Origin of the sequence: Pseudoalteromonas sp. OFAV1, from assembly GCF_021532595.1 — a bacterium.
Classification (GTDB): Bacteria; Pseudomonadota; Gammaproteobacteria; order Enterobacterales; family Alteromonadaceae; genus Pseudoalteromonas; species Pseudoalteromonas lipolytica_C.
The window spans coordinates 1-106,526 of sequence record NZ_JAKGBG010000014.1 but is presented as its reverse complement, the minus strand read 5'-3'; the positions used below and the strand labels follow the sequence as shown (position 1 = coordinate 106,526).

92 protein-coding genes, 2 tRNA genes and 1 pseudogene are annotated in these 106,526 nt (G+C 40.3%); 30 read left to right on the top strand and 65 right to left on the bottom strand.

The features are described 5' to 3' along the window. The first annotated feature begins 475 nt into the window (after positions 1-475). A complete protein-coding gene (locus L1267_RS10325) occupies positions 476-1,285 on the top strand; it encodes a hypothetical protein (protein WP_235382759.1) in 810 nt (269 codons plus the stop codon). 193 nt (positions 1,286-1,478) lie between these two features. On the opposite strand, the gene pyrF is transcribed toward L1267_RS10325, so the two are convergent. From pyrF to gyrA, 9 genes are all read right to left on the bottom strand, one after another. Next, on the bottom strand, positions 1,479-2,183 hold the full coding sequence (gene pyrF, locus L1267_RS10320; protein WP_062564454.1) for an orotidine-5'-phosphate decarboxylase: 705 nt from the start codon (positions 2,181-2,183) through the stop codon (positions 1,479-1,481). Between the two features lie 32 nt (positions 2,184-2,215). Continuing rightward, complete coding sequence (gene lapB, locus L1267_RS10315; RefSeq protein ID WP_135924712.1) at positions 2,216-3,352, bottom strand: lipopolysaccharide assembly protein LapB; 1,137 nt, start codon at positions 3,350-3,352, stop codon at positions 2,216-2,218. A 2-nt stretch (positions 3,353-3,354) separates the two neighbouring features. After that, entirely contained in the window at positions 3,355-3,636 is a 282-nt protein-coding gene (locus L1267_RS10310) for a lipopolysaccharide assembly protein LapA domain-containing protein (RefSeq protein ID WP_054551349.1), read from the bottom strand. A 20-nt stretch (positions 3,637-3,656) separates the two neighbouring features. Further along, positions 3,657-3,944 (bottom strand): integration host factor subunit beta, encoded by a 288-nt coding sequence (ihfB, locus tag L1267_RS10305; RefSeq protein ID WP_036968575.1) that lies wholly within the window; start codon positions 3,942-3,944, stop codon positions 3,657-3,659. A 65-nt stretch (positions 3,945-4,009) separates the two neighbouring features. Next, the gene (gene rpsA / locus L1267_RS10300; protein ID WP_063528811.1) at positions 4,010-5,677 is read right to left on the bottom strand and encodes a 30S ribosomal protein S1; all 1,668 of its coding nucleotides are present in this window, start codon (positions 5,675-5,677) and stop codon (positions 4,010-4,012) included. A 92-nt stretch (positions 5,678-5,769) separates the two neighbouring features. Then, positions 5,770-6,483, bottom strand: a complete 714-nt coding sequence (gene cmk, locus L1267_RS10295; RefSeq protein ID WP_235382758.1) for a (d)CMP kinase — start codon at positions 6,481-6,483, stop codon at positions 5,770-5,772. 104 nt (positions 6,484-6,587) lie between these two features. Further along, positions 6,588-7,868, bottom strand: coding sequence for a 3-phosphoshikimate 1-carboxyvinyltransferase (aroA, locus tag L1267_RS10290; protein WP_235382757.1), 1,281 nt, complete (start codon positions 7,866-7,868; stop codon positions 6,588-6,590). Further along, complete coding sequence (gene serC, locus L1267_RS10285; protein WP_138557556.1) at positions 7,869-8,957, bottom strand: 3-phosphoserine/phosphohydroxythreonine transaminase; 1,089 nt, start codon at positions 8,955-8,957, stop codon at positions 7,869-7,871. It abuts the gene before it with no gap. A 69-nt stretch (positions 8,958-9,026) separates the two neighbouring features. Continuing rightward, positions 9,027-11,723 (bottom strand): DNA topoisomerase (ATP-hydrolyzing) subunit A, encoded by a 2,697-nt coding sequence (gene gyrA / locus L1267_RS10280; RefSeq protein WP_135924722.1) that lies wholly within the window; start codon positions 11,721-11,723, stop codon positions 9,027-9,029. A gap of 176 nt (positions 11,724-11,899) precedes the next feature. On the opposite strand from gyrA, the gene ubiG reads away from it, so the two are divergent. The 5 genes from ubiG (at position 11,900) to yfaE (ending at position 18,019) form a co-directional block, all read left to right on the top strand. Further along, complete coding sequence (gene ubiG / locus L1267_RS10275) at positions 11,900-12,610, top strand: bifunctional 2-polyprenyl-6-hydroxyphenol methylase/3-demethylubiquinol 3-O-methyltransferase UbiG (RefSeq protein WP_199526442.1); 711 nt, start codon at positions 11,900-11,902, stop codon at positions 12,608-12,610. Beyond that, complete coding sequence (locus tag L1267_RS10270; protein ID WP_135924726.1) at positions 12,610-13,284, top strand: HAD family hydrolase; 675 nt, start codon at positions 12,610-12,612, stop codon at positions 13,282-13,284. The genes ubiG and L1267_RS10270 overlap by 1 nt, the downstream gene beginning before the upstream one ends. Positions 13,285-14,260: 976 nt before the next feature. After that, positions 14,261-16,546 carry a class 1a ribonucleoside-diphosphate reductase subunit alpha gene (gene nrdA / locus L1267_RS10265; RefSeq protein WP_135924729.1) on the top strand — a complete coding sequence of 762 codons (2,286 nt, stop codon included), beginning with the start codon at positions 14,261-14,263 and terminating at the stop codon, positions 16,544-16,546. Positions 16,547-16,616: 70 nt separating this feature from the next. Next, positions 16,617-17,747 carry a class Ia ribonucleoside-diphosphate reductase subunit beta gene (gene nrdB / locus L1267_RS10260; protein ID WP_130051426.1) on the top strand — a complete coding sequence of 377 codons (1,131 nt, stop codon included), beginning with the start codon at positions 16,617-16,619 and terminating at the stop codon, positions 17,745-17,747. Next, the gene (gene yfaE / locus L1267_RS10255) at positions 17,747-18,019 is read left to right on the top strand and encodes a class I ribonucleotide reductase maintenance protein YfaE (protein ID WP_235382756.1); all 273 of its coding nucleotides are present in this window, start codon (positions 17,747-17,749) and stop codon (positions 18,017-18,019) included. Before nrdB ends, yfaE begins: the two co-directional genes overlap by 1 nt. Here yfaE and L1267_RS10250 read toward each other — a convergent pair. Beyond that, on the bottom strand, positions 18,016-18,543 hold the full coding sequence (locus tag L1267_RS10250) for a YaeQ family protein (protein WP_135924734.1): 528 nt from the start codon (positions 18,541-18,543) through the stop codon (positions 18,016-18,018). The genes yfaE and L1267_RS10250 overlap by 4 nt on opposite strands. Positions 18,544-18,697: 154 nt before the next feature. On the opposite strand from L1267_RS10250, the gene L1267_RS10245 reads away from it, so the two are divergent. Next, positions 18,698-21,109: a TonB-dependent receptor gene (locus L1267_RS10245; RefSeq protein WP_235382755.1), complete on the top strand. Its 2,412-nt coding sequence runs from the start codon at positions 18,698-18,700 to the stop codon at positions 21,107-21,109. Positions 21,110-21,199: 90 nt separating this feature from the next. Here the strand turns inward: L1267_RS10245 and glnS are convergent, their stop codons facing one another. Next, a complete protein-coding gene (gene glnS, locus L1267_RS10240) occupies positions 21,200-22,867 on the bottom strand; it encodes a glutamine--tRNA ligase (RefSeq protein ID WP_135924739.1) in 1,668 nt (555 codons plus the stop codon). A 228-nt stretch (positions 22,868-23,095) separates the two neighbouring features. Here glnS and L1267_RS10235 point away from each other — a divergent pair, with 228 nt between their 5' ends. Continuing rightward, positions 23,096-24,166 carry a DUF3083 family protein gene (locus L1267_RS10235; protein WP_135924742.1) on the top strand — a complete coding sequence of 357 codons (1,071 nt, stop codon included), beginning with the start codon at positions 23,096-23,098 and terminating at the stop codon, positions 24,164-24,166. 74 nt (positions 24,167-24,240) lie between these two features. On the opposite strand, the gene argA is transcribed toward L1267_RS10235, so the two are convergent. The 9 genes from argA to sdhC all read right to left on the bottom strand — a co-directional run bounded on the left by argA (position 24,241) and on the right by sdhC (position 35,627). Next, positions 24,241-25,581 carry an amino-acid N-acetyltransferase gene (argA, locus tag L1267_RS10230; protein ID WP_135924744.1) on the bottom strand — a complete coding sequence of 447 codons (1,341 nt, stop codon included), beginning with the start codon at positions 25,579-25,581 and terminating at the stop codon, positions 24,241-24,243. Positions 25,582-25,776: 195 nt separating this feature from the next. Then, positions 25,777-26,649: a succinate--CoA ligase subunit alpha gene (sucD, locus tag L1267_RS10225; RefSeq protein WP_235382754.1), complete on the bottom strand. Its 873-nt coding sequence runs from the start codon at positions 26,647-26,649 to the stop codon at positions 25,777-25,779. Next, positions 26,649-27,815 (bottom strand): ADP-forming succinate--CoA ligase subunit beta, encoded by a 1,167-nt coding sequence (sucC, locus tag L1267_RS10220; protein ID WP_135924747.1) that lies wholly within the window; start codon positions 27,813-27,815, stop codon positions 26,649-26,651. Before sucC ends, sucD begins: the two co-directional genes overlap by 1 nt. A gap of 177 nt (positions 27,816-27,992) precedes the next feature. Then, positions 27,993-29,504, bottom strand: coding sequence for a 2-oxoglutarate dehydrogenase complex dihydrolipoyllysine-residue succinyltransferase (gene odhB, locus L1267_RS10215; RefSeq protein ID WP_135924749.1), 1,512 nt, complete (start codon positions 29,502-29,504; stop codon positions 27,993-27,995). A 3-nt stretch (positions 29,505-29,507) separates the two neighbouring features. After that, positions 29,508-32,327, bottom strand: coding sequence for a 2-oxoglutarate dehydrogenase E1 component (locus L1267_RS10210; protein WP_199526438.1), 2,820 nt, complete (start codon positions 32,325-32,327; stop codon positions 29,508-29,510). A gap of 84 nt (positions 32,328-32,411) precedes the next feature. Then, positions 32,412-33,128: a succinate dehydrogenase iron-sulfur subunit gene (locus L1267_RS10205; RefSeq protein ID WP_199526437.1), complete on the bottom strand. Its 717-nt coding sequence runs from the start codon at positions 33,126-33,128 to the stop codon at positions 32,412-32,414. A gap of 10 nt (positions 33,129-33,138) precedes the next feature. Next, on the bottom strand, positions 33,139-34,911 hold the full coding sequence (gene sdhA, locus L1267_RS10200; protein WP_135924757.1) for a succinate dehydrogenase flavoprotein subunit: 1,773 nt from the start codon (positions 34,909-34,911) through the stop codon (positions 33,139-33,141). Further along, on the bottom strand, positions 34,912-35,259 hold the full coding sequence (sdhD, locus tag L1267_RS10195) for a succinate dehydrogenase, hydrophobic membrane anchor protein (RefSeq protein ID WP_235382753.1): 348 nt from the start codon (positions 35,257-35,259) through the stop codon (positions 34,912-34,914). Further along, the gene (gene sdhC / locus L1267_RS10190; RefSeq protein ID WP_075593614.1) at positions 35,250-35,627 is read right to left on the bottom strand and encodes a succinate dehydrogenase, cytochrome b556 subunit; all 378 of its coding nucleotides are present in this window, start codon (positions 35,625-35,627) and stop codon (positions 35,250-35,252) included. Before sdhC ends, sdhD begins: the two co-directional genes overlap by 10 nt. Positions 35,628-36,035: 408 nt before the next feature. Between sdhC and L1267_RS10185 the strand changes: the two genes are divergently transcribed. From L1267_RS10185 to L1267_RS10175, 3 genes are all read left to right on the top strand, one after another. Continuing rightward, positions 36,036-37,322, top strand: coding sequence for a citrate synthase (locus L1267_RS10185; protein WP_135924762.1), 1,287 nt, complete (start codon positions 36,036-36,038; stop codon positions 37,320-37,322). 111 nt (positions 37,323-37,433) lie between these two features. Then, on the top strand, positions 37,434-38,648 hold the full coding sequence (locus tag L1267_RS10180) for an aminotransferase class V-fold PLP-dependent enzyme (protein WP_235382752.1): 1,215 nt from the start codon (positions 37,434-37,436) through the stop codon (positions 38,646-38,648). Positions 38,649-38,661: 13 nt separating this feature from the next. Next, positions 38,662-39,075 carry a SufE family protein gene (locus L1267_RS10175; RefSeq protein WP_135924768.1) on the top strand — a complete coding sequence of 138 codons (414 nt, stop codon included), beginning with the start codon at positions 38,662-38,664 and terminating at the stop codon, positions 39,073-39,075. Between the two features lie 3 nt (positions 39,076-39,078). Here the strand turns inward: L1267_RS10175 and tcdA are convergent, their stop codons facing one another. Genes tcdA through L1267_RS10140 form a run of 7 tightly spaced genes read right to left on the bottom strand, consistent with a single transcriptional unit; the run spans position 39,079 to position 46,144 of the window. Then, positions 39,079-39,873 carry a tRNA cyclic N6-threonylcarbamoyladenosine(37) synthase TcdA gene (tcdA, locus tag L1267_RS10170; RefSeq protein ID WP_054561573.1) on the bottom strand — a complete coding sequence of 265 codons (795 nt, stop codon included), beginning with the start codon at positions 39,871-39,873 and terminating at the stop codon, positions 39,079-39,081. Further along, positions 39,874-40,548 carry a TIGR01621 family pseudouridine synthase gene (locus tag L1267_RS10165; RefSeq protein WP_138557567.1) on the bottom strand — a complete coding sequence of 225 codons (675 nt, stop codon included), beginning with the start codon at positions 40,546-40,548 and terminating at the stop codon, positions 39,874-39,876. Between the two features lie 3 nt (positions 40,549-40,551). Further along, entirely contained in the window at positions 40,552-41,307 is a 756-nt protein-coding gene (kdsB, locus tag L1267_RS10160) for a 3-deoxy-manno-octulosonate cytidylyltransferase (RefSeq protein ID WP_235382751.1), read from the bottom strand. Continuing rightward, complete coding sequence (locus L1267_RS10155; RefSeq protein ID WP_036968654.1) at positions 41,295-41,492, bottom strand: Trm112 family protein; 198 nt, start codon at positions 41,490-41,492, stop codon at positions 41,295-41,297. Before L1267_RS10155 ends, kdsB begins: the two co-directional genes overlap by 13 nt. After that, positions 41,482-42,459, bottom strand: a complete 978-nt coding sequence (gene lpxK / locus L1267_RS10150; protein ID WP_235382750.1) for a tetraacyldisaccharide 4'-kinase — start codon at positions 42,457-42,459, stop codon at positions 41,482-41,484. The genes L1267_RS10155 and lpxK overlap by 11 nt, the downstream gene beginning before the upstream one ends. Then, positions 42,459-44,201: a lipid A export permease/ATP-binding protein MsbA gene (gene msbA / locus L1267_RS10145; RefSeq protein ID WP_235382749.1), complete on the bottom strand. Its 1,743-nt coding sequence runs from the start codon at positions 44,199-44,201 to the stop codon at positions 42,459-42,461. Before msbA ends, lpxK begins: the two co-directional genes overlap by 1 nt. A gap of 59 nt (positions 44,202-44,260) precedes the next feature. Beyond that, positions 44,261-46,144 (bottom strand): DNA internalization-related competence protein ComEC/Rec2, encoded by a 1,884-nt coding sequence (locus tag L1267_RS10140; RefSeq protein WP_235382748.1) that lies wholly within the window; start codon positions 46,142-46,144, stop codon positions 44,261-44,263. A 360-nt stretch (positions 46,145-46,504) separates the two neighbouring features. Between L1267_RS10140 and L1267_RS10135 the strand changes: the two genes are divergently transcribed. Continuing rightward, entirely contained in the window at positions 46,505-47,014 is a 510-nt protein-coding gene (locus tag L1267_RS10135) for a DUF2062 domain-containing protein (protein ID WP_135924782.1), read from the top strand. 86 nt (positions 47,015-47,100) lie between these two features. On the opposite strand, the gene L1267_RS10130 is transcribed toward L1267_RS10135, so the two are convergent. The 21 genes from L1267_RS10130 to L1267_RS10030 form a co-directional block, all read right to left on the bottom strand. Continuing rightward, positions 47,101-48,843, bottom strand: a complete 1,743-nt coding sequence (locus L1267_RS10130) for a DUF3466 family protein (protein WP_235382747.1) — start codon at positions 48,841-48,843, stop codon at positions 47,101-47,103. An 11-nt stretch (positions 48,844-48,854) separates the two neighbouring features. Continuing rightward, on the bottom strand, positions 48,855-50,765 hold the full coding sequence (gene uup, locus L1267_RS10125; RefSeq protein WP_199526431.1) for an ATP-binding cassette ATPase Uup: 1,911 nt from the start codon (positions 50,763-50,765) through the stop codon (positions 48,855-48,857). Positions 50,766-50,779: 14 nt separating this feature from the next. Beyond that, the gene (locus tag L1267_RS10120) at positions 50,780-51,013 is read right to left on the bottom strand and encodes a glutaredoxin family protein (RefSeq protein WP_138557572.1); all 234 of its coding nucleotides are present in this window, start codon (positions 51,011-51,013) and stop codon (positions 50,780-50,782) included. Continuing rightward, on the bottom strand, positions 51,006-53,123 hold the full coding sequence (gene rlmKL / locus L1267_RS10115) for a bifunctional 23S rRNA (guanine(2069)-N(7))-methyltransferase RlmK/23S rRNA (guanine(2445)-N(2))-methyltransferase RlmL (RefSeq protein ID WP_235382746.1): 2,118 nt from the start codon (positions 53,121-53,123) through the stop codon (positions 51,006-51,008). Before rlmKL ends, L1267_RS10120 begins: the two co-directional genes overlap by 8 nt. A gap of 178 nt (positions 53,124-53,301) precedes the next feature. Continuing rightward, positions 53,302-53,832: a cell division protein ZapC domain-containing protein gene (locus L1267_RS10110; RefSeq protein WP_235382745.1), complete on the bottom strand. Its 531-nt coding sequence runs from the start codon at positions 53,830-53,832 to the stop codon at positions 53,302-53,304. A gap of 119 nt (positions 53,833-53,951) precedes the next feature. Further along, positions 53,952-54,962 carry a quinone-dependent dihydroorotate dehydrogenase gene (gene pyrD, locus L1267_RS10105; protein WP_235382744.1) on the bottom strand — a complete coding sequence of 337 codons (1,011 nt, stop codon included), beginning with the start codon at positions 54,960-54,962 and terminating at the stop codon, positions 53,952-53,954. Between the two features lie 114 nt (positions 54,963-55,076). After that, the gene (locus tag L1267_RS10100) at positions 55,077-59,915 is read right to left on the bottom strand and encodes an NAD-glutamate dehydrogenase (RefSeq protein WP_135924798.1); all 4,839 of its coding nucleotides are present in this window, start codon (positions 59,913-59,915) and stop codon (positions 55,077-55,079) included. A 212-nt stretch (positions 59,916-60,127) separates the two neighbouring features. Further along, positions 60,128-62,452 carry an efflux RND transporter permease subunit gene (locus L1267_RS10095; RefSeq protein ID WP_135924801.1) on the bottom strand — a complete coding sequence of 775 codons (2,325 nt, stop codon included), beginning with the start codon at positions 62,450-62,452 and terminating at the stop codon, positions 60,128-60,130. Further along, positions 62,452-63,456: a WD40/YVTN/BNR-like repeat-containing protein gene (locus L1267_RS10090; RefSeq protein ID WP_235382743.1), complete on the bottom strand. Its 1,005-nt coding sequence runs from the start codon at positions 63,454-63,456 to the stop codon at positions 62,452-62,454. The genes L1267_RS10095 and L1267_RS10090 overlap by 1 nt, the downstream gene beginning before the upstream one ends. 124 nt (positions 63,457-63,580) lie before the next feature. Continuing rightward, positions 63,581-64,945, bottom strand: a complete 1,365-nt coding sequence (locus tag L1267_RS10085; RefSeq protein ID WP_135926279.1) for a DUF1329 domain-containing protein — start codon at positions 64,943-64,945, stop codon at positions 63,581-63,583. A 12-nt stretch (positions 64,946-64,957) separates the two neighbouring features. Then, positions 64,958-67,042, bottom strand: coding sequence for a DUF1302 domain-containing protein (locus L1267_RS10080; protein ID WP_135924806.1), 2,085 nt, complete (start codon positions 67,040-67,042; stop codon positions 64,958-64,960). Between the two features lie 309 nt (positions 67,043-67,351). Beyond that, complete coding sequence (locus L1267_RS10075) at positions 67,352-67,573, bottom strand: DUF2835 family protein (protein WP_135924807.1); 222 nt, start codon at positions 67,571-67,573, stop codon at positions 67,352-67,354. After that, positions 67,573-70,167: an aminopeptidase N gene (gene pepN / locus L1267_RS10070; RefSeq protein WP_235382742.1), complete on the bottom strand. Its 2,595-nt coding sequence runs from the start codon at positions 70,165-70,167 to the stop codon at positions 67,573-67,575. The genes L1267_RS10075 and pepN overlap by 1 nt, the downstream gene beginning before the upstream one ends. 45 nt (positions 70,168-70,212) lie before the next feature. Beyond that, positions 70,213-71,694 (bottom strand): Na+/H+ antiporter NhaC, encoded by a 1,482-nt coding sequence (gene nhaC / locus L1267_RS10065; RefSeq protein ID WP_135924812.1) that lies wholly within the window; start codon positions 71,692-71,694, stop codon positions 70,213-70,215. Positions 71,695-71,869: 175 nt separating this feature from the next. Next, positions 71,870-73,894 carry a carboxy terminal-processing peptidase gene (gene prc, locus L1267_RS10060; RefSeq protein ID WP_135924815.1) on the bottom strand — a complete coding sequence of 675 codons (2,025 nt, stop codon included), beginning with the start codon at positions 73,892-73,894 and terminating at the stop codon, positions 71,870-71,872. A 27-nt stretch (positions 73,895-73,921) separates the two neighbouring features. Next, the gene (gene proQ, locus L1267_RS10055; RefSeq protein ID WP_138557580.1) at positions 73,922-74,572 is read right to left on the bottom strand and encodes an RNA chaperone ProQ; all 651 of its coding nucleotides are present in this window, start codon (positions 74,570-74,572) and stop codon (positions 73,922-73,924) included. A 14-nt stretch (positions 74,573-74,586) separates the two neighbouring features. Beyond that, positions 74,587-74,865 carry a hypothetical protein gene (locus tag L1267_RS10050; RefSeq protein ID WP_135924820.1) on the bottom strand — a complete coding sequence of 93 codons (279 nt, stop codon included), beginning with the start codon at positions 74,863-74,865 and terminating at the stop codon, positions 74,587-74,589. Next, on the bottom strand, positions 74,862-75,323 hold the full coding sequence (locus tag L1267_RS10045; RefSeq protein ID WP_135924823.1) for a GAF domain-containing protein: 462 nt from the start codon (positions 75,321-75,323) through the stop codon (positions 74,862-74,864). The genes L1267_RS10050 and L1267_RS10045 overlap by 4 nt, the downstream gene beginning before the upstream one ends. Before the next feature lie 125 nt (positions 75,324-75,448). Continuing rightward, positions 75,449-75,844, bottom strand: coding sequence for a hypothetical protein (locus L1267_RS10040; RefSeq protein ID WP_235382741.1), 396 nt, complete (start codon positions 75,842-75,844; stop codon positions 75,449-75,451). Positions 75,845-75,996: 152 nt separating this feature from the next. Further along, positions 75,997-76,087, bottom strand: a tRNA-Ser gene (locus tag L1267_RS10035). A 42-nt stretch (positions 76,088-76,129) separates the two neighbouring features. Continuing rightward, positions 76,130-76,220, bottom strand: a tRNA-Ser gene (locus L1267_RS10030). 259 nt (positions 76,221-76,479) lie between these two features. On the opposite strand from L1267_RS10030, the gene L1267_RS10025 reads away from it, so the two are divergent. From L1267_RS10025 to L1267_RS09970, 12 genes are all read left to right on the top strand, one after another. Beyond that, positions 76,480-77,145: a Bax inhibitor-1/YccA family protein gene (locus L1267_RS10025; protein ID WP_135924827.1), complete on the top strand. Its 666-nt coding sequence runs from the start codon at positions 76,480-76,482 to the stop codon at positions 77,143-77,145. A 55-nt stretch (positions 77,146-77,200) separates the two neighbouring features. Then, complete coding sequence (gene tusD, locus L1267_RS10020) at positions 77,201-77,554, top strand: sulfurtransferase complex subunit TusD (RefSeq protein ID WP_135924830.1); 354 nt, start codon at positions 77,201-77,203, stop codon at positions 77,552-77,554. Further along, positions 77,551-77,907, top strand: a complete 357-nt coding sequence (gene tusC, locus L1267_RS10015; RefSeq protein WP_135924832.1) for a sulfurtransferase complex subunit TusC — start codon at positions 77,551-77,553, stop codon at positions 77,905-77,907. The genes tusD and tusC overlap by 4 nt, the downstream gene beginning before the upstream one ends. Beyond that, positions 77,904-78,170: a sulfurtransferase complex subunit TusB gene (gene tusB, locus L1267_RS10010; protein ID WP_135924835.1), complete on the top strand. Its 267-nt coding sequence runs from the start codon at positions 77,904-77,906 to the stop codon at positions 78,168-78,170. The genes tusC and tusB overlap by 4 nt, the downstream gene beginning before the upstream one ends. Positions 78,171-78,173: 3 nt before the next feature. Further along, the gene (locus L1267_RS10005; protein ID WP_135924837.1) at positions 78,174-78,503 is read left to right on the top strand and encodes a TusE/DsrC/DsvC family sulfur relay protein; all 330 of its coding nucleotides are present in this window, start codon (positions 78,174-78,176) and stop codon (positions 78,501-78,503) included. After that, positions 78,503-79,150 carry an rRNA large subunit pseudouridine synthase E gene (locus L1267_RS10000; protein WP_235382740.1) on the top strand — a complete coding sequence of 216 codons (648 nt, stop codon included), beginning with the start codon at positions 78,503-78,505 and terminating at the stop codon, positions 79,148-79,150. Before L1267_RS10005 ends, L1267_RS10000 begins: the two co-directional genes overlap by 1 nt. Beyond that, entirely contained in the window at positions 79,143-79,577 is a 435-nt protein-coding gene (locus L1267_RS09995) for an NUDIX hydrolase (RefSeq protein ID WP_199526424.1), read from the top strand. The genes L1267_RS10000 and L1267_RS09995 overlap by 8 nt, the downstream gene beginning before the upstream one ends. Before the next feature lie 176 nt (positions 79,578-79,753). Continuing rightward, positions 79,754-80,854 carry a tRNA 2-thiouridine(34) synthase MnmA gene (gene mnmA / locus L1267_RS09990; RefSeq protein WP_119852693.1) on the top strand — a complete coding sequence of 367 codons (1,101 nt, stop codon included), beginning with the start codon at positions 79,754-79,756 and terminating at the stop codon, positions 80,852-80,854. Beyond that, complete coding sequence (hflD, locus tag L1267_RS09985; RefSeq protein ID WP_138557585.1) at positions 80,854-81,456, top strand: high frequency lysogenization protein HflD; 603 nt, start codon at positions 80,854-80,856, stop codon at positions 81,454-81,456. Before mnmA ends, hflD begins: the two co-directional genes overlap by 1 nt. A 33-nt stretch (positions 81,457-81,489) precedes the next feature. Next, complete coding sequence (gene purB / locus L1267_RS09980; RefSeq protein ID WP_235382739.1) at positions 81,490-82,860, top strand: adenylosuccinate lyase; 1,371 nt, start codon at positions 81,490-81,492, stop codon at positions 82,858-82,860. Positions 82,861-82,933: 73 nt separating this feature from the next. Then, on the top strand, positions 82,934-84,079 hold the full coding sequence (locus L1267_RS09975; protein ID WP_235382738.1) for a cupin domain-containing protein: 1,146 nt from the start codon (positions 82,934-82,936) through the stop codon (positions 84,077-84,079). A gap of 12 nt (positions 84,080-84,091) precedes the next feature. After that, on the top strand, positions 84,092-84,553 hold the full coding sequence (locus L1267_RS09970; RefSeq protein ID WP_135924853.1) for a GNAT family N-acetyltransferase: 462 nt from the start codon (positions 84,092-84,094) through the stop codon (positions 84,551-84,553). Between the two features lie 46 nt (positions 84,554-84,599). Here the strand turns inward: L1267_RS09970 and L1267_RS09965 are convergent, their stop codons facing one another. The 6 genes from L1267_RS09965 to L1267_RS09940 form a co-directional block, all read right to left on the bottom strand. Further along, positions 84,600-85,046, bottom strand: coding sequence for a DUF4826 family protein (locus L1267_RS09965; protein WP_135924855.1), 447 nt, complete (start codon positions 85,044-85,046; stop codon positions 84,600-84,602). Between the two features lie 113 nt (positions 85,047-85,159). Continuing rightward, a complete protein-coding gene (locus tag L1267_RS09960) occupies positions 85,160-85,690 on the bottom strand; it encodes a DUF924 family protein (RefSeq protein ID WP_442960557.1) in 531 nt (176 codons plus the stop codon). A 9-nt stretch (positions 85,691-85,699) separates the two neighbouring features. After that, positions 85,700-86,944 carry a lipoprotein-releasing ABC transporter permease subunit gene (locus L1267_RS09955; RefSeq protein WP_135924860.1) on the bottom strand — a complete coding sequence of 415 codons (1,245 nt, stop codon included), beginning with the start codon at positions 86,942-86,944 and terminating at the stop codon, positions 85,700-85,702. After that, on the bottom strand, positions 86,934-87,632 hold the full coding sequence (gene lolD / locus L1267_RS09950) for a lipoprotein-releasing ABC transporter ATP-binding protein LolD (RefSeq protein WP_135924863.1): 699 nt from the start codon (positions 87,630-87,632) through the stop codon (positions 86,934-86,936). Before lolD ends, L1267_RS09955 begins: the two co-directional genes overlap by 11 nt. Then, the gene (locus L1267_RS09945; protein WP_235382736.1) at positions 87,625-88,842 is read right to left on the bottom strand and encodes a lipoprotein-releasing ABC transporter permease subunit; all 1,218 of its coding nucleotides are present in this window, start codon (positions 88,840-88,842) and stop codon (positions 87,625-87,627) included. Before L1267_RS09945 ends, lolD begins: the two co-directional genes overlap by 8 nt. An 89-nt stretch (positions 88,843-88,931) precedes the next feature. Next, complete coding sequence (locus tag L1267_RS09940) at positions 88,932-89,813, bottom strand: LysR family transcriptional regulator (RefSeq protein WP_138557590.1); 882 nt, start codon at positions 89,811-89,813, stop codon at positions 88,932-88,934. Positions 89,814-89,923: 110 nt separating this feature from the next. On the opposite strand from L1267_RS09940, the gene L1267_RS09935 reads away from it, so the two are divergent. Continuing rightward, a complete protein-coding gene (locus L1267_RS09935) occupies positions 89,924-91,045 on the top strand; it encodes an S-(hydroxymethyl)glutathione dehydrogenase/class III alcohol dehydrogenase (RefSeq protein WP_235382735.1) in 1,122 nt (373 codons plus the stop codon). A 55-nt stretch (positions 91,046-91,100) separates the two neighbouring features. Further along, a complete protein-coding gene (fghA, locus tag L1267_RS09930) occupies positions 91,101-91,937 on the top strand; it encodes an S-formylglutathione hydrolase (protein WP_235382734.1) in 837 nt (278 codons plus the stop codon). Positions 91,938-91,947: 10 nt separating this feature from the next. Here fghA and L1267_RS09925 read toward each other — a convergent pair whose 3' ends face one another. Together L1267_RS09925 and L1267_RS09920 are read right to left on the bottom strand one after the other, a co-directional pair. Further along, positions 91,948-92,256: a hypothetical protein gene (locus L1267_RS09925; RefSeq protein WP_138557593.1), complete on the bottom strand. Its 309-nt coding sequence runs from the start codon at positions 92,254-92,256 to the stop codon at positions 91,948-91,950. Between the two features lie 228 nt (positions 92,257-92,484). Next, positions 92,485-93,975 carry a BCCT family transporter gene (locus L1267_RS09920; RefSeq protein WP_235382733.1) on the bottom strand — a complete coding sequence of 497 codons (1,491 nt, stop codon included), beginning with the start codon at positions 93,973-93,975 and terminating at the stop codon, positions 92,485-92,487. A 227-nt stretch (positions 93,976-94,202) separates the two neighbouring features. On the opposite strand from L1267_RS09920, the gene L1267_RS09915 reads away from it, so the two are divergent. After that, on the top strand, positions 94,203-94,619 hold the full coding sequence (locus L1267_RS09915) for an MgtC/SapB family protein (protein WP_135924881.1): 417 nt from the start codon (positions 94,203-94,205) through the stop codon (positions 94,617-94,619). A 4-nt stretch (positions 94,620-94,623) separates the two neighbouring features. Here the strand turns inward: L1267_RS09915 and L1267_RS09910 are convergent, their stop codons facing one another. Both L1267_RS09910 and L1267_RS09905 read right to left on the bottom strand, forming a co-directional pair. Continuing rightward, a complete protein-coding gene (locus L1267_RS09910; protein ID WP_235382732.1) occupies positions 94,624-95,700 on the bottom strand; it encodes an energy transducer TonB in 1,077 nt (358 codons plus the stop codon). 102 nt (positions 95,701-95,802) lie between these two features. Then, complete coding sequence (locus tag L1267_RS09905) at positions 95,803-97,701, bottom strand: beta-ketoacyl synthase (RefSeq protein ID WP_235382731.1); 1,899 nt, start codon at positions 97,699-97,701, stop codon at positions 95,803-95,805. Positions 97,702-97,792: 91 nt separating this feature from the next. Between L1267_RS09905 and L1267_RS09900 the strand changes: the two genes are divergently transcribed. The 3 genes from L1267_RS09900 to L1267_RS09890 all read left to right on the top strand — a co-directional run bounded on the left by L1267_RS09900 (position 97,793) and on the right by L1267_RS09890 (position 101,078). Further along, positions 97,793-98,839, top strand: a complete 1,047-nt coding sequence (locus tag L1267_RS09900; protein WP_135924889.1) for a GlxA family transcriptional regulator — start codon at positions 97,793-97,795, stop codon at positions 98,837-98,839. A gap of 119 nt (positions 98,840-98,958) precedes the next feature. Continuing rightward, positions 98,959-100,158, top strand: a complete 1,200-nt coding sequence (locus tag L1267_RS09895) for a GAF domain-containing sensor histidine kinase (protein WP_235382729.1) — start codon at positions 98,959-98,961, stop codon at positions 100,156-100,158. A gap of 20 nt (positions 100,159-100,178) precedes the next feature. Beyond that, complete coding sequence (locus L1267_RS09890) at positions 100,179-101,078, top strand: S41 family peptidase (RefSeq protein WP_199526412.1); 900 nt, start codon at positions 100,179-100,181, stop codon at positions 101,076-101,078. Here the strand turns inward: L1267_RS09890 and L1267_RS09885 are convergent. From L1267_RS09885 to L1267_RS09855, 7 genes and pseudogenes are all read right to left on the bottom strand, one after another. After that, positions 101,055-101,498 (bottom strand): GNAT family N-acetyltransferase, encoded by a 444-nt coding sequence (locus tag L1267_RS09885; protein ID WP_235382728.1) that lies wholly within the window; start codon positions 101,496-101,498, stop codon positions 101,055-101,057. The two genes, L1267_RS09890 and L1267_RS09885, sit on opposite strands and share 24 nt — an antisense overlap. A gap of 26 nt (positions 101,499-101,524) precedes the next feature. Beyond that, on the bottom strand, positions 101,525-102,019 hold the full coding sequence (locus L1267_RS09880) for an MgtC/SapB family protein (RefSeq protein WP_235382727.1): 495 nt from the start codon (positions 102,017-102,019) through the stop codon (positions 101,525-101,527). Positions 102,020-102,049: 30 nt separating this feature from the next. Beyond that, positions 102,050-103,153, bottom strand: coding sequence for a GNAT family N-acetyltransferase/peptidase C39 family protein (locus L1267_RS09875; protein ID WP_235382726.1), 1,104 nt, complete (start codon positions 103,151-103,153; stop codon positions 102,050-102,052). Then, positions 103,153-104,547 (bottom strand): RimK family protein, encoded by a 1,395-nt coding sequence (locus tag L1267_RS09870; RefSeq protein ID WP_235382725.1) that lies wholly within the window; start codon positions 104,545-104,547, stop codon positions 103,153-103,155. The genes L1267_RS09875 and L1267_RS09870 overlap by 1 nt, the downstream gene beginning before the upstream one ends. Positions 104,548-104,788: 241 nt before the next feature. Continuing rightward, positions 104,789-105,265, bottom strand: coding sequence for a GreA/GreB family elongation factor (locus tag L1267_RS09865; RefSeq protein WP_235382724.1), 477 nt, complete (start codon positions 105,263-105,265; stop codon positions 104,789-104,791). Positions 105,266-105,341: 76 nt separating this feature from the next. Next, complete coding sequence (gene secF, locus L1267_RS09860; RefSeq protein WP_235382723.1) at positions 105,342-106,262, bottom strand: protein translocase subunit SecF; 921 nt, start codon at positions 106,260-106,262, stop codon at positions 105,342-105,344. Further along, positions 106,259-106,526 (bottom strand): annotated as a pseudogene (locus L1267_RS09855) (protein translocase subunit SecD); the annotation flags it as partial. The gene secF and the pseudogene L1267_RS09855, both read right to left, overlap by 4 nt.

Sequence of the window (106,526 nt, the reverse complement as noted above, 5' to 3'; positions counted from 1 at the left end):
CCAACCTTCGTTACATTGTCAGAGCCGCTACTTTATTCAGGCTCCTAGGATCATCTGGTGATACAGATGGTTCACTCATTAAGCGGTGAACAGCGCTTCATACGACTTCACGTCGCACGCCCCAAAATGAGTTAACGTAATTACTCTATAGAGCACCTTTGAGCTATCAGATACAGTGATTCAGCTAATGATATTGGCTCTACTCCATAATCTGATATTCCACTAACTTTTATGACATCACCAATACAAATGACTATATGAATACACAGTTCAGTTGTTATGCTCCCATATTCAAGAAAATGAGCGACGAGCGCAATTTCTTTTTTCTGAATCTCTTGAGCTTCAATAAAAAATTATAGTTGGTAATACATTACGTTATTTGTTAAGAATAGATTTATTAATACATGGGCGTGACATCGGCAGAAAGATTCGCGAAGCGCGCACTATAAAATTGTTATGCATCAAAGGATCGAGCATGTTCATTGTAAATATTGAATATCCAGGAACTTGGCTAGAATTTCCTGACAAAAATAAAGCATTTGAAATAAAAAATCTTATTTCATCGATGGAAACAGCCGTAATAGATATGGCAATTACACTGACTATGTTTATAGAATGCCAGCAAAAAAATCAGGAAGAATATAGCTCAGATACGATGAGAGACTCGTGGGAACTTGATAGACAGTTAAGAATGCGCATAGAACAAGAGTATCGTGCTGCACTACCTAATGAAAATGACTTTTATAATAACCATGACTATCATAGAACTGAAACTGAAAAGCTTTATAGAAAGGAAAAGCTAAATTCTGGTGAAATACCAAGAAGCTATAAACACCGTATTTCATTCATACATGCACACAGCTTTTTATCTTCAGCAGATACATTTTCAAAATATTTATCTGTTCTCGCAGATGAAACAGAGCTTGCTCATGTAAAAAACTTAAAAAAACAGTTAGAGGATACTTTTCCGTCGTTATCTAAAATACGTAATAGTGCTCAACATTCTGAAGATCGAAGTAGAGGATATGGTAAACCTGCAGATGTAAGGAAAAAGGTCAAAATGGATTTAAAACCTATAGATAACGGTTTTATTAAAGCTGAAGGTGGTGGAGTTCTAGCACTTAGCAACTTAAACGGAAATCGCCTTGGTTACACAATAGACGATGGTACTTACCAAGAATTTGAAATTAGTCAAAATACACTTGGCGTTGTGGCTGATTTATTTCAACATTTAATCAACGGTTTTCAATGGACAGGCCCCGTTGAAATTAGCCCACACATATAAAATGCATAACAAGTTGCGCATCGGAAAAACTACTCGCTCTCGCTCGCATTTTTCCACTGAGCAAGGCGTTACTGAATAGTAGATGACCAAGAGTATCTTTCGGAATTTGCCAACAAACAAAAAGAGCACTGTATTTAGCGCGATATAAATCACACATACAATGCTCTTTAAAGACTATTTTAAAATAACTAGGTTATTTTAGTGAGTCATTAATTTCTTTTAATGTTGCAACTGGGTCTGCCGATTGGGTGATTGGGCGGCCTACAACTAAATAGTCGCTACCATCTTCTACGGCTTGTTTAGGTGTCATGATGCGCTTTTGATCACCTGCATCGCTGCCTGCTGGGCGAATACCTGGGGTAACCAGTTTAAAGTCTGCGCCTAATTCAGCTTTTAGCTTTTTCGCTTCTTGCGCTGAGCACACTACCCCATCAAGGCCTGACTCTTTAGCAAGTTTTGCTAGGTAAATTACTTGCTCTTCTGGCGTTTTATCTACACCTAAACGAGTAAGCTCTGCGGCATCCATACTGGTTAGTACAGTTACTGCAATCAGTAATGGAGCATCATCACCAAACTGCTCTAAAGCTTGTTTTGCTTTGGTCATCATTTCAACACCACCAGAGGCATGCACGTTAACCATCCACACACCCATTTTTGCAGCTGCGGTTACAGCTTTAGCCACTGTGTTTGGAATATCGTGAAATTTTAGGTCTAAGAATACATCAAAACCTAAGTCGATTAGTTCCTTAACAAAGCTAGGACCAAAATACGTGAACATTTCTTTGCCTACTTTAAGGCGACACGTATCAGGCGATAATTGCTTTACAAACGCAAGAGCTGTTTGTTGATCATCGTAATCAAGGGCAATTAATACTTTTTTTGAATCTTCGACAGACATAACTTTCCTAAAAACTAATGGACTAATATGAATTAAAAACCGTCTATGCCACGGCTTGGAACAATTGTTTCCCAGTGCTTGCACGATGGACATACCCAATAAATGGTATGACTGGTAAAGCCACAGTGCTGGCACTGAAAATCAGGTTTGGTTGCGATATAAGACGTTACTAGCTTATCAATTTGATCAAGTACATCTTTAATATCGTTATTTTGCTTGGCAAGTAGCTGTAATAAAAAGCTAAAGCCACGAATAGTCGGATGACGCTTTAAACTATCCGTTAAAAATTTAATTGCTTGCTCGATATGGCCTTGCTCAAGTAAAGCTTGGCAATGTTTTATTTTTATTAATACACCACCTTTATCGAGCAACTCGTTGAGTAACTCATGAAATTGGTGGGTTAGGTTTAATTTTTGATAACTAACTGCAAGCTCTTCAATAAATACCGGCGCAAAAAATGTAAATTGGCTAATAAGCTCGCGCCAATAATAAATTGCTTTTACATAATCTTCATTGGTAAAGGCACTGTGGCCAAGCTCATACAATGGACGAATGGCTTTATGATTTAAGCTAATAGCTTTACGCATAATTTGCGTATCGTTATCTTGTAAGGCTGCTTCACAGTAAAAATTAGCAATGGCTTTCACATGCTGAGGTTTAGTAAATAAATCACTGTGTGCCTCGAACATGTTAATGCCCTTTTCCCATTCACGTGTTTGTGAATAAAGGTTAATAATTGGCTCTAGTGCCTCTTTATGCCCCGCCTTTACAAGCCACACTAAATGCTCTTCTGCGCCGTCTAGCAAACCTGCCATAATATAATCTTCAGCAAGTTCTAGACGACTCGTTGCAGCTTGTTGCTCATCAAGGCTTGGATGTTTTAATAGCAGCTCATGAATTTTAATTGCGCGGTCAAGCTCGCCGCGACGGCGAAACATGGTGGCCAATGTTGAATAATGCTCAACTGAGTCAGCTGCAACTTCGAGTAGATTAATAAGGTGTTCTAAGCCTTGGTCTTCTTCTCTGTCTAAGAGAAATTTAAGGCCTTTAGAATATTCAGAGGTAATTTGGCGGTTAAGCTGATGAGCTTGGTTTTTAGCGCTGTTTTTGCCCATTATCCAACCGTAACCGGCTGCAACGGGTAAAAGTAAAAACAGAAGCTCAATCATGATTAGGTGTCTTTATTAGCAACAAGCTTTTTATTGTTTTTTTCAGGCGCTAATTTCTTCTTTAAGCGATAATTCTGCCACTTTAACTGAGAAAACAGTGTAAAGCTTATAAAACAACCAATTGCGACACCTAAAATAAAGCAGATACTTATTACAACAGCTAGGGGTAAGGTATTACTGGCGATTAAATAATTGATTTGCACCAATTGTGGATTCTGTGAACCAAGTACAAACGCAATAAATAAACACAGCGCAATTAATACAATTTTTAATACCCTAAACAAGTAACTACTCCTGTATAAAACTAGGCAATACTCGCATTTACGCGGTCACGTAATTCTTTACCTGGTTTAAAATGTGGTACGTGCTTACCGTCTAACTCAACTGTTTCGCCAGTCTTTGGATTACGACCTGTGCGAGGAGAACGATAATGCAATGAGAAACTTCCAAAGCCACGGATCTCGATGCGATCTGAGCTAGATAATGAGCCGGCCATTTGTTCAAGAATTTCTTTAACGGCATTTTCAACATCTTTCACAGGGATGTGTGCGTGTTGCTCAGCAAGTTGTTCTATCAATTCTGACTTAGTCATAGCGTTTCCTTAAAGAGTGGTAAAGGAAGGGCAAAGCTGCCCTTCCAATTTAAAAAGACTAGATATTAGTCTTTTTGAGCATTTTTGAATGCTGCAGCCATAGCGTTTTCGAACGCTGGCTCTTCTTTCTTAAGCTTCTCTAGTACTTCTTTCTCTTCTGCTTCGAAAAGAGCTTTAACAGATAAGCTTAAAGTGCGGTTCTTACGATCAACACCAACGTATTTCGCTTCGATTTCGTCGCCTACAGAAACTACAGTAGTAGCGTCTTCAACGCGCTCTTGAGCGATATCAGCTACACGGATGTAACCTTCAACGCCTTCGATTAGCTCAACAGTTGCGCCTTTCGCATCAACTTCAGTCACTTTACCTTTAACAATAGCACCTTTTTTGTTTGCGTCCAGGTAGTTATTGAATGGGTCAGCTTCGATTTGTTTAACGCCTAGAGAGATACGCTCACGCTCTGGGTCAACTTGTAATACGATAGCAGTGATTTCGTCGCCTTTCTTGAATTCACGTACAGCTTCTTCGCCTGGTGTGTTCCAAGAAATGTCTGAAAGGTGAACAAGACCGTCAATACCGCCTTCAAGACCGATGAAGATACCGAAGTCAGTGATTGATTTGATCTTACCAGTAACTTGGTCGCCTTTGTTTTGTAGACGAGCAAATTCTTGCCATGGGTTAGCAATACATTGCTTAAGACCAAGAGAAATACGACGACGCTCTTCGTCGATTTCAAGAACCATAACTTCAACAGTGTCACCTAGTGAAACAACTTTTGAAGGGTGGATGTTCTTGTTAGTCCAATCCATTTCAGAAACGTGTACTAGACCTTCTACGCCTTCTTCGATTTCAACGAAACAACCGTAGTCAGTAAGGTTAGTTACACGACCAGAAAGCTTAGAACCTTCTGGGTAACGACCAGCGATAGCTGCCCATGGATCTTCGCCAAGCTGTTTAAGGCCTAGAGATACACGAGTCTTTTCTTTGTCGAATTTAAGAACTTTAACTGCGATTTCGTCGCCAACATTAACGATTTCTGAAGGGTGCTTAACACGCTTCCACGCCATGTCTGTGATGTGTAGTAGACCGTCAACACCACCAAGGTCAACGAACGCACCGTAGTCAGTAAGGTTCTTAACGATACCTTTAACTTCTTGACCTTCAACAAGGTTAGCAAGAAGCTCTTCACGCTCTTGTGAGTTTTCTGATTCGATAACTGCACGGCGAGAAACAACAACGTTGTTACGTTTTTGGTCAAGCTTGATTACTTTGAACTCAAGCTCTTTACCTTCAAGGTGAGTTGTGTCACGTACTGGACGAACATCAACAAGTGAACCAGGTAGGAAGGCACGGATTGAATCAACTTCAACAGTGAAACCGCCTTTAACTTTACCGTTGATAACACCAGTAACAGTCTCTTGCTCTTCACATGCTTTTTCTAAGCGGATCCACGCTTCGTGACGCTTCGCTTTCTCACGAGAAAGGATAGTTTCACCGAAACCGTCTTCGATTGCGTCTAAAGCAACATCTACTTCGTCGCCAACAGCAACTTCTAGTTCACCAGCAGCATTTTTGAATTGCTCAGCAGGGATTGCACTTTCAGATTTAAGACCAGCATCAACAAGTACGATGTTGTTCTCGATTGAGATAACTGTACCTTTAACGATAGAGCCTTGCTCTGCTTCAAAACCCTTTAGGCTTTCTTCAAATAACTGCGCAAAATTTTCTGACATTATACGTCTCTAAATAATTAAATAACCAATTAGCAACCATGCTGCATGGGGTTGTTAAAATCGCGCTAGCATCCTGCCGGCACCTTATAAATTTACTTTTTAGCTTTTGGAAGCTTTCCTGCAAGTACTGCTTTGTCGAGTAAAGTTACTACTTTATCAAACACTTGCATCGCATCAAAATCGCTAGTATCGATTTCAATGGCGTCTTCTGCAGGCACTAATGGCGCAACCTCACGTGTCATATCACGGTGATCTCGCGCTTTTATGTCCTCAAGTAGACCACTTAGTGTAACATCAAGACCGCGTTCATTCAACTCAGCAAAGCGACGACGTGCGCGCTCTTCAGCTGTAGCAGTTAAATATATTTTCAACGGTGCATCAGGAAACACAACAGTGCCCATATCACGACCATCAGCAATTAAGCCATTTTCTGTACGAAATGCACGCTGACGGCGTAATAATGCTTCTCTCACTCGTGGTAAAGCTGCTATTTTCGATGCAGCTGCACCCACTTCTTCATTACGAATCGTGGTTGTGACGTCTTCGCCTTCCAACACAATTTTCGATGTGTGAGTGTGGCTATCAACCAAAAACTGCACATCTAAGTTTGCTGCAAGTGGTACTAATGCATCTTCATTATCTAATTCAATCTGATGGTGAAGCGCAGCAAGTGACAGCACACGGTAAATCGCACCGCTGTCTAATACATCCCAACCTAATTTCTCGGCTAACAAGCGACATACAGTTCCCTTACCTGAACCGCTTGGACCATCGATGGTGATTACGGGCATTGATAACGCCTGCATTTATAACCTCCTGCAATGCACACCAAAATAAAACCGGAATATTATACGCCAGTTATTAAAATAGATCCGCACTTAGAGTGTAACTTTTTATATTTTCTTCTGTTTTATTGACTTGAGACAGACTCTAGAACTTTGAAAAATGTAGGAAACGTTTTATACGTACACTTAGGATCGTTAATGGTTATCGGCTTGCCACCCACTGCAACCATCGCAAAACACATTGCTATACGGTGATCGTTATAGGTATCAATCGCAACATCATTAAATGTGTCAGGTGGAGTAATTTCGATAAAATCTTCACCTTCTACAACCTCTGCACCTACTTTTCTCAGTTCGGTTGCCATTGCATATAAACGGTCAGTTTCTTTAACACGCCAGTTATAGATGTTACGAATCGCCGTTTTACCCTTTGCAAAAAGTGCTACAGTTGCCAGTGTCATGGCCGCATCAGGTATTGCGTTAGCATCAATATCTACAGCATTCAGCTCGCCTTTGCGAACCACCAGCTTTTCATCGTACCAATCGATTTTTGCGCCCACTTGTTCCATAACTTTGGCAAAGCCAATATCACCTTGAACAGACGCCGCACCTACCCCATTTATTTCAATTTCGCCGCCCGCTATTGCAGCTGCAGCAACGAAATAAGAAGCACTTGATGCATCACCTTCAACCATAATACGCTCAAGTGCTTGATACTGCTGACAGCCTTTTACATAAAACGTTTCGTAGTTGTCATGGCTTACAGTAACACCGAAACGCTTCATCACATCTAGGGTAATATCAATGTAAGGTTTAGATACCAGCGTGCCTTTAATGGTAATTTCTGTGTCGCCATTAAATAAAGGTGCTGCCATTAATAGCGCTGTTAAAAACTGGCTTGAAATACTGCCATCAATGGCTACTTTACCACCATTGATTTTACCGCCTTTGATAGCCAGTGGTGGATAGTCGTTATTTTTTAAGTAAGTTACATCACCACCCAGTGCTTGCAATGCATCAACCAAATGGCCGATTGGGCGTTCTTCCATGCGTGGCTCACCAACAAGCTCATACTCACCTTCAACAGCAGCAAGTACAGCTGTTAGCGGGCGATATGCAGTTCCAGCGTTACCTAAAAATAACGGTTCAGATGGTGTATTAAATTTACCCGCTACACCTTCAACGGTCGCCACTGTTTTGTCTTCATTAAGCGTAACATTAACACCTAATAATTTTAGTGCGCCAAGCATATGACGGATATCGTCGCTATCAAGCAGGTTTTCAACCACTGTTGTACCTTTAGCAAGCGCTGCTAAAAGTAAAATACGATTTGATAAGCTTTTTGAGCCGGGTAAGGTTACGCTACCATTAACTTTTGCAATAGGTTCAAGACGTAGTTGTTCCATTTAACTATTCTCCTTTGCAAACTTAGCCATAAAATCAACCAAGGCTTGCACGCCTTCAAGTGGCATTGCATTGTAAATACTTGCGCGCATACCACCGACAATACGGTGACCTTCAAGGGCTAATAAGCCTGCTTCTTTTGACTCACTAATGAATTTATCATTCAGCGATTCATCATTTAACCAAAACGGAACGTTCATACGCGAACGGCAATGCTTAGCAACTTTATTGCTATAAAAATCTGAGCTATCAATATAATTGTAAAGTAGCTCGGCTTTTGCGATGTTTTGCTCTTCCATCGCTTTAACGCCACCATTTGCTTCTAGCCATTCAAACACTTCAGCGGCTAAGTACCATGCAAATGTCGGTGGTGTGTTGTACATGCTGCCTTGTTTCGCTTCTAATGCGTAATCAAGAATACCTGGCTTTGCAAGACCTTCACGTTCAAGTAAGGTTTTACGGATAATTACAATAGATAAACCAGATGGGCCGATATTCTTTTGCGCACCAGCGTAAATAAGATCAAACTGATTTACATCAAATTCGCGCGATAAAATAGTCGACGACATATCAGCAACAATCGGTGCTGATGGGTGTGATGGTACGTCAAAAATTTCGATGCCATCTACGGTTTCATTCGGGCAATAGTGAATGTATGACGCATCAGCAGGTAATTCCCAGCTGCTTGCAGGCTTAATTGAAAACTGACCATTTTGCTGTTCATCATCACGTACGTTGATACTTTGAACTGTGGTGAATTTTGCCGCTTCTTCTGTTGCACCTTTCGACCACACGCCATTTTCACAGTAAATAGCTGGCTTACCATCAAGGTGAAGATTCAGTGGCACAGCACTAAATTGACCACGACCACCGCCATGCATAAATAATACTTCAAACTCATCGCTAATATTCATTAAGCGACGCAGGCTTGCTTCACATTTAGCAGTAAGCGCTAAAAAGTCGCTGCTGCGATGGCTAATTTCCATCACAGATACACCTAAACCTTGCCAATCAATAAATTCTTTTTGTGCTTTTTGCATAACTGCCGGCGGTAGCATTGCCGGTCCTGCACAAAAATTATATTTAGTCATTACTTTGCCTCATTCCAGTAATTATAGTGCGGATAAAAAAAGCGGCCGAAGCCGCTTTTTAAATCAATGTTATTCTGAAGGTGGGTTATCACCCGCTTCTTCAGGATTAGTATCGACTACTTCAACGGCCTCGCCTTCGATGGCTGCAAGCTCATCAACTTCGATTTCTTCGATACGTTGTAAACCAACTACTTGCTCTTCGTCAATAGTTCGTATCAAAATAACGCCTTGAGTATTACGACCAACCGTAGAAACCTCATTTACACGAGTACGTACAAGTGTACCGCGATTAGAGATAATCATGATTTCGTCGTTTTCATCAACCTGTACTGCACCAACCACAGCGCCGTTACGTTCGCTAACTTTGATTGATACAACACCTTGTGTTGCACGGCTCTTCGATGGGTAATCTTCAAGTGCTGTACGCTTACCGTAACCATTTTCTGTCACAGTTAGGATTGCACCATCTGACTTAGGTACGATTAACGATACAACGCGTTGATCGTCTGCCATCTTAATACCGCGAACACCTGTTGCTGTACGGCCCATTGGACGTACGCCTTTAAAGCGGATTTCCGGGTTACCGTTTTCATCAAGTACAGGGTTACCGTTTTCGTCTAATACTTCAGACTCTTCAGCTTCTTTAAAGCGTACAACTTTACCAGCATCAGTAAATAGCATGATTTCATTCGTGCCATCTGTGATATCAACCCCAATTAGGCTATCGCCTTCATTAAGGTTAACGGCAATGATACCGCTCGCACGTTGGCGGCTATAAGCTGTTAATGGTGTTTTCTTAACTGTACCGAACGCAGTAGCCATGAAGATGTATTTATCTTCTTCGTACTCACGTACCGGTAAGATAGCAGTAATACGCTCATCAGCTTCAAGTGGTAATAGGTTAACAATTGGCTTACCACGCGCTGCACGGCTTGCTAATGGTAACTGATATACTTTCAACCAGTATAAACGCCCTGCAGTTGAGAAGCACAGAATTGTATCGTGTGTATTAGCAACCAATAGACGCTCGATGAAGTCTTCATCTTTCATCTTCGTTGCTGACTTACCTTTACCACCACGACGCTGTGCTTCGTAGTCAGATAATGGCTGATACTTAACGTAACCTTCGTGAGAAAGCGTTACTACAACGTCTTCTTCATTGATTAAGTCTTCAAGGCTAATATCGTGAGCTGCAGCGCTGATTTCAGTACGACGCTCATCACCATATTGTTCTTTAATTTCTACTAGCTCGTCACGGATAACTTCCATTAGACGATCAGGGCTTGAAAGAATGTGTAAAAGCTCGGCAATTAGATCAAGTAACGTTTGGTACTCGTCTAAGATCTTCTCATGCTCAAGACCCGTTAGTTTGTGTAAACGTAGGTCAAGAATTGCTTGTGCTTGTTGCTCAGATAAATAGTATTGACCATCACGAATACCTAAGTCTGCAGCTAACCAATCAGGGCGAGCAACGTTATCTTCACCTGCTTTTTCAAGCATAGCTTTAACAGTGCCTAGCTCCCAAGGGCGAGCTGTTAGTGCCACTTTAGCTTCAGCTGGTGTTGGTGACTTACGAATTAGTTCGATAATTGGGTCGATGTTCGCAAGAGCAATTGCTAAGCCTTCAAGCGTATGAGCACGGTCACGGGCTTTACGTAAATCGAATACAGTACGACGTGTAACAACTTCACGACGGTGAATGATAAACGCTTCAAGCATTTCTTTAAGGTTAAAGCACTTAGGTTGGTTGTTATCAAGTGCAACCATGTTCATACCAAACACAGTTTGTAACTGAGTTTGTGCATATAGGTTGTTTAAGATTACTTCACCAACATCACCACGTTTGATTTCGATAACGATACGCATACCGTCTTTATCTGATTCGTCACGTAGTGCGCTAATACCTTCAATTTTCTTATCTTTAACTAACTCAGCGATTTTTTCGATAAGACGCGCTTTGTTAACTTGATAAGGGATTTCGTGAACGATGATTGTTTCACGACCGGTTTTTTCGTCAACTTCGATTTCAGCACGAGCACGGATATATACTTTACCACGACCTGTTAGGTACGCTTGCTCAATGCCTTTTTTACCGTTGATAATCGCCGCAGTCGGGAAATCTGGACCCGGGATATATTCAATTAGATCAGCAATTGACATATCTGGGTTTTGAATAAGCGCTAAACAGCCGTTAATAACTTCTGTTAAGTTATGCGGAGGAATGTTCGTTGCCATACCAACCGCAATACCTGATGAACCATTTACTAGTAAGTTAGGTACTTTAGTAGGTAATACGTCAGGAATTTGCTCAGTACCATCATAGTTAGGTACGTAATCAACGGTTTCTTTTTCTAAATCAGCTAATAATTCATGTGACATTTTCGCCATACGGACTTCCGTATAACGCATTGCTGCCGCAGAGTCACCGTCAACAGAACCAAAGTTACCTTGGCCGTCAACAAGCATATAGCGTAATGAGAAAGGCTGCGCCATACGAACGATGGTGTCATATACCGCGCTGTCGCCATGTGGGTGGTACTTACCGATTACATCACCAACAACACGTGCTGATTTCTTGTAAGGTTTATTCCAATCATTATTGAGTTCGTTCATTGCAAATAAAACACGACGGTGAACTGGCTTTAAGCCGTCACGTACGTCTGGCAATGCACGTCCAACGATTACACTCATTGCGTAATCAAGGTACGAATTTTTTAATTCATCTTCAATATTGACTGGCAGAATTTCATTGGCGAGATCAGTCATTTGATTTCACATTCCTTCAGTATTGACTCATAAAGAGGCACAATGCCGTCTTAAGAGCTTTAGTTATTATTTCCAGACCATGCTATCACAATTTATTTAGATTTACAGGCGCTAAATCTTTGCGATTTAGTAATTTCCCCCTATATAATGGCCTCAGATTGACGAGGAAGTTTTTTATGACCGAACATCAAAATGTAGATAATGCAGAAATTGCAAAGTTTGAAGCCATCGCAGAACGTTGGTGGGACCGCGACGGAGAGTTCAAACCTCTTCATGAAATAAATCCTCTTCGCTTGGATTTTGTCGCCGATAAAGTAGGCGGCTTATTCGATAAGGAAACCTTAGATGTTGGCTGTGGTGGCGGCATCTTAAGTGAAAGCATGGCGCGCATGGGCGCTAAAGTAACCGGTATCGATATGGGCCAAGAGCCACTCACCGTTGCTAAGTTACACAGTTTAGAAACGGGTGTGCCTGTTGACTATATAAAAGTACCAGCAGAACAGTTTGCGGCTGAGCACCCTGCTCGCTTTGACGTTATTACTTGTATGGAAATGCTTGAGCATGTTCCAGATCCTGCGTCTATTATTCGTGCTGTAGCAGAACTTGCTAAACCGGGCGCCGATGTCTTCTTTTCAACACTAAACAAAACACCAAAGGCCTACTTGTTTGCCATTGTGGGTGCAGAAAAGCTTTTAAAAATGGTGCCTGAAGGTACCCATGACCATAAAAAGTTTATCAAACCTGCACAACTTATTGCCTGGGCTGAAGAAGCGGGATTAAAAGTAAGAGCCAGCACAGGCCTGAACTATAACCCGTTCTCTAAGCAGTACAGTTTAAATGATGATGTAAGTGTTAATTACATCCTGCACTTTGAGAAATTAGCCTAATGAGTGGTGTAAACGCACCCTCTATCGATTTTGATGCTTTTATTTTTGATCTCGATGGTACGCTCCTTGATACCGCCGATGATCTGGGTCATGCATTAAATCGCGTATTAGCCGATGCAGATATCGCCCCAGTCGCTGAGCATATTTATCGTCCCGCAGCTTCAAACGGAGCCAATGCACTTTTAGAGGTTGGTTTTGGTGATAAGTGGCCTGATGTAGAACAACTGGCTTTACGACAACAGTTACTCGATTATTACGCTGATGATATTGCCGTTCACAGTAAATGCTTCAACGGCATCGAGCAGCTTTTAATTGCACTTGAGCAAAACAATATTAAGTGGGGCATTATGACCAATAAGCCCGGCTTTTTAACTGAGCCCTTAGTACAAGCGATCCCATCTTTAAGTAATGCTCAAGCCGTTGTCAGTGGCGATACATTAGCTGTTTCGAAACCATCACCGGATCCACTGTTACATACAGCTGAGATCTTAGATGTTGATCCAACTCGTTGTTTGTATATCGGTGATGCTGAGCGAGATATTCAAGCTGCAAAAGCAGCTAATATGTACAGTGCAACGGCGCTTTGGGGTTACATACCGAGTGTTGACGCTGCGCTTGGCTGGCAGGCAGATTTTAATTGGCATTCGCCAATTGATGGCTTTAACCATATATAGTGTTATTTATTATCTAAAACACCATATATTGTGATCTGATTCGCTTTTGAACATTCTTTGATGATAAAAAATCAGATGAAATTATAGTTTAAGAAATGTAAATTTTCTGGATCTTGAGTTGATTTCTACAAATTTCGTCGTCTGTGAATGTTCAAAGGTTAATGATTACTAACACAATGCGCATATCCAATAGTTATCCACAAAATGGGGCAATTCTATCCCTTGCCAAATAGGATCCTTGGCTCTATCTTGATGATAACGCTGAACAAACAAGTTTGATTTAGTGGAGGGACTGACACCGCATCTGCAAAATACGGTGTCAGTAAAACGCTTGCTGTCGAAGCAACAAAGCGCACTACATACAAATTGAGCGTATCTCATATGTTTCTACTCGGCAAGTATACATCTGAATATTTGGATAATTCATATGAAAATTAGAATTACTATCGAGATACCAAGCTATGTGTTACTAAAAGCACTTACTTTAGTTAGTATCATAATGATCTAATATGTTTCTGGGCTGTTAACTCAGCCCATTACTAATGAGGTAATAAAATAATCAAATTTCTGAAATCAATATATAGTGTTATTTATTATCTAAAACACCATATATTGTGATCTGATTCACTTTTGAACATTCTTTGATGATAAAAAAATCAGTCGAAATTTATTTTTTAAAACGGTAAATTTTCTGGATCTTGAGTTGATTTCTACAAATTTCGTCGTCTGTGAATGTTCAAAGGTTAATGGTCACTAACACAATGCGCTTATCCAATAGTTATCCACAAAATGGGGCAATTCTATCCCTTGCAAAACAGCGCAGACCACACTATCTTGTGATCTGCAATTTAAACAACACCAGATATTGTGGCTAAATGTTATTCAATTAGCTGCATATAGTGTTTAATAATAATAATTACATAAAGAATACCTTTGTCTTTACAACTAAAATTTCCCAAGGAATACAGGCAAAACTATGAACCAACAGCTATCTGTAAGCAAACGTGACGGCCGTAAAGAGTCACTCGATCTAGATAAGATCCATCGCGTAATCGCTTGGGCCGCAGAAGGTCTGAATAATGTGTCTGTCTCACAAGTTGAATTAAAATCACACATTCAATTTTATGATGGCATTCGCACCGACGACATTCATGAAACAATCATCAAAGCGGCAGCGGATCAAATCTCAAAAGATACGCCAGATTATCAATACCTAGCTGCTCGCTTAGCTGTATTCCACTTGCGTAAAAAAGCGTATGGCCAATTTGAGCCACCACGTTTATATGATCACATTACAAAATTAGTTGAAGACAAACGTTACGATCAGCATTTACTTGTCGACTACACAGAGCAAGAAATCGATGAGTTAGACTCATATATTGATCATAATCGTGATTTAAACTTCAGCTACGCTGCTGTAAAGCAACTTGAAGGTAAATACCTAGTTCAAAACCGTGTTACTGGCGAAATTTACGAAAGTGCACAGTTTTTATATATTTTAGTTGCTGCAAGCTTATTCTCTGATTATCCAAAAGAGACACGTCTTGATTACATCAAGCGTTTTTATGATGCAGTGTCTACATTTAAGATTTCATTACCTACACCAATTATGGCAGGTGTGCGTACACCAACACGTCAATTCAGCTCATGTGTATTGATTGAATGTGGTGATAGCCTTGATTCTATTAATGCGACATCGTCTGCGATTGTTAAATATGTTTCGCAACGTGCAGGTATTGGTATTAACGCGGGCCGTATTCGTGCCCTTGGTAGCCCTATTCGCAACGGCGAAGCGTACCACACAGGTTGTATTCCGTTTTATAAACACTTCCAAACAGCGGTTAAAAGCTGTTCACAAGGTGGTGTTCGTGGCGGTGCAGCAACGTTGTTCTACCCACTTTGGCACTTAGAAGTTGAAAATCTTCTTGTCCTTAAGAACAACCGTGGTGTTGAAGACAACCGTGTACGTCATCTTGACTACGGTGTCCAGTTCAACAAATTAATGTATAGCCGTTTAATCAAAGACGATTACATCACATTGTTCAGCCCGTCAGATGTACCGGGTCTATATGATGCATTCTTTGAAGACCAAGCGAAGTTTGATGAGCTATATGTTAAGTACGAACAAGACGAGTCAATTCGTAAAAAGCGTATTAAAGCAATTGAGTTATTCTCAATGTTTGCTCAAGAGCGTGCAAGCACTGGTCGCATTTACTTACAAAACGTTGACCACTGTAATACACACAGCCCGTTTATCTCGACTGTGGCGCCAATTCGTCAATCTAACCTATGTTTAGAAATCGCATTACCAACTAAGCCACTTAGCAATGTAATGGATGAAGAAGGTGAAATTGCACTTTGTACGCTATCTGCATTTAACTTAGGTGCGATTGAGTCGCTTGATGAGTTAGAAGAACTTGCTGAACTTGCAGTACGTGCCCTTGATAACTTACTTGATTTCCAAGACTACCCTGTTCCTGCGGCTAAAAACGCAACGATGGGTCGTCGTACGCTGGGTATAGGTGTAATTAACTTCGCATACTACCTTGCTAAAAACGGTAAACGTTATTCTGATGGTAGTGCTAATGCCTTAACTCACAAAACGTTTGAAGCAATTCAATATTACCTAATGAAAGCATCAAACGAGTTAGCGAAAGAACGCGGTGCGTGTCCTAAATTTAACGAGACAACGTATTCTCAAGGCATCATGCCGACAGATACTTACAAGCGTGACCTAGATCAGTTCTGTAATGAGCCACTTCATTTAGATTGGGATTCATTACGTGCGAGCATTAAAGAGCACGGTATGCGTAACTCTACGCTATCTGCATTGATGCCATCAGAGACATCATCACAAATCTCTAACGCAACAAATGGTATTGAGCCACCACGTGGTCATATCAGCGTTAAAGCAAGTAAAGATGGTATCTTAAAGCAAGTAGTTCCAGATTATGAAAACCTGAAAGACAACTATGAGCTACTGTGGGATATTCCATCAAACGATGGTTACCTACAGCTTGTTGGTATTATGCAAAAATTCGTTGACCAAACGATTTCTGCAAACACTAATTATGATCCATCTAAGTACGAAGGCGGTAAAGTACCTATGAAGGTGCTATTAAAAGACCTACTGACTGCTTATAAACTTGGTGTGAAGACCTTGTACTACCACAACACACGTGACGGTGCATCGGATGCTCAAGATGAGCTAACACCAGAGGTAGAAGATGACGGTTGTGCAGGCGGCGCTTGTAAAATCTAATTAAATTAATAACATAACAAAAGCGGGCTCATTTGCCCGCTTTGTCCTGACTGTTTTTTGAGAAATCACTATGTCATATACAACTTTTAGCCGAAACCATAATAACCAATTACAAGAACCGATGTTTTTCGGCCAAACTGTAAACGTGTCACGTTACGACCAACAAAAGTACCCTATCTTCGAAAAGCTAATTGAAAAACAATTATCGTTCTTTTGGCGTCCTGAAGAAGTTGACGTAAGTAAAGACCGTCTTGACTTCCAAGCGTTACCGGACCACGAAAAACACATCTTTTTAAGCAACTTGAAATATCAAACCTTGCTAGATAGTGTGCAAGGTCGTTCACCTAACGTTGCGTTACTACCCATTGTGTCTATTCCTGAGCTTGAAACTTGGATTGAAACATGGGCGTTTAGTGAAACAATTCACAGCCGTTCATACACGCATATTATTCGTAACGTTACGCAGTCTCCCGAGCTTATCTTTGATGATATCGTCAGTAACGAGAAGATCAGTGAACGTGCTGATGCGGTTACCAAATACTACGATGATTTAATCAATATGATTTCTGTTTACAATCTATATGGTGAAGGTAAACATGTGATCAACGGTGAAGAAGTAAAAGTCAGCTTATTTGACCTTAAAAAGCAACTTTACCTAGCTATGATGTCGGTTAACATTCTAGAAGCTATTCGTTTCTATGTAAGCTTTGCCTGTTCATTCGCGTTCGCAGAGCGTGAGTTAATGGAAGGTAATGCGAAAATCATCAAGCTTATTGCCCGTGATGAAGCGCTCCACTTATCTGGCACGCAACACATTCTAAATATCATGCAAGAAGGCAAAGACGATCCTGAAATGGCAATCGTTGCTGCACAATGCCGTGAAGAAGCGATTCAGATGTTTGTTGAAGCTGCTGAGCAAGAAAAAGATTGGGCTGAATACTTGTTTAAAGATGGTTCTATGATTGGCTTAAATAAAGATATCTTATGTCAATATGTTGAATACATCACAAATGCGCGTATGACAGCGGTTGGCTTACCTGCACAGTTCGAAAGTAAGAGTAACCCTATTCCATGGATCAACTCTTGGTTAGTATCAGACAACGTTCAAGTTGCTCCACAAGAAGCTGAAATTAGCTCTTACCTTGTAGGCCAAATTGATTCTCAGGTTGATGCATCAGATTTTGGTGACTTCGATCTGTAATGAGCACTAACACTACTGCAGAGGTTATCCTTGCAGGAACAGACAGCCAGAGTCTCGAATTTGATTCTGGCTGTTCATCTCTCCTTGAATGCCTAGAACAACACAAAATAGACGTCCCGTACCAATGCCGTGAAGGTTATTGTGGCGCATGCCGCGCTAAATTAGTCGAAGGTGATGTGAGTTATAACCAAGAACCACTTGCGTTTGTACGCTCAGGTGAAGTGTTGCTGTGTTGTAGTAAACCCAACGGTAAGGTAAAAATTGAGCTTTAATGCCACACAAGATCGTTTGTTTGGTAGAAGTTTTCTTTGTCTGAGACACTCACTGTCTGTTGATCTATCGTTACATCCCACTGTAAGTTTTTAGTCAAATGGCTCGCCAATTGCTCAATAAAGTTTCCATCAAAGGCAATTAAATGGCTATTATTTATCAGCTCTAATTGATGCTCATATTCCTGTAACCACTCATTGTTTAGCGTAGTTACAACCCATAGTTCGTCGACACGTTTAGCAATTTTACTCAATATTGTAAAATCAGGTTCTCCAACTGCTAGCCACATTTCATAATGCTCATCAAGGGCTTTAATTGACACATCTGGCTCACTACTTTTAAGCCGTGCGTTCATGGTTGCCATTTTATTATGAGAAAATAAGCAGTAGCTTAAAAGCTTTAACACAAAATGTTCATAGCTTTCTTGCCTATCACATGCCGTGGTGAAAACCTCTTGGTGATTTCGCTGTTCGCGCAAATCTGCAATAGTAAAATTGGCTTTAAAAACACGATTCTTATCAGACATAACGAATGTCCATCTAACTGAAACATTCTAAGTATAGTTTACGGTGTAAAATTCGCGACTTAGTTAAAAGTTATAGTATAACGTTATTGCAGATAAAAAATTGCAGTGTTATATTATATCACAACACTCAACAACAAACTTAGAAGTAGTAATAATGAAGCAAATTTCAATTCTTTCTAGTGCTGTTGCCGCTGCGCTGTTTTCTCAATCAACAATGGCTGCTGTGATCACAGGTCAAGTATTAGATAAAAATCAGCAACCTATCAGTAACGCTGAAGTTCACGTTCATGGTAAGTCACAAAGCGTTGTGACCAATAAACAAGGCCAGTTTAAAATCGATGTGGATAACAAAGGCCAATTACACATCAGCAAAGACGATTTTATCGATAAACGTGTTGAAATTAATGGTGATAATCAAAATCTAGTTATTACTCTCACGCCAACATCTGTAGAAACAGTTGTTGTCTATGCTTCTGCGCTTCATAAAAATAGCCTTGAAATGATCTCACCCGTTAACGTATTGGCTGGTGATAATCTTAAAAATAAGGCTAAGCCGACCCTAGGCGAAACACTAAAAGGCCTACCTGGTGTGAATGCTAGTTATTTTGGCCCAGTTTCATCAAGCCCAATCATTCGCGGCTTAGATGGTCCGCGTGTGAAAATCACTCAAAATGGCCTTGATAGCAGTGATGCATCACGTATAGGCCCAGATCACGCAACATCAAATGACAGCCTAGCCGCTGAACAAATTGAAGTGTTACGAGGCCCTGCCACCCTACTTTACGGCTCAGGTGCGATAGGTGGTGTGGTAAATGTTGTTGATAATCGTATTCCTACCGACAATATCGACACTTTAACAGGCGCTGCGCAATACACCCATGATACAGTATCAAACACCAATACTTATGCCGCAAAACTTGAAACCGGTAATGAAGGTTTCAACTTCCATTTTGATGGCACAAAGCGCAAAGGTCATGATTATAAAACACCAACATTCGAGCTTCCTGAAGAGCATGACGAACATGAGGGTGAAGATCATGAAGAGCACGAAACCGCTAACCGTGTAGAAAACACCTTTATCGATAGCCAAAATGTTAATTTTGGTACGAGTTATGTTGGCGACCACCTAACATTGGGTGTGTCATATGGTCGCATCGAAACAGATTACGGTATTCCCGCCCATGAACACCATCATCACGAAGAGCATGAAGAAGGTGAGCATCATGATGAAAACGAAGGTGAAGAAGAACACGAAGAGTCTGTCTTCGCGCAATTAGAGCAAGATCGCTGGCAAAGTTACATGAGCTATGCGCTACATAATAACTGGATTGAAAATATCTCACTACGTGTGGGTTACACAGACTATAAACATGCCGAAATTGAAGATGGTGCAGTTGGCACTGTGTTTTCTAACAAAACCACTGAAGCACGTGCAACCGTTGAACATAAATTAGGCCTTTGGCACGGTATGGCTGGCTACCACTACACAGAATCAGACTACGATGCTGATGGTGAAGAAGCCTTTACACCAGCAAGTGTAACTAAAACCAATGCACTATTCATGCTTGAAGAGCGTCAATTTGGTGATGTAACCGTTGAATTAGGCGCACGTATTGAGGATTACCAAATTGACTCGGCAGTTAGTATGGCAGAGCACCATCATGACCACGCTCACGAAGAGGAAGAAGGTCACGATGACGAAGAAGCAGAAATCATCAATTACAGCGAAGATTTCACAAATCTAAGTTTTTCTGCAGGTGCAATCTGGCAATATCAAGAAGGCCAAAGTGTTGCGCTTAGCGTTTCTCGTTCAGAGCGCGCGCCTCTTAGTGCTGAACTACTTTCAAATGGTGTACACATTGCAACTGGCACATATGAGTTAGGCCTTGGTTATCATATCGAAGACGGCGAAATACACTTTGAGCCTGAAGATATCGATCAAGAAACTGCAACCAACTTTGATTTAAGTTTCCGCCGCTTTATTGGTGACTTTGGTTACACCGTTAACTTTTTCTACAACGACATTGAAAACTACTATTACCAGCAAAGTACTGGGCTCGTATTCGATGAAGAGCACGGTCTAGAGTCAGCAGCAGAGGCTGACGAAGACGCAATGGCGGTGTATCAATTTGCAAGTAAAGATGCAAAACTTTATGGTATTGAGTTTGACGTCCACTACCAAGTGTCACCTAGCACATTGGTTAAAGTGTTTGGTGATTCAACAACTGCTAAATTAAAAGATGGCGAAGGTTACCTACCACGTATTCCAGCAAACAAACTTGGTTCTGAACTACAGTATACTGTTGGCGGTTGGCAATTTAGCCTAGCAGGCACTCATTATTTTGAGCAGTCAGATATTACCGCTTATGAAACAAAAACTGACGGTTATACCCTGTTTGATGCATCGGCAAATTACCAACTTGATTTAGGCCCTGTCGATACGCAGCTGTACATTAATGCTGATAACTTAACGGATGAACTAGGTTTCGTTCACAGTTCATTTATTAAAGAAAAAGCACCACTACCTGGTCGCAACTTTAGCTTAGGTATTCGCGGCTATTTTTAATCACTTTTAATAGTTATAAAAAAACCCTTTCACTTTAAAAGTGAAAGGGTTTTTTATTAAGCTTAGAAACTTAAACAATTAGTTAAAAGTTTAGCCCTTTTGTTCAATCTTTGCCCATGAATCACGAAGACCCACAGTTTGATTAAATACTAGTGAGTCGGCTTTGTTATCACGACAGAAATAGCCCATGCGTTCAAACTGGAAGCCCTGCTCTGCTTGTGCATTAGCAAGAGACGGTTCAAGTTTCGCGTTAGCAAGAACCACGAGTGATTCTGGATTTAGCGTTGCATTGAAGTCTTCAGCAGCAGCTGGGTTTGGTACGTTAAATAAACGGTCGTATAAACGTACTTCAGCGGTGATTGACTCACTGGCTGATACCCAATGGATTACACCTTTAACTTTACGGCCATCGCTTGGGTTTTTACCTAGCGTTTCTGGATCGTAAGAACAGAAAATAGTGGTGATTTCACCGTTCTCGTCTTTTTCAACACGCTCAGCTTTAATTACATAAGCACCACGTAAACGTACTTCTTTATCAAGTACTAAACGTTTAAACTTATTATTTGCTTCTTCACGGAAGTCTTCACGCTCAATATAAATCTCACGTGTGAAAGGCACATCACGACGGCCCATCTCTTCTTTATTCGGGTGATTGGCAACTGATAAAGTCTCTACTTTATCTGCATCATAGTTTTCGATAACAATCTTCACCGGATCAAGAACAGCCATTGCACGCGGTGCATGCTCATTAAGATCTTCACGGATACACGCTTCAAGCATACCCATTTCAACCATGTTTTCTTGCTTGGTGATACCGATGCGAGAACAGAATTCACGTACTGATGCAGGTGTATAACCGCGACGACGCAGACCAGCAATCGTTGGCATACGTGGGTCGTCCCAGCCTTCAACATGACCATTAACCACTAAGTCGTTTAATTTACGCTTAGACATAATGGTGTATTCAAGGTTTAATCGTGAAAACTCGATTTGCTGTGGGTGACACTCAAGGCTGATGTTATCTAATACCCAATCGTATAAACGACGGTTATCTTGGAACTCAAGCGTACATAGTGAATGCGTGATACCTTCTAGTGCATCTGAAATACAGTGCGTGAAGTCGTACATTGGGTAAATACACCACTTATCACCTGTTTGGTGGTGGTGAGCAAAACGTACACGGTATAAAATCGGATCACGCAATACCATGAATGAACTTGCCATATCGATTTTAGCACGCAGTACACACTCGCCTTCTTTGAATTCGCCATTACGCATTTTTTCAAATAGCGCTAGGTTTTCTTCTACTGGCGTATCACGGTACGGGCTATTTTTACCTGGCTCTTTTAAAGTACCACGGTATTCACGTGCTTGATCTGGCGATAAGAAACACACATACGCAAGGCCTTTTTCGATAAGCTCAACAGCATAGCCGTATAACGCATCGAAATAGTTAGATGAATACTTAATTTCACCATCCCACTGAAAACCTAACCACTGCACATCTTCTTTAATTGAATTTACGTAATTGATGTCTTCTTTTTCTGGATTCGTATCATCAAAACGTAAGTTACAAAGACCTTGATAATCTTGGGCAATACCAAAATTTAAACAGATAGACTTTGCATGACCAATGTGTAAAAAACCGTTTGGTTCAGGTGGAAAACGCGTGTGTGTAGTCGCATGCTTACCGCTTGCGAGATCTTCGTCGATACGCGTTCTAATAAAGTTACTTGGGCGATTCTCAATTTCCGCCATAGGAGCATAATCCTCAAAATATTGCATGGTGACAAAACTAATGCATTATTACAAAAACAAACCCTAACATACAGTAGTTGAGCCATGTTTATTGAAGATAATAAGCCGATTATTGAATACATTGTTTACAGACGCTGCAAAATCGGTAAAAAAATTGTTCTAACGCAATAAAATGATCATTGACTAGCGATATAGTGCCGTCAGTTTCACTACCAATAAGGAAAAAAGATGGCTTCGCTCAATCAACATAGAGTCTATATTCCAAGCTCTGCGCGTGCTAACCAGTATGTGCTAGTTGAGTTTAAACCTACTGATGAGTTTTTTGCACAGTTTAGTAATGTAAGCTGTGCTTATAAGCGTCTTGCAAGGGAGTTATTTGCACTATGTGATGAATATGAACTGCACAATGTACATCTGATCGCTAACGATAAGTTACCTGTCGTTCGTTACCATGATGAGGCATATAGTTTAGAAACCGCTAAGCAGATTTTGTTTTTCTATAACCCACAATACCACGAAGCACATAATGTGTTTGCCGCTAATGATGTAAAATGCAAAAAAATTCGTTTATTATTTTTGGCTACAGGTGAAGATATTCGTGCTAATGCAGCAAGTTTTCACCATAACGTACAGCGCGTAATAAACTCATTACAAGAAAAGCTATTAAGCGGCCAACCTCCACTTAAAATTCGCGATCACCAGCATCTTACTTATGATTTATTTGCTAAAGCAAAAGGTCACAAAGAAAGCTATGGCTATAAATTGCGTAGCTTATATCCACGCTATCAATCTCGCCAATGTCATTTACCAACACAGCACAGTGAAATGACTTATGCTGGGTTTTCTATTCCAGTAACCCGCGCGATTAAAACGCAATTTCAACATATGTTGAATGAAGAGAATTACACGCAATTTTATCAATATATTTTTGATGCATTTAAACGAGCTTGCGAAAAACGAGCGCTAACCCTTGGTGCTTTTATCGCTAATGGTACCCGCCCTATTGTTCGTAATAGCAATATTGATAACGCACAAAGTAACAGTGAACTGCAAAAGCTAACCTTTGATTGCAGCTCAGAGCAAGTGCAATTACAACATTATTGGGATGCAAATCAACTTGTTGATTCTCTACATTTTGTGATTGCCGCAGCCGATAAAGACAAGCATGACATTGGTTATGGTAAGTTTATGAATCAAGTGCAAAGCGCAATTAATGAAGTAACTGACGAGCTGGCCTTTAATCCAACGCGCCAAGATTTACGTGTGCGCTTTTATCAGCACATTAACTATGAGTATTAATTAAATACAATATATAGAATTAGAGGTGACGCACATGCGTCACCTTTTTTATAGCAATCCACTCAGTTGTCCTATCAACGGTTTTTACTTAGTTTAGTAAGGTCCAGTCGCAGCACTTTAGAACGGCGCTCATAGTTATACAGTGCCTTTTTCTTCGCCGGTAACTCATCAACGGTCACTAATTCAAAGCTTTGTTCTAAAAACCAATGAATACTGCGTGTGGTTAAAGCGAATAAATGCGAGTAACCCGCACGTTTGGCTTTATTAATAATAAAACGCAGTAGGTAACTCCCTCTATCTGCATCTCGGTACTGTGGATGAACAGCCAGACTTGCAAACTCCCCCACTTGTTCTTCAGCAAATGGGTATAAAGCGGCACAGGCGATAATTAAACCATCACGCTCAATGACAGTAAATTGCTCTATTTCTATCTCAAGCTGCTCTCTAGAACGCCTAACTAAATAGCCCTGCTCTTCAAGCGGTCTGATCAGATTAATAATCCCGGTAATATCAGATATTGTTGCACTACGTAACTGTTCAGAGCTTTGCGGCGCGATTTGCGTACCAATGCCATCTAATGAGAAAAGCTCTTGTAATAATGCGCCATCTTCTTTGTAACTAACTAAATGACAACGATGTACGCCGCCACGACATGCATCAATGGCCGCTTGTAAGAATACCGTTGCACTTAAACATGAATCAGGTTGATTACGGTAGTTTGCTAAGACAGATTCTGCCTCATTTGGCATAAGCTCGGCAATTGCTTCACCGTTTTCATCCAAGATACCGGCCTCTTTACAAAAACCGAGCATTTTGTCAGCGCGCAGTTTTAATGCAACCTGAGTGGCAATTTCTTCAGCAGTTAAATTAAAACTTTCACCTGTCACTGAGGCGGCAATCGGACCAAGTAGTACGATACTGTTATTGTTTAATTGATGACGAATCCCTTCAACATCAATACGTCTTACACGGCCTGAGTGATGATAATCAATGCCTTCGTCAACTCCTAAAGGCTGAGCAATAACAAAATTACCGCTGACCACATTCAAGTATGAACCAGTCATAGGAGTACTACTTAAAGACGTAGATAAACGCGCGGTTATATCGAACTGCATTGCACCCGCAACTTTCTTTATTACATCAAAAGTCGCGTTATCAGTAACACGTATTTCATTATGAAACTGACTAGTTATGCCAAATTCTTGCAGTGCCGCATTGAACTGTGGCCTTGCACCAAACACTAAAACAATTTTGATACCTAAGCTCGTTAATAATGCAACATCATTAATGATGCTACGACAACCTGGCTGATCAATTGCTTCTCCGCCGAGCATTACAACGAAAGTTTTACCTCGGTGAGCATTAACATAAGGAGTTGACTGGCGAAATCCATCTACCAATTCTGTGGTACGCACGTGATATTTACCTTTTTTAATAACAGCGTTTTATATAAAAACAAATAAACAAGGTATCAGTGTATGGAATTTTTATTCACAAATAAAGCATTATTATTCTTAATTTAAAGCTAGAATTTTCGTGCACAAACTAGGAAACTCTCAGATACAAAAAAGGCCCGCATAAGCGAGCCTTTTTTAAGAGATTAAAACTGATTACCAGCCTGTTTTCTCTTTAAGTGCAGCACCGATGTCAGCTAGTGAACGTACAGTTTTTACGCCAGCAGCTTCTAATGCAGCAAATTTCTCATCAGCAGTACCTTTACCACCTGCGATGATTGCACCTGCGTGACCCATGCGCTTACCTGGAGGAGCCGTAACACCTGCAATGTAAGAAACAACTGGTTTAGTCACGTTGTGCTTGATGTATTCTGCAGCTTCTTCTTCTGCAGTACCACCGATTTCACCGATCATTACGATTGCTTCAGTTTGCTCGTCTTTTTCGAACATTTCTAAAACGTCGATGAAGTTAGTGCCAGGGATTGGGTCACCACCGATACCAACACATGTTGATTGGCCGAAACCAGCGTCAGTAGTTTGTTTAACCGCTTCGTAAGTTAAAGTACCAGAACGTGATACGATACCTACTTTACCAGGCTTGTGGATGTGACCAGGCATGATACCGATCTTCGTTTCACCCGGAGTGATAACACCTGGGCAGTTAGGACCGATCATACGAACACCAGTTTGCTCAAGCTTAACTTTAACGTCAACCATGTCTAGTGTTGGGATACCTTCAGTGATACAAACGATAAGCTCGATGCCAGCATCGATAGCTTCTAAGATTGCATCTTTACAGAAAGCTGCTGGTACATAGATAACTGATGCAGTTGCACCAGTTGCTTCAACAGCGTCACGTACTGTGTTGAATACTGGAAGACCAAGGTGCGTTTGACCGCCTTTACCTGGGCTTACACCACCAACCATTTGTGTACCGTACTCAAGCGCTTGCTCAGAGTGGAAAGTACCTTGGCCACCTGTGAAACCTTGACAGATAACTTTTGTATCTTTATTGATTAATACAGACATTATTTGCCCTCCGCAGCAGCAACAACTTTTTCAGCTGCGTCTGTTAGTGATTCAGCAGCGATGATGTTAAGGTCAGAATTAGCAAGTACTTCACGACCTAGTTCAGCGTTAGTACCTTCTAAACGTACTACTACAGGAACGTTTACGCCTACTTCTTTAACTGCGCCAATGATACCTTCAGCGATCATGTCACAACGTACGATACCACCAAAGATGTTAACTAAAACAGCTTTAACGTTGTCGTCAGATAAGATGATCTTGAATGCTTCAGATACACGCTCTTTAGTAGCACCACCACCAACATCTAGGAAGTTAGCTGGCTTACCACCGTGTAGGTTTACGATGTCCATAGTACCCATTGCAAGGCCTGCACCGTTAACCATACAACCAACGTTACCGTCTAGTGCAACGTAGTTAAGCTCGAAGCTTGCAGCGTGAGCTTCACGTGCATCTTCTTGTGAAGGATCGTGCATTTCACGGATTTTAGGTTGACGGTAAAGCGCGTTACCATCTACACCGATTTTACCGTCTAGACAGTGAAGGTTACCTTCGTCTGTAATTACTAGCGGGTTGATTTCTAATAGTGCGAAATCGAAATCGTTGAACATGTTAGCAAGACCCATGAAGATCTTAACGAACTGTTTCATTTGAGTAGGGTTTAAACCTAGTTTGAAGCCTAATTCACGAGCTTGGTATGCTTGTGGACCAACTAGTGGATCGATCTCAGCTTTGTGAATTAGTTCTGGAGTTTCTTCTGCAACTTGCTCGATTTCAACACCACCTTCAGTAGATGCCATGAAAACAACTTTACGAGAAGCACGATCTACTACAGCGCCAAGGTATAATTCGTTAGCGATGTCAGTGCAGCTTTCAACAAGGATTTTAGCTACTGGCTGACCATTTTCGTCTGTTTGGTAAGTAACTAAGTTTTTACCTAACCAGTTCGCAGCGAACTCTTTTACTTCGTCGATTGTTTTAACTAGCTTAACACCGCCAGCTTTACCACGGCCACCTGCGTGAACCTGTGTTTTAACAACCCACATATCACCGCCGATTTTCTCAGCAGCTGCTGCAGCTTCTTCAGGTGTATCGCAAGCGAAACCTTGAGAAACTGGTAAACCATATTCGGCAAAAAGTTGTTTTGCCTGATACTCATGCAAATTCATGATGCTTTATCCAATTTTTTATACTAAAAGAGCTGAATATTTATGCAAAATAAACAGCTATCCCAAATTGCGCACTTAGTATAAATCCCAAGGCTCCACATGAAAACCCCAGTTAGACCAAAGGCGCAAAAAAAAAGCTGTGAACAGGGTTCACAGCTTAGTTTTTATACAACCAGATTAAACATCTAGTAGTAAACGAGTTGGATCTTCAAGTAACTCTTTAATTGTTACTAGGAAGCCTACTGATTCTTTACCATCGATTTGGCGGTGATCGTAAGATAACGCTAAATACATCATTGGTAAGATTTCAACTTTACCGTTAACAGCCATTGGGCGATCTTGGATTTTATGCATACCCAAGATTGAAGACTGTGGCAAGTTGATGATAGGTGTAGAAAGTAATGAACCGAATACACCACCGTTAGTAATTGTGAAGTTACCACCAGTCATGTCTTCGATAGATAGTTTACCGTCACGACCTTTAAGTGCTAATTCACGGATACCTTTTTCGATTTCTGCCACTGATAGCTTGTCACAGTCTTTAAGAACTGGTGTAACAAGACCACGTGGAGTTGAAACCGCAATGCTGATGTCGAAGTAGTTATGATAAACGATATCATCACCATCGATAGATGCATTCACCTCAGGGAAACGCTTAAGTGCTTCAGTAACTGCTTTCACGTAGAAAGACATGAAACCTAAACGGATCCCATGACGCTTTTCGAACACTTCTTGATACTGCTTACGAAGATCCATGATTGGCTTCATGTTAACTTCGTTGAATGTAGTTAACATTGCAGTTGAGTTTTTCGCTTCAAGAAGACGATTAGCGATAGTTTTACGTAAACGTGTCATAGGAACACGTTTTTGTGTACGGTCACCCATAGGTGCTGCTGGCGCTGCTTCAGCTTTTGGTGCTGCTGCAGGAGCTTTTAAGAATGTATCGACATCTTCTTTAGTCACACGACCGTTTTTGCCTGTGCCTTTGATTTTAGATGCATCAAGACCTTTCTCAGCGATTAAACGACGAACTGATGGTGTTAACACATCAGAGCTATCATTTGATTCGCTTGCAGTAGCCTCTTCAGCTTTTGCTGCAGGTGCTTTAGCTGGTGCTGCGCCCGCTTTAACTGTACCAATTACTTGCTCACCAAGTACTGTTTCGCCTTCAGCGTGAATGTGCTCACCCATGATACCGTCTTCTTGAGCAACCACTTCAAGAACAACTTTATCAGTTTCGATATCAACTAGGTTTTGATCGCGAGTTACCGCTTCACCTGGTTGAACATGCCAAGTAGCAATTGTCGCGTCTGCGACTGATTCTGGAAGTACAGGTACTTTAATGTCCACTTCTTTACCTTCTGATGCTGGTGCTGATTGCGCCTCTGGCGCGTCTTCTGATTTTGCTGGTGCAGATTCTTTGGCAGAGTCGTCACTTGCTGGTGCAGCATCTGCATCACCAAGTAATGCAATTACTTGCTCGCCAAGTACCGTTGCACCTTCTTCTTGTGAAATTTCAGTGATTACACCATCGTTTGGTGCAACAACTTCTAAAACAACTTTATCTGTTTCGATATCAACCAAGTTTTGGTCGCGGCTTACTTTGTCGCCAACACTTACGTGCCATGTTGCAACAGTAGCATCAGCAACCGACTCAGGAAGTACAGGAACTTTAATTTCTGTGCTCATTGCTTATCCTTTCTTTTCAATAGTAAGCGCGTCTGCAACGAGCGCTTGTTGTTCTTTATTATGCACTGACATGTAACCACACGCTGGTGATGCTGATGCTTTACGACCTGCGTAAGTTAATTTAGCACCTTCAGGAATTGCATCAACAAAATGATGTTGAGAACAATACCATGCACCTTGGTTTTGCGGCTCTTCTTGACACCAAACAAAATCTTTAACGTGTTGGTAACGTTGCATGATTGTATCCATCTCTGCGTGTGGGAATGGATATAATTGTTCTACACGAACAATAGCAATGTTATTTAATTCTTGTTTACGACGCTCTTGTAGTAATTCGTAATAAACTTTACCACTACAGAATACAACGCGTTCTACTTTATCTGCTGCAATATCATCGATTTCATCGATCATATTGTGGAACACACCTTCAGATAATTCTTCAAGTGTTGAAGTTGCCAGCGGATGACGAAGTAGTGACTTAGGTGTCATAACAATCAATGGACGACGTAAAGGACGTACAGATTGACGACGAAGCATTGCATAAACTTGCGCTGGTGTTGAAGGCACACACACTTGCATATTGTGATCAGCACACAATTGTAAGAAACGCTCAAGACGTGCCGAGCTATGCTCTGGGCCTTGACCTTCATAACCATGTGGAAGTAAACATGTAAGACCACATAAACGGCCCCACTTTTGTTCACCTGAACTTAAGAATTGGTCAAATACAACTTGTGCACCGTTAGCGAAGTCACCAAATTGTGCTTCCCACATTACAAGTGAAGTTGGTTCAGCTGTTGCGTAACCATATTCAAATGCAAGTACCGCTTCTTCAGAAAGTACTGAGTCGTATACTTCAAATGAACCTTGTTTTTCGCTGATGTTTTGCAGCGGCAAGTAGGTTGATGCATCTTTTTGGTTATGGATAACAGCATGACGGTGGAAGAAAGTACCACGACCTGAGTCTTGACCTGTTAAACGGATATCTGTGCCCGCATCAACAAGTGAAGCATAAGCTAGCGTTTCAGCCATACCCCAATCAAGTGGTTTTTCACCTGATGCCATTAGCTTACGGTCGTCGTAAATTTTCTTAACACGCGACTGAGCTTTATGGTTCTCTGGGTAGCTTGATACTTTTTCACCAAGTTCTTTTAGTTTTTCAACAGAAAGTTTTGCATCGTACTCAACATCCCAATCGTGACCAACGAATTTAGCCCAATCTGAAGAGTGAGATGTTTCTGGTTGAATTTCTTCAACAACACAGTTACCGCCATCAAGACCGTTACGGTACTCATCAGCAAGTGCTTTGACTTCATCTTCTGTAAATGAACCTTCAGACACAAGTTGGTCAGCATAAATTAGGCGTGGAACTGGGTGTTTTTTGATTTTCTGGTACATAAGTGGTTGAGTCGCATTCGGCTCATCCGCTTCGTTATGACCATGACGGCGATAACATACTAAATCAATTACAACGTCACGCTTGAATTGATTTCTGAAATCAAGTGCGATTTGAGTAACAAATGCAACCGCTTCTGGATCGTCAGAATTAACGTGGAAAATAGGTGCCTGAACCATTTTCGCAATGTCAGTACAGTATGGTGTAGAACGAACATCCGCTTGTTTTGACGTTGTAAAACCAACTTGGTTGTTTACCACGATACGGATACTACCACCACAACTAAATGCATTAGTTTGCGATAAGTTAAATGTTTCTTGAACAACACCTTGACCTGCGATTGCAGAGTCACCGTGAATAGTAATTGGTAATGCTTTAATACCTGACTTATCACCTAAACGGTCTAAACGAGCGCGTACCGAACCCATAACTACTGGGTTAACGATTTCAAGGTGAGATGGGTTAAACGCAAGTGCCATATGCACGTTGCCACCCTTTGTAGCGAAGTCAGATGAATAACCCATGTGATATTTAACATCACCTGAGCTTAAAGTATCTTTGTGTTTACCAGCGAACTCATCGAATAATTCTGATGGGTTTTTACCTAAAACGTTCACTAGTACGTTCAAGCGACCGCGGTGAGCCATACCAATAACAGCTTCTTTTTGTCCGCTTTCACCTGCACGATGAATTAGTTCTTTAAGCATTGGTACCAACGCATCACCACCTTCAAGTGAGAAACGTTTTGCACCAGGGAACTTAGCCCCTAAATATTTTTCAAGGCCATCTGCAGCTGTTAATCCTTTAAGGATACGTAGCTTTTCTTCTTTAGAGAACGTTGGACGAGATTGCACTGATTCTAAACGCTGTTGTAACCAACGTTTTTCTTCAGTTGAAGTGATGTGCATATACTCTGCACCAACTGAACCACAATACGTGGTCTTAAGTGCTTGGTATAGCTCACCTAAAGGCATGGTGTCGCGACCTACGGCAAACGAACCCACATTGAATTCACGGTCAAAATCAGCTTCAGATAAATCGTGGTATTCAAGTTCAAGATCTCGAACTCGTTCGCGTTCCCAGATACCTAATGGATCTAGGTTAGCATTTTGGTGACCACGGAAACGGAAAGCATTAATAAGTTGTAGCACTTTGACCTGTTTAGGATCGCCAGAGCCACCCTCTGCTACCACTACTTCTCTATGCTTGTTTTTAGCAAGCTCCGCAAATTGTGAACGAACCTCTGAATGTTTTACGTCAACATCCACACCATCTACTTTTGGTAATTGTTCGAACACTTCTCGCCATTCTTCTGGCACAGAAGTCGCATCATCTAAGTACGCTTCATAAAGCTCTTCTACGTAAGCAACGTTTCCGCCGTTTAAGTGAGAAGATTCTAGCCATGCCTTCATCACACCTTCGTGCATTTATAAGCCCTTTTCTTTAGCGCAGAAATTAATTGTTGTAAAAACAAGGTGGTTAATCACTTAACCACCTTACATATTCAAGCTTTAAACAGCGCGGTTTAAAAGCATTGATTTGATTTGTCCAATTGCTTTAGTCGGATTAAGACCTTTAGGACACACGCTAACACAGTTCATAATACTGTGACAACGGAACACGCTGAACGCATCGTCAAGATCTGCAAGACGCTCTTCAGTCGCTGTATCGCGGCTATCAGCCAAGAAACGATACGCATGAAGAAGACCCGCAGGACCGATGAACTTGTCTGGATTCCACCAGAACGAAGGACACGATGTAGAACAACATGCACATAAAATACACTCATATAAGCCATCTAACTTATCACGTTCTTCGATAGATTGAAGACGCTCACCCGCCGCTGGCGTGTCATTAATTAGATAAGGCTTAACTTTTTCGTATTGAGTGTAGAACTGACTCATGTCAATAACAAGGTCACGTACCACAGGTAAACCAGGTAATGGACGAATTACGATTTTACCTTTGCCACCTTTAAGTAGCGTTGATAAAGGAGTAATACATGCTAAACCGTTTTTACCATTCATGTTGATACCGTCAGAACCACACACACCTTCACGGCATGAACGACGGAATGATAATGTTGGATCTTGCTCTTTTAGTTTCATTAGAGCATCCAAAACCATCATATCTTGGCCTTCTTGCGTTTCTAGCGTGAAGTCCTGCATACGTGGTGCATTATCAACATCTGGATTGTAACGATAAACGGAAAATTGTACTTGTGCCATCGTCTCGCTCCTAGTATGTACGTGCTTTAGGTGGGAAAGCTTCACGCAGTTTCGGCGCGTAGTTTACTTCACGTTTTGTCATTTCATCTGTAACTGGGTTAAAGATAGAGTGACATAACCAGTTATCGTCATCACGATCTGGGAAGTCAAAACGAGAATGTGCACCACGGCTTTCTGTACGGAAGTTTGCAGCTACTGCAGTTGAGTAAGCTGTTTCCATTAAGTTGTCTAACTCTAGACATTCGATACGCGCAGTGTTGAACTCTGTTGACTTGTCGTCAAGACGAGCATACTGCAGACGTTCACGAATTTCTTTAAGCTCTTTAAGACCTGTAGCCATTGCATCACCTTCACGGAACACCGAGAAGTTAAGCTGCATACACATTTGTAGGTCTTTCTTGATTTGAACTGGGTCTTCACCTTGGCCAGCTTTAGAGCTTTCCCAACGGTTGAAGCGCGCAAGTGATGCTTCAAGGTCTGATTCAGACGCATCTTTACCTGCTTCAACACCATTTAGGTATTTACCTAAGAAGTTACCAGCTGCACGTCCGAACACAACTAAGTCAAGAAGTGAGTTACCACCTAGGCGGTTAGCACCGTGTACAGATACACAGGCAATTTCACCCACAGCGAATAAACCTTCAACTACTTTCTCTTGACCATTTGCATCGATTTGTAATGCTTGACCATTTACGTTAGTTGGTACACCACCCATCATGTAGTGACATGTTGGAATTACTGGAATTGGTTCTTTAGCTGGGTCAACGTGTGCGAATGTTTTCGCAAGGTCACATACACCAGGAAGACGTAAATTAAGCGTCTCTTCACCTAAGTGGTCAAGTTTAAGCTTGATATGTGGACCGTAAGGACCATCGCAACCACGACCTTCACGGATCTCAGTCATCATTGAACGAGCAACAACGTCACGAGATGCTAAGTCTTTAGCATTTGGCGCGTAACGTTCCATGAAGCGTTCGCCGTCTTTGTTTAGAAGGTAACCACCTTCACCACGACAACCTTCAGTTACTAGTACACCAGCGCCTGCGATACCTGTTGGGTGGAATTGCCACATTTCCATATCTTGCAATGCAACACCAGCACGGGTTGCCATACCAACGCCGTCACCTGTATTGATGTGTGCGTTAGTTGTTGATGCGTAGATACGACCTGCACCACCTGTTGCTAAAACAACGGCTTTTGATTTGAAGTAAACAACTTGGCCTGATTCAATGTCGATTGCTGTACAACCAACAACATGACCATCGCTGTTTTTAACTAAATCTAGTGCATACCACTCTGAAAATACGTTTGTTTTGTTTTTAACGTTTTGCTGGTAAAGACAGTGTAACAGTGCGTGACCAGTACGGTCAGCTGCTGCTGCAGTACGTGCTGCTTGTTCACCACCAAAGTTTTTCGACTGACCGCCGAAAGGACGTTGATAAACACGGCCATTTTCAAAACGAGAAAATGGTAAGCCCATGTTTTCTAATTCAGTAATAGCTTCTGGGCCTGTTTTACACATATATTCGATAGCGTCTTGGTCACCGATAAAATCAGAACCTTTAACAGTATCGTACATGTGCCATTCCCAGTTATCTTCATGCGAGTTACCTAACGCAACAGTAATGCCGCCTTGTGCTGACACAGTGTGAGAACGTGTAGGGAAAACTTTAGAGATAAGTGCACAGGTTTTGCCTGATTCAGTAATAGCAAGTGCTGCGCGCATACCCGCGCCGCCTGCACCAATTACTACTGCGTCAAATTCACGAACAGAATAATTCACTTAAACACCCCATAAAACGATTAGACCAATTGCTACGTAAGCAACGGCCATAAGGTTTAATACAAAGCCTAAAACAGCACGTAATTTCGCATTTTTGACATAGTCAGTTAGAACTTGCCAAAGACCGATACGGGTGTGAACCATAATGCAAACAAGGGCAATTAGTGTAGACCCTTTCATTGCTAGATTAGAGAATAGGCCTTGCCAGGCTTCAAAAGTGACTTCTGGTGTACATAAAAAATAGCCGATAATAAAAATCGCATATGCGCTGATTATTAATGCTGTTGTACGAAGTGATACAAAATCTTGTACACCATCACGTTTAAGAGTTGCTTGATTTAAAACCATATCCACACTCCTGCTAGAATTGCAGCTACAACACCTAAAGCCATCGCAACTTTAGCGCTGAAGTTACCTGATTCAAGTTCTTCCCAGTGACCCATATCCATAATGATGTGACGAACACCACCGATTAGGTGATATGCCAACACAGAAATGGTACCCCACGCTATGAATTTGGCAATGAATCCGCTGAACAGACCCTTGACGAATTCAAAACCTTCTGGAGAAGAAAGAGACTCAGACCAAGCCCAAATGACAAACGTTAAAGCAAAAAATAGTGCCACACCGGTGACGCGGTGAAGAATTGATGCTTTAGCCGTTGCCGGCATAGATATAGTTGTTAGATCTAGATTTACAGGTCTTTGCTTTTTCACAGTTACTTGCCCATCTTGCCCACTTAGGAGCTCATCTACTTGTTTTTCTAAACCCATCAAAATGAATTTCGATGGAACTATCTAAGTAAACCGTGTTGATACACAAAAAGTTCACACTTATGCAAAACTTAAATGTAAAAATAAAGTTTACCTACAGACAATACGGTATAAAACCTTGGATAGTATATATAGCCAAAGGTCTTTTTACAATTCTTGTTTAGTAAGAGTCGTTTGCGAATTAGCCAATGGTATAATATTTAATCCTGGCAGAATATTTATTATCCATTTATGCATAATGTTTATAAAAATTGACTTTACACCCCTCTTTCACGTTAAAATGAAAAGAATGTGCTTAAACAGATTCAGAACATAACAATCAGAGTTGTTATCTTAATAGGAGATAAATAGATGGCGGATAATAAAGCCACGGTCCATATTGATGGTCTTGATCCAATCGAACTTCCAATTTACCAAGGCACTGCTGGCCAAGACGTAATCGACGTACGTACGTTAGGTTCTCATGGCTACTTCACTTACGACCCAGGTTTCATGTCGACCGGTTCTTGTGAATCTTCAATCACTTATATCGACGGCGGTAAAGGTGTATTACTACACCGTGGTTACCCAATTGAGCAACTAGCTGATGAGTCTAACTACATCGAAGTTTGCTACTTACTGTTAAACGGCGAATTACCAACTAAAGAACAATACGATGAGTTTGCAAAAGAAATCACGCATAGCACTATGCTTGATACTAAAATCGCAAACTTCTTCCAAGGTTTCCGTTTTGATGCTCACCCTATGGCGATGCTATGTGGTGTTGTAGGTGCTTTATCTTCTTTCTATCACGAAGATTTAGACATCACTGATGCAACACAACGTAAAACTAGTGCAATCAAACTAATTGCTAAGTTACCAACAATCGCTGCTATGGCTTACAAATACAACGTAGGTCAACCGTTTGTACACCCGCGTAACGACTTAAGCTTCGCTGAAAACTTCTTACACATGATGTTCTCAGTACCTGCTGAAGAATATAAAGTTAGCCCTGTTCTTGCTAAAGCAATGGATAAAATCTTCATGCTTCACGCAGACCACGAGCAAAACGCTTCAACGTCAACTGTACGTTTAGCTGGTTCATCAGGTGCAAACCCTTACGCGTGTATCGCGGCTGGTATCGCATCTTTATGGGGTCCTGCGCACGGTGGTGCTAACGAAGCATGTCTTAACATGTTAGAAGAAATCGGTTCAGTAGACCGTATCGACGAATACGTTGCTAAAGCAAAAGATAAGTCAGATCCATTCCGTCTTATGGGCTTCGGTCACCGTGTATACAAAAACTTCGATCCACGTGCGACAGTAATGCGTCAAACATGTCACGAAGTACTAGCTGAGCTAAACATTCAAGATCCACTTCTTGATATCGCAATGAAGCTTGAGCAAATTGCACTAGAAGACCCATACTTCGTTGAGAAGAAACTTTACCCTAACGTAGACTTCTACTCAGGTATCATCTTAAAAGCTATCGGTATTCCAACAAGCATGTTCACTGTAATCTTTGCAATGTCACGTACTGTTGGTTGGATCTCTCACTGGGATGAGATGCTTTCTCAACCTGGTCACAAGATCAGCCGTCCTCGTCAGTTATACACTGGTGAAACTTCACGCGATTACGTACCAACAGACAAGCGTTAATACGAATTTGCGTTTAAAAAAGGCCGCTATGCGGCCTTTTTTGTTGCCCTGCACTTGTCTATTTGTGCAAAGTAATTAAAATCGTCGCATTCTCGTAGCTTAAGGCCTTCCATGTTCGATATTGCAAAAATACGCGCTGACTTTCCATTACTGAATGAAACGGTTAATGAGCAGCCTCTGGTGTATTTAGACTCAGCAGCGACCTCACAAAAGCCACAAGCAGTTATTGATGCCCTTGCCCGTTTTTATAGTCATGAGAATGCCAATGTACATCGTGGCCGTCATACACTCAGTGAAAACGCGACCCGCCAATATGAACACACCAGAACGCTACTTGCAGATTATTTTTCTGTTAAAGCCAATGAGTTAGTGTGGACCAAAGGAGCGACTGAATCTATTAATTTAATCGCAAATGGTCTGGCTTCGCGGCTTAAACCAGGCGATAAAATTGCTATCTCTGCGATTGAACATCACGCCAACATAGTGCCATGGCAACAACTAGCAAAGCGTACTGGTGCAGAACTGATTATTTTACCTATTGAAGATGACTTGGTCATTGATAGCGTAAGGTGCAGTGAGTTTATAAAACTGTATCAGCCTAAGATAGTTGCTGTTACTCATGCATCAAATACATTAGGTAATATCACTGATTTAGCGCCTATCATTACAGCATGTAAAGCCATTAATGCTATTTCTGTGATTGATGGTGCGCAGGCTGCGATGCATTTACGCCCTAATCTACAAGAAATTTCTTGTGACTTTTACGTATTTTCTGCCCACAAAATGCTCGGGCCTACAGGTCTGGGTGGTCTTTATGGACGTTTCGAGCTGTTAAATTCGCTCGATGTTTATCAAACCGGTGGCGAAATGATCGAAACAGTGAGCCTCACGCAAAGCACTTTTCGGGATGCACCGGGTAAATTTGAAGCAGGAACACCTAATATTGCGGGTGTAATCGCCTTTAGTGAGGCAATAAAGTATTTAACATCGTTAGATTTTCAGCAAATGCGTCAACATGAGCATACAGTTTTTGACTATGCGATAAAACAATTATCAGCTATTGATGGTATTAATATCTATTCAAACCAAATACATAACATTGGTAACATTAGTTTTAATTATCGCGATGAACATCCCTTCGATTTAGCCACTCTGCTTGATGGGTTTGGTGTGGCCGTGCGCAGTGGCCACCATTGCACACAACCTATAATGAGCCATTTGCACATTCCTGGTACAGTAAGAGCAAGCTTTGCGTTATATAACAATAAAGATGATGTAGATGCGTTTATTGATGCTCTTAAAAACAGTATTGAGTTATTAGATTAAATTTGGATAAGTTATGAATTCAACGTTTGAAGCCGTTAGTAAAAACATTGAAACAGCTGCAGGTTGGCAGCAAAAATACCGCCAGATAATGCTATTAGGTAAGCAATTACCAGTTATGCCAGAAGTGCTTAAAGTAGATGATGCCCTAGTTAAAGGCTGCGAAAGTAAAGTGTGGCTATATATCGACTTTGATCATACAGAAAATAGCCTTGTTTTAGCTGGTGATTCAGATACCCGTATCGTTAAAGGACTATTGGCTTTAATTTTAGCCTTATACAATGGTCTAACACCGGAACAAGCAGCACAAATAAATGCCTATGATGAATTTGAACGACTCGGTCTAATTAGCCATTTAAGCCCTTCTCGCGGCAATGGCATCAAAGCCATGGTTGATAAAATTCAAACCATGGCTGAGCAAAACCGCTAAATGTTATAAAGAACGCTGTTTTTTATCTAAATATTTTCTGATTGCTTTGGCTGCGACAAAAAAGCCAAAGCTTCCTGTTACCATTGTGGCTGAGCCAAAACCATTGTTACAATCCATATTCATTGAACCATCTGCGCCTTGTTTTGCTTGGCAAACTTCGCCTTCAGAGGTTGGATATACAAGCTGTTCAGTTGAATAAACACAATCTACGTTAAATTTACGCTTTGGATTGCTACTAAAGTTGTACTGTTTTCGCAAAATATACCGTACTTTTGCAAGCAAAGGATCATGGGTTGTCTTAGCTACATCACCAAAGCTAATTTGGCTCGGATCAGTTTGCCCGCCTGCGCCACCGGTTGTAATAACGGGTAATTTTATACGCTTACAATGTGCAATTAACGCTGCCTTTTCTTTCACTGCATCAATACAATCAATCACATAATCAAAGCCTTGAATATGCTCACGAATGTTATCTAGCGTTATAAAGTCATCAATAACATTAATTTTGATATCTGGGTTTATCAGCTCACAACGTGTTTTCATCGCTTCAACTTTTGCTTCACCTACGGTGCCAGTCAAAGCATGGATTTGACGATTAACATTAGTTGCACAAATATCATCAAGATCTATTAAGGTTAGTTGTCCTACACCCGTGCGAGCTAGCGCTTCAGCGGCCCAACTACCTACACCACCAATACCAATGACACAAAAATGTGCTTGTTGTAACCAATCAAATTGCTGATGACCATATAAACGTTTAATGCCACCAAAACGGATGTCTTGTGTTGTTTCTTTCATTTACCAATCCAACGTCCAAGGAGCTGTCCACTCTTTGAATTCGTCTGAGTTAAAAACTTCATTGAGATGAGCACCCAAAGTGTAATCGCATCGATACTCTTTAAGCTGCCCTTTATAGCTAAATTGTAGTGCATAAGCATGCAAATTTGTGCGCTCGTCTTTACTTCCTGCATACGTGCTATCACCAAGAATTGGCGCACCCAAGCTTTTCATCGCGACTCTTAGTTGATGTGTTTTACCCGAAAAAGGTTTTAATAGGTAGGCACGTAGCCCTGGACGAATACTTTTTGAATAAAAGCGGGTAACAGCCGGGTTGGTTTGGCTTTTTAGCAATTTAAAAGCGCCCCGACGACTTTTTTCCATATCCCCTTTTATCCAACCTTGTTTCTTCTTTGGTTTTGCATCACTGAGTGCAAGATAAAATTTATGCACTTGATGGGCACTGAATAGTGCAGTGAACTCTGCTGCTGCTTCTTTGTGACGGGCTAAAATAATTAAACCCGAGGTGACTTTATCAAGGCGATGTACAGGATATAGTTTTTCGTTTACAAGTTGCTCTGCAAGTACAACAAAACCAGCACATTCTTCACTATGAAAGCTTACACCTGCTGGTTTATAAAATACAAAAAAGTCATCTTCACTTGCATGAAGATGAACTGTATTTACATCGTGCATTGGTTATTTACTCAGCACTGCAATGACGCGGGCTAAGTCCTCTGGCGTGTCTACACCTGCTTGTGGAGCACATAATGCCTTAGCTATTTTGATTTTATAACCATGATAAAGCACACGAAGCTGCTCTAGAGATTCAAGGACTTCTAACGGAGATTCTGGCAGCTCAATATATTGAGTAATAAAACCTGCTCGGTAAGCATAAATACCAATATGGCGGGCATAATCATCAAGATTGATTTTATCAGTTTGATTACTCATCATCGCATCACGATGATAAGGAATGGTTGCACGCGAAAAATACACTGCATTGTTGTGCGCATCGCTAACCACTTTTACACAATTAGGGTTAAATATATCGTCGATATCATCAATACTTGTGCTCAATGTTGCCATAGGCGCGTCAGAATCAGCGAGCAGTTTAGCCACTTGCGAGACATTTTCACTAGCTAATAAAGGCTCATCACCTTGCACGTTAACGACAATGGTATCACTTTCAAGTTGGAGTTGTTCAACCACTTCAGCTAAACGTTCTGTCCCTGATTGATGATCTTCACGCGTCATTAGAACATTACTTGTAAACTCACTAACAGCGTCAAATACTGCTTGATGATCGGTGGCAACATAAACGTGTGATGCGCCTGAAGCAACTGCTTTTTCATAAACATGTTGGATCATTGGCTTACCACATATATCAGCAAGTGGTTTAGCTGGTAAACGTGTCGATGCGTAACGTGCAGGAATTACAACTACGAATTCCACTTATCAACCTCTTCTTGGCTTAGTTCACGTGCTTCATTTTCTAAAAGCACTGGGATATCGTCTTTGATTGGATAAGCAAGTTTCGCTGCTGTACTAATCAGCTCTTGATTTTCTTTATCAAGACGTAATTTACCCTTACACACTGGACAGGCGATAATTTCAAGTAATTTTGTATCAAAGGCCATTGAGGATCCCTTTTTGTTTTAATAATAAATTTAGTTTTTCGATAACCGTTGTTGTCGGCTTTGCATCCACAGGCAAATAATACCAATTTGGCTTGGCAAAGCTAAAGCATTTAACTGCATCTTTTTCTGTCATAAAAACAGCGTCATCACCAAACATAGTAAAGTCACTTGCTTGGTAGGCATAGTGATCGCGAAAATGATGAGTCGATAGCAAGTTAATGCCTTGCTGCTCAAGACTTATCTCAAAGCGTTTGGGGTTACCAATAGCACTGACTGCATGGCCTTTATCTTGAACTGAATTGGCGAGTGTTGAATCACTCACGGTTCGAAATGGGCTCGATGCTAAATCATAGCGGCTTTGTGCATTGCCGCCATTTTCTATGACTAAATCAACCGATTTTAAGCGCGCTTTGGTTTCACGAAGTGGACCTGCTGGCATTAATAAACCGTTACCAAACTGGCGCTCACTATCAACAATACAGCATTCAATATCTCGGGCCATTTTGTAATGTTGCATACCATCATCAGAAATGATGACATCAATATCGTGCTGTTCTAATTTTTTAATACTGGCTTGACGGTCAGGTCCAACCATAACAACACAACCTAAACGACGTCTAATAAGTACAGGTTCGTCACCCGCTTGTGTTGTAGTCGTCTCATCAGTAACTAACAATGGATACGAGTCAGACTGACCACCATAACCACGACTGATCACCGCCACTTTTAAACCTTGTTGTTTTAAGAACTCAGCAAGCCATATTACAAATGGCGTTTTGCCGTTGCCACCCACACTTATGTTACCAACCACTATAACAGGTACATGCGCTTTAAAAGCCTTCAGAATATTAAGCTTGTATAGCAATACACGAAGCGTTGAGATTAGCCAAAAAAGCACACTCAAAGGTAAGAGTAAAACACTGAGTAAACCTGGTCTTTTATACCAGCTTTTTTCAATAACACTCACTACTGCTCACCAAATTGCATTTTACAAAGAGCGGAATAGGTGCCGTCTTTTTCAAGCAGCTCGCTATGCGTGCCCTTTTCGATAACCTGACCATGATCAATAACATAAATACAATCACTGTTCTCTATTGTTGATAAACGGTGTGCTATCACAATTGATGTTTTTTCTTTCATTAAGCTATCAAGTGCATGCTGGATCAGCTTTTCAGACTCAGTATCGAGAGCTGATGTCGCCTCATCGAGAATTAAAATAGGTGCATCTTTTAAAATGGCACGTGCAATCGCGATACGTTGACGCTGACCGCCAGATAACATCACGCCGTTTTCACCCACCATGGTATTTAAACCTTCTGGCAAGTCTTTAACAAATTCACAAACATGGGCTTGTTTGGCAACCGCCATTAACTCTTCATTACTGAGTTCACGTTCAAGGCCATAGCATATGTTATTTGCAATAGTATCGTTAAATAACACCACTTGCTGTGAAACCAATGCAAATTGCTTACGAAGATCCGTTAGCTTGTAATCAGCGATATTGACACCATCGAGTAAAATTTCACTTTCACCTTCTAGCTCATAGTAACGTGGCAATAAATTTGAAATGGTCGATTTACCAGAGCCAGAGCGCCCCACTAATGCAATGCTTTCGCCGGCATTAATCGTTAGCGACAAGTTTTTCAAAACTGGTTCATCTTTAGTTGGGTATTTGAAAGTAACGTTGTTTATTTCAATGTGCCCTGTCACTTTATCAATACTATAGGTGCCAGTGTCTTTTTCTACATCTTCATCAAGTACCAAAAAGATACTTTGTGCTGCAGAAATACCACGTTGTAAGTCACTATTTACATTTGAAAGTTGCTTAAGTGGACGTAATAACATCATCATTGATGATATTAGTAATACGAAATCACCAGAGCTGATTGTGTCTATCATTGATGGCATTGACACGACCCATAAAATCACTGCCATTGCGCTCGCAGCTAAGATCTGAATAACCGAAACACTTAACGCCTTTGTTGCATCCATTTTAATACGTTGCTGACGATTATGGTTATTGATCGCTGAAAACTGAGCAATCTCTTGCTGCTGACCACCAAATCCGTGGATTACTTTATGCCCAGAGAGCATCTGCTCTGAACTACGAGTAACTTGCCCCATCGCTGATTGAATTTTTTTAGAGATCATCCGAAAGCGTTTCGATACAAAGGCAACAATCACTGCCACCAGCGGAATAATAACCAAGAAAATCAGCGATAACTTCCAACTTGTATAAAACATATTGAAAAGTAAAAAAACAACAAACGCCCCTTCTCTCACCACAATTAACAGCGCTTTAGTAATTGCCTGTTGTACTTGCTCTGTATCGAAAGTGATTTTAGAAATTAAATCACCATTAGAATTTTTGTCATGAAAAGACACAGGTAAATGTAATATATGTTCGAATAATTGTTGGCGAAGAGTTCTAACAACTTGGGAGCCAACATAACTCAAGCAGTAAGATGACATGTAATTAAACATGCCTCGACCAAGCACTAATGCGATAACAACGAATGGTGCATAAGTTAATACATCAGTATTACGAGCATTTAAGCCTTCATCAATAAAAGGTTTCATTAAATTGATAAACAGTGCATCCATGGCAGAATAGCCAACCATGCCAACAATGGCGAAAAACGCGATTAATTTATAATCACCCACATAACTGATTAATCGCTTATAAATTTGGGATGTAGTTTGATCCATAACACTCTCTTATTCATAGACTTCGACTATTGTAGCCTTATGGGGGTAAAAACAAAACGTCAATCTTGTTCGAACCAGTAACTTTCATGCTCGCGAGCTGATTCAACTAAAAAGGTATCGTTATAGAATTTGATTCTAATATGGCCACTGTCTGCTGTACTTAACTGCGCTATATCACGGTCTTGATAACGTTTTACAACCTCAGGGTGAGGAAACTGCCACTGCCCTTGGTATGCACTTGAGTGGATAACCAGTTTAGGCCGCACCTGCTCAATAAACGCCTGACTTGACGATGTATTACTACCGTGATGAGGGCTGACGAGTACTGTCGCTTGCAGGTCTGGGAGCCTGGTAATGAGTTGTTGCTCTGCTTCAGCAGAAATATCGCCGGTTAATAACACACTATACTCACCCGACTTTACCCTCAAAATGCAAGATTGATCATTGTTATTATCACCAGGCATACTAAAGCTAGTTAAGCTAACATTGCCGATTTTTAAAAGCTTTGGCTCACAACGAGCATTCACGCCATGCGGATGAAAATACTTTAACGTCTCTCCAAAGCCATTTTCATTCCACGAGTGAAGACCTCCAATGTGGTCATTATCTTGATGACTTACTATAGTGGCAATCACCTCAAGCTTAAGCGCATTTATGTTTGCTAATAAAACTGACTGAATATAGTCATATCGACCAAAATAACGTGGCCCTAAATCATAGACAACCGCCTTATTTTCTTCGCTGAGCATCACCATTAAGCCATGACCAACGTCAAATACATCTAACTGAAAAGTGCTTTTCGGCGACAAAAGCCAATCAAAAGTTACAATCAATACAGGAATAATGGTAAATGCTCGATAAGGATAACAAAGAAACAATAACAGAGTGCTGTAAATCAAAACTAAGGTATTGAACTCAACAAATGCGAACTCAAGCCAGCGCCATTGTTTTGGGACTAACATTATCGATTGATAAAGGTAATTTAAAACAAAATCTAAGCCATATAAAAGTAGCGATAAATCTAAAAGTAAGGATAAAAAACTGTACAAAACTAAGAATGGTAAAACAATGACACTAATTATTGGCACAGCGACTAAATTTACCAGCAAGCCAATCGTACTTACGCCATCAAAGTAAAACAGTGACAATGGCAACAGGCCTATAAATAACGCTAATTGTATTAAGCCAAGCTGTATAACACGTCTGTAAAAACCTAAGTTTTTGCCAAGAGAGCTTCGAATAACAAGAAAAATAATAGCAACAGCAATAAAACTAAAATACAAACCGGGGTTTAATAACGTAAATGGATCAATAATCAGCACTAGTGTAAGAGCATAAAGAATTGTTCGCCATCGCAATGGATTCTTATTTAAGATGTAGATAAATAGCAAACAGCCTAACATCAACAATGCGCGCACTGCTGACACGGCAAAACCACTTAGATATACATAGGTAACTGCAAAACAAAAACCTATCAGCATAAACCAACTATTAATCTGACGGGTTTGAGACACAGGTATTCGCATTATACGGGTGATATATTTACTAAAGTAAAAGCCGATTGCATATACAAGCCCGATGTGTAGTCCTGAGATTGCCAAGAGATGGCTTATACCTAATTCACGTAGTTGTTGTTTATTTTGTTGCGATATTTTGCTTTTATCGCCAGTTAGCAAAGCATAGTAAAGCCATTGTAATTGGCTGCCAGTAGTTATAGTCGATATATAATTGCGATATACCTCAGTACTAGTAGGTTTACCAGTCTGATTTTCTATCTGTATTTTAGAAACTGTGCGCCCTTTATAAAAAAGTCTTTGTCTAAACGCATGTCGTTCACGATCAAAACTATTATAATTTTTTACGCTTCTAAACGGCTTAAGCTTTATTTGCGCACTCACTTCATCACCAACCATCAGTTTTTGCGCTGTGCTAACACTAATCATTGCTAAAGGTGGTTTTAATTTAGAGAGACTGCCCCCCTGTATGCTTTTCAAGCTTGCTTTAACGTAGAAAGGAGACTGGGCTGAGTGTATTGAAATCACTTGAAAATTAGCAATTACTGGTTTTTTAGGTCTTAAGTCGCATTCGCTTTGAGAATAAAAGACTAAGTAATGAAAAAATACTAAAAAAATACCGCAAATAAACCCTGACAATATTGGCAAAAAAGGCTTAAAATAGGCAGCTGCTAAAATAACAGCAAAACTTATTAGATAAAACACTGCAGTGTTTGCCGTATAAAGGGTAATAAAACAACCCAATATAAAACCACTGCATAACCAAACAGATGTAAATGGTTGCTTTAAATGGCTAAGAAAACGATCCAACGGTTTTTACCTGATCACAACAAGGTAAGAGATCATAAATACTTAAGAATTTTTGGCCGTTTATTACATGATGCCAATTTATGGCATTTAAATCGTCGCTCTGCTCGAGGAGCATTTGCTGTAGGTTTATTTTTTGCTTTCATCCCTGTTCCTTTTCAAATGGTTCTAGCAGCCGCCCTGGCCATTCCATTTCGTGTAAACTTGCCTATTTCTGTTGCTACGGTGTGGATCACAAATCCACTGACAATGCCTCCTATTTTTTACTGCTCGTATATTGTTGGAACAATTGCCTTAGCGCAACCTACACAACACTTCCATTTTGAGCCTAGCTGGCAATGGTTCTTAGAAAGCTTAACAACCATTGGTCCGGCTTTCTTAGTTGGTTCACTTATCTGTGCAACAGCAGCAGCTATACTTGGCTATTTCGTAACAGATATGCTTTGGAAGCGCTCTGTAAGAAAAGCATGGTTACATCGACATCAAAAATAAAAAAATGATGATTCAGATATGAGTATAGACAAAAAACCCAGCTGTAAGCTGGGTTTTTTAATGTAGTCGAAAAGTTATTTTTTACGCTACTTTGCTTTAAAAAAGCGACGTGCCGCTGCAAATGGTAACAAGATTAATGCATACCAAGGGAAGCTTGCAGACTGACGCTCATATTGTTCAACTTCTTCTGCAGGGCACTCTTCAATTGAACCACTAATTGGTGTTAACTTAACAGGTACTGCAATACTTTCATATTCAACATTACCGTTAAGATCGACTACCATGTTACCGAATGAATCTGTTTTTTCTACCGTTTTGGTAGCAACACCAAATATTTCATTATTGTTGTTAATCGACTTGGCTTCAGCAACAACGTATTTAAATCGTGTTTCACCATCTTCTTCATAGCAAGGTAATAAATCGTTTAAATTTACGACTTTATCTTCACCGATAGTGTACATAAAGCCTTCACGACGACGTGTAGACGTATTGTAGATATCGGTTTCACCCTCACCAACAATCACACCATTATCATTTATGTCATTAGCGATTGAGCTAGAACTTGAGAAATAATCTGTCGGGAAAACAACACTGTCACTTTTCTTGTCGTAATAGAAAAATTTAGTACGGTTTGTACCTTCGATTCTTTTGGTTGCATAACCAACCACAACATCGTCATTATTGATAGCTAAAGGCTGACCCGAGGTCCAATCATCTTCTTGGTCAAGAAACTCTTTTACTTCACCATTCTCAAAAATAACCGGCATAGTGATACGAATATCTCGATCTTTATAGCGAACATCTGAAGTACCAGCTATTACCCCATTTTCATTAATGACAAAAGCGCTGCTTCTAAATGCAAAATCTTCGTCATCTTTTGGCGTAAGACCTAAGCCAAATATTTCCGTATTGATAATATTTAGGTCGTTATCCAAGGTCCATTTAACGGCTCGTTTATCGAAAATACCCGTACTAAAGCTACGATTAAGCGTTTCAACACAATCTGAAACTGGCTCATCTTCGTTATCGCAACGATCGTCAATATCATCTTGAGGATCAACTGGAATACCGGTAGATACGGTACCTACTACTTCGTAGCCACTATTGGTTTTGACTATGTCATATGCGGCACTAATACCACCGTGCTCATCAAATTCAGGAACTAAAGGTACTTCGACACCATTAGCACCAATAACAATACCGCGACTTATAAAGTCACGTAAGAAGTGAGTTTCTTCTTCGGTTTCATCTGTTTGGGTAAAGGCGGTCTTTTCGTAAGGCGCACTGCCCCAGCCCACCATCACGCCATCGTCAGCAACAGCAGATAGAAGGTTTGATGTTGAGCGAGTTAAGCCATCATAATCAAGCGATGCTTCATCAAATAAAACCTGCTCTTGAGACCCTTCTGCAGTATAAGTAGTGGCAATTGCACTCGATATTTTTTGATACTCAGAATCATTAGGACGACTATCAGTAGATAAAAACCAAATCATAAATGCGTGTGCATCAGCATTGGTATTTACTGCATCGTTATTTTGGATATCATCTAACGTAAACGTAATTTCTTTGTCAATTGACTCAAATCGCGCTTTTTCTCGGTCGTAGGCGTTTTTGATGTTGCTTGCATCAAAATCGATATAAGAAACGTCTACAGGTAGTTTATAGGTACCATTTGCAAGACCAATGATGTGACCGTTTTCACTAACATCCGTTATATAATTATGCTTAGAGCCTTCCAGACCACCTAACTCTTCTAATTTATAGGTCGCGCTCATCGCTGAGGTACTTAGAGTAGCTAAAATACTGGCAGCGAGTAATTTATATTTCATTTTAATCCTTACTACTGATTCTTTAAATCTTCGAGTTCTTCCCAGCGCTCAAAAGCGGCTTCAAGCTCAGACTCTAACTGGGCTAAATGGTTCAATGCTTCTGATGTAATTGCAGCATCTTGCTTAAAAAAGTCAGGGTCATTGACCACAACTTGCTGAGCATCGAGCGCTTTTTCAAGTTGTTCCACTTTACTGGGTAATTCTTCTAATTCAAGTTTTAATTTGTAAGAGAGTTTATTACTTTTCTTTTGTGGTTTATCTTGGTTTTGCACCACGGGTTTTTCTTGCTTAGTTTGTTGCTGTTGTTGTTTCTCTTGCTCAACTAAGTAGGCAGCATAAGCCTCATAGTCACTGTAGCCACCAATAATATCGGTAATCTTACCATCACCTTCAAATGCCCAGACTGAATTACAGGTATTATCTATAAATTCGCGGTCATGGCTAACAATAAGCACGGTACCTTGATATTGGTTAATAATATCTTCAAGTAATTCTAATGTTTCGATATCTAAGTCATTGGTTGGCTCATCGAGTACCAAAATATTAGACGGCTTTAAAAATAGCTTTGCAAGTAACAAACGGTTCTTCTCACCACCAGAAAGTGCTTTTACAGGTGTGCGGGCTCTTGCCGGCGGAAATAAGAAGTCTTGTAAGTAACCAAGTACATGACGTGAGCGCCCGCCCATCATCACTTCTTGCTTACCTTCAGCTACGTTGTCTTGTACTGTGGCTTCTTCATCAAGCTTTTGACGATATTGGTCAAAATAGGCAAATTCTAAATTAACACCTTGCTTAACACTTCCGCTATCTGGTGTTAAGTCACCAAATAAAATTTTAAGCAGTGTTGTTTTACCTATACCATTTGGGCCTACAAGGCCAATACGGTCGCCACGCATAACAAGTGTAGAGAAGTCTTTAGCGATCACTTTGTCTTTAAATGCATGACTTATGTTTTTCGCTTCAAAAACAAGTTTGCCTGAACGCTCAGCAGTTTCAATGTTGAAATCTGTTTTACCAACCTGCTCTACTCGCTGCTTGCGCTCTTTACGCAACTCTTTTAATGCGCGAACGCGTCCTTCATTACGTGTTCTACGGGCTTTTATACCTTGGCGGATCCACGCTTCTTCTTCGGCTAAGCGTTTATCAAATAACGCGTTTTGCGTTTCTTCTACCTTTAAATCATGCGCTTTTTGTTCAAGGTATGTTGCATAATCACCCGGATATGAAATTAGTTTTCCGCGGTCTAAATCAAGAATACGAGTAGCTACTGCGCGAATGAACGCACGGTCGTGAGAAATAAAAACGATACCGCCTTTAAATTCTTTTAAAAATTGCTCGAGCCAAATAACACTGCTCATATCCAAGTGGTTGGTAGGCTCATCAAGTAGCAATAAATCAGGCTCACTAACTAGGGCCCTTGCTAAAGCAACCTTACGTAACCAACCGCCTGATAATGATTCAAGTTTAGCCTCTGGATCTAGCTCTAGGCGCGATAACACAAGTTGAATACGCGTATCAAAACGCCAGCCGTCAACTGTTTCTAATTGATTTGATAAGCGCTCTAACTTATTTAGTAACTTATCGTTATAGTCTGTTTGCATCTGATTACTAACTTGGTGATATTCAATCAATAAGTTAGCAATATCAGGCATACCCTGCGCTACATAATCAAATACTGAGCCTGCAGCCCCCTTTGGTGGATCTTGCTCTAGACGCGAAATTCGTATACCACCTAGTTGGTTTATTTCACCATCATCCAAGATAACTTGGCCATCAAGTACTTTAAGTAATGTTGATTTACCTGCACCGTTACGACCAACAATACATACACGCTCACCCGACTCAATAACTGCATCAGCATCATCTAGTAACGGATGCGTACCATAAGCGAGTTGCGCTTTGGCTATTCTGATTAAATCCATCGTGATTACTACTCTTATTCTTTATTATCAGCAATAAATTGCGCTAATCGCTGTGCATCAAAAGGCCAAAATAATTTTTCGCCTTGATGAGCTTCAACAACCGGAATACTGGTTTGATAAAGCGCGATAAGCTGTTCACTATCCATGATATCTTTTGCAGCAAAGGAAACGTTTGCTGCAACTAATAATTCATCTGCCATTTCACACAAATGACAGCCATCTGTGTGATACAAGGTAAAACTAGCCATGTGTAATAAGCCAACTATTATGAATTTGCTTATTGCGTTTAAAATCTGGCGATAAAGTTTTGTCAGAAATATTCTCTGCTTTTAAGCCAAGCCCCATTAAACCAACTTCATCCATGATAAAGCCACGCTTGTTGTTAGAGAATATAAGCGTGCCATTTGGACTTAAAATCTTTTTAACCCAAGTAAGGAGTTTGATATGGTCGCGCTGAACATCAAATGCGTCTTTCATACGTTTTGAGTTTGAGAACGTCGGTGGATCTAAGAAAATTAAATCATATTGACCTTGTGCGTATTCAAGCCATTTCAAGCAGTCAGCTTGCTCAAAACGAAAACGAGTATTGCTCAAGTCATTAAGCGCGAAATTCTCTTGCGCCCATTTTAAATAGGTCTTTGACATATCAACGGTAGTAATTGCTTTGGCACCACCTATCGCAGCATGAACAGATGCACTGCCCGTATAAGCAAACAAGTTTAAGAAACGTTTACCTTGTGCGTTTTGTTGAATATAACGACGAGCCAAACGATGATCTAAGAATAAACCTGTATCTAAATAATCAAATAGGTTTACTTTAAATTTAGCACCAAACTCTTCGACCACTTGTGTGCGATTTTGTTTTGATACCTTCGTATATTGCTCTTCACCTTTTTGCTTTTTGCGTACTTTAACTGCGATATTCTCTGGCGCAATTTCTAACTGCTCAGCGGTCAGGCTAATCACATCTTGTAAGCGCTTTTGTGCCGTTGTGTCATCGATTTCTTTCGGTGCGGCATATTCAAAAATAACCGCTGAATCATCGTACACATCAACTGCAACGTTATATTCTGGAATATCCGCATCGTAAACACGGTAACAGCTTACTTCATTTTGCTTTAACCAGTTTTTCAAGTTTTGCTTGTTTTTCTTTAAGCGGTTTGCAAATGCTGTTGAACCTTCAAAGTTAAGTGCTGGTTTATCTTCTTTGCTTAGCTCGACTTGTTTATCGTCAAGTTGATATAAATTTAGCACCACATCTAACGGGCCATTTTTGAACTTATAGCGTTTTAATTTAACAAGCTTTAATAACTTAAATAAGCTTTCGTCGGTGCCAAGTAAAGCAAGTTTCCAATGGTTAAAGTGCTTTTTGAAGCCAACACCTAAGCTTCGGTGTAAGTTAACCAACTCTGCCATCGAGCCTAAACGTTCACCATAAGGTAAGTTTGAAATCACCACACCAGGAAGCTTAGCAACAGAAGTTAGCTTAGTTGCATCGCTTTGTTTAAATTTAATTACATTACCAAGGTCTGCTCGTTCCGCGTTTTCTTGTGCTTTTTTAATTACACCAGCATCAATATCATGTCCAATAAGCCAAAGCTTTGGATCAGTAATTTGTGCCGTTAGTTCTGCTTTTAACTCTTTGTATTTTTGGATGCGGAAACTTGGTAGGCGCTCAAATGCAAAACCTTCTCGGAATAAACCAGGCGCTTCATTACGAGCCATGCTTGCTGCTTCAATTAAAATGGTACCAGCACCGCAACATGGATCAAATAAAGGTTGTTGTACATTTTCAAGCCAGCCACTTCGCTTTACAAGTGCTGCAGCTAAATGCTCTTTAATCGGTGCTTTACCTTGGTCTTGACGATAACCACGTTCAGATAAACGTGGACCTGAATAGTCAATATAAAGCGCAACACCTTGGCGATTCAATCTTGCTACAACACGCACATTAGCGTTGTACTTATCAACATCTGGACGCTGTTCAAATAGATCTGAAAAATAGTCAACAATCGCATCTTTTACGACAAGACCAGAGAACTGGGTATTTTTTAAATCGTTGTTAGTACCACTAAAATCAACAGCGAAGGTTTGTTTTGGACCAAACCACTCTTGCCAAGGCTGTAGTCGTGCAAATTGATAAAGGCTTTCTTTGTCTTTAACGCCTTCTTTTTCTTCTATCAGCATCATGATACGAGTGGCGAAGCGACTCGATAAACAAATTTTTTGTGCTAACAAGCTATCTGCTTCAAAACGTACAGAGCCCACGGTTTGTTTAGAGACTTCTGCACCAAGTGCTGTAAGCTCATCAATAAGTAAATTTTCTATTCCGATAGAAGTAAGTGCGATAAATTGCAAAGTAAAAACCCTTAAATGCTAATTGCGCAGGATTATAGCATAGCTTGGCGAACAAAAACGCCAACATTTGCAGGGATATTAGCTAGATTTTTACTTAGCCCACTAGGTTGCGAATCTCTCGCCGCGATTTAATTGCCTCTAGAGTGAACATATTTTAATTCACAAAGGTCAACACGCCCTAGGCCGATTTAAACTGTTTTTGTTGAATATAAACAGGATGGATACGATTATTTAGAACCTTGATGGCTTCAAACTGCTCTAGAGATAGATTTTCGTCTAACTGAAAGTGTGCGCTCAGATTAATACAAACAGATGCTTCTGGTGAATGATCGACAATTAAAAACTCACCTTCTTGTGACTTAGAGTATAACTTTACAACCGCTTCAACACTTGGCTGGCTACCCTGGTATTCATGAAAAAACCAACTCTTTGCAAGTACTGGCTTCAAATGAAATTTAACCGCTGTAGCGTTAAGGGCAATTTGACAAAGCTGTGCTGGGTTCCACAGTGAGAATGTTTCAAGATATTGATAAACTTGCTGATAAAATGCAGCATCTTCAAGACTGAAGTTTGGCTCTTGTAAAACAGCATCAGTAAGTTGGCGTAATTTGTAAGGTGTGCACAGTTGCATATCTTGGTCAAGGTCAACCAAAAGACGATTATTTTTTGCACAAGCAAGCCATTTCCATTGCTTCGATGCTTGTAACATGTCTCCTCCCTAACTTAGAATTCTGTGCGATTAATCATAAATTATAGCTAAGCCTGACCATTAATAAAATACTTTTTTAGAACATTTTATTAATGATCAAATGCTTAGATAACTGATCCTTATAAGCCGTTAAGGATCGTTTTTACCAATTCTGGGCCTTTATAAATAAAGCCAGTGTAAACTTGTACAAGGTCGGCACCCGCTGCAAATTTTTCTTTTGCAGAGTCTGCATCATCAATACCACCCACACCAATGATAGGTAACTTACCATCAGTTAAACGCTTCAGCTCACTAACCACGTGGGTTGAACGCTGACGTACTGGTTGGCCAGATAAACCGCCCGCTTCGTTTGCGTATTGTTGGCCTTGTACTGCCGCACGCTCAAGTGTGGTGTTTGTAGCAATAACACCATCGATCTTATTGTTGATCAATGACTCACTAACTTGCGCAATTTGTATTTCATCAAGATCTGGGGCGATCTTAACAAGCATAGGCACTTGTTTGTTATGCTTTGCAGCTAAATCAAGTTGTTCATTCTTTAAGCTTTGTAGCAAGTCATCAAGCGCTTCACCATATTGTAAATCACGAAGACCCGGAGTATTTGGTGAAGAAATATTTACTGTGATGTACGATGCATGCTCAAATACTTTGCGCATACAATGAATGTAGTCATCTTTACCCTGCTCGTTTGGTGTATCTTTATTTTTACCTATATTTATACCTAGAATACCGTCATATTTCGCCGCTTTTACGTTATTAACTAGGTTATCAACGCCTTTGTTGTTAAAGCCCATACGATTTATGATCGCATTTGATTCTGGTAAACGGAAAATACGCGGCTTATCGTTACCAGCTTGAGGGCGAGGAGTAACAGTACCCACTTCAACGAAGCCAAAACCCATTTGTGAAAATGCATCAATACACTCTGCATTTTTATCTAAGCCTGCCGCTAAACCTACTGGATTTTTAAATTCTAAACCCAAAAAGTTAACTGGTTTATTAGGGACAGATTGAGACCACGCTGCACTCAATGGAGTATGAGCAAATCGGCGTAAATTATTAAGTGCAAATTCATGAGCCCACTCCGCATCACGGGTAAACATAAAACGGCGAGCTAGATCATAAAACATGGTTTGTTCCTTAGGTAAAAATAAACAAGGTAGCCGCTTATAAACGGACCATTGCAAATTAAGGGCAAAAAAATACCCCAGCGAGCTGGGGTATGTATTTTAACGACTTTTCACTTATTTGGAAGTGTCACAGTTGTGGCTTAACAACATTAGTTCACGAAGTGCTACTGAGAACTTCGCAAAATCATGGCTTTGCGATGTTTTGAATTCAGATAGCATCTGTTTCCAACGTTGTAGAAGTAGATCTTGGTTATCCATCCACTCATCAATTTGTGCATCAATGTCTTTGCTGTCTGCTGCAAAGCTATTAAGTACCACAGCCGATAACGTACGTTGTTGCCAATCAAGCTCTTCACGGTAAGAAGCACGAGCAAGTGCTTGCCAGTGATTTGCAACCGGTTGGTTAGTAATTTGGTCAAGGAACCAATGTAAGCCCATACGCGCACCCAACTTGAAGTACGTGTTAGATACCATAGCAATACTACGCTCTGAATTATTAGCAATTTCAGCTAAGTCCATTACAGAGAATAGGCTTGATAGAGACACAACTCGTGTCGCAAGTGCTTTTGGTACATTGCTATCAATTAGCTTCTCAGCTGCTTTAACTAAACGCTCGCTTTCTTTTTCAACCATGTAGCTATTTAAGTTTTCACTTAAATCAGCAAATGTTGGTGCAAAGAACTCAATTGCTTGCTCAATCGTTTGTGCTTTATTGCGATGACGTAAGAACCAACGTGTTGCACGACGAACCGTACGACGTAACTGATAAAGCATTTCTGTTTGTACAGCTGCTGGGATCTTATTATCAAGTGCAACAATTGATGACCACGTTTCTGGCATCTGGAACACTTCTTTTGCAATTGAATAGCAAAGCGCGATTTCTGCTTCGTTAGCACCTGTTTCTTCATGCATACGAACCATGAAGTTAAGGCCCATATCGTTAACAATATTATTGGCAAGTTTTGTTGCGATAATTTCTTTACGAAGTGGGTGGTTATCCATTGCATCGTTGAACTTCTCACGAAGTGGTACCGGGAATGAATTAACCAATAACTGACGGTAATAAGGGTTTTCAGTGATTTCATCAACCACTAAAGACTCTTTAAGTACCATTTTCGCGTAAGAAACTAGTACAGATAGTTCTGGACGAGTTAAATCTTTACCCGCTGCTGCGCGCTCTGCAAGTTCTTCATCAGTTGGAATGAACTCAATCGCACGATTTAACTTGCCATCTTTTTCAAGGGCATGGATAAAACGTACTTTTTCTTTAAGCGTTGATGTGCCTTTTGACTGTGTAATCGATAAGGTATGCGTTTGACGATAACAATCTTTTAGAACCAGTTGCGATACTTCATCGGTCATAGCATAAAGTAGCTCATCACGTTGTTTACGCGTTAAGTCACCTTCAGCAACTAAGCCATTAAGTAAGATCTTAATGTTTACTTCGTTATCTGAACACGCAACACCACCTACGTTATCGATGAAGTCAGTGTTAACACGACCGCCTTTAGCTGCAAATTCGATACGACCTAATTGAGTAGCACCTAAGTTACCACCCTCGCCTAAGATCTTCGCACCAAGCTCAGAACCGTTAATACGAAGAGCATCATTTGCGCGGTCACCAACATCTGCATCAGTCTCTTTAGAGTTCTTGATGTAAGTACCGATACCACCATTCCAAAGTAAATCAAACTCCATCATTAGAGCTGCTTTGATTAATTCGTTAGGTGTCATGCTCGCTTTTTTAGTGCCAAGCATTTTCTTCATTTCAGGGCTTAAGCTAATTGATTTAGCCGCACGAGAGAATACACCACCACCTTGTGAGATAAGGTCTTTGTTGTAATCTTCCCAAGAAGAACGCGGTAAGTTAAATAAACGCTCACGCTCTGGGTAAGATGTTGCAGCATCTGGGTTTGGATCAACAAAGATGTGCATGTGGTTGAACGCCACTTGTAAGCGAATGTGCTTAGAAAGCAACATACCGTTACCAAATACGTCTCCCGCCATGTCGCCGATAGCTACAACAGTGAAATCAGTTGTTTGACAGTCAATATCCATTTCACGGAAGTGACGCTTAACAGACTCCCACGCACCTTTTGCAGTGATACCCATTTTCTTATGGTCATAACCTACTGAGCCACCTGATGCGAATGCATCACCTAGCCAGAAGTTATATTCATTTGCGATACCGTTTGCAATATCAGAGAAAGTCGCAGTACCTTTATCGGCAGCAACAACTAAATACGGGTCATCTTCATCATGACGAACAACATCAACTGGCGGAACAATCTCACCACGTTCGATGTTATCTGTGATATCTAATAAACCACGGATGAAAATTTTGTAACACTCTTGGCCTTCTTTGAAGAATGCTTCACGGTCTGTCGGTAGCTGTTTACATACGAAACCACCTTTCGAACCTACTGGCACGATAACCGTGTTTTTAACTTGTTGCGCTTTAACAAGACCCAGTACCTCAGTACGGAAGTCTTCACGACGGTCAGACCAACGTAGGCCACCACGTGCAACTTTACCACCACGTAAATGCACACCTTCAACGCGCGGCGAGTATACGAAGATCTCAAACGCAGGCAGTGGTAATGGCATTTCTGGGATCATAGAAGGCTGAACCTTGAACGATACATATGACTTAAATTGGCCATCCGCTTCTTTTTGGAAGAAGTTCGTTCTAAGAGTTGCATTGATCATATCAACGTATAAACGGATGATACGGTCATCATCTAGGTTTGCTACGTTTTCTAGTTCAAGATTTACTTGCGCAACTAGCTTCTCAAGCGTCTTCTCACTACCAGGGTTCTTAACTGAGAACTTTTTAGTGAATAAGTTAACGATTTGCGAAGCAATATGTGGGTAATTTGCAAATGTGCTTTCGATGTAAGTCTGCGAGAAAGTTACACCAATTTGACGCATGTATTTAGCGTATGCACGAAGAATAGACGCTTCACGACCGGTTAAACCACCCATTAATACTAAACGGTTGAAACCATCGTTTTCTAAACGGTTATTCCAAACATTAGTCAGCGCAGCACGGAAACGAGCAGATACTTTATCAAAGTCAGCAATGCCCTTATTGTCAATTAGCATGGTGAAATCCATGATCCAATTAACTTTACCGTCTGTCGTTTTAACTGAGTAAGGCGTTTCACCCACTACACGTAAGCCAAAGTTTTCTAACATTGGCATGACGTCAGATAAGTGGATTGGCTCATCTTTATGGAATAAGCTTAAACGAACAACATTAGTATTTGCTTCTTCTTGTGGACGATAGAACAACATTTCAAGTTTGTTTTCGTCATTAAGAAGCTCAAGTTTCTCGATATCAACAACCGCAGCACTTGGTAAAACCTGATCTTTATATGCACTTGCAAATGCTTGTGCATATTTACGGTTTAGTTCTTTACCGCGTGCTTCACCTGCACTTTCAAGTAGTGCAGACTGGAGTCTATCTTCCCAAGTACGGGCAGCTTCAATTAGGTTGTTTTCGATGTCTTTCACGTTATATTCAATATTATTGTCAGTCACACGCACCGTATAATGAGTACGGGCTAATGTTGACTCAGAGAAGAAAGTAGTAAATTCGACTTTGTCGTCAGAATTAAATGCGTTAGCTAAGATACGTTGCGTTTCACGACGTAGTGCCGTGTTATAGCGCTCACGCGGTACATAGACCATGCAAGAGAAGAAACGGCCATATGCGTCTTTACGCACAAAAATACGGCACATATCACGCTCTTGTACTTGTAGTACGCCCATAGCAACTTCAAGTAGTTCGGCTTCACGTGCTTGCACAAGTTCATCACGTGGGTACGTTTCTAGGATATTTAATACCGCTTTATAAGCATGTGTGCCTTTAGCAAAGTCACACATTTCCATAATGCGATTAATTTTACTTTTCAGTACCGGAACATCAGCGGCGCTGTTGTTGTAGAAGCTCGAAGAGAATAAACCAAGGAAACGGTCTTCACCAATTACATTACCTTCCTCGTCAAAACGCTTGATACCCACATAGTCAATATAAGCAGGACGGTGAACACGAGACACTGAATTAGTTTTCGTTAAAATCAGTAAATTATTGCTACGCGCTTCTTGACGTGCAACTTCTGGTAATTCAGAAAGTAAACGGCTGTGCTCTTCGTCTGTGTTTTTCATCAGACCAAGGCTAGTACCTTTTTTACCTTTTAATTGATAATCACCCTGTACAGGCGACAGTTCATACTCACGATAACCCATTAGGGTAAAGTTATCTTTTGCTAACCAGTCTAAAAACTCAACCGTTTCAGCAACTTCACTTTCGTTATTATTATGATGACGCTTAGGTAAATCCTTCGTTACAGCAATTAGCTTTTCACGAATTGGCTGCCAATCTTCTACAGCGATAGATACGTCAACTAACACAGACTCAAGTTCTTTTTTGAAAGACTCAATAACTTTTGCATCTGTTTGGCGATCAATCTCGATAAAGAACACCGTTTTTGTTGACGTTGATTCTTGCTCTGCTTTTAAGCTTGAAATACCTGTGATTTTAGCATTTTTGTCACGTTGGATTTTCAGTGGAGAGTGAAGTAATAAGTGAGAAGAGATGTTTTCGCGAGTCATGGCCATACGCACAGAATCAACTAAGAAAGGCATGTCTTTCGCGATGATTTCAACAATAGTGTGCGATGACTGCCAGCCATCTTTTGCTACTTCAGGATTGAAGACACGGACAACCGCGTCATCAGAGTTATTTTTTTCTAGCGAGTTCCATAGGCTTAGTGCAGCGCCATATAAGTCACTATCGTTGCGATGTGCCAAATCCTCTTTAGACATATTGCTGTACAAGGCTTTGGCGAATTTCTCAACGAGTAACACATTATCAGCGTGAACTTTTTTCTGGATCAGCTTACAGACATTATCTAAGATAACCGAGGCTTGCCCTTCATTTCGTGTCATTGTATGTTCCTTAATCTATACTACTTATCGATTAGTAGAATATTTGTACAGCCATTTATTAGCGTGGAGTCAGGTAAATTCTAACTCTTTTGCAGCTAATAAACAGCCTTTTCGATGAAATCATTTTAAGCTTTTCAGCTATTTGGTCATCTATTCACAAAATATAGATATAAATGGCCATTACTGGCCATATTGGAGCACAATTATTCACATTATTTTTTCTGGTCAGTCCAGAGGAAGCTACCAATTGCAGGTAAAAGTAGTACTGCGCCCAGCATGTTAACCAAAAACATGAAGGTCAAAAGAATACCCATATCTACTTGGAACTTCAGATCAGAGAAAATCCATGTGCTAACACCAATGGCTAAGGTAATACCCGTGAATAACACTGCACTGCCACGCTCTGCTAATGCATTGCGATAAGCCACTTCGAGTGCCACACCTTGTTTTAGCTGCCCCATCATTGATGACAGTATATAAATCCCATAATCAACACCGATACCAACACCTAAAGCGATAACTGGTAGTGTCGATACTGTTAAACCTATTTCAAGTTGTACCATCAAGGCTTGCGCTAAAGTTGATACGATATAAAGAGGTAATACAACCGCAACCGTTGCCTTAACACTTCTAAAGCTAATTAAGCATAGCAGGATTACGGCGCCGTAAACGTAAAGCATCATAGGTAGCTGTGCAGCTGATACAGATTCGTTGGTTGCGGCCATTACACCCACAGGCCCTGATGCTAACTTAAACTTCAACTCATCCGTTTCTTCAGCCTTAGCAAACTCTTTGACCTTTGCTACTACATGGTCAATAGTTTCTGCTTTGTGGTCATTTAAGAAAATAATCACTGGCATTACAGAGCAGTTACCATCGAGTAAACCTGAGCTTGTTTCAACGCGTGAAGTAGCTTGCACTAAACTTGCCGTGTTGCGCGGCAGGCTTTGCCATTTAAGGTTACCTTCGTTGAAGCCGGCATTCACAGATTGCGCAACTGAGCTTAAACTCACTGCTGATTGCACCCCTGCGACGTTTTCCATCTGCCATTGGAAACGACTAATACGCTCCATCACATCATGCTCAGTACAAGCAGCAGGATACGCTTCTACAATCACTTTTAGGATATCTGATGAAATGGTGTATTTATCAGAAATCAAAAAGGTGTCTTGGTTATAGCGGGCATCTTGGTGCAAAGATGGCGCACCTGCGTGTAAATCACCAATGCGCATTTTGTCAGCTTGCCAATAACCCACTGCAAATAATATCGCTGTAAGCACAATAATTAAACCGGCGGTTCTACGGTCCGTCGCTTTTACTAACAGTTCACGCAATTTATCTAAGAAATTCGGTTTGTCTGAGTGTGTTCCTGCTTGAATATGCACTGAGCCTTCAAAGCGCATATACGATGCCCACACTGGTAACAATACGAGGTTTGTGAAAATAATTACCGCCACACCTAAACTTGCTGTGATGGCAAGTTCACGAATAATACCAATATCAATGGTGAGTAAGGTTAAAAAGCCAATTGTGTCTGATAGCAGCGCGATTCCACCTGGAATCAAAAGTGCTCTAAAGCTTGCCTGACAACACACCCGGGTTGAGCTTCCTGACGTCACTTTTTTACCGATGTCATTGATCATTTGCACACCATGACTTACGCCAATCGCAAACACTAAAAACGGCACCAAAATTGACATAGGGTCTAAGCCAAAACCCAAGGTTGATAACAAACCTAACTGCCAAACAACGGCAATGATTGAACAGGCAATCGGTAAAATTGTCAGTTTTAAAGAGTGGCAGAACAGCCAAACCATCACAAAGGTAAAAGCAATCGCGATTGCAAAAAATAACAGTACGCCTTTAGCACCCTCTGCTACATCCCCTGCCATCTTTGCAAAACCAATAATATGGATACTGACTTTATCAGTACTTAACGGTTCACGAACTTGTGTTTCTAACTTTTCTGCAAACGCTAATGTATCGAGTTTTTCTTGTGTTTGCGGATCAGTCTCGAGTAACTGGGCTGTTACCATTGCACACGAATAGTCACTGGCGATCATACGGCCGACTACTTTTGCTTTTTCGATGTTTTCTTTTACAACTGCAAGACCACGTTTATCAGCTGTGAAGTTAGCCGGAATAATTGGACCACCAGCGAAGCCATCTTCAACAACTTCAACAAAACGTGCACTCGGTGCGAAAATTGAATTAACTAATGGACGGTTAACACCTGGAATAAAATAAAGCTGGTCATGAACTGCTTTTAGTTGGGTAAAAAATTCTTCATTGAAAATATCACCGTCAGCATCACAAACCGAAATTAAAATGCTATTTGCACCACCAAATTGCTTTTCGTGTTTGGTGTATACTTTCATGTATTCATGATTAAGAGGGATATTTTTATTAAACGAGGCGTCTAATTGAATTTGTGTTGCTTTGAATAATAAAAAACAGGTGATCAAAGCAAAGGAAATAATTGCGAACAAGCGATGACGAAACACCGCTCTTTCTAAAAAGTCTAATAAACCACGCATTACGGATTCAACTCCTTCACTTTAATGCCATTTTCTGAAGCCATAATTAGTTTGTCTTGAAACACAACACCGTCGAGCAATGATTTGCCATCGGCCATTTGCTCTTCTGATATTTGATCACCCTTAACATGAAAAATAACCCCACTATTGGCAAATAAAAGCCATTCGTTATTGTGGTTTATTGCGCTGTTGACGGTGGCATAATTAGTGTTTTGAATTGGTAACCACTGATCACTATTTGCTTGACGAGTAAATATATTGCCACGAAGACCTGCAACTAGGTCTTCACCACCCTGATCTGCAGTTGACGCAAACGTAAAGAAAGAGCCCATATAAATCTCTTCAAGACGTTGCCATGTTTGGCCATTATCAACACTTTCGGCCATTAGCCCCATTTCACCTGCTAAGATTAATCGGTCTTTAGTTTTCACTATACGATTAAAATGCGGCAAAATTGATGCCGTCTCAAGCTCATATCCTTCAGGATCTGTTTCTTTTAAATCATTCAAATAGTCGCGATCATCTTCAAATAACAAGCTATCTAAAAAACGTTTCTGCCATGTTTGGCCACCATCAGTGGTTTCAAAAAACATGCCGTATGCACCCACTGCATAACCATGGCTTTCAGATGTAAAAAGAATATCTAAACATGGTTTATCCATGTTTGGTAAAGATTGTTGTAACTGCCAAGTTTTAGCAGCATCCACGGTGTTGATAATAGTGGCATCGTGGCCACAAGCCCAGCCTAATTCGTCATTATAAAAATCAACCGCGGTGAGTAATACTTGTGTTGGTACACTGGCTTGCTGCCATGTTTGTGCGTCAGTACCAGTGATAACCACACCATGTTTACCAACAGCAACCAGTTTTTCACCGACCAATTCGATGTCAGTGAGTAGAGTTTTGTTTGCATTAACGGCACTAATCGCTTGTTGCGGTGTGGGCATGTCTTGAGAAAAACATGAAGCACTATAAGCAAGACAGGCATAAAGCAAATACTTCATAAAGATAAATCGCCTTCGAAAAGATAAAAAGAGAAGTCAAAAAAGCCACTGGGAAAACCAATTGCGTGTCTTGATGACTTACGCGAATTGCAAAAGGCACCTGAAGTCAGGTGCCTTAGATTGTTTAACGACCTTCGCGGCGTAAAGCGCTTGAAGTGAACTCGTTATCATTGAATGATTGTGAGAAATCATACATTTTTTCTTGGTTATCTAAACCAATTGCTAGGTAACGGCGTGAGTTAAGGTCATGATAAACTTCTAACGTACTCCAATGAGTCGGTACTTCATAGTAGTTAAGACCATGTGCCATTGCTACACGATACATTTGGTCACGGTTATCATAAATATCCGTTACATGTACTTGCCAGCTATCTTCATCAATATAGAAAACACGTTTCTTATAAATATGACGCGTACCTTCTTTCAGGTTTGCTTCTACAACCCAAACACGGTGCTTTTCGTAACGAACATATTCAGGGTTAATGTGACCAGCTTGCAAGATATCATCATAGCTTAACTTATCGCTGTGAAGTTTATAGCTGTTATATGGAATATAAAGCTCTTGCTTACCTTTTAATGTCCAGTTGTAACGGTTAGGAGAACCGTTGAACATATCAAAGTCATCAGTGGTACGTAAGCTATCAGCCGCTGTTCCTGGTGCATCATATGCAACATTAGGCGCACGACGAACTCGACGCTGACCTGAGTTGTACGTCCATGCTTGGCGTGGCGTTAAGATTTGGTCCATAGTTTCATGAACTAATAACGCAGTACCTGCTAGACGAGCTGGCTCAGTTACTTTTTGCTTAAACTTAAACAAGATATTAGATTCTTGCAGTTTTTCTGGCGTTGCATCTGGTGATGAATATTCAACTAAAAGTTGCTCTTCAAAACCTACATAATTATATGAGCCTGACGCTGTTGGTGCTGCTTGACCACCAGAGCGTTCAATTGATAAACCACGGAAACGTAAAAGGTGATTCCAAATTGCTTCTAAACCATCTTTTGGAATTGGGAACGGTACACCCACAGCTGTGTTTTTAATACCGTTACCACCTTCAACTAACTCGGCTGTCGTAGCGTATTTTTTAGTCGCATCATAAACAAACTGCGGATAAGACGCACTACGACGCGTTGGATAAATGTTCATCTTAAACGTGTCTGGATAAGTGTTGAATAATTCAACCTGACCAGGGCTCAAGTACTCTTTATATTTATCAACGTTTGACTTATCGATGGTGAACAACACTTTATCATCAGCGAATGGGTCTGGGTGATGCATGCCTGGTTTATAGTCTGCAGGAGGGGTTGTGATACCACCCGTCCAAGCTGGAATAGAACCATCTTTGTTAGCTGCTTTTTCTGCGCCAATTGGCGTTAAGTCATTACCTAAACGTGCTGCTTCATCAGCAGTAATTTTTGCAAGTACACTAGAGCTTGCGAAAACGCTACAAAAAGCTGCAGCAATGAGGGTAGGTTTTCTAATAATCATAATTTACCCTTAGATTGAATATTTAATATTAAATGAAACATAATCGCGGTCAGAGAATGTATTCGTCGCGCCACCACCCCAGAAAGAGTTATAGCTAAAGTCGAATGACCACGCATTTTGATAGTTGAAGTTCATCGTTACACCGAGTGATTTACGGTCTTCAACAAATAAGAACATCGGATCAGGTGTAATACCATTCACATCATGTGAGAACACAAAACGTGGCGAGAAGTTAACACCGTTGAAAATGTTATAGTAATCACCTTTAGCGATTAAACGATAACCCCATGCCGATGCTGTTGGGAACGGATTCGTTTCAGGACCATTCGATAAACCCATATGAAGGGTTGAATAATCATCGCTCAGTGGCCCCTGCATAATGCCGCTTCGACCCGTACCAGCAACGTTTAAACGCAGCTCATCGTATTCAGGCATATTATTAATGCGCACACCACCGATTTCACCAACAACCGCCCAGCTGTCTGCACCTAATGATGGGCCAAATAGATGCGTTGCTGTAAATTGTAATTGTGCTGTGTTACGTAATATAAAGCCTTGCGCCACTTCACCAGGACCTACAACACTTGTAGCATCACCCAAACTCATTTGCGAAATACCCGCAAAGTCAGGTCGAATTCCAGCCACGGCTAGTTGTTCTGGCATACCCGCATAAAGAAGCTCTACGTCATCAATTTGTAGTGGCTCATCTTGACGGAATGCAAATTCACCAGCGAAAGCAGTTTCGCCTAATGATGTATTAAAGCTGATACCATAAAGCTTAATATCTTCAGGGTATTCTAATTGGCCTTTGGTGAATGCTTGTAAGCTAGTTACATTATCTTCAGTGATTTCTGTAGATAACAACATACCAATATCAGCCGCGATAGCACCAGCTGTAAAATTAGATACTTGACCAGAAATTACTGGGCGTCGGCTATGGTAATTGATGTGGTATAAAGCCACTTCAGTATCGTTTAATTCAGGTAAAAACATACCTAAACGTAAACCATATTGACCACCATCATCTGGCTCATTTTTACCCGCACTGCCCTTACCTTTAAGAGCTACTTTAGTCGGATAAGCTAAATACATTTGCGCCATCATAGCTTGACCTTGCGCAGATGTTGGATCAACACCTTGCGAACGCACAATATCGTCTAAGCTGTTTAAGCTTTCTGTTAAGAATGCTAAATCGATATCTGGGTTTGATGTAAAACCTAGTTGAATATTTTGCTGATAACCATTTTCTGACGCGAAATCGTTAGTCGAGAAGTACGTGCCTGCAGCTGGAAGACGTGTTTCATGCCATTCATATTGGTAAAAGCCTTCCAGTGTTAAGTTATCTGTAATGCCAAGTGATGCCCAAAGCATACCCACAGGGATAAAGGCTTCTTTTAACTCAGCGCCTGGCGCTTTTAAACGATCGATATCAACTGGGTTAACGTTTATACCATGAGAAATCAAGGTACTTTCACCCCAGTTTACAACTTGCTGACCTAAGCGAATAGACAGAGGGTTACGACCTTCATTTAAATCGAAGTTTGCCCAAACGTACGCATCTAATAAACGTAAATCAGCACATACTTGTTCTTTAGTGTCATCATCGTCACATGGGTCTACTTTGTTACCTGATGTAGGATTGCTGTATGCAAAATCGCCATCCATCAATGCAAAGTCGTAAAAATACATAAAGCGTGTAAAGAAACCATAGTTATCTTTACTAATTGATAACTCGTGGTTGCCCTTTAATAATTTTGAGAATGAATCACCACTATCAAAATTTAAATTCCCTGCATCACCATTATTAGAGTAGGCACCAGGTTGGTTCCAAACATCCGCAGAAGAATAAATAGGATTTAACGCAGAATGATAACCCGTCCAATCGAATGAAGGATTATTACTTTTACCTATATGTTTAAAATCTCGGTCTTCAACACGAATGCTTTGACCATAAGAAAAGTTAGAGTCAAAACGTACGTCAAAGTCCCCTAACTCGAAGTTTGCTGCATGCAAAGATGTACTTGAGATTCCGAGTGTAGCCGCCGCGAGTCCCAAAGCTATTTTGTTTTTAACAAAAAGCGATCGTTTTATCATTGTGTTCATCCCCCTGTAACGGGTTGTTCTGTGATCAAATTGTTGTTTTTAGTATCTTTCTAACGATAGAAGCGAAACAATAAAAATACAATATAGAACGCGTTCAATCGGTTAATATTTATTTAAAAATGTGACGTTTACGTATTGGTAAGACGTCATACCAGATATTTTATACACGTAAATTAACAATAGAACAAATCGAATTAACAAAAATATAATAAAATTACTGTTTTGAAGAGCAAGAAAATAACTACAAATGAGGCTTTTTTACTGGGTACTGAGCAATAAAAAAGCAGCTATAGCTGCTTTTTAACTCACTTTCTCTAATTTTATAAACTGATTTTCATCGGTTAATGTTAGCCGAAAGCGCCCTCTTATTCCTAAAGAAGAAATGTGCGGGCGTAAATAACGAGCATCGAATCGTACGATTTTACCGCCGTCTTCTGTTACCTGAACAGACTTATATTTACCATGATAGTAATCAAGACATTCAGCATAACTAAGGTACAAAGCAAAATAGTATTCTCTCATTAGCTTTCAAGTGCTTTCTCAACCTTTTCAAATAAATCATCGCTTAACCCTTCTAAATTTGCTAAACGCATTAACTGCGCTTTTATAGCTGCTGAACGATTTTCGTCGTAACGTCGCCATGACATAAATGGTGTTAGCATTCGCGATGCATTTTGAGGGTTAATATCATTTAATTTAACTAATAAGTCGCCCAAAAGTTCATAACCTTTACCATCTGCACGATGGAATTGGGTAATATTAAAATGACTAAAGCTGCCAACTAATGCCCGTACACGATTTGGGTTTCCAAAATCGAAGCTTGGATGATTATAAAGAGCTTTAATATCTTCAATACTGCTCGCTGTCTCTTTCATCGCTTGCAGTGCAAACCATTTATCCATTACAAGTACATCATGACGCCATTTTGCATCAAATTCATCAAGTAATGTGTCACACAATGGGTGGTTAGCTTTCACAACAGCACTTAATGCTGCCAATACATTCGTCATATTACTACTGTGAGCAGACTCATTAATTAAGCTATTTACTGAGTTGTGATTTGTTTTAGCTAAATAGTACAAGCAAACTTGTTTAAGAGCACGTATGGCTACAGCAGTTGCAGAGGTTGATCCATCATCCAACAGAGCGTTATAACAATTAACAAAAGAGTCAGCTAAACTGCTTGCAATTTGCGCTTCAAAGGTATTTTGCACTGAGATGATGTCATCCACAGGAATGATTGAGTATTCCGCGGCTAAAGTATCGTAACTGGGGAGTTTTAACAGTTCTGCAATTAGTGCAAGATCACCCTCTCGCTCATCAATAAGTGTTTTAAGCGCATTAATTATTTCATCTGATAAGTTAGCATCACCAGATGCAACAGCTTGTTTCATCTCATTAGTAAATAAGCGTTGTTGAGCATCCCAGCGCGAAAAGTCACTACGGGCAAAACGCATAATATGTAAAAGATCAGCAGCAGAAGTGTTTTGATTAACAATGCATGGCGCAGAGAAGTCCTCTAACAGCACTGCGACTGGACGCTGTTTAATCCCTTCAAAAACAAACTGCTGTGTTTTTTCAGTGACATTTAATACCGAATCTTGTGGCTGGTTATTAATCACAAGAGGTAGTGACTGCCCTACACTGTCTAAAAGCTCAACAGCAAACGGAATATGCAATAAGGCATTGTCAGGTTGATTATCAGGAGCAAACTGTTCAATGCTGAGTGTGAAGGTCTGCTTTTGTTCATCGTAAACTTGTTCTACATTAAGTTTTGGCGTTCCAGCTTGACTATACCAACGCTTAAATTGCGTTAAATCGATACCTGATGCATCACTCATAGCAGCAACAAAATCATCACAGGTAACAGCTTGTCCGTCATGACGCTCAAAATACAATGACATACCTTGTTGGAACTTTTCTTCACCCAGTAAGGTATGCATCATACGAATAACTTCAGCCCCTTTGTCATACACAGTAACCGTGTAAAAGTTGTTCATTTCGATGACTTTTTCAGGGCGAATTGGGTGTGCCATTGGCCCCGCATCTTCACTAAATTGGTGCGTTCGCATCACTTTAACCGCATCAATTCGATTGAGTGCTCGCGACCCCATATCACTACTAAACTCTTGATCGCGGAAAACAGTCAATCCCTCTTTTAAAGACAATTGGAACCAATCACGGCATGTAACTCGGTTTCCTGTCCAGTTGTGGAAGTACTCGTGACCTACAATTGATTCAATCGTATGGTAATCTTTATCTGTGGCTGTTTCTTGATTCGCCAGAACACATTTAGAGTTAAAGATATTTAAACCTTTATTTTCCATCGCGCCCATGTTGAAGAAATCAACAGCGACAATCATGTAAATATCTAAATCGTATTCAAGGTTAAAGCGCTCTTCATCCCATCGCATTGATTTTTTGAGAGATGTCATAGCATGAGGTGTTTTTGATAAATTTCCTTTATCAACAAATAAAGCTAATTCAACATTGCGACCTGACTTGGTTGTATAATGATCACGTAGCACATCAAAGTCACCAGCGACTAATGCAAATAAGTAGCTAGGCTTTTTAAATGGGTCTTGCCATTTTACAAAGTGCCGACCGTCATCTAAGTTACCAGCCTCAATTTGGTTACCATTTGAGAGCAAGTGAGTATATTTTTTGTCAGCAATAATAGTCACATCAAAACTGGCAAGTACGTCTGGACGGTCGAGGTAATAGGTAATTTTTCGAAAACCTTCGGCTTCACATTGCGTACAGTAAGCACCACCCGACAAATACAAACCTTCTAGTGAAGTATTCGTTTGCGGATCAATATGGTTTTCTATTTTCAGAATAAAGTTTTCTGGTAGGTTATGAATGATTAGTTTTTCATCTTCGAGTGTATAATCATCATAGGCTTTATCATCAACCACCACTGAGATAAGCGTTAAATCAACACCATCAAGAGCAAGGTCCGAATTACTTTCATCAGTACGATTGATTGTCATTGTAGACTGTACTGACGTTTGTAAAGGCGCTAATTCGAAGCGTAAATCGATATGTTGAATTGAAAATTGAGGGGCTTGATAATCTTTTAAATATTGAGCTTGAGGTTTACTCGTAGCAGACATAACTGGCTCCAAAATGGCCCTGCAACTATACAGGGCCTAAGTTTATTATTCAGCGCTAGCTTCTTGTTTAACGTGTTTTGGGGTAATACGTAAAATCTTAATACCTAAATAGGCGTAAACAACCGCTAAGAATGGATTAATTAAATTAAAGAATGCATACATAGCGTAATCAAATGGATTTATTAATAAAACACTCTGCATGTAAGCACCACAGGTATTCCAAGGTATAAGTGGGCTTGTAATAGTACCGCCATCCTCTAATGTGCGAGATAAGTTAACTGGCTTCAAACCGCGCTTTTCGTACTCGTCTTTAAACATTCGACCAGGAACAACAATCGCAATATATTGGTCAGCTGCTACCGCATTTGTACCAATACAGGTTGCGATAGTGGCAGTAATAAGCGAGCCTGTGCTTTTTGCTATTTTTAAAATGCTCTTTACGAACATATCAAGTAAACCGGTTTTTTCCATAATAGCGCCGAACATCAAGGCTGTCATAATCAGCCAAGTTGTTGTTAGCATGCCTGCCATACCGCCACCACTTAATAGTGAGTCCATTTTTTCATCGCCAGTATCGATACTGAAACCGTCGAAGAAGGTTGTCCAAACTAGTTTAAAATAGCCAATCGCGTGGCCTTGTGATGCATCAATTTGGCTATTTATTAAATCTGATTGAAATAACATCGCCCAAATCGCACCTAATACTGCCCCGATAGAAATTGCAGGAAATGCTGGCATTTTACGGATCGCTAAGAAAAGTAATACAGCTAACGGCACTAGCATCTCAAAGCCAATATTGAAGTTTTGCTCTAATAAATTAACGATTTCATCAATACGGCCTGCTTCTGTCGAACCACCTGCATTAAATCCCATAAAAATAAAAATAATTAACGCAATAATAAAGCTTGGCACTGTTGTCCAGAGCATATGATGAATATGTTCAAATAAATCAGCTCCCGCAACAGCAGGAGCCAAATTAGTGGTTTCTGATAATGGACTTAACTTATCACCAAAGTAAGCACCAGAAATAACCGCACCCGCAGTAACAACTTGTTCAAGGCCAAGGCCTGTTGCGACACCAAGCAGTGCAACACCAATGGTCGCAGCTGTAGTCCATGAGCTACCGATACTCATCGCAACAATGCCACAAATTAAGCAACTTGCTGCGTAAAACCAGCTTGGATTAATGATCTGTAAACCATAGTAAATTAAGGTTGGTACAGTGCCTGAAAGTAGCCAAGTACCAATTAAAGCACCGACCATCAAAAGAATGATGATTGCACCAAGAGACAAAGTGATCCCTTCGATCATGGCTTGTTCTAGTTTCTTCCAGGTATAACCATTTTTTAAGCCAATTAATGCGGCAGTAAAGGTGGCAAATAATAATGCGATTTGATTTGGACCCGATGATGAGTTATCACCGAATAAGTAAACTGCTGCACCTAGCAGGCAAACCAGCACTGAAATTGGGATCAGGGCGTCCAAAAAGCTGGCCTGTTTAACAGGTTTATCTTCAACTGAATTCAAAAGATAGTCTCCTACACGTCTTATATGGCGTGTTTAATTATTATTGTTCATAAGCCTCAAACCCTTATAGTTTAAGGCTATCAGATTTTTCATTATAACAAGATGACCTGTTTTAGGTAGCAAAAAAGGCGCCTAAGCGCCTTTTTATTGAACAATTTTGCTAAAAAAATGCTAATTATTTTTTCGCGATACGACCATATTTAATATAGTCCTGAGTGATCAGAGCCGCTTCTTCTAAGAATGGGTCTAAATCATCTAGCACATCAGGTAAGTCGTCTAGTTTCTCAACTGGCTTTTCACCCAGACGAACCAAACGTTCATTCGCACGCTCTAATGCACGCTCTTCGCCTTCGTCTTTCTCTTTTAAGCGGTCAGCTTCAACTAGTGAGATAGTCTTACGGTCTTTCTCTTCTTGATAGCGCTTAATGTCATCAAACACATAACCAAACTCAGGTTCACTTGCAATACGTGCATCATGAAGCTTATTAACGTAAGAGATAGCTGGTTTTAGGTTATCAACTGAGTTGTATTTAGCACGGATGATACTATCCCAAGGTAGTGCATTATCTTGCTGGCTTTCGCCCCATTCTGCAGGATCGATAGCTGAAGGGAAAGATACGTCTGGTATCACGCCTTTGTGCTGTGTACTACCGCCATTGATACGGTAGAATTTTGCAATCGTATATTGCACGCTACCTAATGGATGATCATATAAATCGTAAGCACGGCCAAGCGGTTTATGCTGCTGTACAGTGCCTTTACCAAATGTTTGCTCACCAATCACAATTGCACGACCATAATCTTGCATTGCCGCAGCAAAAATTTCCGAGGCAGAGGCACTATAACGGTCAACTAATACCGTTAATGGGCCATCATAAAAAGTCACACCATCACGGTCTTTTTGCTCTTCAATACGATTATTTAGTGTATGGATTTGAACGACCGGGCCTTGATCTATAAATAAACCAGAAAGTTGTGTCGCTTCATATAAAGAACCACCACCATTTTGACGTAAGTCGATGATAATACCATCAACTTTAGCTTCTTTTAATTTAGCAAGCTCAACTTTTACATCTTGTGATAGGTTATTGTAAAAGCCTGGTATTTCAATCACACCGATTTTACTGGTTAAATCTGAATACTTTGCTTCAAACACATTTGATTTGGCAGCACGGTCTTCTAAGCGAATTTTATCACGGGTTATTTCAACCACTTTAGGAGTGCCGTGAGCATCTGCACCTTTTAGATATTGTAAACGTACTTTGGTGCCTTTTGGACCTTTTATAAGCTCAACAACATCATCTAAGCGCCAACCGATAACATCAACAAAGTCTTCACCTTCTTGGGCAACACCAATAATACGGTCATCAGCTTTAATTTGCTCTGACTTATCTGCTGGACCACCCGGTACTAGGCTACGAATTACTGTGTAATCTTCATCATAACTAAGGACTGCGCCGATACCTTCTAACTCAAGGTCCATATCCATCTTGAATTGTTCAGCACGTCGTGGAGATAAATAAGAAGTATGCGCTTCGATGCTTCGTGCAAACGAGTTCATTACAATTTGAAACGCATCTTCACTATTTGTTTGTACTAAGCGTTTTTGCGCATTGTGGTAACGCTTGGTTAAAACATCTTTAATGCCTTGCCAATCTTTACCTGTCATTTTTAAGCGTAACGCATCATATTTAACTCGTTGACGCCATAACTCATCTAACTCAGCCTGAGTTGTTGCCCAACTCGCGTCCTCGCGGTCGAACATGTATTCATCTTCTTTATCAAAAGTCATTTCTTTATCAAGTAATGACAATGAATAATCATAACGCTCAAAACGTCGTTTTAAGCTTAAGTTAAAAATATCAAAAGCAAACCCAAGCTTCCCTGTCGAAAGTGCATTATCAAACTGGTCTTTATATTGCGAGAATGATGCAATATCTGAAGCTAAAAAAACACTTTTGTTGAAATCAAGGGATTCGATGTAACGATCAAAAACTTGCTCAGATAATTCGTCGTTAAAACGAATAGGTTTGTAGTGTGCACGAGTAAATAAGTTTGTCACCCGTTTACTAGCCGTACTATGCTGGCTTTCTTGCTTAAGAATAGGCAAATCTTCAACAGTAAGATTGTCTGTAGATGCCAATAATGAACCTGAAAACAGGGCAGCGACTAACGGAATGAGCGTAAACTTATTACTCATACACAACTCCTTAATTTTTTACAGCTATTAAATGATATACAGGCTGTCTGCTTTGGTCTTAACTTGCATCCCTGTTACTAACTCAACATGAACCTCATCTTTGTTCACTTCAGTAATAACCGCATTAACAAGTGCTTGGCCAAGTTTAACTTTAACTTTGCTATTTACCTTGACCTCAGAGGCAGGTAAAGGTTCAACTTTTCCAGAACGTTTTGCAGGTGCAGCTTTTGCAGGCTTATTGCTAACTTTAGCGCCTTTTTCAGCTGATTTTGCATGATGACCCGTATTCTTTTTGTAAGATTTTGTGTCACCGTCTTTGCGTGGACGTTGTTGCTTTTTGCGTTTAGCCATTTTTGCACGGCTTTCTTCTAACGCTTTTTGTGCATGTTCAACGTGTTCTTGTTCCACTTTTTCGTCTTGATTACCATCAAGATCGATACGAAACTCAGATTTAGTTACTGCTTCTAAATAACGCCAATTAGAGGTGTATTTTCTTAGCGCTTGACGAACCTGAGTTTTACTTACTTTCTCAGAACCTTCAATGCGCTCAGCGATATCTTTAAAAATACCTACTTTTAGCGGTTGAATGCCGTCTTTTTGTTTAAAACATTGTGGAAATTCTTGGTATAAGAAATCCAGTACTTCATTAATATCTTTTAGCTTGTTTGTGGTTTCCATGTTAGAACCTTTTATTACATCTTTTCATCAAGTGATGAATCGACATAGTGTGTTACCCAGTCGGTCAACTCTTCGAAGTCCGCTTCAATAAGCGCTAAATCACCGCGAAGGTGTTCCCAAATACCATTAATAATTTCATCAATTGATTCACAGTCAAGGTCATCAGGTAGACGATCCCAAGCCATGTGAATCAAGTCGTTGAGCCTTTCAGCAACAACTTCTTCTTCCCCTTCCCAATCACCTACATCGTGAATCGCAAAAAGGTAATCTTGCACATTTAGCAGATCTTTCATTTTAGATTTGCCTCAAAGCATTTTACCAATGCTTCTAAACCAGCTTGATCATCAGTATCAAAACGGCCAATGCTCGGGCTATCAATATCAAGTACAGCAAACACTTTACCATCTTTGAAAACAGGTACAACAATTTCAGAATTTGATGCTGCATCACATGCAATATGACCTGCAAATGCGTGAACATCTTCAACTAATTGTGTTTGTTGTGTTTGTGCAGCAGTACCACATACCCCTTTACCTACTGGAATACGGATGCATGCTGGATTGCCTTGAAACGGCCCTAACACTAATTCTTCGGGAGAATCCATTAGATAAAAGCCCGCCCAGTTTATATCCTCTAAAGAGGTAAACAACAACGCACTTAAATTTGCCATATTTGCAATGACATTTGATTCACCTGCAATTAGTGATTCAGCTTGTTTAACTAATGACTGGTAAAAATCCTGCTTTTGCATACCAAACTACTTCTTATTAAACATACAGTAGCTAAAGGTACTCTTTGTAAGCAATAAATGAAACCTTTTAAGGGCAAAAAAAAACAATTTGCCCTTAAAATAAGCTAGCTTGATTAAATATTCTGCTATTGATGTGGAGATTGGGTTGCTAACTCCTGTCTTAAACCAAATAAAAACAGCCCTGCTGCTAAGGCAGACATAACTGCATTGATTACAAATGCCATCCCTGTAGTTGCACTTAACAAGTAACTAAAAATTGCCCCACCTAATAATCCCAGTGTCAAAACACCCGAATAGTTTACTTTTGCATATTTATACATAAGTAAATAACCCGGTACTACAAACGCTGCCATTGTAAGACCCACAATGTGCGCATTAGCGATTGCACTGACAAGTAGATTAAAAAAAATATTCAGCCCATTACCATCTAAGGTAAAAGCATAATAAAGGCCGAGGATACAACCTACGATAACGGGCGATAATAATGAAAGTCCTACACTCTTTGCTAAACGATGTTTCATAAATTCCCTAATTTCACAAAGATAATACGAGATACGTAAAGCATGGACTAAGTGGTTGAAATGCGAAATATCGACAATAGTCGTAATTTGTAAAACTGAGGAAAGGCTGTAGAAACAAAAAAGCCGCTGAATAAATTCAGCGGCTTCAATGATGGTGGAGAGATAGGGATTTGAACCCTAGAGGGGCTACAAACCCCTGCCGGTTTTCAAGACCGGTGCATTCGACCACTCTGCCATCTCTCCGAATGCGAAAAACCTACTCGCTAACGCCAGTAGTAAAAATAATGGTGGAGAGATAGGGATTTGAACCCTAGAGGGGCTACAAACCCCTGCCGGTTTTCAAGACCGGTGCATTCGACCACTCTGCCATCTCTCCGACGGCGTGCATAATAGATAAGGCAGCTGTGTTTGTGAAGCTTTTTTTTCAAAAATCTGTTTAAGTGATTAAAAAACAACTAAATCGCTCAGCATTAACACAATTAAAGTCAAAATATAATCGATTTGAACTTTTTGATTATTTTGCATGTCTATTGATCTACAAAGGTTTGCCCAAACATATAACTCTTGATAGGCTTAGTTTCAGTTTAATATTGGAACTAACGAACGAATTAAGTTCATTCAAAGGAGCTCTAACAATGGCGTTTAATCAATCGTACAATACCACTAGACCGGTAATGTCGACTATTGAAACAAATAAAGTATTAAAAAATACTTACTTTTTACTGGCTATGACACTTGCTTTTAGCGCAGTAACTGCAGGTATTTCAATGGCGATGAATCTACCTTATTTTATGGGGTTAGTATTTAGCTTGATTGCATTTGGTGTTCTTTTTGTAGTTAACAAAAAGGCTGACAGTGCATCAGGTGTTGCATGGGTGTTTGTATTTACTGGTTTGATGGGCGCGGGCCTTGGCCCTATGCTTAACTACTATGCAGCAATGCCGAACGGTCCAATGCTAATAATGCAAGCGCTTGGTTCTACTGCGTTGATCTTCTTTGGTTTGTCTGCGTATGCACTTACCACTAAAAAAGACTTCTCATTTATGGGCGGCTTTTTAACTGTTGGTTTAATCGTGGTTATCATTGCAAGCCTAGTAAACCTCTTTATTGGTAGCTCTATCACCTTCATGGTTATTAATGCAGCTGTTGTATTGATTATGTCTGGTTTAATCTTATTCGATACAAGCCGTATCATAAATGGCGGCGAGACAAACTATATTCGTGCCACAGTATCTTTATACCTGAACGTCTATAACTTATTTACATCTCTTCTACACCTACTTGGTGCAAGTGATGACTAATTAAATAGTTCTGTTAAAATAGCCCCTTTCTAGGGGCTTTTTTATTGGATGCGTTTTGGCAAAATTTGTACTTTCTCTTCACACCGCACCGACTGACCACGATACTACACAACGTCTGATTAAATTTTCACAGGCATGCATTGAGTCAGGTCACACTATTTCAGCTGTTTTTTTATACCAAGCAGGTGTTTTTCATGCCAGCCAACATTTAGAACTTGCCAGTGACGAGCTACCAATAAGTCGTTTGTGGCAAGGTTTACATGAACAAGCTATTCCGCTTTTATTATGCGTTACAGCTGCAGAAAAACGAGGATTAGATATTAACCAAACGGGTGTTTTCACAGTGGCGGGGTTAGCTGAGTTTGCAATGCTTGCCAGTGATGCTGATAAATGGGTGCAATTTAAATGAAAAACGTATTAGTTATTAGCCAACACAGCCCGTTTGATGACCAGCATATTCGTGACTCACTCGACACAACGCTAATTTTCGCTGCTATTGAACAAAACATTAGCTGGTTGCTCAGTGGTGAGGCAGTTTTAGCTCTAAAAAAGAATCAACAGCCAGAACAACTTGGTATCAAAAACTATTTTAAAACCATTAAGACGCTTGAGTTATATGATGTAGAAAATATTTATGTGTGCGAAAAATCATTAATAGACTTTAATTTAACAAAAGATAAATTAATTATTGATGTGAAGGTAGCCAGTTTTGAGCAGCAACGTCATTTAATAAGCCAACAAGATCAGGTGGTAACATTATGAGCACACTTCATATATTTGCTAAACCACTTTCTCATTATTGCACCAATACGCTAGCAAATTTAATAGCCGCAGAGGATACTATTCTATTAGTTAGCGACGCTTGCTACAGCAGCACGCAATTTAAGCAATTTTCATCCGCTTTATATTTACTCAATGAAGATGCCACAGCACGAAATATCTCTATAAGCTTGGGCGACATCGCAATCGACTACACGCAATTTGTAGAAATGACTTTAAACACAAAGAACACGATTACTTGGTAAACCATGCTTGAATTTAATAACAAACAAATAGAAACTGACAAACAAGGTTATTTACTTGACTCAAATGATTGGTGTGAAGAGCTTGCACCAATCATTGCTGAGCAAGAGAATATTACGTTAAGTGAACAGCACTGGGAAGTTGTGCACTTTGTGCGTGATTTTTACTTAGAATATAACACCAGCCCAGCAATCCGTATGCTGGTCAAAGCCATGGCCCAAAAACTAGGTGAAGAAAAAGGTAATAGTATGTACTTATATAAACTATTTCCCAAAGGCCCAGCTAAACAAGCAACTAAAATTGCAGGTTTGCCTAAACCGGCTAGGTGTATTTAATGGTCAACAAAGCCAATAGCAAACCACGTCGTAGTAGCGGTCGAACGTATTCAAGGCCCACGCAAAAACGCCAAGTTAAAAAAGCAATCAGTCCAGAGCAGCGCAAAGTAGTGCTGTTTAACAAACCATTTGATGTGCTTTGCCAATTTACTGATGATCAAAACCGCAAAACGCTTGCCGACTTTATTAGTATTAAAGACGTGTATGCAGCAGGACGCTTAGACAGAGATAGCGAAGGGCTTTTGCTACTTACAAACTGCGGCAAGTTACAACATACACTCACTGAACCCAATAAAAAAACAGCTAAAACGTATTGGGTTCAAGTAGAAGGCGATGTCAGTGATGAGGCTATTTTTGCCCTAAACAAAGGCGTAGAACTTAAAGATGGCATGACCAAGCCTGCCAAGGTTAAACGTATTGATGAGCCATCCGTTTGGCCTCGTACCCCGCCCGTTCGCGAGCGCAAAAACATACCTACCAGCTGGTTGGAAATCTCTATCACTGAGGGACGCAATCGCCAAGTTCGTCGCATGACTGCTCATGTTGGCTTTCCAACTCTACGATTAATTCGTTACAGCATTGGTAACTATACTCTCGATGGTTTGGATAGTGGTCAGTTTAAAGTAGTGAACAATCCAGATGCATAAACCTAATGTCACAGTCGCGGCTATCGTTACATGCGAAGATAAGTTTTTACTTGTTAAAGAACGCGATAAACACACAGGTGAGATCTGTTATAACCAGCCTGCCGGTCATTTGGAGGCAAATGAAACCTTAGCTGAAGCTGCTTGTCGTGAGCTTATTGAAGAGACAGGTATTAGCCTTAATGCCAGCCATCTGGTTGGTATTTACAATTTACATGCAGCTAATGGCGTCCATTATATGCGTTTTAGCTTTGCTTTTACTTGCCCAGAGCTATATTTACCATCCCCCCAAGATAATGACATTCTCAGTGCCGATTGGTTTAGCATTGAGCAAATAAGAAACTTACCACTTAGAAGCCCGCTGGTTTTAAAATGCATTGAAGATCATTTAGCTGGCCAAGCCTACCCCCTAAGTTTGATTTACCAATAACCGCTGTAATTTTGGCTGGTTTGGGCGTCTAAAAGTATGCTATATCCAACCCACTATTACTTGCAATCAATGCCTTGCCTAAATCGCTTTTAATTCCAACTGAAACTCGCATCTTGAGGTGGTTTGGGTATATAATACCGCCCTTTCCATAGCAGTTAAAAATGACAGCGAATATTATGAGCGAAAATAGTCACATTAAAGTCATCGTGGGTATGTCCGGCGGTGTTGATTCTTCTGTATCAGCGTATTTATTAAAGCAGCAAGGCTATCAAGTTGAAGGCCTGTTCATGAAAAACTGGGAAGAAGACGATAATGATGAATATTGCGCTGCAGCTGAAGACCTAAAAGACGCACAAGCTGTGTGCGACAAGCTAGGCATTGAGCTTCACACTGTAAATTTTGCAGCCGAATACTGGGACAACGTATTTGAGTACTTTTTAGCTGAGTACAAAGCAGGCCGTACGCCAAACCCAGACATCATGTGTAATAAAGAAATCAAATTCAAAGCATTTTTAGAATTTGCAGCGCAAGCACTGGGTGCAGATTATATCGCGACTGGTCACTATGTGCGACGCGAAAAACGTGGTGATAAATTTGTCATGTGTCGTGGTCTTGATGACAACAAAGATCAAAGCTATTTCTTGTACACATTAAGCCATGAGCATATTGCACAAACACTTTTCCCTGTTGGCGACATTGCAAAACCAGAAGTACGCCGTATTGCTGAAGAGCAAGATTTAATTACGCATGATAAAAAAGACAGCACTGGTATTTGCTTTATCGGTGAGCGTAAATTTAAAGACTTTTTACAAAAATTCTTACCAGCTCAGCCAGGTAAAATTGAAGATACCGATGGCAATGAAGTGGGTGAGCACGAAGGTTTGATGTACCACACGCTGGGTCAACGTAAAGGCCTATTAATTGGCGGCATGAAAGAAGGCTCAGGTGAACCTTGGTACGTTGTAGATAAAGACGTTGAGCGCAACGTACTAGTCGTTGGCCAAGGTAAAGACCACCCTCGCCTATACAGTAATGGCTTAAATGCAAATCAACTTCACTGGGTTGACCGCGAAGGCCCTAAAGGGACTACGCGCTGTACGGTTAAAACCCGTTATCGCCAAGAAGATATCAGTTGTACATTACTCGTTGGTGAAGATGGTATGGCACGCGTGTTATTTGATGAGCCACAAAAAGCCGTGACTCCTGGTCAATCAGCCGTTTTCTATGCTGACGAAGTCTGCTTAGGCGGTGGGATTATTGATTCGGTGATCAAATAATGACAGAACACCAAGTCATGGCGTTAGCTGCCATGTGTCAAGTTGCTAAACAAGTACAAAAAGTTGCGCAATATGGCCAAGGTAGCGACCACGAATTAGAAAAGTTATTAAACTGTATAATTGAAACATCACCAAATAGTCCTGAAGATGTGTATCAGGGTAAACATAATTTACGTGAAGGCTATCGCATTTTGATTGCACAGCTTTCTGCCGGCGCAGACAAAGACGTCGAAATCGTGAAATATGTGGGTGGTTTAATGCAATTAGAACGTGCATTAAGTTCAAAACAAAACAGCTTAAATGAATTAGGTCGTCGCATTGATGATGTTAAACGTCGCCTCGACCATTTTGCTATCACAGATGATACTGTTGTAGCAGCGCTTGCTGATATTTACTCATCGGTGCTAAGCCCCCTTGGGCATCGTATTCAAGTGTACGGCAAGCCAGAGTTATTAAAACAGCAGCTCACGCAAAACAAAATTCGTGCCCTATTATTGGCCGGAATTCGTAGTGCCGTGTTATGGCGACAAATGGGCGGTAAGCGCCGTCATTTTTTCTTTGCAAAAAGAAAAATCCTCGCTATTGCTAAACAATCAATTTAATTATCGTTCAAACTAGACAATTTAGGAGTCATTATGGAGCTTTCAGCGTTAACCGCTATCTCTCCGGTAGATGGTCGCTATGGCAGCAAGACCACGGAACTACGCAGCATTTTCAGCGAATTTGGTTTAATCAAATACCGTGTAACTGTTGAAGTTCGTTGGTTACAAGCTTTGTCTGCAGCAAGCGCAATCACAGAAGTACCGGCATTTAGCGACGAGGCTAATGCTTTACTTAATGCCATTGTTGATAACTTTAGCGAAGCGGATGCTGCACGCGTTAAAGAGATCGAGCGCACAACTAACCATGACGTAAAAGCAGTTGAATACCTACTTAAAGAGAAAGTAGCTGACAACGCAGAGCTAAACGCAGTTAACGAATTCATCCACTTTGCCTGTACTTCAGAAGACATCAATAACCTGTCTCACGGTTTAATGCTTACAGAAGCGCGTGATAAAGTATTACTTCCATACTGTGACCAACTTCTAAATGCATTGAAAGAAAAAGCAGTTGAATACAAGTCAGTTGCGATGATGACGCGTACCCACGGTCAACCTGCTACGCCATCTACAATGGGTAAAGAGTTTGCAAACGTATACATGCGCTTAAAGCGTCAACGTGACCAAATTGCCAAGGTAGAAATGTTAGGTAAAATCAACGGTGCTGTAGGTAACTACAACGCTCACCTTAGTGCTTACCCAGATTACGATTGGCACAGCCACGCTGAGCAATTTGTAACAAGCCTAGGTTTAACATTTAACCCATTCACAACACAAATCGAGCCGCATGATTACATTGCAGAGTTATTCGATGCAGTTGCACGTTTCAACACTGTATTACTTGATTTTGACCGTGACGTTTGGGGCTACATTGCACTTAACCACTTCAAACAAAAAACAATCGCAGGTGAGATTGGTTCATCAACTATGCCTCACAAAGTAAACCCGATTGATTTTGAAAACTCTGAAGGTAACTTAGGTATTGCTAACGCTATCTTTACTCACCTTGCGCAAAAACTCCCTGTTTCTCGCTGGCAACGTGACTTAACTGACTCAACAGTGTTACGTAACCTAGGTGTTGGTATGGGCTACACACTTATCGCTTACCAAGCGACATTAAAAGGTGTTAGCAAGCTTGAAGTAAACGAAGAGCGTTTATTAGCAGAACTAGACCAAAACTGGGAATTGCTAGCAGAGCCAATTCAAACGGTTATGCGTAAATATGGTATCGAAAAGCCATATGAAAAACTTAAAGACCTTACTCGTGGTAAGCGCGTAAACCAAGAAATCATGGCTGATTTCATCGATGGTCTTGAGTTACCTGAAGAAGCAAAAGTAGAAATGAAAAAATTAACTCCGGCTAATTACATTGGCCGCGCTGTTGAGTTCATCGACAACTTAGCTTAAATTCAAATTAAGACTTAAAAAAGCGAAAGGCCTTCCTTTCGCTTTTTTTATATCAATTCGCTTAGGTCATGTTATGTATCAATTAACCATCAATTCATTAACCCAAGAGCAATTTTTAGCTGAGTATTGGCAGAAAAAACCATTACTTATAAAGCAAGGCTTCAAGGATTTTTCAGATCCGATTGAACCCGAAGAATTGGCCGGTCTTGCCATGGAAGAAAGCATTGAATCACGTATTGTGACCAATCACTCAGATGATTGGCAAGCATACCATGGTCCTTTTGAAGACTTTAACTTGCTAACTGAAAAGCACTCAACATTACTGGTGCAAGCAGTTGACCATTGGCATAGCGATGCAGCACAACTACTGGAGCCATTTCGCTTTATTCCAAACTGGCGTATCGATGATTTAATGATCAGCTACTCTACCCCGGGAGGTGGCGTGGGTCCGCATTTAGATCAATACGACGTGTTTATTATTCAAGGTGAAGGAAAGCGCCACTGGCGAGTTGGTTTACCTGATGCGAACTTAAAGCAATTTGCACAAAATAAGAGCCTGTTACAAGTTGAGCAATTTCCTGCAGTGATCGACTGTGTGTTAGAGCCGGGAGATATTCTCTATATTCCACCAGGTTGCCCACATGAAGGTTACGCAGTTGAAAATGCACTTAATTACTCTGTAGGTTTTAGAGCGCCAAATCAACGCGACTTGTTATCCCAATTTGCCGATCACCTCATCGATACTGAGCTTGGTAATCAACGATATGGTGATGCAGAGCTTAAGTTGCGTTCATCTAAAGGTGAACTTAACCAAACTGAAGCAGAAAAAGTAAAGCAACTTATGATTGCTGCGATTAATGATGACGCAGTATTCAAGACTTGGCTTGGTAACAGTATGAGTCAGCCAAAACATGACATGGATTTAGCGCCTTTAGAGGAGCCATATACACTAGATGACGTAAATGACTTACTCAATGATGAGGACGTTGTTTTTGAGCGTTTAGGTGGTACCCGTGCCATTTATCAAGTAATTGACGATAAAATACTTTTAAGTATTAATGGTGTTAATTATATGCATGATTTAGCTGACCTTGAATTAATAACAAAGCTCACAGATCAAACCTGCTTGACCTCTGCTGATATAAATAGTTCAAAAAATAATCACATTTTCTTGAAAACCTTTACTACACTTTTAAATGAGGGTATTTGGTTTTGTTAGGAGCGTGTTTATATGGGCTACATGATAGATGAAGTTGAATGGAGTATCGACAAGGAACTATTGCAACAAATCCGAGAGAGAGTATTTGTTTGCGAATTACATATTCCAAAACACGTCGAATTTGACCATTTAGATAAAACGGCTCATCACGTACTTGTTACTGATGAAAGTAATAAATGTCCAGTTGCGACTGGGCGCTTGTGTAATGATGGGTTAATTGGTCGGATTGCTGTGTTACCTGAACACCGTAACCGATCAGTTTACAAATCATTATTGAATTACTTAGTAGGTTTAGCTGAAAAACAAGGCTGTGATTGCGTTAGTATCAATTGCATATTAAATGAAGTTGATCGATTTAAACGAAATGGGTTTTCAGCTGATGGCTTAGTATTTATGGAGGCAGGAATTCCAAGACAACGGATGCTCTGCCCTATCAAGCAATTTGATACGCGGCCATTCACTTTGGTGCACTAGATGGTTTAAAAAGCTGAATATAATTATTCAGCTTTTTTATTTAAAGTTAAGCTGGCTCATTTTGCCACATATCATCTTTTTCGAATAACTCATATAAACCATGAGCGCGGTTAATGAGTAAATTAGCAAAATCTACTTTTGTCTTATCTACAGCGCCCGACTGCATTAGTTGATCAGCCTTTAGTTGCCATTGCATTGAGAAATATCTAAGTACTTCACGGGCATTGGTTGCTGCACTTGCTTCTGCGTGGTCGGTTGGTAAACGCCCTGTGATAACCCAATAGCTTTTACCATTTTGTGCTTTAAACTTCCAAATAGCCACTAATGGCGCAATGAAACGGCTTTCTTTCTCAACAACGGTTTGCGGGATAACGCCTTTTTCAGCTAAATGCTTTTGTGCATTCTGGAAACATTCTCTTTGCCACATAACACTTTGTTTTTGCGCTTCGGCTTGTTCTTCTGGTGTTAATGGTCTTGCTTGTTTTTGTTCCATGGTGGTTACTCTTTTACAACATTTCTGACACTTTAAGGTTTAAAATGGCGCTGTGCAAGTGTTTACGGGCAATCAAAGGGCATTTAAATTTACTTGCCTACTATTCAGCCAACTCAGAAAGAAGAGTTAGGTTGAGTTAAAAATTGCAGCTCTTCAGGTGTTGATTCACGACCTAAAATTGCGTTGCGGTGTGGATAGCGACCAAACCTATCAATAATAACTTTGTGCTTTAGTTCAAATTCATAATTACTCATGCCTTTAAACAATTGCTCAGCCTGCTGATGAATAACTTTGGATTCACTATGCATAAACGGCATATAAATAAACGCAGCTTGAGAGCTAGGTAACTTTTTATCAAAGCCAAGTTCAATTGCTCTTTGCGCTAAGCTTAATGCTTGTGGATCTTGGCTAAAAGCCTGTGCAGTATTTCGATAAATATTGCGTGAAAACTGATCTAACACGATAATTTCAGCTAAAGAGCCTAGGGCATCCACTCGCCAGTCAGCATGCTCGCCAGCGATAACTTGCAATAGACATTCTGAAAACTTAACCGTAATTAATGCATCAGTGTCATCAGATTGCTTATACCAAGCTTCAGGGCCTAATTCATTAAACCAAAAATCGATAATCCTTTGCTTATCCATAAACATTCCTTAATTACCGAGTACTTTTGCTGGGTCTACTCGGGTTGCTTGCCATGCAGGGTATAATGTTGCCAAAATAGCGAGGACGAAGGTAACAATCACCGTGATAACAATATCTTGCCAAACGAGTTTACTAGGTAAAAACTCAATGAAATAAACACCTTGTAATGGGTTATCACCTAACAAATGACTGATCCACGAGAATAATTCACTGATATTTAATGCAAGCATAACACCTATAATCGTTCCAAGTATTACGCCAATAAGTGCTTGCGTAAATCCTTGCATAACAAAGGTGGCTAAAATGGTACTGTCTTGTGCTCCCATGGTTTTCAAAATTGCAATATTTGCCTGTTTTTCGCGTACTTCCATAACAAGTGATGAAACAATATTAAAACTAGCTACGGCAATAATTAGAAACACCACGATATACACAATAGTTCGAACCATTTGAATATCTTGATATAAGCTGCCTTGCGTTCTGAACCAACTAGAGACATAGACATAATCTGGGATAACTTGCCCCACCCGCATAGCGGTTTGATGAGCAGCAAATACATCAGCTACTTGTAACCGTAAACCGGTTACTTGGTTTTCATCGAAACTCAGTACACTTTGCGCTTTGTCGAGGCGAATAAAAGCCGCTGTTTCATCAATTGGGCCGCCCATTTTAATAATACCTGCAAGATTCAAACTCACCCGCTTTGGAGCAAGTAAAGTGTTACTTTGCTGGTTTATCTGTGGGATTAATAAGGTAACTGGGTCGCCAATTTTAAGACCTAACCGGTTGACTATTTGTTGTCCTAAAAGTACATCTTCTTGTTGTAACTGACTAACTAAGCGCCCTTCTGTAAATTGGTTTAACGCAGATACTTGGTTTTCAAACTCTGGGCTAACGCCACGCACTTCAACCGCTTTTAACTCACTTTTAAACTGCGCCATGCCGTTGACACTAATAAAAGGTGCTGCACCTGTTACACCGGCTTGCGAGCGCAATAAAGCAACTTTTGACTGCCAATTATTGATTGGTTTATTAGGAGCAACGTATTCAACCTGCGGTACAACCGATAAAAGCCGATGCACTAGTTGTTGCTCAAAGCCATTAATCACTGATAGAGCAACAATTAATACGGCGACTCCCAAAAGTATGCCGATTGTCGATGCTTTAGCAATAAAGCTTACAAAGCCATTTTGCCCCTCTTTTTGGCCACTGTGAGCGCGAAATCGTTTTGAAATAAAGGCACTAAGCAACATGCTGAGACTCTTTAATTGCAAGCTTACCATCATCTAAATAGGCAATTTTGCCTAGTTTATCTGCAAGCTCTAAATCATGGGTTACCACAACAAAACTAGTTTTTAAGCTGGTATTTAACTCTTTAATCAAGTCATAGATCTTAATTGCGTTTTGTTTATCTAAGTTACCCGTTGGTTCATCGGCTAGCACCAACGCAGGCTCTGTTACCAATGCACGTGCTATTGCAACCCGCTGCCTCTCACCACCTGACAACGCCGATGGTTTATGTTCGCAACGATGAGATAACCCTACTTTATCAAGCATGTTGAGGGCTTTTTCGTTTGCCGCTTTTGCGCTTAAACCTTTAATTAAAAGTGGCATAGCAACATTTTCAATGGCAGTAAATTCCATTAATAAATGATGGAATTGGTAAATGAAGCCCAAATTTTCGTTGCGGAAACTCGCTTGTTGTTTTCGGTTTAATTTAGCAACCTGCTGGCCTTTGATTTCAACGGTTCCATCTGTCGCATTATCTAAGGTGCCTAATATATGTAATAAAGTACTTTTACCAGAACCAGAACTACCTACAACGGCTAACATTTCGCCCTGATTGAGCGTTAAATCAACCCCTTTTAAGACTGCAACCTGATTATCGCCATCTTGATACACTTTATTAAGCTGCTGACAATTAATCACTAAATCACTCATAACGTAATACCTCTGCTGGATTCACTTTTGCAGCTTTTCGGGCAGGATACAAAGTAGCTAAAAAGCTCATAGCAATACTCCCTGCGGCAATTAGGCTCAAACTCATAACATCAAATTTAACGGGTAAACTCACACCCGCTAATAAATTAATGCCTAACATATTCAATAACTCATTTATATTGCTACTTAATAGCACGCCAAGTAACGCACCAATGCTGGTGCCAATAACACCATTGTATAAACCCTGGATCATAAATACATGCTGAACTTGCAAAGGAGTTAAACCCAGCGTTTGTAAGATAGCCACTTCACTTTGTTTTTCACTTACCATCATGGTTAATGCAGAAACTATATTAAACACCGCAACAAGCACAATTAAACCAAGTAACATAGACATAATGCGCTTTTCCATCGCCACAGCGGCAAATAACGTCCCTTGACTAGCTCGCCAATCAGTTACTGTGTAATCATTTAAAATTGCTGTTTGAGATTGCAATACTTGCTCTACAGAAAAAGGTTCGTACAAAGAGATACTCAAGTTGGGTGCTGCTGATTTTGCCAGCTTTAAAACTCGGCCTAACGAATAACCACTGGTAAATGCCAATGACATATCAATTTCAGATTGTGTTTCATACAGTGCAGCAACGGTAAACAAACGTTGGCTAGGTACTCGACCAAGGGGTGTATACGAACTGGCATTTGGCATGATCACCCGTACTTTATCCCCAAGCGAAATACCCAATTTACGGCTTAAATAGCGGCTAATCGCAATGTGATAGTTACTGTCCATTACTTGTGACCAATTGCCAGCAACAATTTTATCTTTTACGTTATACAGGGAGCTTCCTTCATCATAGAGCCCTTGCAATAACACGCCGTGTAAATCTTGGTTGGTTTGCAAAATGGCTTCGCCATGGCGATAAAGGTTAACTTGTTTAATATCTTTAGAGTTTGCTAGTTGCTGCTGTAACTGCAACATGGTTTCTTTCGAATTATCTTCAGCTGATACTTCGATATGGGGAATTAAACCAAGCATGTTTGTTTTGAGGTTATTTTCAAAGCCATTCATTACAGAACTGACTGTAAACAAGGCCATTAAGCCAATAGCAATGCCCGCAATTGAGAAAAATGAAATGAATGAGATAAAAGCATTGCCCTTTGAGGAGCGACTATATCTCAGCCCTATAAAAAGGCTAATAGGTTGAAACATAATAAGTTATGAATATTCCAAGGGCTAAATATGCGCTCATGTTAGCATAGATTTAGCCAGCATGGGATGCGCGAAATTGTAAAAAATAATTATAAATCTGATACTTGAACAGTAGCGACCAAATGGTCAAGTAATGCTTTTACATTGGTTGCTATAAATTGCCTAGGTGGGTACACCCCCCATACACCTTCAGGTGCAGGTGCAACATTCGAAAGTACAGCGGTCAACTTGCCATTGGCTAGGTGCTCATTGACATAATAATCCGGTAATTGCACGATGCCTAACCCTTTAATAGCTGCATCCACCAATGCCCAACCACTATTACATGCTAAACGCCCAGCCACTTTAATATGCTTATCTTGGCCCTGCTCTTTTACCCGCCAGTAGCTGTTATTACCGATGAGGCAATGGTGCTGACTTAATTCACTGACACTGTGCGGTTGCCCATAATTATTTATGTATTCGGGACTACAACATATAACCAGCCTGCGTTGGCTAATGCGCCGAGCTTTTAAAGATGAATCCTTTAGATGACCAAGCCGAATAGCTAAGTCATACCCTTCTTCTAATAGATTGACTTGCTCATTACTTAAATGACTGATTACTTCAATATCTGGGTGCTTTTGCATAAATGTATGCACCGCAGGCATTATGTAGCTTTCACCATACATGACAGGGGCTGTCAGCTTGATGCTGCCTTTAGGTGTCAGTTGCTGCTCGGCAAGCAGTGCCGTGGCATCATCCATAGCATGCTGTAACTGTTTTGTTTGATGCGCAAACACTTGCCCCTCTTGCGTTAGCACTACTTTACGGGTCGTTCGGGTTAGCAATTGTGTGTTTAATCGTTCTTCTAATTGACTCACATAACGGCTTACATGCGCCACTGACATACCCAGCAGTTTACTTGCTTTTGTAAAACTACCAGTTTCGGCTACCGCTAAAAATTCATCAATTCCGTGCCAACGATTCATTATTACCATACTGTAAAAGTGTTTTAATAAAACTAAGATTATCATTCATTGAGAAATAAATAAAATAGACTAAGTTTATTACTTACTTCCAACAACTATAAGGGAACGTTATGACTGATTTTATTAAATCAAAAGCGGCTATCGCTTGGGGTCCAAATCAACCACTCTCAATTGAAGAAGTGGATGTAATGATGCCTAAAAAAGGCGAAGTACTGGTAAAGATTGTTGCTACAGGTGTTTGTCATACCGATGCATTCACTTTGTCTGGTGAAGACCCTGAAGGTATTTTCCCAGCAATCCTTGGCCATGAAGGCGGCGGTATTGTTGAAGCTGTTGGTGAAGGCGTAACGCACGTTGAAGTAGGCGATCATGTTATACCTCTTTACACTGCTGAATGTGGCGAGTGTAAGATGTGTAAGTCTGGCAAAACAAACTTATGCTCTGCGGTACGTGAAACGCAAGGTAAAGGTTTAATGCCAGATGGCACAACGCGTTTCTATAAAGATGGTCAACCAATTTATCACTACATGGGTTGCTCTACTTTCTCTGAATACACTGTATTACCTGAGATTTCACTTGCTAAAGTGAGCAAAGAAGCACCTCTTGAAGAAATTTGTTTACTTGGTTGTGGTGTAACAACCGGCATGGGTGCTGTGACTAAAACAGCAAAAGTTCAAAAAGGCGATACTGTCGCTATTTTTGGTCTAGGTGGTATTGGTTTATCTGCCATCATTGGTGCAACTATGGCTGGCGCAAGCCGTATTATTGGTGTTGATATCAATACCAGCAAGTTCGAACTAGCTACTAAATTAGGCGCAACTGATTTAATTAATCCAAATGACTTTGACAAACCAATCCAAGAAGTCATTGTTGAAATGACTGACGGCGGTGTTGATTTCTCATTTGAATGTATCGGCAACGTTAATGTTATGCGCTCTGCCCTTGAGTGTTGTCACAAAGGTTGGGGCGAATCAGTAATTATCGGTGTTGCAGGCGCAGGTCAAGAGATCTCTACCCGTCCATTCCAACTAGTAACAGGCCGTGTATGGCGTGGTAGCGCATTTGGTGGCGTTAAAGGTCGCTCTGAGCTACCAGAGATTGTTGAGCGCTATATGAATGGTGAGTTTGCGTTGAATGATTTCATCACACACACCATGAAACTAGAAGATATCAATGAAGCTTTCGACTTAATGCACGAAGGTAAGAGTATTCGCTCAGTTATTCATTATTAATCTTTTAATTTTGCGCTAGGTTACTACCTAGCGCTTTTGTTTCAAGGATGTGGTTATGCTAGAAAACATAAGCTCAACAAAAGTCAGCGGTGGCTGGCATAAACAATATACCCACCAAGCTAATAGTACACATTGTGCCATGCGCTTTGCGATATTTTTACCGCCTGGTGCCAGCGAAACGAATAAAGTACCTGTAATGTATTGGTTATCAGGTTTAACCTGCACTGATGAAAACTTTATGCAAAAAGCGGGAGCTTTTAAAAAAGCGGCTGAACTAGGTATTGCTATCGTCGCCCCAGATACTAGCCCGCGCGGTGATAATGTTCCTGACGACGAAAACTACGATTTTGGTCAAGGTGCAGGCTTTTATGTTAATGCAACCCAAGCACCTTATAATGTGCATTACAACATGTACGATTATGTTGTTGCTGAGTTACCAGCACTGATTGAGGCGCACTTCCCTGTTACTAACAAAAAAGCCATTGCCGGACACTCTATGGGTGGCCATGGCGCGCTAATGATTGCACTTAAAAACCCTAAGCAGTACGTTAGCGCTAGTGCTTTTAGCCCGATTGTGAACCCGATGAATTGCCCTTGGGGTGAAAAGGCGTTTAGCAATTACCTTGGCAGTGATAAAGCAAATTGGCTCGAATACGATAGCTGTGAATTAATGAAAAAAGCAATTGCTGACGATTATTTACCGATGCGTATTGATCAAGGTGAAGCCGATAACTTCTTAACTGAGCAACTCAAAACCGATAACTTATTTGCTGTCGTGAACGAAAAAGATTACCCAGCTGAAATTAACATGCACGCTGGTTATGATCATAGTTACTTCTTTATCAGCAGCTTTATTGATGAACACCTAATGTTTCATCAAAAGTATTTGTAATAAGTAATGACTAGTGTGAGGTCTTTATTTCCTCACACTCTTTGATACTTTGACTGATTTGCCTGCAAACCAGTTGCGGTTCTTTGTCTTTCGGTTTTAATAAGCCAATCACAGCACTGTCAATTTCAAAACCTAGCTTTGCGAATGAGAAACCCTCGGGATCTTTTATTGTAGTCTTAGCATGATTTGCATTTGTATTTCCAAGCTTAGTTGATGGTGAGTTTTTTGCAGAACCATCAATAAAGGCTCCCGCCAAGGTACACCCCGTTAATTGATAAATTAGTGAGTAGATAACAAGTTTTGAGAAGTTAATCTTCATTGTTAAAGCTATCCATCATTGTAGGTCTTTTTTCGGTTCAGCTTTAACCACAACACATTCTTTTATGACATGGTTTATTTGACAACAATTAAGCATGGGTCCTCCAATACACTTAAGCTTATTTTATGAGCATAATAGCAAATGCTTAATTTTACTGTAAGAAAATGTAGTGATACCAACTCGCTTAATTAAGTGATCTACTTTGAGGTAATTGTTCTTGGGTTGGTATTAATCACAAATATCGCGAATAAACTCTTTTAAAAAACCAACCAGCTGCAATAAAAATATTAGTAAGAAAGGTAAAGCGCCTAAAATTGCAACGCTACGATTTAAGGGCTCATCTTGTAACAGTAATAATGAAAAGCTGCATATAAATAAAGCAAAACACCATGCGTAGAGGGTCACACGATTATTTTTAGCTCCAACAAGCTCTCTTATCACTAAAATTGCAGAGTCAGCTGAGGTTGCCACAAATACCAATAGTAATAACAAACTTGACCAAATAAACACGGTCCCTTGCCAACCTAATTGATGAAAAAATACAAATAGGCCTTGGCTGTAATCTTGTCTAATTGCAGCTAAAATGCCTGCTTGATTGAGTCTATCCCATTCAATCGCTGCGCCTGAAAAAGTCGCAAACCAGATAATTGTGACTAAAGTTGGAATGCACACAACCGCCATAATAAATTGCCAAACCTTACGCCCCTGACTAATTTTGGCTAGAAACACGCCGACGAATGGTCCCCACGCTAACCACCAAAAGTAGTAGTTATATGTCCAATGATTGGCCCAATCTGGTGTTTTTAATTGGCTATCAAATTGCCAAGTGCCGGTCGCAAGTAACTGTAAATAGTAGCCGGTTCCATCTAATGCAATTTTAATAATAGGCGCAATCGGCACCACTATTAGCAACCAAACGAGCAAACTAAATGCCAAAAGCACATTAAATATGCTCAGTGATTGCACACCGCGGCGTAAACCAAACTTAACCGACAGAGAATAAATAACGGCTAACAAACAAACGATTAAAGACCCAACTAATAATGTTGAAGTAACACCCAACTCGATCTCAACACCTTTACTGATCAGTAAAGTTGAATTTGCTATGGTCCCCACTACACCAAAAAATATCGAGAGCACCGCAGTTAATTTTACAATAAACGAGACTGTATATTTTGCAGATCTATCAAACCGATTGCCAAGTGCCGTTAAAACAGGAGCACATATATCTCCTGACTTACCACTGTACTGTGTTAACCCGCCAAGAACTAATGCAAAGACTGCATAAAGAGCCCAAGCATGAGCTCCCCAATTGACCAAGGTTAAAGCCAAGCTACTTGCTAGTCTGTCTGGGTATAAGCTTTGTTTAAGTGGTGGGTCAAGGGAATGTAATGCAGGCTCAGCAACACCCCAAAAAACCAACCCTGAGCCCATTCCAGCAGCAAACAGCATAGCAAACCAACCAAAGTTTGAATACTCGACAACAGCATGTTCGCCACCAACTTTGCGGCTTCCTAATGGACTTACAGCTAATATTATGATGGCAAACAATAAAAAATTGATCATCAAGAAAAAGCTACTACCTATCCACTTTAAAACCATTTGTACAAACGGTTGTACTTGCTCAGTGATAATGTCCGGCAATACAACAGCAATGAGAGCACCAAACATACACAGTGCAAGCGCGGTCTTTTCAAGAGGTGAGGTGGAATGTTTCAAAGTGAAGCCTATTTATTCAGCGTGATTAGCATACTGTTAGCATGGCTGAAATTCAAACAGCCAAAAGACTGAAAAAATGACATAGCAATGCGTAAAAAGCGCAAAGTATACCAAGCCTTACTTTTTAAAACCCGGCTACATGTCCCTAGTTTCCTCATTTTATTTAATTTGTTGATCGGGTATTGAAATTGCAGCTCTGTCAAAATTAACATCGCAAGGAGCTAAGTATGGACTTTAATTTTGATTGGTATGAAATTCTCGATAATTTAATTCACTTAGGGATTGCCTATTTACTTGCCTTGCCCATGGCATTTGACCGTGAAAAAACCAGTAATGGCGCTGGTCTTCGAACTTTTCCGTTAGTAGCCGTTGCATCTTGTGGTTATGCATTAGTGGGCATGTCTGTTTTGACAAGCTCTGAGGCTGAATCAAAAGTACTAGAAGGGATTATCACAGGTATTGGCTTTATCGGTGGCGGTGCCATTTTGAAGAACAAAAATTCAACTTATGGAACAGCCACAGCAGCCAGTATTTGGAATATGGGACTTATTGGCATAGCTGTGGCATTCAGTCGCTACGAAATTGCCTTTTTAATGGCATTAATTAATTTCGTAACGCTAAGGTATGTTAAACGCTTAAAGTAAACAGCTAACTAGCATCGAATTTAGAGTTAACAATGGCATACCCGGTTTGTTTAACTTTAATTTCAGCTGGGTTTGCAGATTTAACTAATAAACCGCAGCGTCTGCTTTGCTCATCAATGACATAGTTAACTAACTCACTGGCTTCAAGATCAATGACTTGATCAGCACAACGGATCTGTAATTTAGATACATCACTTGCGCCCTCTATCTTGATAGAACCGCGAGACAAAGATAAATAAGACAGCTTATCCTTTGAAACATTAATTTGTGAATTGATTTGCGGTGTGCGGGCTAACAAGTCATCAATTTGCTTAATTGTAGCAAGCTTGTTTTCTTCTGAGAATTCTTTACCTTCGATATTATCAAGTGCATAAATAGCATTGTAAGCGAGGTTAAAATCGCCCTTAAAGCTATACCACTGCAGAGCACTTTTAGCGACTAAATACTGAATATCTGTTGGTAATTTTGCTCGCAATAAATAGGCTATCGACAATTGCTCATCAAAGCCAAACCATTGCTGTTGGTAGTAATAAAATTGACTTTTTAACCAAGCAAATAACGCCTGCTCAGAGGTGTTTTTGGTGTGATCTTTATATAACTTAGCCAATGCCTGCTCAGCTTTTTTAAACTCTTTGGCTTGCAGCATTTTATTAATTTCATCGTATTCATTAATAAAACCACGGCTCGCTTTATCATTTGAGTAACCGTTAAAATATTTCCCTACTTCAAATGAAAATAGATACCCACCTTCAACTGTTTTACCCTCTTTAGTGGCTGGTGCAAACTCTAAATTAGTTAAATATTTCTCTGCGTTTTCTTCACTACCACGGGTATCGGAGGCCATGATCACTTCAATGTCTTTCGCTTTACCTTGTGTGTCAACTACATACGACATTAACGCCCACCCTTCTAATCGAGAGCCATTGTAGCTACCAGCAAAACGCGGATTTTGATTTTTAACGATATAGGCCGATGTAGCAGCTTGTACGTCAATACCTAAGTCATTAACGTCTCGTGCTAAAGTATGTGTTGGTAATCCGATTAGTGAACAAAGTACAGCAAATTTAGTAAGTTTGATCATGAGTAATTGCTCCTATTCCCTTAGATAGGAACATTTATAGCACTAAAAAAGGCGCTTTAAAAGCGCCTTGCTGTCAAGAATGTGCTTAAACATGTCTTGATCTTAAAACATATCCTGGTATGGGTTTGATTTTGTTAACAAAATCTTCTTATCAAAACCAGGGATTGTCATTGAATCTTCACAAATTTCAATGTCATTTTCGTCAATTAGTCCATCACCAAAACGATATATAAGCTCATAATGACCTAAATCAGCCTGTTTTTGGTAGTCAGCTTGGGCTTGTGCAACTTGAGTATGACGGTCTTGATATTGCGCCATAACCGCATCACCATGACGCTTTGCTAGCATTTTTAATGTGATTGTTGGTGAAAGTACTGTTGCCGTAGCGTTATTACCACCAAACCCTTTAGAGTTAATAAATGCAATGTCCATTGCATCGCATTGGTAATGTTGAGTACGAATATCTAAATGCTCGCTATAAACGTCATCCGCCACTTTATCGATTGTCGTGATACCCGGCATAATATTATGACTGAACACACCTAACGCCATAGCTAACTGATCTCCACTAGCTGGCGCTATAGTATGACCCACATACGCCTTAGGTGCTGCAACCTTCCAATTATCAATCGCAAATGTCTGTGCTACTTTATGATAAATTAATGATTCTGTTACGCGATTTTGTGGCGTGCTCGAGCCATGTGCCAAAATAAAGCTTCGTTTTTGTACCGCTTCTTGACCAACAATACTGCTCGCCAATGCAACAGATTTAGCCATTGTAATATAGTTACCAGGACCCGGCGCTGTGATTGATTTTTTAATACCATCTGCATTGACAAACACATCAGCAACGCTGCCTAATACATCAGCACCTAACTCTAATGCCAGTGCATCATCCATTAAAATTGCAACCTGTGCACCTTCACCAATAGTAAAGCCACAGTTTTCACCGAATGGACGACTTGTGCGGCGATGATCAACCACATCAGTATTATCAAGACGCTTTAAACCTTCTTCATTTGCAAGTGCGCTCATATTACCAAAACCTTCAACGATCTCTGGCGTAATAGCACACTCAACAGACGCTACGATAGCAACTCGTGTACGACCCGCTTGAATATCGTTTACTGCGGCACGTAGGTTATATAAAAACGTGGCGCACGCGCCTGAAGTGGTAAAAGTTGTACCCACATTACCTGTTACATAAGCATTGATAAAGTCAGTAGACATAGTGTTTAAGCCAAGTGCAAGCTGTTTAGTACTTACGCGATCGCCTTGTTGACGCGCACGTATCAATCCACCAAAACCCTCATCATCAACTTGACCTGCCACAGAGGCTGAGTATGTACCAATTTGATCAGGCTCAACACTGTTCATTACCTGTTGCCACGGCAGACCTGTTGAACGAATAGCATCGGTTGCGGCAAAGATAGTTGCTTGTAAGCCTCTTGGTTGATAACGGCTGTTATACATAGCCGAAGGTTCAAAACCTGTTGGTAATTGACCTGCCGCTTTAATTGGGTTGTCACGCGTACTGTCATGTTTAATAGCAAGATCAGCACTAATAGTGACTTTCACTTTTTTATCACTAAGGTCTTCGACCTGCCAACTTGCTGGCACTGGAGATGGTAAATCACGACGGCGCGTTTCAAAAACAATCTGTTGTTCATCAGACGCTGTTAACGTCATTTTTTGCTGCCATGGCGTTGCATCTACATCGAAGTGATTTTTTTCAATTTTACGAATAAGTGTGCCAGCTAAAATTTGCTCGCCAAATTGTGTTTCAATATCTGCTTCATTGACGGTATTACCATTTGCATCTTTTAAAACACCGTCTGTCAATGTAACTAAATTCATTAAAGTCGCTAAGCCTAAAAATGTCTCCTGACGGGCTTTTGCGTCCAAGCTGTCTAACACGATACGACGATAACCTTGATGAAAAGACGTGCGGCCAGCGGCATTAATACCGCCCATACCAACAATAACGGGTAATGCTGTCATAATTTACCTTGAGAAAACGTGTTACGATAATTCGCTTAAGTTTAAATGGATTACCAACGCTTCTTTATGCTTAAATAGCCAAATATTATGCATGAAATGCCAAAAACAACTGGTCGGAGCAATTAAAGTGACAAAACTTCAACAAACTAAAGCCACCGAAATCAGTATCTTGGTTTATCCCCATTTATTAATTACCAGCCTCACGCTACCAATTGAGATGTTGAGGGCTGGCGAAGCGTTTGCCAAAAGCCATCATCAGTCTCAACAGTTTTGCCCTCTAAATATCAACTTAGTAGCCAGTAACTTGGCGCCTATACCCAACAGAACGGGGCTGGCAATCATACCTGACTGTGAAACAGTCACCGCCCCTACAAGTGATTTAATAATTGTACCTGGCATCTGGCGCAATCCGCGTCCTGTCGTCAATAAACAAAAAAAATTAGTGCAATGGTTAAAGGATTCATGGCAGCAAGGAAGTCATATTATTGGTGTAGGCACAGGTAATTGTTTAGTTGCAGAAGCAGGATTACTGGATGGTCACCCTGCTACCACTCACTGGCATTACGCAGAGCAATTTAAACGTGACTACCCTAAAGTCCAGCTCAAGCCTGACTTTTTTATCACGCAATCTGAGCGCATGTACACAGTTGCGAGTTTAAATGCGCTTGCCGATGTTATTGTGCATATTATTAGTCAATATTACGGCCGAGAAGCTGCACAACATGTTGAGCGTAATTTTTCCCATGAAATCCGTAAGCCATATGAAGATCAACGTTATCTTGAGGGAGCTGTCGATAAGCATCCTGATGAACTCATTGCTCAAATACAGTTTTGGTTAAAAAACAACCTAACATCAGAGTTATCTTTGCAAGAGATTGCAGCACAATTCAACCTTAGCTATCGCACCTTTACTCGACGCTTTCGCCAAGCCACCAGCCAAACCCCCATTGAATACTGGCAACAACTTCGCGTGCAAACAGCAAAAGAATTACTCGCCTCTTCAAACTTATCGATTCAAGAAGTCGCCCTTGAAGTCGGGTATAACGACCAAGGTCATTTAACACGGGTATTTAAGAAAGTACTATCACAAACCCCTAGTGAATACAGAACAGTTGTGCGACGTAAGTTATTCGGATAACGAGTAAGATAAACTCAGAAATTTTTGAAAATATCATTTAAGTCAAGCATTAATTTGCCGAAATTAAATTTGTAACTAAGCTTTCAGATAGCAGTAATTTTTTCTCTGAGTCGGAAATAATGTATCAACCTGATTATAATGAATTAGTACAAAGTTGGAATAAAACCCTTGAGGTTTTAGCGATGTTTGCAAAAGTGCCCGTTGCTTTAATTATGAAAGTTGAAGACAACGTTATCAGTGTTTTTTCAAAAAATGATCATCTAGAAAATCCTTATAACATCGGTGATTGTGAAAACTTAGATGGCTCTGGCCTATATTGCGAGCATGTCATAAAAACGCAAAAGCTATTATCAATATCTAACGCACTGGTTGATGAAAATTGGAAAGATAACCCAGATATAAAGTTAAATATGATTTCTTACTTGGGGTTACCTATATCAGCCGGCGATGCGACCCCTTTTGGTACGATATGTATTTTAGATAATAAACCGAATAGTTACAGTGAACCTGTTATTAAATTACTTGAAACCATCAAGCATAGTTTTGAAGCCCAACTAAAATTACTTCATCAGCAAAAACAAGCATTTGAACAACTACAGTTCGAGGAGTTGGCTACTCTAATAAGAGGGATTGCCCATGAACTCAACACCCCACTCGGTAATTGCATAACCGCAGTTGATGTGGCTAATTTATCAATTACTAACACGCAGCAAAGTCTTGAAAATAAAAGTTTAGGCCAAAAAGCTTTATATAAGGCTCTTGAAACAATGGCTAATACTAATGAGTTATTAACACGGAACCTCACCACCTGTGCCCATAAAATACGTATTTTACAAGACTTGCTATACACAAAAGCTCAATCATCAAAGTCTCCCTTTAGCCTCAAACAGTTAGCTGATACATTAACTAACCATTTAACACAACCACTTAAAGATACGAATGCCAAGCTTGAGGTTAGTTACTCGCCTTCCAAGTCAGAATGTGAAATTGAAATAGATTTACTAAAACAAGTGCTGTTTATCTTGCTACAAAACTCAATGGAGCACGCATTTTTAGGCGTTGAAAAACCGCGAATCAAAATTGATATGCAAGATTACAATGGTATATTGAAAATTCATTACACTGACAATGGCATCGGAATCGAAGATGATCAGATCAACGCTATTTTTACACCTTTCTATAAAGGAAAAAACAACCATACAGGAATGGGGTTAGGTCTTAGTATTGCTAAAAAAATTGTAACGCAGCAACTACAAGGTAATATCTCAGTAATAGATAGCAACGAGGGAGTACACTTTTTATTAAGCCTGCCAAAATAGTGAGTAGTAAATTGCAGAAAATGACTATTTTCAAATGGTGCCTTTTAGCCCATATTTCTTTTTGCAGTTTAACTTTATTTGCAGAACCAAATTATCAAGAAGTAAAACAGTTAATTGACCTACATTTTATCCATAAAACTGATTATGCTAATAAAGCAGCTTATCTCGAATATGGTAACTTAAACCTAAAATCACTCATAAAATCACTTAATGAGCCACACTCTTACCTAAAAGTTAAAGGTTTAAATACAACTTTCTTTAGTGCAAAAAAACGCTGTGTTAATAACAGTAAAATTAAGCTGAATTTTCAAAAAGGTAAATTTTCTTATCTAAAGGTTTCCAGTATTGGTATAACAACCACGGAAGAAAAATCTCAATATGTTAGTAATTCAATCAATAAGATAAGATCTCAAGACAACGAGAACTCTCGATACTGGATTATTGATTTAAGAAAAAATAGCGGCGGCAATATGTGGCCTATGTTACAAGCACTTTCCCCTTTTTTCGACGCTACACAGACATTAGGTGAATTCCATTTGTCATCTGGAAGCATTACTAGATTTGGTTTTAAAGATGGAATAGCCCATGAAAGCTCGCTACAAAAAATCAATTTCCAACCAGATACCTATCATTTAAAACATCAGCCTATTGGGATTTATGTTTTGATTGATTCTAGTGTCGCAAGTTCTGCAGAAGCATTGGCAATTGGCCTATCATCGCTTGAAAATGTAACACTCGTTGGCGAGAAAACGTGTGGCTTAGCTACCGTCAATACTCCGTTTGAGCTCAGTGACGGAAGTATTCTTGTTTTAACAACAGGCGAGATGGCCAATATTCATGGTCAAACGTTTAAAAATGGCATCACACCGAGTATGAGTAGTCTAGAATTTATTAGGCTAATCAAAGATTTTGGAGAATAAAATTTTGCTAGCTTGTGGGCAGCCTCTGTCTTCATAACCCACTATTACATAACTATTTTTAATCAGCATACTCAGCATTGCAGGAAAACGGTTCATCGACTTAACTTTAATAGCTCGGTAATTGTGCTCTTGAACCCATGTTTCTTGTGCGTTTAATAATGCCTGTGCAATGCCCTGCCCTCTGCACTTTGGCGCTACTGCGCCAAGCCAGCTATAGAAAGTATTTGAATCTAATGCATAACCGAGTTTGTAGGCCACAGGCTCATTATCGATAAAGGCTACTAAAATTAAATACTCAACATCTGCTATCCTTGCTTGTAATTTACCGAGCGTATTTCTACCATCAAACTCAGGGATTTGACTATCCACGAGCAGTAAATCTTGTAGATTAGCAGGCTTTATTGTGTAGCAAGGTTCCATGGATTATTCCACTCTAATTTCTTGTTTCACTTTTCTTTTCGATAATACAACTTTGAATAGCGTTTTACACGCGCATGTACACCGCGACCTAAGCTTTTAAATTTAGCTTCGAGTACATCAACGCCATACAAAATAACGACCACTAATACTGAAAGTTTAATTGCAGCTAACAAGTTATCGGTGGCAATGACAACTCCAATAGAGGCTAGCACCCAGATAGTTGCTGCGGACGTTACTCCTACAACCGCGCCATCTTTTGCAAGCATTACTCCGGCACCTAAAAAGCCAATACCGGTGATAATTTGCCCCACTACACGTGAATGGTCTATCACATCGCCATGTAACATAAATGCAGTAGCCAGAAATAAATAGGTACCCAACACAATGAGTGCTGAGGTGCGTATGCCAACAGGTTTGCCGCGTAATTGACGCTCCATACCAATAATTGCGCCGCAAAAAGCGGCGCTACCAATTGCTGACCAAGAATAAGGGGCAATATCAAATAAACTACTCAGTGTCACTGTACTTCCAAATCAAACTAACAATCAAAATTATAAATAAAAGGCCATCGCAGTGCTGAGTCGTGATGAACCAAAACTCGCCATTTTGCTAAAATCGGCTTTGGCTATTGGCACGTGCTGACAGTCAATCGCCAATTGCTTTTCGTTTTCACAGAATGGATCATGAACATACAAGCAGTGCTCATCAATATGGGTTACACACACCCAATGCGGTGATTTTTTTCCATCGAATCGATAGGTGCTGATCAATAACACCACCGCTTTACCCTCAGCAAGCCAAGTCTCAATAGCTGCCAAGGTTAACTCTTGATAGCGTACTGGCAACTTGGCAGCTATTGCTTCGGCCACAAATTGATTATGTACCGTATGCAAAATGGCTTTTTTCTTTTCGCTTCTTACCCCGTCAATAAACAAAGTATCGCGGGTATTTAAAACAACATCAGCTTTAAAACCTCGCTTCATTGCCGCAAGTGCTAACCCTAGAGGATGGCAACCGCCATGCCCTGATGTCATGAAAATAGTCGTCGCTTCACGCCATATATCCAGCTCTTTGAGTTGGCTCATTGCGGTATCATTCAAGGATGACATTGCCATTAATAGCGCCGCAGGACCACAGGTAAACTCGGTTGTTTGCTGATACCAAGGCGTGTGTTTATCGGCATTAAATTCGATATTACGACGAATGTTTTTTTGCATTCGATGTGCATCACTATGGTCATCATAATAATCACTGTAATGACCAAACACCTGATAACCCAGTTTTTCATATAAGCGAATTGCTGAATGGTTGTTTACCGCAACTTCTAAACGCATGTATAAACGGCCACGTTTAGCCGTTTCGTTTTCAAGCGCAAGCAGTATCTTTGAGGCAATGCCTTTGCCTTGCTGAGATTTCAAAACAGCCAGTGAATATAACCGAGCGAGGCGCGTCCCTTTGTGACACCACACTAAACCATAGCCAACCAGTTGGTTATCTACCTCTGCCACCATCAGTAAACCATGCGTTGCGCTGATCCAGCGTTTTAAGCTACGGCTACTTAACCTATCTTGACTAAAGCTTTGTTCTTCAATCGCTACAAGGGCCGCCAAATCCGTTGCCTGAGCAAAACGGATTTGGCAAACAGATGCGTTCATTAACCGCGGCCTCGTGCTTCTAGGCGTTGTTTAAACTCATCCATAATGATCATATAAAGCTCATCACCTAAATAAGCATCTTCGACTTTATGGTCGATACTCGGGTTGTCATTCACTTCTAACACGTATGCTTTACCTTGATGCTCTTTAACATCAACGCCATACAAACCTTTACCCACCGTTTTGCAGGCTTTTAATGCTGCATCAAGAACCACTTTAGGTAGTTCAAATGTTGGCAAGGTTTCAAAGCCACCAGAGAAGAAACGTTTTGCATCATGGTTGTAAATTTGCCAGTGATTACGCGCCATTAAATAACGACATGCATAAATTGCACGGCCATTTAACACCCCGACACGCCAATCATATTCGGTGTACATATACTCTTGCGCTAGCACAAGTGCACTGAACTCAAACAGCTCAGTTAACTTAGCTACTAACTCATCACGATTAGCAACTTTAAATACACCTTTAGAGAAAGAGCCTTCTGGCATTTTTAATACCAGTGGGTAGCTAAAGTTTGCTTCTAAACTTTCGATTGTCTCTTCGTTTGTATCAGCCACAACATGAGTTTTTAAACTCGGCACTTTTTGATAATTAAAGGCATCGTGTAAATACACTTTATTACAACAACGCAATATCGACTCTGCATCATCAATGACCACTAAGCCTAAGCTTTGTGCTTTACTTGCTAAGCGATAAGTTGGATGGTCGATAGCCGTTGTTTGACGAATAAATAGCGCATCAAATTGCGCAATACTGGTAATTTCATCAAATGTCAGAGCTTGAGCATAAATACCATGTTTAGCGGCAGCTTTAATAAATTTTGCAATTGCATCTTTATCACTTGGTGGCACTTTTTCTTGGTGATCAACCAATATAGCCATATCCCAACGGTAACGACGTTTTTTATCGTGAATGCGCCACACTGACTCGGTAAAACTGCTTAGTTGCTTTACAAACTCTGTAAAGGCTGTGTCATCTAATGATGCAATCGTGCCTTGCTTCACAACACCTTGCTCATCACACACCAAAATAGGCGCAGGATATTGCGAGAATAATGCTTTGGTTGCTTTGCTTTGCTGCTCTTGATCTGTGTGACCAAAAAATACAGTGCCACCAGCGAGCTCTTTATGGCGCGTGCTGTGTTCATCGCTACGTAGCGCATTAATTGTTTTTACACTCGGTAATACCTGATGCTTTCTTGCTTCAGCAAGCAAAGAACAATAATAACCTTTGCTTAAATACTGCCCTGTATCACACAAGTTTAAAATGCGCGTTTTTGGCTCATTATGTTTTGGGTAATCACGTAAGTAGGTGTCAAAGGTAATGACATTTTCGAAATTTTGAGCAATACGTTGCTCATTGTTATCAACCACAATCAAGGTTTTAAACACGACTTTTCCTAAATTAAGTCTTATAAAAAAAATGAAAACACCCAACCAATTAAGTGAACGCATGAGGCTAAACTTCACTTAACTAGATGGGTGCTTAAAATACCAATACGCGAGAATTGGTAATTGCGTGTATTGGTATAAGCCTTAAGCTTGATGTGATTTATAGAGGGTTTTTAGCTTTGTGACCAACGAGTTATTTTTTACCTTAAGATGAAATTTATTGATTAATAAATTTTCTTGGTCAGCATATTTCTGCAATGCTGTAAAACTGCTTATTACCTGCAATTGTCAGTGTTAATTCATCATCGGCTTGCTTACCAATCAGTTGTTTACCTAACGGCGCTTCTCGGGTTACAACATAAATGGGCTGCTGTTTTACGGTGACCATTAAGCCACCTGCACTTGGGCCTATAAAGAACCACTTTGAGTTATCGTGCTCATCGATAAGACACACTAATGCACCTTCGCGAACCTTATTAAATTCGCTTTCTTTAAACACTGTATTAAATGCTTGAATGTCACGATAGCACTCATTGACTCGCTCAGCTTGCCCTTGCGCTAAATAAGCGGCTTCTAAACCCAAGGTATCGTATTGAGTTTCAGCTACACTTTCTTCGTGAGTTGCTGCATCATGGGCCGCTTTTGCCGCTTCTTTGGCGTTATGCAGTTGTGCCTCTAGCGCAAAGCGTAAATGTTCAATTACGTGTGTTTTATTCATATCAAAGCAGTTAAAACAGAAAAGCCGCTATTCTATGGAAAAATAGCGGCTGATGAAAGTAAGTTATAAAACTGACTTATGGCAACTCCATATAGGCTTTGGTTTTATCATCCAGTGTTTGGGTATAATTGTCTGAACTTAACCCTAATAGCTGCGGTAAGGTAGCGGCGATACAAATCGATGAAAATGTTCCCACCACTATGCCCACAAATAGCGCGATAGCAAAGCCAGTTAATGCAGCTCCTGCAAGCAGCCAAATGCAAGCAATGGTCGCAAGTGTTGTACCTGAGGTGATCAATGTACGCGTTAAGGTAGAACCAATTGCATCGTTAATCACAACATGGGTGTTAATCCGTTGATTATCTGGCTGAATCCGTAAAAGCTCTCTGACTCTGTCGCCAACAATAATCGAATCATTTAATGAATAACCAATAATAGCCAGTAAACTCGCCAGTACGGTTAAATTAAACTCAAGCCCTAGCAAGGAAAACAAACCAAGCACTAAGATTAAATCATGCAACAGTGCAACCACTGAACCCACAGCGAGTCGCCATTCAAAGCGCACGGCAAGATAAACCATAATGGCAATCAGCGCTGCAAATAAAGCTAAACAGCCTTGTTCAAATAGCTCATCACCCACTTGTGAGCCTAAAAATGAGCTAGATAAAACGGTATAGTCTACGCCTTGCTTATTAAGCTCTGCTTGCCAAGTACTGGCTTTGCTAGCCTCTGGCGCTTCTCTTAAAACAAAGTGATATTCACCCGCTTTAGTGATGGTTAATTTGCTCGCAACCTCAGAGCTTAACTTTGCTTTTAAATCAGTAATTGTGGTGACTGACGTTGTATTAATTTCAGTAATGTAGCCACCTGTAAAATCAAGGCCAAAGTTAAGCCCCTTAACAGATAAAACACCCAAGCTCGCGATGACTAAAATACAACTTAGCAATAGCCCTAAAAGGCGTGCTTTACTCGCTGGCGTTAAAGTAGACCAACTCATGCTTTTGCCCCCGTTAAATTGGTTAGTTTAATGTAGAGTGTTTGGCTAAGCGCTTTTGAAATGTAAACGCCAGTAAATACGCTAGTTAATAGGCCGAGCGCTAACGTGATGGCAAAGCCTTTCACCGGCCCATAACCAATGGCGTATAAAATAATTGCCGTGATCATCGTAGTCACATTGGCATCAAAAATGGTCGTAAATGCTTGGTTATAACCTTGCTCAATCGCTTGATATGTAGGTCGACCTTTGCGTTTCTCTTCTTTT

Excerpts from the sequence above, each read along its gene's own strand:
- L1267_RS09865 (WP_235382724.1), bottom strand. The coding sequence starts at position 105,265 with ATGAATAAAACACACGTAATTGAACATTTACGCTTTGCGCTAGAGGCA.
- proQ (WP_138557580.1), bottom strand. The coding sequence starts at position 74,572 with ATGGAAACCACAAACAAGCTAAAAGATATTAATGAAGTACTGGATTTC.
- L1267_RS10005 (WP_135924837.1), top strand. The coding sequence starts at position 78,174 with ATGCTTGAATTTAATAACAAACAAATAGAAACTGACAAACAAGGTTAT.
- L1267_RS10110 (WP_235382745.1), bottom strand. The coding sequence starts at position 53,832 with ATGTTACAAGCATCGAAGCAATGGAAATGGCTTGCTTGTGCAAAAAAT.
- serC (WP_138557556.1), bottom strand. The coding sequence starts at position 8,957 with ATGACTAAATATAATTTTTGTGCAGGACCGGCAATGCTACCGCCGGCA.
- L1267_RS09975 (WP_235382738.1), top strand. The coding sequence starts at position 82,934 with ATGTATCAATTAACCATCAATTCATTAACCCAAGAGCAATTTTTAGCT.
- nrdA (WP_135924729.1), top strand. The coding sequence starts at position 14,261 with ATGAACCAACAGCTATCTGTAAGCAAACGTGACGGCCGTAAAGAGTCA.
- aroA (WP_235382757.1), bottom strand. The coding sequence starts at position 7,868 with ATGGAACAACTACGTCTTGAACCTATTGCAAAAGTTAATGGTAGCGTA.
- L1267_RS10135 (WP_135924782.1), top strand. The coding sequence starts at position 46,505 with ATGGCTAAGAAAACGATCCAACGGTTTTTACCTGATCACAACAAGGTA.
- L1267_RS09890 (WP_199526412.1), top strand. The coding sequence starts at position 100,179 with ATGACTATTTTCAAATGGTGCCTTTTAGCCCATATTTCTTTTTGCAGT.
- uup (WP_199526431.1), bottom strand. The coding sequence starts at position 50,765 with ATGGATTTAATCAGAATAGCCAAAGCGCAACTCGCTTATGGTACGCAT.
- L1267_RS10250 (WP_135924734.1), bottom strand. The coding sequence starts at position 18,543 with ATGTCTGATAAGAATCGTGTTTTTAAAGCCAATTTTACTATTGCAGAT.
- L1267_RS10000 (WP_235382740.1), top strand. The coding sequence starts at position 78,503 with ATGGTCAACAAAGCCAATAGCAAACCACGTCGTAGTAGCGGTCGAACG.
- cmk (WP_235382758.1), bottom strand. The coding sequence starts at position 6,483 with ATGCAGGCGTTATCAATGCCCGTAATCACCATCGATGGTCCAAGCGGT.
- L1267_RS10270 (WP_135924726.1), top strand. The coding sequence starts at position 12,610 with ATGAGTGGTGTAAACGCACCCTCTATCGATTTTGATGCTTTTATTTTT.
- yfaE (WP_235382756.1), top strand. The coding sequence starts at position 17,747 with ATGAGCACTAACACTACTGCAGAGGTTATCCTTGCAGGAACAGACAGC.
- L1267_RS10050 (WP_135924820.1), bottom strand. The coding sequence starts at position 74,865 with ATGAAAGATCTGCTAAATGTGCAAGATTACCTTTTTGCGATTCACGAT.
- L1267_RS09885 (WP_235382728.1), bottom strand. The coding sequence starts at position 101,498 with ATGGAACCTTGCTACACAATAAAGCCTGCTAATCTACAAGATTTACTG.
- L1267_RS10165 (WP_138557567.1), bottom strand. The coding sequence starts at position 40,548 with ATGCACGATGTAAATACAGTTCATCTTCATGCAAGTGAAGATGACTTT.
- L1267_RS10245 (WP_235382755.1), top strand. The coding sequence starts at position 18,698 with ATGAAGCAAATTTCAATTCTTTCTAGTGCTGTTGCCGCTGCGCTGTTT.
- pyrD (WP_235382744.1), bottom strand. The coding sequence starts at position 54,962 with ATGTTTTATGATCTAGCTCGCCGTTTTATGTTTACCCGTGATGCGGAG.
- L1267_RS09905 (WP_235382731.1), bottom strand. The coding sequence starts at position 97,701 with ATGACAGCATTACCCGTTATTGTTGGTATGGGCGGTATTAATGCCGCT.
- nrdB (WP_130051426.1), top strand. The coding sequence starts at position 16,617 with ATGTCATATACAACTTTTAGCCGAAACCATAATAACCAATTACAAGAA.
- lolD (WP_135924863.1), bottom strand. The coding sequence starts at position 87,632 with ATGAGTGATTTAGTGATTAATTGTCAGCAGCTTAATAAAGTGTATCAA.
- ubiG (WP_199526442.1), top strand. The coding sequence starts at position 11,900 with ATGACCGAACATCAAAATGTAGATAATGCAGAAATTGCAAAGTTTGAA.
- L1267_RS09955 (WP_135924860.1), bottom strand. The coding sequence starts at position 86,944 with ATGTTGCTTAGTGCCTTTATTTCAAAACGATTTCGCGCTCACAGTGGC.
- L1267_RS10120 (WP_138557572.1), bottom strand. The coding sequence starts at position 51,013 with ATGGCTAGTTTTACCTTGTATCACACAGATGGCTGTCATTTGTGTGAA.
- L1267_RS10040 (WP_235382741.1), bottom strand. The coding sequence starts at position 75,844 with ATGAAACATCGTTTAGCAAAGAGTGTAGGACTTTCATTATTATCGCCC.
- pyrF (WP_062564454.1), bottom strand. The coding sequence starts at position 2,183 with ATGTCTGTCGAAGATTCAAAAAAAGTATTAATTGCCCTTGATTACGAT.
- L1267_RS10325 (WP_235382759.1), top strand. The coding sequence starts at position 476 with ATGTTCATTGTAAATATTGAATATCCAGGAACTTGGCTAGAATTTCCT.
- pepN (WP_235382742.1), bottom strand. The coding sequence starts at position 70,167 with ATGTCTGCTACGAGTAAACCTCAAGCTCAATATTTAAAAGATTATCAA.
- tusB (WP_135924835.1), top strand. The coding sequence starts at position 77,904 with ATGAGCACACTTCATATATTTGCTAAACCACTTTCTCATTATTGCACC.
- ihfB (WP_036968575.1), bottom strand. The coding sequence starts at position 3,944 with ATGACTAAGTCAGAATTGATAGAACAACTTGCTGAGCAACACGCACAC.
- L1267_RS09945 (WP_235382736.1), bottom strand. The coding sequence starts at position 88,842 with ATGTTTCAACCTATTAGCCTTTTTATAGGGCTGAGATATAGTCGCTCC.
- L1267_RS09875 (WP_235382726.1), bottom strand. The coding sequence starts at position 103,153 with ATGAACGCATCTGTTTGCCAAATCCGTTTTGCTCAGGCAACGGATTTG.
- L1267_RS09895 (WP_235382729.1), top strand. The coding sequence starts at position 98,959 with ATGTATCAACCTGATTATAATGAATTAGTACAAAGTTGGAATAAAACC.
- hflD (WP_138557585.1), top strand. The coding sequence starts at position 80,854 with ATGACAGAACACCAAGTCATGGCGTTAGCTGCCATGTGTCAAGTTGCT.
- L1267_RS10140 (WP_235382748.1), bottom strand. The coding sequence starts at position 46,144 with ATGATTAGTGTTAGCACAGCGCAAAAACTGATGGTTGGTGATGAAGTG.
- sucD (WP_235382754.1), bottom strand. The coding sequence starts at position 26,649 with ATGTCTGTATTAATCAATAAAGATACAAAAGTTATCTGTCAAGGTTTC.
- L1267_RS10180 (WP_235382752.1), top strand. The coding sequence starts at position 37,434 with ATGTTCGATATTGCAAAAATACGCGCTGACTTTCCATTACTGAATGAA.
- tusC (WP_135924832.1), top strand. The coding sequence starts at position 77,551 with ATGAAAAACGTATTAGTTATTAGCCAACACAGCCCGTTTGATGACCAG.
- L1267_RS10075 (WP_135924807.1), bottom strand. The coding sequence starts at position 67,573 with ATGAGAGAATACTATTTTGCTTTGTACCTTAGTTATGCTGAATGTCTT.
- prc (WP_135924815.1), bottom strand. The coding sequence starts at position 73,894 with ATGAGTAATAAGTTTACGCTCATTCCGTTAGTCGCTGCCCTGTTTTCA.
- L1267_RS09910 (WP_235382732.1), bottom strand. The coding sequence starts at position 95,700 with ATGATCAAACTTACTAAATTTGCTGTACTTTGTTCACTAATCGGATTA.
- mnmA (WP_119852693.1), top strand. The coding sequence starts at position 79,754 with ATGAGCGAAAATAGTCACATTAAAGTCATCGTGGGTATGTCCGGCGGT.
- L1267_RS09995 (WP_199526424.1), top strand. The coding sequence starts at position 79,143 with ATGCATAAACCTAATGTCACAGTCGCGGCTATCGTTACATGCGAAGAT.
- sdhD (WP_235382753.1), bottom strand. The coding sequence starts at position 35,259 with ATGGTTTTAAATCAAGCAACTCTTAAACGTGATGGTGTACAAGATTTT.
- L1267_RS10185 (WP_135924762.1), top strand. The coding sequence starts at position 36,036 with ATGGCGGATAATAAAGCCACGGTCCATATTGATGGTCTTGATCCAATC.
- L1267_RS10045 (WP_135924823.1), bottom strand. The coding sequence starts at position 75,323 with ATGCAAAAGCAGGATTTTTACCAGTCATTAGTTAAACAAGCTGAATCA.
- lapB (WP_135924712.1), bottom strand. The coding sequence starts at position 3,352 with ATGATTGAGCTTCTGTTTTTACTTTTACCCGTTGCAGCCGGTTACGGT.
- glnS (WP_135924739.1), bottom strand. The coding sequence starts at position 22,867 with ATGGCGGAAATTGAGAATCGCCCAAGTAACTTTATTAGAACGCGTATC.
- L1267_RS09925 (WP_138557593.1), bottom strand. The coding sequence starts at position 92,256 with ATGAAGATTAACTTCTCAAAACTTGTTATCTACTCACTAATTTATCAA.
- tcdA (WP_054561573.1), bottom strand. The coding sequence starts at position 39,873 with ATGAAAGAAACAACACAAGACATCCGTTTTGGTGGCATTAAACGTTTA.
- L1267_RS10025 (WP_135924827.1), top strand. The coding sequence starts at position 76,480 with ATGGCGTTTAATCAATCGTACAATACCACTAGACCGGTAATGTCGACT.
- L1267_RS09935 (WP_235382735.1), top strand. The coding sequence starts at position 89,924 with ATGACTGATTTTATTAAATCAAAAGCGGCTATCGCTTGGGGTCCAAAT.
- L1267_RS10095 (WP_135924801.1), bottom strand. The coding sequence starts at position 62,452 with ATGCGTGGTTTATTAGACTTTTTAGAAAGAGCGGTGTTTCGTCATCGC.
- purB (WP_235382739.1), top strand. The coding sequence starts at position 81,490 with ATGGAGCTTTCAGCGTTAACCGCTATCTCTCCGGTAGATGGTCGCTAT.
- secF (WP_235382723.1), bottom strand. The coding sequence starts at position 106,262 with ATGAGTTGGTCTACTTTAACGCCAGCGAGTAAAGCACGCCTTTTAGGG.
- L1267_RS10100 (WP_135924798.1), bottom strand. The coding sequence starts at position 59,915 with ATGACACGAAATGAAGGGCAAGCCTCGGTTATCTTAGATAATGTCTGT.
- L1267_RS09965 (WP_135924855.1), bottom strand. The coding sequence starts at position 85,046 with ATGGAACAAAAACAAGCAAGACCATTAACACCAGAAGAACAAGCCGAA.
- rpsA (WP_063528811.1), bottom strand. The coding sequence starts at position 5,677 with ATGTCAGAAAATTTTGCGCAGTTATTTGAAGAAAGCCTAAAGGGTTTT.
- L1267_RS09960 (WP_442960557.1), bottom strand. The coding sequence starts at position 85,690 with ATGGATAAGCAAAGGATTATCGATTTTTGGTTTAATGAATTAGGCCCT.
- L1267_RS09900 (WP_135924889.1), top strand. The coding sequence starts at position 97,793 with ATGAAATGCCAAAAACAACTGGTCGGAGCAATTAAAGTGACAAAACTT.
- L1267_RS10205 (WP_199526437.1), bottom strand. The coding sequence starts at position 33,128 with ATGGCACAAGTACAATTTTCCGTTTATCGTTACAATCCAGATGTTGAT.
- sucC (WP_135924747.1), bottom strand. The coding sequence starts at position 27,815 with ATGAATTTGCATGAGTATCAGGCAAAACAACTTTTTGCCGAATATGGT.
- L1267_RS10130 (WP_235382747.1), bottom strand. The coding sequence starts at position 48,843 with ATGAAATATAAATTACTCGCTGCCAGTATTTTAGCTACTCTAAGTACC.
- L1267_RS10210 (WP_199526438.1), bottom strand. The coding sequence starts at position 32,327 with ATGCACGAAGGTGTGATGAAGGCATGGCTAGAATCTTCTCACTTAAAC.
- L1267_RS09915 (WP_135924881.1), top strand. The coding sequence starts at position 94,203 with ATGGACTTTAATTTTGATTGGTATGAAATTCTCGATAATTTAATTCAC.
- gyrA (WP_135924722.1), bottom strand. The coding sequence starts at position 11,723 with ATGACTGATCTCGCCAATGAAATTCTGCCAGTCAATATTGAAGATGAA.
- L1267_RS10155 (WP_036968654.1), bottom strand. The coding sequence starts at position 41,492 with ATGGCCTTTGATACAAAATTACTTGAAATTATCGCCTGTCCAGTGTGT.
- L1267_RS10235 (WP_135924742.1), top strand. The coding sequence starts at position 23,096 with ATGGCTTCGCTCAATCAACATAGAGTCTATATTCCAAGCTCTGCGCGT.
- L1267_RS10175 (WP_135924768.1), top strand. The coding sequence starts at position 38,662 with ATGAATTCAACGTTTGAAGCCGTTAGTAAAAACATTGAAACAGCTGCA.
- L1267_RS09970 (WP_135924853.1), top strand. The coding sequence starts at position 84,092 with ATGGGCTACATGATAGATGAAGTTGAATGGAGTATCGACAAGGAACTA.
- fghA (WP_235382734.1), top strand. The coding sequence starts at position 91,101 with ATGCTAGAAAACATAAGCTCAACAAAAGTCAGCGGTGGCTGGCATAAA.
- L1267_RS10080 (WP_135924806.1), bottom strand. The coding sequence starts at position 67,042 with ATGATAAAACGATCGCTTTTTGTTAAAAACAAAATAGCTTTGGGACTC.
- L1267_RS09940 (WP_138557590.1), bottom strand. The coding sequence starts at position 89,813 with ATGAATCGTTGGCACGGAATTGATGAATTTTTAGCGGTAGCCGAAACT.
- msbA (WP_235382749.1), bottom strand. The coding sequence starts at position 44,201 with ATGGATCAAACTACATCCCAAATTTATAAGCGATTAATCAGTTATGTG.
- odhB (WP_135924749.1), bottom strand. The coding sequence starts at position 29,504 with ATGAGCACAGAAATTAAAGTTCCTGTACTTCCTGAGTCGGTTGCTGAT.
- L1267_RS10090 (WP_235382743.1), bottom strand. The coding sequence starts at position 63,456 with ATGAAGTATTTGCTTTATGCCTGTCTTGCTTATAGTGCTTCATGTTTT.